This window comes from Oceanobacillus sp. FSL W7-1304 (assembly GCF_037969805.1).
GTDB classification, from domain to species: domain Bacteria; phylum Bacillota; class Bacilli; order Bacillales; family Amphibacillaceae; genus Oceanobacillus; species Oceanobacillus profundus.
Map to the genome: position 1 here is coordinate 3,515,514 of NZ_CP150211.1, position 115,343 is coordinate 3,630,856.

The following is a 115,343-nucleotide window of genomic DNA, read 5'->3' on the forward strand; positions in this document are numbered from 1 at the left end:
TGCTTTTTATGATCATTCAGATATTGAATATATTTCAGCAAGACAGGAGGGAGGAGCCTCCTTTATGGCCGAAGCGTATGCAAAAGCCTCGGGAGATGTTGGAGTTTGTATGGCTACAAGAGGGCCGGGAGCGACTAATTTATCAATAGGTATTCACACGGCCCAGCAAGACTCCACACCTTTAGTTGCCTTAATAGGTCAAGTTGAACGCTCTTTTAAAAATAGAGAAGCATTCCAAGAAGTTGATTTTGTTCCTTTTTTCAGTCATTTATGTAAGTGGACAGTAGAAATAGATCAAGCGGATAGAGTTCCTGAACTATTGCATAGAGCTTTTCATATAGCACGTTCAGGCAGACCAGGTCCTGTGTTAGTTTCATTACCTGAGGATATGTTGGAGGATTTAACAGGGGATGTCACACATACACCTTACCATGTGAATTCTATTCAACCGAATACCGAATCTGTTAAACAAGCAGTAAGTGAATTATCAAAAGCGGAAAAACCGATTATCATTGCAGGTGGGGGAGTAGACTTAGCAAAGGCACAACCAGAACTTATCCAAATTGCAGAGACGTTGCAAATACCAGTTGTTACTGCGTTTAGACGTTTTACTGCATTTCCAAATTCGCATCCAAACTATGTAGGATCATTAGGGATGGGAGCGCCAGCTTATTTGCTGGATTATATAAAAGAGTGCGATTTAATTCTAGCTTTAGGGACAAGGTTTACGCAACTTGCTACAAATAATTATACTCTTTTAAATGAAAATACTCGTTTAATCCATGTTGATATTTCACCGGATGTTCTAGGAAAAGTGTATACACCGACATTGCCAATTGTTTCTGATGTAAAAGAATTTACAAAGGAACTATTAAAAAATATTGAACCAATAAAAAATCAGCAACGTTCTTATAACCTTAACGAAATAAATAAAAAATATAATACCTATTCAACAACAAAAGAAGATTACAGCGAAGATTATGTAGATATGGATGGGATGATGCATGACTTGATTCAGAGACTTCCGAAAGACTCTATCATTACGAATGATGCTGGAAACTTTTTCACTTGGCTATCACGTTATTATCGCTTCGATCAAGCAGATACCTATATTGGACCAACGTCAGGGGCAATGGGGTATGGATTGCCAGCAGCTATTGGTGCAAAATTTGCTAAATCTGAAAGAGTCGTAGTTTCTTTTTCAGGCGACGGTGGCTATATGATGACAATGCAAGAGTTTGAAACAGCAGTGAGATATAATATTCCAGTTATAGCAATTGTAGTGAATAATAGTATATATGGAACCATACGTTCACATCAGGAAAATAAATACCCAGGTAGAGTAGTTGGAACTGAATTGACAAGCCCAAATTTCGCCAAAGTAGCTGAAAACTTTGGTGGATACGGTGAAAGGGTCGAAAAGAATGCAGATTTTATTCCTGCATTAGAAAGAGCATTGTCTGCAGGTAAACCAGCTTTAATAGAAGTTTTAACAAATCCTGAGATTCTTACTGCAGGTCAAGAGAAAAACGTGAAAATACAAACGCTTACACAATAAAATGAAATAAAACAAAGAAGTGAGGGAGTATTATGCTTTATATAGAGGGTGAATGGATTGAATCCCAAACAGGCGAGGTTATCCAAGTAGTGAATCCAGCAACAGGTGAAGTTATTGGAAGTGTAGCAAAAGGCGGAGGTAATGAAACGGAAAAAGCTATTGAATCCGCAAAAGCAGCTTTTCCATCATGGGCGAAACTTATTGCTAAAAAGAGATATCAATATTTAATGGAAGTGGCTACTATCCTGCGTTCAAGAGCAGACCAAATTGCCTCATTGATTACGAAGGAAATGGGGAAGCCGCTAGGAGAAGCAAAAGGTGAGGTTGCGATGGCAATTGATTATATCGATTGGTATGCAGAGGAAGGAAAGCGGATATATGGTGATACAATACCTTCATCTTCAGAGAACAAACGACTTATGGTAATTCGTCAGCCAGTTGGAGTAGTAGGAGCAATCACACCGTGGAATTTTCCTATCGCTATGATAACAAGGAAACTTGCACCTGCATTGGCTGCTGGATGCACGGTTGTACTGAAGCCAGCATCGGCAACTCCGCTAACGGCAATAGAAGTAGTAAAAGCGTTTCATGAGGCAAAGGTTCCGAAAGGTGTAATAAATTTAGTGCATGGTTCAGCAAATGATATTGTTGATGTCATGATGGAATCTCCTGTTATTCGAAAGATTACGTTCACTGGTTCAACAGAAGTAGGCAAGCAGCTTGTTCGCAAATCGGCAGATACAATGAAGAAGGTTTCCATGGAGTTAGGTGGTCATGCACCATTGATTGTTTTTGAAGACGCTAATATAGACGCAGCAGTTGAAGGAGCAATCGCAAGTAAGTTTCGAAATGCAGGTCAAACCTGTGTTTGTGCAAATAGAATTTATGTTCAAAATAGTATTGCTGAACAATTCTCCGAACGTTTTGCACAAAAAATAAATGAATTAATGGTTGGAAACGGTCTTGATTCTGGTGTGACAATTGGCCCGCTGATCAATGAACGAGCAATTGAAAAAGCTGAAGATCAAATTAAAGATGCTGTTGAAAAAGGAGCAAAAGTTGTAGTAGGAGGAGAAAGATTAAACGAAGGAAAGTTTAAGGACGGTTATTTCTATCAACCTACTCTATTAACAAATGCTACGCATGAAATGAAAATTTCTCATGAAGAAACGTTTGGTCCAGTAGCTCCAATTTTTGAATTTGAAACAGAAGATGAGGTCATTGAAAAAGCGAATAATAGTGTTTACGGGTTAGCTTCATATATTTTTACGAACGATGCCTCACGTATTTTCCGAGTTAGTGAAAGACTTGAATACGGTATTGTTGGAATTAACGATCCAGCACCTACCGTAGCGCAGGCACCATTCGGAGGTGTGAAAGATTCGGGTGTTGGGCGCGAAGGCGGTAAATATGGAATTGAAGATTATCTGGAATACAAATATTTATCGCTTCAATTAGATTTGTAGGTTGAACTCATAAATAATTCACTTTATTTTTACGAATAAATATATAAGTATGTTTATTAAATGGTGGTCAGGAACTGTGATTATTTGTGCATTCTCTCATTCTCGATAGGTACATCTTGGTAATATTTTTAAAGCAGAGGGTATTTCTATGATTTGGATTGACAGAGCTTTGGAATACCCCTGACACTTGTTGTCGGATTATTATCATGTATTAGTATTGATTGAGTGTATTAAAAAAACAGATTTGTAACCGCTTACTTAAGGTGTGGTGAGGTATAAAATTTTTCCCGATATTTATGATTATTATGAAATAGTGCATAGGAGCTGTTCAAATGTATACGGTAGATTCTTCGAGACTAAAAGAGTATTGTGAAAAAGTCCTATTAGGAAATTCAATCCCAGAAAAGGAAGCAAAGATCATTGCTGATAGTTTAGTTGATGCTAATGAAATCGGTGTTGACTCCCATGGGGTAACGCGATTAGCCGATTACATGAAACGTTTGGAAAAAGGCTTAATTGAACCAAAGACAGAACTTTCGGTAGTTAGAGAGAACAAAGCAACTATTTTGTACGATGCCAATAACGGTTGGGGACAATATGCAGGGAAAGTAGCCATGCAAAAAGCAATTGATAAAGCTAAGGAATGTGGTACAGCAATTAGTGCTGTTCAAAATTCGAATCATTTTGGAACTGCTTCCTACTTTGCAAGAATGGCAGCTAAGCAAGGTTGTATTGGTATTGTAATGACGAACGCTTCTCCGTTAATGGTAGCTTGGGGCTCTAAACGACCAACTTTAGGTACGAACCCTATTTGTATTGCGGCACCAACAAACCAACACCCAGTTGTACTAGATATGGCAACAAGTACGGTAGCTCGTGGAAAGATTAATCTTGCTGCAAAAAATAATCAAAGTATTCCGGAAGGCTGGGCGATTACGAAAGACGGAAAACCAACAACCGATGCTCAAGAAGCGCTTGACGGATATTTACTTCCATTTGGTGCTAAAGGTTCTGGATTAGCCATTATGATCGATATTATGACAGGGGTATTAACTGGATCCCTATTTGGTGATCAGATTCCGTTAATGTATGATGGCGATGAACCGCAAACATTAGGTCATATGTTTATCGTTATAGATATTAATAGTTTTATGGATATTGATGTGTATAAGGAACGAATGCAAGACCGTATTGAACAAACGGTAAAAGGTCCTGCAGCAGATGGAGTGGAACGAGTATTTATGCCTGGTGATATAGAACAGAATAAGCGCGAAAAAGTTCAAAGTGAAGGATTAGTTTTAACAGAAGCTATCTTCAATGAGTTAAAAATGTTAGGGAAACAATGTGAAGCATCCATTGAAAGTATTTTAATTTCGTATGTTTAATATATCAGATTAAATAGTGTTTAAAATCTTGGGACAAATATCCTTGCTCACGAAATATTTCAGTGAAGATAAAAAAAGGGGGCTAATCGATGAGAAATATGAAAATATTTTTGGTTGTGATGATTTTAGGCTTAGCAACAATTTTAGCTGCTTGTGGTAATAGTACTTCAGAAAGTTCTAGTGGAGGTGGATCCTCCGAGTATCCCCAATTTATCACAATTGGTGGCGCAACAAGTGGTGGTACATTCTTCTTACTTGCAAATGCAATGGCACAATTAATTGGGGAAGAGTTTCCAGAAATTGATGCAAATGCGCAGTCTACCCCGGGATCACCGGTTATCCTAGAAAATATTCAAAAAGGGAATGCGGAAATGGGGGTTGCTCAAGCCGGTGTTGCGAAAGAAGCTTATGAAGGAACTGGTCAATTTGAAGGGAATCAAATGGATAAAATCACACAGATAACGTATCTTTTCCCAAATGTAATGCAATTTGCAGTAAGAAAAGATGCTGGTATTAAATCAGTAGAAGATTTTGTAGGGAAAAGGATTGCTGTAGGTGCATCTGGAAGTGCTACGGAAATCAATGCACAAGAATTATTACAAGTGGCAGATATTACTTATGAAGATATTACACCAGAATATACGAGTGAATCACAATCCGTAGAGTTATTAAGAAATAGACAGGCCGATGGTGCGAATATGATTGCATCATTAGGTAGCTCTAATATGCTGGATTTGATGAGTAGCGGTGACTTTGAAATTTTGGAATTTGATGAAGAAATAGTAAAAAAGCTTGCGGAAGAAGTAAATATTGCATATTATCCATTTACTATTCCAGCAGATACGTATCCAAATCAACCAGAACCATTAGAAACATTTGCAGTAGCAAACTGGTTGCATGGTAGCTCTGAAATGTCTGAGGACTTTGTTTATGAGTTCTTAACAGTATTGTATGAAAATAAACAAGATCTAGTTGACATTCATATCGCTGCAGAAAATATTAACTTGGAAAATGCTTTAGATGGTAAAACTATCCCATTACATCCAGGTGCCATTAAATACTTTGAAGAACAAGGGTTAGAAATTGATGAATAAATGATGAACAGTGGGGTAGTAGAAAAAGCTACTCCACTGTCTATAGAAGGAATTACCAAATTAAAAAGAGGTGATTACATGACAAAACAACTATCTGAAGAGCAAAAAGGTGAGAAAACGATAGAATTAATAGATATTGATGAATTGTCAAAAAACCAAGACAACGAATCAAAATCACGAATTATGAAAGGGAAAACTGGACTATTAATTGCTACTATTGCTATTGCCATGTCTTCATTCCATTTATTTACTGCAGTTGTTCCAATGGTAAGTACGAAGCAGAGAGCCCTACACCTTTTATTTGCACTTGTACTTGTGTTCTTACTATACCCGGGTAGAAAAAAATCGAATAAAGGTAAACCAACGATTTTTGATTATTTATTTGCAACCGTCTCTGCAATTTCTGTTGGGTATTTATTTGTTATGTTTGACACTATTGCAAGTAGAGGAATGTCTTCAACGACAATTGATTTAATCATGGGGGCGATTACCATGATTGTTATTCTTGAAGCAACCCGTAGAAGTGTAGGAATAGAATTAGTAATTTTATCGCTACTATTTTTAGCCTATGCCTATTTAGGTCCTTATTTGCCAGGTGCGCTAGCTCATCGTGGATATACTGCTACTACGTTAATTGAGCATATGTATATTGGAAGTGAGGGGATTTTCGGAATTGCTCTAGGTACTTCTGCAACTTACATCTTCTTATTTATATTGTTTGGGGCTTTTTTGAATGGAACTGGACTATCGTCGTTTTTTACAAATGGTGCGATGGCGATTGCAGGTCATAGGGTAGGAGGACCTGCAAAAGTATCCATACTTGGTAGTGCTGGTTTAGGAATGATCAATGGTAGTGCAACTGCTAATGTTGCTACAACTGGGGTATTCACCATTCCCTTGATGAAAAAAATAGGGTACTCCAAGCGTATTGCAGGTGGTGTAGAAGCGACTGCGTCTACTGGTGGACAGTTTACCCCTCCGATTATGGGGGCTGCTGCTTTTATAATGGCAGAAATGTTAGGTATCCCGTATACATCGGTATTAATTGCTGCTATTATTCCGGCTATTCTCTACTTTTTATCGATCTGGATTATGGTCCATTATGAAGGTAAGAAAAATGGGTTAAAGGGGATACCAAAGGAACAGTTGCCTGCATTTAAGCCAATTTTTAAAGAAAGAGGGCATTTAATTTTACCGGTTATTTTGCTAATGGTTTTATTATTCATGGATTACACACCAATCTATGCAGCTTTCTTTGCAATTGTCGCAACTTTCTTAGTCTCTTACCTAAGAAAGTCCACACGTATGGATTTCAAAACGTTATTAAAAACTTTAGAAGAGGGAGCAAAAGGTGGTCTTACGGTTGCAATTGCAACTGCTGTTGTTGGTTTTATTATCGGTGTAGTATCTCTTACCGGTGTAGGATTAAAACTGGCTAATGTCATTTTAGTCCTAGCAAATGAACAGTTATTCTTAACTTTATTCCTAACGATGGTAACAGCGATTGTTTTGGGAATGGGACTTCCTACTGCTGCTTGTTACATCGTGGGTGCTACCGTTGCAGCGCCGTCCTTAATTCAATTAGGTGTAGAACCAATCGTTGCTCATTTCTTTGTGCTTTATTTTGCTTGTTTGTCAGCAATAACACCACCGGTTGCACTTGCATCTTATGCGGCTGCAGGTATCGCAGGAGAAAGTCCTTCCAAAGTAGGTTGGACGGGATTTAGATTAGGGATTGCCGGATTTATCGTACCTTTCGCCTTTGTTTATTCTCCAGAACTATTGTTACAATCCAATGATTATTTAGCGTCTGGGTTAGCATTAGTATCAGCAATCATTGGGGTATTTGCTCTTGCTACATCTGTTGTCGGTTTCTTTCTTGTTAAAAATCAGATTATTGAAAGTGTACTGCTATTTAGTGCTTCATTATTATTAATTCAGGGGGGGATCATGACGGATTCGATTGGAATTGCTATATTAGCTTTAGTCTTTTTCAATCAATTAAGGAGAAAAAAAAGACTGGATATAGCAATTGATAATAGAAAAGAGGTAATTTGATGACCCAGTATAAAGTTTTAGTAGTTCAGCCAATTTCTAGTAGCGGAATGGAGGTCTTAAAAAATGCTAATGTTGAAATCATACAACCAGAATCGACCAAGGATGAAGTACTAGAGGAAATTGTCGTTGATTGTGACGCGATATTAGTTCGAACCAAAGTGATTTCGCGCTCTTTGATAGAAAAGGCGAAGAAATTAAAAGTAATCGCTCGTTCGGGTGTAGGATATGACAATATTGACATTATTGCTGCAGCTGAGAAAGGTATTTATGTTTGTAATGTTCCTAGAGTAAATTCGAATGCTGTAGCAGAGCATGTTGTCGGGATGATAATAGCTTTGTCTCGTAACATTCTTAAAGCAGATAAAGCTCTTCGTAAAAATCATTTTGAGGTGCGAGAGTATTTTATCGGGAATGAATTAACGGATAAGACAATAGGTTTAATTGGGTATGGAAATATTGGTCAATTAACGGCGAAAAAGTGTGCTTTAGGATTAGATATGAATGTCATTGTTTATGATCCTTACATTCAAAACGAAAGATCTTTAGAAAATGTTGTATTTGTAGATTCCGTAGATACGATTTTAGAACAATCCGATTTTGTATCGTTGCATTTACCATATACCTCAGAACTTCATCATATTATTGGTGAAAAAGAATTGCAAAAAATGAAATCTACTGCATCTCTAATCAATTGTGCTAGAGGTGGCTTGGTTGATGAAAAAGCACTATATAAAGCAATAAAATATAATGAAATACGCGGAGCAGGTATAGATGTGTTTGAGAATGAACCTCCAGAAGATAATTATACTCTATGGAACTTAGAAAATATCATTGTAACACCGCATATGGCAGCGCATACCAAAGAATCCTTAGGTCAAATGGCATCTGGTGCTGCCAAAGAAATTATTAATGTATTGCAAGAGAAAGAACCAGTCAATTGTGTAAATAAGCATTTATTTAGTTCTATACAAAATATATGAAAAATAATAAGAGGAGTGTTGAACATGGATTTTACAAGTATTGCAAAAAAATTAGAGACAATTTGTGCAATTAATATTGTACCTTTTAATGAGGGTACGAAAGAAATTGATTGGCAAGGGGTAGAAGAAAATATTGAATTTTTATTAGAGAATGATACAGAGGTCATTGTTCCAAATGGGAATACCGGTGAGTTTTATGCGCTAACGCTTGATGAAGCAAAGGAAGTAGCGAGAAAAGTTACAAAACAAATTAATGGGAGAGCGACAGTGGTTGCTGGTGTTGGTTACTCGGTGGAAACTGCAATCGAATTAGGAAAAGATGCACAAGAAGCTGGTGCAGATTGTGTCATGATTCACCAACCAATTCATCCCTTCATTACGACGGAAGGTGCAATTTCTTACTTCAAAAAAATTATGGAAGCATTAGATATTCCGTCCATTATATATTTTAAAAATCCTAATCTAAGTGATGATGTTATTAAGGAATTAGCATCTCTTAAGAAATTTATAGGTGTGAAATATGCCATCAATGATTTACCACGTTTTACGCAAGTGGTTCGTGAAGTACCTAAAGAACATAACCTTGCATGGATTTGTGGTACGGCTGAAAAATGGGCACCATACTTTTATTATGCAGGAGCGAAAGGATTTACATCTGGATTGATTAATATTTATCCATCCAGCTCCCAAAAGATGCTTACTGCGCTTCGTGATGCTGATGATGAAACCGTGTGGAACATATGGAATGAAGTCATTGGCTTTGAAAACTTACGAGCAAAACATCATGATGGAAACAATGTTGTGGTTATTAAAGAAGCAATGGAAGAAGTGGGATTACGTGCAGGTGTCACTAGAGAACCAGTGAGCCCACTGAATGAAGCTGATAAAGAAGAAGTAAGAGGAATTTTAAGAAGTTGGAACATGTTAAAAGAGGAAGTAAAAAACTAAGTGCTTATCAAAAGTGATAAAAACAATAACTGTTTTGAAGCAATTGTAGAAATTATGGAATGAGAAGGTGTTGAAAAACCATTCTGAGTTCCTTAGAAGAGTTATTTAAGTCTCCTGAATGCGATATAAGATACGAATATAGAAACAATTATAAAGTAGATGAAGAATAGAGAGGAGAGGGATACATGTTTTATAATCAATTAAAAAGACGATGGAGTGAACCAACAGAAAATCCTGTACTTAGTGTTTTTGTTGGATTTCCTTCCACACAAATCATAGAAATGGCTGCATTAAGTCAGTTTGATGTCATTGTGATCGATAATGAACATGGAATGCATTCTTATGAAAATATTGAAAACATGGTAATTGCTGCAGAAAATAAAGGGATTACTCCTTTGGTTCGAACTTCATCTAGCGACCCTTCTGAACTATTAAAAGTAATGGATCGTGGAGCGCACGGAGTACACGTTCCACAGGTTGATTCTAAGGAACAGGCAGAAAGAATTGTTGAAGCGGTGAAATATCCACCTCTTGGGAAAAGAGGAGCTGCATTTTCGATGAGAGCAGCTGATTATGGCAATATTCCAATTCAACAATACTTGGAAAAAGCCAATCAAGAAACATTGATTGGAATTCATATTGAATCAGAAAAAGCAATGGTTCATTTAAACGAGATTCTTAGTGTGAAAGAAATTGATATGGTTTATATTGGACCAACAGATTTGTCCGTTTCATTAGGATACGGAGGATCAATTGATCATCCAGAAGTGTTAAAAACAATTGACAATATCTATGAAACTGCTAAAACATACGGAGTAAAAGTAGGTATCCATACAAAGGATAGAAGTGGTGCACTTATGCGGAAAAATTGGGGGGCAGACTACGTTGGGATTACCGTTACATCTTTAATTAACCAATCATTTAAGCATTTTACAAATCATGTCATAGGTAGTCTAGTTGAAAAATAAGTACTCCAATTAAGGAATGTGGGTGACCAAGATGAAAAAGATTATCGTTTATAATCCAATCTATAGCGACCTATTAAAAATATTACAGAAACATTTTCAAGTAGTTGAACTTACTAACGGAGAGAATCCAGAATTTATTCATGAGTTAAAAGATGCACATGGAATCATTGGATCGGGTTTGAAAGTAGATCGAACACTTTTGGATGAAGCACCGAACTTAGAAATCATTTGCAATATCTCTGTAGGATATGACAATTTAGACATGGAAGCTGTCAATGCACGTGGAATAATGGCAACGAATACTCCGGATGTTTTGACGGATTCTACTGCCGATACGATATTCGGTTTACTGTTAGCAACCGCTAGAAGAATCACAGAACTTGATCAGTATGTAAAGTCTGGTCAGTGGACGGGAAAAATTGGCGAGGATTTATATGGTGTAGATATTCATCATAAGACGCTTGGAATTATTGGAATGGGAAGAATCGGAAAAGCTATTGCTGAAAGGGCTCACTTTGGTTTTAAAATGAAGATTCTATATCATAATCGCTCTAGGAAGCTTAATGCAGAAGAACAATTACAAGCAGAATATGTATCGTTACAAAAGTTATTGCAACAATCAGACTTTGTTTGCCTAATGGCACCATTATCGCCCGAAACGGTTCAACTAATAGGAAAACAGGAACTTTCTCTCATGAAAAAAACAGCTATATTTGTAAATGGTGCTAGAGGACAAATGGTGGATGAAGATGCATTAGTTGAGGCTTTAAAAAAAAGAGAAATTTGTGCAGCAGGACTTGATGTTTATGAAAAAGAGCCCGTGGAACCAAAAAATCCCCTCCTTTATATGAAAAATGTCGTAACATTACCACATATTGGATCTGCAACATTGGAAACTAGGTATAAAATGGCTAAGTTAGCAGCGGAAAATTTAATTAAAGGTTTGCAAGGAGAAATCCCTCCTAGTTTAATAAATAAGGAAGTATTCATATAATAAGTATTATCCATTGCTGAAGATGGTGTTAAAAGATTAGAGCACTTCATTCGTTATAACACAACTCCATAAACTTTAGAAGGTTTGTTATCTTAAGGTAAATGTCCTACTGGTGCAGTAAATTCATTCGGTATATAAAAAGTGATAAAATTAAAATCGAACCAATATCGTTGGTAAGGATGGAATAGCTAATAAAAAATTATATTTATTGAGAACCTAGTAGAATAGGGAGTGATGTTCCTTTAAAAAAGAGTAGATAATATTATGGAAAAGGGAGATTAGTTATGATGTTAAAGCCAATACGTAGAAAACGATTATATCAGGATATTATAGAACAAATTCAGCTTTTGATTCGAGATAATGAGCTTAAACCAGGAGATAAATTACCTTCGGAGCGAGAAATGGCTGAAAACCTTTCTGTTTCTCGTACCTCGGTTAGAGAAGCAATAAGTGTGATGGAATCCGCAGGTTTAGTAGAAGTTTTACAAGGTAAAGGTGTTTTTTTAATAAATGATGAGAATACGAAATTACTAAACAAATTGGATAAACTTTTAAATAGTCAAGGTTTAAACCTTATTGAATTAATAGAGGTCCGACAGGGATTAGAAGGACAAGCCGCTTATTTAGCTGCAATTAGACGTTCAGAGACAGATTTACAAAAGATAAAAAGTGCTTATATTAAAATGGAGAAAGCTTATGCAAATGATTTGGTTGCAGCAGAAGAAGATTATGAATTTCATATTTCGGTCGTAACAGCGGCTAAAAATCCCATGTTGTTAAAAGCAGTAGAACTTTTTACAGACCCATTCATACAAGGAGTAAATATACTACGTGAAAAAAGTATTAAAAGTGGAAAAGGGCAAATAATTTTATCGGAGCATTTCGATATCTACAAGGCAATCGAAGAACAAGATGAATTAAAAGCTCAGACAGCTATGTGGAATCACTTAGTTGCAGCTAAGAAAAGATATTTTATAGACTCGTAATTTTAAGAGATAGATGGACAGGTTGGGTGGCCGATTCTTTCATTAAGATAGATTTGTACCGAAACCTGAAATAAAGGCGACAACAGATTTTGGAAGTCAACTAGTCGTACATCAAGGTGGATGACAAGCGGAACCGCGGAATTGAATACGAGGAGGAATGGACATGTTTGACTACATCATTGTAGGCGGTGGTATTGTAGGGCTTTCTGTAGGTATGAATTTAACAGAAAAATATCCAAACAAAAAAATACTTGTACTTGAAAAAGAAAAAGAACTGGCAACACATCAAACAGGTCATAATAGTGGGGTAATCCATTCAGGGATATATTATAAACCAGGTAGTTTTAAAGCACGCTTTGCAAAACAAGGAAGCAAATCAATGGTTGAGTTTTCACGTAAATACGATATTAATCATGATATTTGTGGAAAAGTAATTGTTGCTACAAATGAAAAGGAGCGTCCATTACTTAATAATCTATATGAACGCGGACTACAGAATGGGTTATCTATAAGACAACTAAATAAAGAAGAGTTACATGAAATAGAACCACATGTTAAAGGTATTGGAGCTATTCAAGTTCCAACTGCGGGAATTGTAGATTATAAAATGGTGTCAAACAAGTATGCAGAGATTATAGAGCAGCATGATGGTGAAATAAATTGTGGCGAGACTGTACTATCAATTAATGAATCTGAACATGAAGTGATAGTAGATACGAACAAGCAAAGCTATAAAGCCAAATTTTTAATTAATTGTGCAGGATTGCAAAGTGACCGAATTGCTAAACTAGCAGGATATCATATTGATATGAAAATTGTACCGTTTCGCGGAGAGTATTATAAATTAAAAGCAGAAAAAAGAAATCTAGTAACAAATTTAGTTTACCCTGTTCCAAATCCTGATTTTCCTTTTTTAGGTGTTCATTTTACGAGAATGATAAACGGAGAAGTTGAAGCAGGACCGAATGCAGTACTCAGCTTTAAACGAGAAGGCTATAAAAAGTCAGATATCAACATAAAAGATCTTGCAGAAGTTTTAACCTACAAAGGCTTTTGGAAATTAGCGAGTCAAAATATGAAGGAAGGAATTAATGAAATGGTTCGTTCTGTAAGCAAGAAAAAGTTTGTGGAAAACTTACAGCAGCTTATCCCTGAAATTAAGAGTGAAGACTTAGTCCCAGGACCAGCAGGAGTCCGAGCACAGGCTTTAAATAGTGATGGATCAATGGTTGATGACTTCCAAATCATACAAGGCAAGAAAAGCCTGCATGTATGTAATGCACCATCACCAGCAGCAACAGCCTCGTTAGAGATAGGTAAAGAAGTTGTTAAACAAATTGGCGAACGATCAGATAATTTGGTAATTGTTTGATTGAGTAGATAAGGGGTCCTATAGTTACGTGAATCATTTTTTGCAGAACTTTTATCATCTTTATAATCAAAATCATTTAGGTATAAGATTACTATTGGAAAAACAAGCTGCTTGCATAAAAACAACAAGCAGCTTTAACGCTATTTAAGAGTAATCCGTTACAACAAACGTACCAGAAGTTGCAAAATTACTTGTGGTTTCAAAAATTCCTTCCACATTCAGAGAGCTTAATCTCTCGAGTTACCATTTTTCCCTGGTTTCAATTTTCCTTTTGCAACTTGGTAGTGTAGTGAAGCGAGCTACGGGCATACTGAGTGTCGTAATAAACGATTTCTGATTATGGAATCCAGATAAAACCAGCTTCTTTTTCGTCATTACACTGACCTGTGATGGCGTCCACCTTTTCTTAGCTACTTATTCCATTCATACAAGTTTCCGTAATACTTAGAGCATCAACGGAAACATCAGCACCAAACTTCCTTGCTAATTCTAAATTATTGTCATTGATGTGTACGCCAATGACAGTAGCTTAGACGAAGCAATATGAATTGCTGATAAGCCAATTCCACTACAGAAAGTTGTGATGGAATGTGAAAAAGATGAAGCGCTTTTCAAGACATTTCATAATCGGTTGTATAGTTATTGTAGAGGAATTCAGAAATGAATTGGCTGGGGATATCTTGATTATCTAGGAGAGCTTTATTATTCGATTCCTTGGTCGGAAGATGAGGATTAAAATTATTGGATAAGGAATAGCGATACTACTTTATGGATTACGAGAATGTTCCTAAAAATGCCTTTTAATAAAGTAGTATGCTCTTATAAATTCATAGCTAGAGGTAATGATTTGTCTTGTTGCTTTTTCTTTTTCGAAGTGCTTAAATAATTATCCCAGGAAATTAGTACGTTACATGCTTGAAGTTGCTGATTAAAGTTACGAATATATGCTTTCACTGCTTTACTATTACCGTTTGCCAGCGTTCTTACAACAGAAGCAATTGCTTTGTACCAAGTACCTTCAATTTTTATGGAAATAGGATGATTGCCTTCAGTAGGCAGCGGTATATCCGGGTGAAGGCTTATGTCTGCAATTTGGTAATCCACAAATTTCGAACGAATATTTTCACGAGCAATCGTACCTTGTGTTTGATATACACAAGTAAGACCTGTATCAAGGTTAGCCATTGCTATTCCTCCTTTAGATTTTGTTTGTGAAATATATCACTTAATTATATTATATATGAAAGCGCATTTATGTAAAGACATTCATGGAAATCTTTATAGTAATTATGTCTAATTTGTGAAGCAGATAACATAATGTTAAGACCCTATAATGAAAGTACAAAGTGAACTGTCACCAGTTTTTTTCTTATAGGTACTTGGTACTGTTGTTATTCAAAAAGGCAAACGGTATCATTAGGATTGATTGTTTACTATATTTAGGAGGAATCAGTTTCGTGGTTAGATGTAAACGTTTATTATTTATGTTTTTAGCACTAATGATTTTATTTTTGGCAGCATGTAGTAGTAATAATGAAGAACAAAGTGAAACAGATATACAAAGCAGTGGAAGTATACAAGCTGGGGAAACTGAAGGTACAAAGGCGGAGAAAGTGGAAAAGGAAGTAGAGTCAGTAGATAATACGGAAGAGGTTTCCTTTGAAGTCAATCAAGTAAAAGAGGCTCCAGAAGATCAAGGAGATTCAGAAGTAAGGCTGGAAGGGGAATTTCAGATCGATAATAAGTTCGTTTCTGTAAAAGGCATGACCAATCTATTGCCTGAGTCAAAACTTGTTCTTTCAATTGAATCAGAATATGGATTGTTAGTTGGAGGAATTGATCGGACTGAGGTTAACGAAAATGGAGAGTTTGAATTGGAATATATTCTTCCAGACGAAGTAGAAGGAATCGTACATATTGAATTGAAATTTGAGCCGGCAAATCAGTATGGGGAGATAAAAAATCATTATTTAAACCAACTGGGTGGGAGCTTCGTACGAAACTATGCGAAATCAAATGAAATCTATCAAAAAGTATCCTTCCAACAGTCGGCCACAATAGATGGTGGTCAACATAATTTTTCGATTACGGAACCAAGCTGGGATTTGCCGGAGGATTATGGAAACCCCAAGGTATGGATAGAGCCAGTAATCGAGAAACAAGATGACTATGTTGTAGTAAAAATAAATAGTAACATTATAGAAGATACATTTATTCTGGCAAGAGCAGACATTCCAAATTATATTACATCAGGATTTCAGGGGTATAGCTACACGGATCCAGATGGCTCAACAGTTTTATATATTTATGATCCTGAAAAAGACAGTCGAATTAAAAATCTAACCGAGTATGATATTGTTATTACAATGAATCCATCCCATCATAATAATGGTCCACATGTCACAGAAGTATATGGAGAGAATGGTCAAAATCTTGCAGGTGATTTCGTTAACGATGAAGATGAAACCAAAGTAGTTGAGCAAACGATAACAATCACGGTAGAAGAATAGAATATATTATAGGCAAAAAACACTATCTTAATAGGGGAATTCTCTCTAGTGATAGTGTTTTTTTGGTGGATTATAATGGATTAAGTGAAAGGGATTAAATGAAGCTATATCAAGTTCTATCGGTTAATGACAAGTGGTTACAGATAACTCTATGAAAAAAGAGGTAGTTATTTAGGGTGAAAAAAGTTTACTAGACTTTTACTAGCATGTAACTTCATTTAGATATCTTTCCTTTACGCTTAAATTGTAATAAAAATTTGAGAGGAGAGTGTAGGATGTTTAAGAAGATTGGTGCTGTTGTACTTAGTACGTCCCTTGTATTGTCTGGATTAAGTATAGGAACGGTAGACGCAAAACCGGATGCTGTAGATAGAAAAGGAAAGGGAAATAAGAAGGTAGAGAATGTTATCTTCATGGTTCCAGACGGCTTTAGTGCTGATTATGCAAGTAACTATCGCGTGTACAAGGGGGAAGATGCAGTATGGGATGATCATCTAAAAGGAATGTTCACGACACATTCTGCTAACTCTGATATTACCGATTCTGCTGCTGCAGGTACTGCGATGTCTACAGGTGAAAAAACGAATAATGGTGTCATTGGAATGGATACAGAGGGCAACGAGCTTGAAACTATTTTAGAAGCATCTCAAGAAAACGGAAAGGCAACTGGACTTGTAGCAACTTCTACGATTACACATGCTACACCAGCATCATTTGCATCACATGTCGAGGATCGTAATAATGAAACGGAGATTGCTAGACAAATGCTTGAAAATGAAGTAGATGTTATCCTTGGCGGAGGGAAAAACAATTTCTTACCAATTGATCAAGGCGGAAATCAGGAAGAGCTTAATTTAATTGAGCAAGCTGAGGAGCAAGGATATGAATTGGTAGAAACACGAAGTCAATTACTAGACAATAAGCAAATTGCACTTAAGAAAGGTGAAAAGCTTTTAGGCTTATTTGCAGATGATGCACTTGCTCCAGAGCTTCATCGTGCTGAAACAGAAGAACCTAGTCTTGCTGAAATGACTGAATCTGCAATTGATGTTTTGGAAGAAGACAAAGACGGATTTTTCTTAGTAGTTGAAGGAAGTCAAATTGACTGGGCAGGTCATGCTAATGATGCAGCTTGGGCAATGTCTGATGTCGCTGCATTTGAAAAGGCAGTTGAAGAAGCAATCGATTTTGCTAAGAAAGATGGAAAGACACAAGTAATTGTTGCAGCTGATCATGATACTGGTGGGATGACAACTGGTTCGAATGGTTCAATGGATTTAAATGCTGATCTATTAACAGATGTAACAGCTACAGGTGATTACATGGCAACCCAATTAAACGAAGACCGCTCCAATGTAAGTGAAGTTCTGAAAACACATACTGGATTTGAGTTAACAGAAGAAGAAATTAATGAAATTCAACAAGCTGATAATGCGCCACTTGCTATTAATACGATTGTAAGCGACCGTGCAAGCATTGGATGGACAAGTACTAATCATACAGGTGCTGATATTCCAGTCTATGCTTATGGTCCACAAACACATAAATTTGTTGGGTTCCATGATAATACGGATCTTCCTAAAATTATTGCTGAGGCGATGAAATTGAAGTAAAGAAGGTGAGAGAGAAGCGAGAGATATTTCCCTCGCTTCTTTTTATGCATTTTCTTAATAGGTACTCCGTCTTATTCGATTAATAACGTGTCATTTTTGATTATCTTGCCACTAGTAAATGATTTCTTGTCTGAATTTAAATATTCTGCTAAATTAAAGGAGAGAGTAGGTGAATAAATGCACTTCATAAAAGAAACAATCAAAAGCTTCAATACACTTGATCGTTCATCAGGAAACATCGGCTTTCGTTGTATAAAAGATACATAATGAAGGTGTAATAGATTTTGAATAACCTCTTCGGATTGCAAATGCCTGCAAATCCTTACTTGTACAATGGTTTTATCATTTTTAGATAGTTTTATTCTTCAATCTCAACATCAGACATAATGGACTCCATATTTCTAGACATATCTTGTACTCTTTGCAGGAATATTTTCTACAAGTGGTTGTGTTTAATTAGTTAATTTAATTAATCATGTTATAATATATTTACAAGTATCAAGAGATATAGGAGGACTTTTCATGCAGCGGGGCACATTCCAATTAATGAAATCAGTCAATAAATCAATCATTCTCAATAAAATAAGAACATCGGAACCTATTTCCAGGGCTCAAATAGCTAAGGATACAAAGCTCACCCCACCAACGGTAAGCAGTATTGTGAAAGAATTGATCGAACAGGAATTAGTTAGAGAGAGTGATCTCGGCGAATCCAAGGGTGGGCGAAAACCGACGATGCTTCATATTAATAATAATGCCTTCTATGTTGTTGGCGTAGATGCTGGTCCAGAAACGGTTGAGTGTATTCTTGCTGATTTATCTGGGAAGATCGTTGAACGTGTTTCTAGTAAGCTAAACATTCCAATTACAAATGATCAGTTTATCAGTATTTTAAAAGAAAATATACATAAGATTTTACATACATCAAAACCGTATCATGATAAAATTCTAGGGATTGGAGTAGCAATGCATGGGGTTGTGGATATAGAAACTGGTACCTCACTTGTAGCACCAAACCTGGATTTAAGAAATATTCCAATCAAGCAAAAACTTGAGGAAGAATTTAACTTAGTGGTCAACGTTGAAAATGATGCCAGAGCAATGGCACTTGGCGAGTCATGGTTTGGAGGACACGGCGATGCGGATAGTATGGTTGCTGTAAATATTGGAAGAGGCGTCGGTTCAGGTGTTGTTATTAATGGAAAGCTGTACCACGGCGCTCAGGATATTGCTGGTGAGATAGGCCATATGACGATAGATATTAATGGAGAGATTTGTGAATGTGGAAGCCGCGGTTGTTTGCAGACCTTCGCCAGTGGTGTCGCTATTGCTGAGAGAACCAGAAAAAAGCTAGAGGGGAAATCAGAAACAATTACAGGCGAAGAAGTATACAAATTGGCCGAATCTGGTAATACGGCATATATTGAAATTCTTGAAGAAACTGGAATGATTATTGGTATCGGCTTAACAAATTTAATACATCTAATAAACCCAAGGAAAATTGTTCTCGGCGGAGGGGTGATGAAGAGTAAGAAATTCATCTTGCCAAAAATTAAGCAAACGATTGAACAGCGTGTACTCAGTCCGGCTGCAAAAGAAACCGAAGTAACAGTAACAAAACTTGGTGAAGATGCAACACTGTTAGGGGCAGTCTCGCTATTATTGGTGGAATTGTTTGATCCAGTTTGATGAAAAATAAAAAGAGGATATTCCTCCGTGTTACACATGGAGAACTATCCTCTTTTATTAACATTTCTCAGGGTATCAGTAAGACCCTTGTTATCTTACTATGCTGAAAGAAAATACGGTCTGTTTTTTATACTGTTCTCCTGCTTTTAAAATAACTGACGGAAATCCTGGATAATGCAATGATGCAGGTGACGCTTGGGTTTCAAAGCATACTCCTAAATACTTCTCTGAAAAGCCTTCTTTCAGTTCCATCCCATCTTCGAGCATGTTCGAGGTATACATAACCATCCCTGGCTGATCTGTTTTTATCATCAGCAAGCGTCCAGACTTCTCATCACTTACAGTAACAGCATTTTCTTTCTTCTTATTGAAAATAAAATAATGATCATAACCATTTCCAGCAACTGTATTTTGTTCAGACTTGTCATTGAATCCTTCGCGCAATGACCGGCTTTCACGAAAATCAAAGGAAGTATTGAATACATTCATTAATTTTCCTGTTGGAATAAGTTTCTCATCAAGTTTGACAATTTCTTCACTATCTATCGTTATGTGGTGATGATGAATGGTGTTTTTCAAGTCTCCACTTAAATTAAAATAAGAATGGTTCGTCAATGTTATTGGAGTGACCTGATCACTGGTTGCAGCATAGTCGATTGTAAATTGGTTATCGTTATTCAAAATATAGGTAACAGTTACATCTAAATTGCCAGGATATCCTCCATCACCATCTAAACTTTTGTGAGTCAGCTTCAACCCGACTGTGTCACTTGTTTGAAAAGGATCAACATTCCAGATTACCTGATGGAAACCTGACGCACCTCCGTGAAGATGATTATCCCCATCATTGTGATCTAAACTATAGGTTTTACCATTAAGCACAAACTCCCCACCTTGAATTCTTCCAGCAACACGACCGATTAAAGCACCGAAATAATTCGGGTTCGTTTCATAGTCTGCATAATTTTTAAATCCAATTACGACATTTTCCAGTTTTCCATTTCGATTGGGAACAAGCATTTCTGTAATGATTCCGCCAAAATTTATTACACTGACAGACATTCCTTGTTCATTTACTAGTGTGTATTCTTTCCATTTTCCTAAAATATCAGTTGTTTCAACCTTCATTATTGTGCCACCTGCTTATTTAATGTATGGATAAATCTTTCAAATGCTCGCCGTTCCTTGAAAACACCGGCATCTTCCAGAACTTTTGCAAATTTTTTGCCAAGCTCTTTCTTTAAAATTTCATCAGCCATCCTAGAATCGAGAATCTCACCGTACTCACTTTGGATTTGATCAGCCCATTCCAGGTGATATGCAGCTACATCACTGGATTTTCCAATTAAAAACTGCCTGATTTCAGCCAGTTCCATCTCCAATCTTGCTGGCAAAACGGCGAGCCCCATAACTTCAATCAGCCCGATATTTTCTTTTTTTATATGATGCACATCTGCATGTGGGTGAAAAATCCCCAGTGGATGTTCAGCAGATGTACGGTTGTTTCGTAATACAAGATCAAGCTCATATACGTCTTCGCGAGAACGAGCAATTGGTGTAATCGTGTTGTGAGGTGTATCACCAGTAAATGCTTTCACGTCTGCAAGTTCGTCGGAATAACTTTTCCAGATTTGTAAAATATGATTAGCAGCGTCAAGCAGTAAATCCTTGTTAGAACTATTCAGACGGATAACGGATAAAGGCCATTTCAATACAGAAGCAGAAACATTATCAAACTTTTCCAGGATAAATTCAAAAGCACTCGCTGCATTCGTCATTGGAAAATCATAGCGTCCCGCCTGATAGTGATCATGACTTAATATGGAACCTCCAACAATCGGTAAATCTGCATTTGATCCAATGAAGTAATGGGGAAATATTTCTGTAAAAGTTAATAGGCGTTCAAAAGCTTTCCTATCAATTTTCATGTCCCGGTGTTCTTCTGAAAGCAAAATACTGTGCTCATTATAATAAACATATGGAGAGTACTGTAGGTACCAATTTTCTCCTAGCAGTGGAACGCGAATGACACGATGATTCGCACGTGCGGGATGCCCTGTTCTACCAGTATATCCTTCATTATCCACACATAATAGACATTTTGGATAATCCAGCTTTTGTTTCATTTCACGTTCTCGTTTGATTTGCACGGGGTCTTTTTCAGGTTTGGACAGGTTAATCGTGATGTCTAGTTCGCCGTATGCTGTGTCCGATTTGAAGTGAATGTTTTTTTCAATCCGATTCATCTGAATGTAGTTGCTGTTTTTGCTCAAGTTATAAAAATAATCGGTTGCAGCTTTCGGTGACTGTTCATATTTTTCATTAAAAGCAGCATGAATAACAGATGGACGAGCTACAAAGCAGTTCATTATATTAGCTGTGAGAATCTCTTTATCGTCGAATACGTCCTCGATTACTTCATGTTCAATAGCATATTCGATTATTTTTTCAAGCATGTCGGGAATCGATTTATCTGTGACACAATCAGGCTCTTCAGGAAAAGTCTCCAAATTTAATAGATTCATGACTTGGTTGCGAACATAAATATTATCTGCCTGTTCAATTAGTTCTGCTTTAATTGCTTGTTGAATAAGTCCATTAACATACTGAAAAATCACTTCTTCACGTCCTTTCCATATCCATTCGGATGAGATGTATGCCAGTTCCATGCATCCTTGATAATTTGTTTGATAGAAGTGCGTCTCGGTTCCCAGCCAAGCATACTTTTGGCTTTATTTGAACTGGCAACCAGTATGCTTGGATCACCTGCACGTCTCCTTCCTGACTTTGCATATATTTCCTTACGGGTTACTTCACGTGCAGTATCAATCATTTCTTTTACAGAAAAGCCTTGGTTGCTTCCGAGATTGAAAACATCACTTTTACCGCCAAGCTTTAGATAATCAAGTGCTAGTAGATGTGCTTCAATAAGATCCTCCACATGAACATAATCACGTATACATGTTCCGTCCGGTGTATCATAATCCTCACCGAAGATCGTTATATAATCGCGCTGACCAAGTGCTGTCTGTATAATGATTGGAACAAGATGTGTTTCCGGGCGATGGTCTTCACCAATTTCACCTGAGTGCCGGGCGCCAGCAACATTAAAGTAACGCAAGGATACATACTTAATTCCATGTGCTCGCTCTGTCCACTTCATCAGCTTTTCCATTGTTAATTTTGTTTCGCCGTACGTGCTGGTTGGCTTTGTCGGTATTGTCTCCGTAATTGGAACGGATTCGGGCTCTCCATAAGTTGCGGCAGTGGAGGAGAAGACAATAGTCTTCACCTCATGCTCGACCATAGTCTTTAGCAATACTTGAGTTCCATAAACATTGTTGTCAAAATAGTGGAGTGGTTTTTCCATTGACTCCCCAACAAGGGAGCTTGCAGCAAAATGGATAACAGCCTCAATGCTTTCTTTGGTAAAAACGTCTTGAAGGAAAGCTGCATTCCGAATGTCGCCTTGATAAAACTGTGCGCTTGGATGGACGGCTTCCTGATGTCCTGTTTGCAGATTATCAATGACAACGACATCTTCCCCTCGATCAATCAATTGATAAACGGCATGTGACCCAATGTAACCAGCACCGCCTAAAACTAATACACTCATTTTAACGCTCCTTCTGTGACTTCTTTTGCTCCATCGCAGATTTCTGCCATATAGAAAGTTGGTGCATAGCCAATTTTTTCAGTGTAGACTGCGCTTACAATATTCTTGAACTTCTCCACTTCCTCACGCGCTACAATTGCAATCGCACAGCCGCCAAATCCTGCACCTGTCATACGTGCACCAAGGACCCCGGGCTGATTCCAAGCAGCTTCGACAATCGTGTCAAGCTCAATTCCTGAAACCTCATAGTTATCTCTTAATGAGATATGGGAGGCGTTCATGAGTTTTCCAAATGCAATAAGGTCATTTTGCTTTAACCTTTCAAGGGCTTCTATTGTTCTGGCATTCTCGTAAACAATATGTCTCGCACGTTTCAGGTTTATTTCATTTTTAATGAACCGTTGATTGTTCTCAAAAGCATCAATTGTTACATTTCCAAGTGTTTGAATAGGCAGTACAGTCTGTAAATCAGAGAGTGCTGCTTCACACTGTGTCCGGCGTTCATTATATTTAGATCCTGCTAATGTCCGTTGTTTATTCGTGTTCATGATGATGATAACATGATCCCCTAAAATGAGTGGTGCACATTGGTAGTTCAATGTTTGGCAGTTTAAGAGAATCGCATGATCCTGCTTTCCCATGCCAATCGCGAACTGATCCATAATTCCACTATTAACACCAATATAATTATTTTCCACTTTCTGTCCAATGCGAATCAAATCAATCCGGTCAATATTCAGTTCAAACAAACCATCTAATAAGACACCCATGGCCATTTCAATTGATGCAGAAGAAGACAGCCCTGCACTATTTGGGATGTTTCCATAAAATAAAACATCAATACCATGGTCGAATTGATATCCTGCTTTCTGCAGATAAAGAATCATACCCTTTGGATAATTCGCCCATTCATGTACTTTCTGATAAATTAAATCATCCAGATCACATTCCATTATCCCTGCATCAGGGAAATTCACGGAGTAAAAGCGTAACTTTCGATCCTGACGCTTTAGGCCAAGCGCATATGTTCCGAAAGAAATTGAAGCTGGCAGCACATGTCCGCCATTATAATCCGTATGTTCGCCGATTAGGTTGATTCTTCCTGGGGCGAAGAAGGGTCTTGGTGTTTGGAAAGTGCTGAATTTCTCCTGGAATTCTTTTGTTAGTTTCCTTATATTCATAATAACCTCCTGTAGTATCGTGGTCTTTAAAAAAGAGATAAGTACTTAAGATATTGCAATTATAATAAGAATGCATAATAGTTAATTAATTTAATTAAGTTAATGTTACTATATTTATTTTAAAAAAACAAGAAGAAATATAATGAGATATAAATATGGAGGGACGTTACACCTATGAACACTTATAGAGCCATGTTTAAAGTCAGAGACTGGAGATAAAAGAATGAATAGGAGGATGATAGGTTCAGGATTCAGTTCTTTAATTGCGGTAATAATATGTGTTTGACATCAAAAATCCTGTTAATAATGCTCGTTAATCTAATAGATCTTATCTGAATCTTGAATATTATAAACCAATAAGCAACATATTAAGACATTATTCTTAATAAATTAATTTTGAGTTTATTCGAATAATTGATATTGACAAGTGAAAAGATCGAGTTTATTATTATGTTAGTTAATTAATTTAATTAATGCAATAATAGTATTTTTCTTAGGCGGTTTCTTATTTTTTTGCTTTTGTTTGAAAGCGAATTCATGAGCCGTGTTTTAACTTTACATTAAAACCGTAATCGATGAAAGGAGGCAGCTAAAAGTTAGTATCTATTCATTTGCAATTCTTAAATATAAAGGGGAGGTTCAATGATGAAAAAGAAGTTAATGTTGCTTATCGGAATAATTATTACTGCCATCACACTTGCAGCATGCAGTGGCGGTTCAGATGATGCTGGTGGGAAAGTTAAGGTGCCGGAGGGTGCTACAGAGGTTGTTATGTGGAACTTATTTGGTGGTGGGGATGCAGCGTTTATGAAAGAAATTGTTGACGAATTTAACGCAAGTCAGGATGAGATTTTCATAAACAATATTCAACAAGAATTTGAAGAGTATTATACAAAATTGATCACGAGTGTCTCCGCAGGTAAAGGACCGGACTTGGCTATTTCCCATTCGAATGTACTTCCGGAATTGGTTAATCAGGGACTAGTGCAGGAATTAGACACATATGGTGAAGAAGTTGGCGTTAACTGGGATGAATTCAATCCAAACGTTCTGGATTCGACAGTTTTTGATGGGCAGCACTTTGCTATACCAATCGACACACATCCACATATCTTTTTCGTGAATAATCAGCTTGCCGGTGACGCAGGACTTCTGAATGAAGATGGCAGTGTAAAAATGGAACAGACACCAGAAGGGTTTGTTGAATTCTTGACAACGCTTAAAGAAGAATTACCGAAAGATAAATTTCCGATGGCATTTTCTACTGCTGGTGTAGACTCCTATCGGTTATGGTTTTCCTTTTATAGTCAATTAGGTGGAGAAAATATTGTAACGGATGATTTAGAAAATCCTGAATATGTACTTGATGTTGATAAAGCAATTGAAGCTGCAAACTATATGCATGATTTATGGTACGAGCATGAAGTTATTCCATTGAATTTAGCGGATTTCTATGCTGATTTCCAATCTGGCAATGCAGCAACTATGTCCACTGGGGTGTGGGCAACTGGTACTTGGGAAGCAACGGAAGGATTAGAATTTACAGCAATACCTGCACCAAATATATTTGGCAAAGAGGCTGCATTCGGCAATTCGCACACCTTCGTAATCCCTGCTAGTCAAGATGCGGAACCGGAAGTTCAAAAAGCTGCGATTGAATTTATGAACTACGCTACAGATAAAGGTGTAGTTTGGGCAGAAGCAGGACATATTCCAGCAAAGACAACGGTTGTTGAATCAGAAGAATATGCGGAACTTCCATATCGGAGTGATTACGCAGAAGTAGCAAACTATGTTAATTTTCCAGATCAAACCGTACATGCACGTGGTATCCAGGATATACTTATTCGCAATCTTGATCTGATCTGGACAGATGAGGAATCTCCTGAGAAGGCATTTGAATTGATTGAACAAGAAGTAAAGGCGTTAATAGGAGGATAATTTGAACTGTCTAAGCTCCTAATATACTTTAGGAGCTTCTGACTTTTAATAGAAAAGGGGTATTTTATGAAAAACAAGTCATGGTTACAGGATATGAAGGCAGTGCCCTTTCTAATTCCCTTTTTTATCGTATACATGATCTTTACTATTTTTCCCGTTATTAAAGGGCTGGAAATGAGCTTCTATGATTGGTCATTAATTGGAAAATTGGACTTTATTGGGTTGGAAAACTTTAAGGTCATGTTCAGTGATTCTTATTTCTGGAGAAGTCTTGGAAATACAACGCTGTTTGTTATTTTAACAACACCAACAATGATGGTGCTTGCACTAGGACTGGCATTACTCGCTAACTTAAATACGAAGATTCAGACCTTTTTCAGGGGAGCTTATTTTATCCCAAGTATCTTATCCGTTGCCGTTATTTCCTTTCTAGCAATTTTTATGCTGCAACCATATAACGGATTCGTTAATACCATTCTTCATAGCATAGGAATCGAAGGGGAGCCTTTTTGGCTGGCTGATAAATATCTTGCTTGGATTACGATTGTAGTTGTTACCTTATGGTGGACGGTAGGAACGAATATGATTCTATTTCTTGTCGCACTACAGGACATACCCGAATCATTATACGAGGCAAGTGAAATAGATGGGGCAACCCGCTGGCAGCAGTTTTGGTACATTACATTGCCGCAGCTTAAGCCGATTTCCAAAGTCATTTTGCTGCTGCAGGTTCTTGCCTCATTTAAAGTGTTTGCACAAATTATGCTAATCACTGGCGGTGGACCAGGTGGTGCGACTAGACCTCTCATTCAATATATCTATGAAACTGGCTTTACACAAAATAATTTAGGATATGCTGCTACAATGTCCTTTGCATTATTCTTTATTCTATTAATTTTGTCGATAATCCAGCTAAGGCCACAGAGAACGGGGGAAAGTTAAAATGGGACAACCTAATCCAATCCCAAATATAGCGGAACAAAAACCAGTCGAGAAAAGAAATGGAGAAGGACCGAAAAGTAAAAAGAAAAGATCCGCAGCATTAAACAGGAGTCGCGATCCTTTTCATCCGGTTAAAGTTACGGTAGCGATTGCAGTATCTGTTCTGTTCATTCTGCCGATCATTTGGATGATCTTTGTTTCCTTGAAACCAGATGGATACAGCACAACTAATCCAATCGAATGGTTTTTGCCACCATTTACATTCTCGAACTACACGAATATAATTTCTGACACGTTAATACTTCGCTGGACGTTTAATAGTTTTATCGTCGCGCTGATTACAACGATTTTAACGTTAATTGTGACATCATTAGCTTCGTTTGCAATATCTCAAATGAAATTTCGTTTCAAAAGAACTATTTTTATATTCTTCTTGGTAGGTTTAATGATACCTGGAGAAGCAACGATTATTCCGCTATATGAAACAGCAAAAAGTTTAAACTTGATTGATAGCTATGCAGGGCTTATTTTACCGATGATTGCTTCACCATTAGGTGTCATCATATTAAAAAGCTTCTTTGATGGAATACCAAAGGAATTATTCGAAAGTGCAAAAATGGATGGATGTTCAAATATTAAACTGTTTTACAAAATCGCTTTACCTCTAGCTAAACCAGCTTTAGCCGCAATAGCTATCTTTACATTTATTGGGTCATGGAATAATTTCTTGTGGCCATACCTGTCCATATTATCTGAGGAGCTCTATACATTGCCAGTAGGTCTGCCAGTATTTAATTCCAGCTATTCGCAAGCCTATGTACTGCCAATGACAGCCAATGCTATTGCATCGATACCAGTTATTATCGTGTTCTTAATCTTTCAAAAACAAATTATTAAAGGAATCAGCTTTACAGGACTTAAAGGTTAAGACAAAGAGAAACTGGCTAAGAAACGTTGAGCTTACTTAGTTATGCAATTGCTTACATTTAAAGAACGTAACATAGATAGAATCCATTATTAGAATAAGGAGAAACTTTCTATGAAAAAATTGATTTTACTGTTATTTGCAACTGTATTTGCCGTTATGTTGAGTGCTCCGCAACCGTCTTTTTCATACAGTAACCCCTTGGATATACCTGATTCCTGGATGTGGGACCATGGGGATTTTTATGGGGAAGGTGATCCATATATTTTAAAGTACAATGGCATCTATTATCTTTATGTCAGTACTGTGGATGATAAAAGTGGAGTGAAGGTTTGGACGTCAACGGATTTAATTGATTGGGATTATGGTGGGCTAGTTACAGAAGAGCCTAGTACGAAAGCGGCATATGCACCAGAGGTAACGTATTGGAATGGTGCTTTCTATATGTATACATCACCAGGTGGAAATGGTCATTACGTTTATAAAAGTTCTAGTCCACTTGGACCATTTGTTAAGCAGACGGACAATCTAGGGATGGGAATAGATGGAAGTGTTTTTATTGATGATGATGGCCAGTGGTATTTTTATAGTACTGGCACCAACAGTATTATGGCAAGACCTATGGACGACCCATATACATTTGGAGAGGCTATAAATACAGGAGCATCAATGGATGGTTGGACTGAGGGTTCAACACTGTTGAAAAGAAATGGAAAGTACTTTATGACCTATACGGGAAATCATATTTGGAATAAAGCGTATCGGGTTGATTATGGTAGCAGTAATTCACCTACAGAAGGATTTACAAATGAAACAAAACAAAATCCTATATTAATTAACACAGAAGGTTCCCATGTTGGACTTGGTCATAATTCGATCGTCCGTGGACCTGATCTTGACACACATTACATGGTATATCATAGTCATGCAAATCCAGGCCGTGAAACGAACCTTGATAGAATCGTTTGGAACGGTGATAAGATGCTATTACTCGGACCTACAACGTTTAAACAGCAAAATCCCGATATGCCGGATTTCAGTGATCGCTTTAAGCGTAATGAAGTAGGTAATGATTGGATAGCGGTAAATGGAGGGAACTGGAGTATTTCAAATGATTGGTTAGAGCAGGAATCCCTTGGTGATACAAATTGGCATCGTCAGGTTACAAAAAACGAGACAAATGATAACTATACTGCAGAATTTAACATGAAAAAGAAGGAACAAGGTTCGAGTTCCAATCCAAGATTTGGTGCTGTATTTTCATATAAAGATGAAGATAACTATGGATTAGCTGTATTAAGCCCTGATAAAAATAGACTGGAAACATTTTTCCGGGTGGATGGAGTTGATCAAGAATGGGAGGCTTCTGAACTTCCGTCTGATTATGATTACTCTAATCTTCACCAAGTAAGAGTGGAAAAGTCAAACAGAGAATTTAACATATATGTTGATGGAATGCTAAAACAGACTAGGGAAATAGATGGACTGAACGGTGGAAAAATTGGTTATACCACTTCCGATGTTCATGCAGAATTTGGTTTTATTGCTTCGAGTAATAAGGTAGACGGTAGTAATGCATTTGATGCATATAAACCGTTACCAGGGTCTATTGAAGCCGTACATTATAATTCTGGTGGTGATGGAAAAGGGTTCCGTGAAAGTACAAATGAAATTAATGAGGAGTACAGACGGGATGCTGTTGACATTGAAGCTAATTCTGAAGGCGGTTTTAAAATAAGTTCTTTTCAGGAAGGTGAATGGCTGAAATATAATGCCAATATACAAGATAGTGGAAAATACGATGTCAGTTTGAGGGTAGCATCTGACAAGAATGCTCAAGTCAGGCTACGGTTAGATGATGAGACGGATTTATCAGGTGTCGTTGATGTACCAAATACAGGAGACGGCAATCAATGGGAAAACTTATCCATTGATGGGATTACTTTGCCAGAAGGTAATCACACAATAAAAGTGGAAGTTGTCCAAGGAGAATTTGATTTTGCAAGTATGAAAGTTAGTAAACACAAAGTTGAATCTGTGCTTTTTGATGACTTTAATGATGGTAATGATGACGGATGGACACCACATGATGGTTTCTGGAAGGTGGATACAAATACAGATGAACCAAGTGTTTTTGATAATTATAAGCCATTGCCTGGAGTAATAGAAGCCGCTTATTACAACTCTGGTGGAGAAGGAGTAGCCTATCATGACACAACACCTGAAAATATAGGTGGTGTCCTAAGAGGGGATTCCGTTGATATTCGGAATAAGCCTCAGGGTGGTACTGCTGTTGGATGGAATCAGACGGGTGAATGGTTGAAATACAATGTAAATGTAAAGGAAACGGGGCTGTATAACTTAAGACTAGATGCTTCAACCACATTTACTGATGCGAAAGTAAGGTTGTGGCTGGATGATGAAACGGATTTAACAGGAGTGATTGATGTTCCAAGTACAGGGGGGTGGAATAACTGGACCCCTGTAACGAAAGAAGGTATAACCTTACCAGAAGGGGAACATACAATCACAGTCGAGATTGTTAATGGAGAGTTTGATTTCTCAAGATTTAGTTTCAGCTCCTTTGATATTCATAAGCCATTGCCTGGATTAATAGAGGCTGAAGACTATAATCTTGGTGGAGAAGGAATAGCTTATCATGATAAAACGGAAGAAAATAGTGGTGGAGAGTATCGCGATGATGGCGTTGACATTCGTTCGACTCCTGATGATGGATTTGCCGTTGAAAGCTTTGAAGCAGAAGAATGGCTCAACTATGACGTTGATATAGCCGAAGAGGGTGAGTATGGTATTGATTTAGCTGTTGCGTCCATACAGGATAATGCTCAGTTAAAACTAGTATTGAATGATACAGATTTGATTGATGTTATGGATATTCCAAACACTGGTGATAAGAATAATTGGGAAACAATTACATTAAAAGACATCCATTTACCAAAAGGTAAGCATACGCTCAAAGTTGAGGCAGTTCAAGGAGAGTTTGATTTCTCAAAAATGATATTTCATACCTTTGATGAATATAAAAGTCTCCCAGGAAAGGTGATGGCAGTTGATTATATAACAGGTGGAGAAGGCATTGCTTATCATGATAATAACCCTGAAAATATTGGACGTGTGTACAGACAGGATGGTGTCGACATCAGGAATCATCCAGATGGGACGTATAATATTGGCTGGAATCAGACAGGGGAATGGTATAAATATAATGTAAACATGGCTGAGAGTGGTAACTTAAACATGAAAATGAGTGTAACAACGGACTTGGAAGGTGGTCAGGTAAGGTTGTGGCTTAATGACGAGATAGACCTTACTGGAGTTATCAATGTTCCTCGTACAGGGGGATGGGATAATTGGTCCGATGTTGTGAAGGAAAACGTCTCCCTTCCTGCTGGTAACCATTCAATTACGGTGGAAACAGTAAATGGTGAATTTGATTTTCATAGTATAGAATTCTATGAGAATACTGAAGAAGAAGAAGAAGAAGAAATTGAAACTGATGGAACCTATACTTCTAGCGTTGGAACTTTTGGGAAGTCCGTAATTGGTGAAAAAGATTGGAAGAATTATAGTGTAGAAGCAGATATTAAACTTGTTGATGGAATTGGAGATGGCGGGCTTATCTTTCGAGTAAATAATCCAGCAAATGGGATGGAACGAGCACAGAATAATCCTGATTTTATGCAGGGCTATGTTGCATATTTGAACGAAGAAGGCGTCCATCTTGGAAAGCAAAATTACAATTGGGAGTATTTAGCAGGTACAGAAATGACAGAGTTAGAAGATGAATGGCAGCATATGAAAGTAGTTGTGAAGGATGCGAACATAAAAGTATATGTTGGAGATATGGACAATCCAAAAATTGATTATACCGATAACAGTGTTACAGCATTCTCTCATGGTAGTGTCGGGGTAAGAAGTCATTTCAGTAATGCTGAATTTGATAATTTCCTTGTGAAGCCTATTGAGCCAAGTCTGGATTCTTTACAGAAGTCAATCGAATTAAACAGGGATACAGGTAATATCAGTCATTCATTATATATGAAACTGCATAACAAACTAAAGCAATCACAGCATCATAAGGATAAGGGCGATCTGCACAAGGCTAGTAAACATCTGAATGATTTTCTGAAGCACCTGGAGAAAAATAAAGCTGATGTACCTGGACGTGTATATGAAGAATTAAACGCGGATGCTGCAAGCTTAATAGACTCTTTTGAAAGCAAGGATGAATGAGGCAGTGGTTTTTGGTAGTCGAGAAAATCTTATTTCCCACAAATCCACTTAATTAAAGGGGGAACAGATTCGAGTGAATACGAATAAAACCTGTTCATGTTGCTCTGTAAGCAGAACAGATATTTCTCAAACTAATCATAGCATAGCCCCCTCTGATTATTGGGGAGGAAAGATCAGATTTAAAGACAAAATGGTGTATATATCCGGTGGTGATTTTTTGATGGGAACGGATGATGAGGAAGGCTTCCCCTCTGACAGAGAAGGTCCAGTAAGAAATGTAAAGGTAGAACCGTTCTATATCGATAATCACACTGTTACGAACAAAGAATTTAAACAGTTCGTTGAAGAGACGAATTATCAGACAGTGGCAGAAAAGTTTGGCTGGTCCTTTGTATTTCATGAATTTTTAACGCTTGAACAGTTGAATAATGAAAAGCAATTACAGAACGTGCCTTGGTGGTATGCGGTGAGAGATGCTTTTTGGTATCAGCCTGAAGGGAGCGGATCAACGATTGAGCAGCGGTTGGATCATCCTGTATTACATGTATCCTGGCATGATGCCAATACCTTTTGCGAATGGGCAGGAAAGCGTCTGCCGACAGAGATTGAATGGGAATTTGCTGCTCGCGGAGGGCTTGAACAGAAGAAATATCCATGGGGAGATGAGCTGACTCCAGATGAAAATCATTACTGCAATATTTGGCAGGGAAAGTTTCCACAATATAATTCAAAAGAAGATGGTTATTTAGGGACAGCCCCAGCAAAGTCATTTCCGCCAAATAATTATGGACTTTATAATATGTCCGGAAATGTATGGGAATGGTGCTCGGATTGGTTTAATAAAGACATGGAACATTCAACACAGAAGAGCATGCGTGGTGGATCTTATCTATGTCATAAATCTTATTGTAATCGCTATCGTGTAGCTGCAAGGAGTTCAAATACGATGGACAGCTCTTCAGGGAATATAGGTTTTCGCTGTGTAAGTGATGTGTGAAATAGACAAAGAAAGGTCTCAAGAGAATAATCCCTAACTGAGAGAGGTTCGTCTTAGAAAATGATTGAATAGGATTGTTCTACCAAACGGAGATGATATAAATAATTATTCTATACTTTTTAATTGGATTTATTTCCTCCGTAATTGGTGCAATGGCTGGCTTAGGTGGAGGAATAATTATCAAGCCGGTTCTAGATTTTGTTGGGCATTTTGATTTGGAAACAATCGGAGTCTTATCCGCGTCTACCGTTATGGCAATGTCCACTGTAACACTGGTAAGAATAAAAACAACCAAAGTAAAGATAGATTTCAAGGTTAGCTCACTGATTGCTGTTGGATCGATAGTGGGTGGTCTAATTGGTAAAGGAGTATTTAATTTTTACGTAGTTAACCTGAAGTTAGCTGATATTGTAGGAGCCATACAATCGGGGTTACTTGCTTTTCTGTTGATTATTATCTATGCATCCTTCAAATGGAATAGCCATACACCAAGTTATCTGATAGCAAATAAAGCCATTATCTTTTCAACAGGGCTAATATTGGGTTTGCTCTCAGCATTTCTAGGAATCGGAGGCGGTCCTTTAAACGTAGCTGTATTGGTTTTATTATTTTCCATGACTGGCAAGGAAGTTGTCATTAATTCGACGTTCATTATATTTTTTTCACAGCTGGCATCGTTATTATTGGTAGCATTCACTACCAGATATCAGGGGATGGACCTGTCTATGCTTCCATTTATGATTATCGGAGGTGTTGCTGGAGGATTAATTGGAAATATTTTATTGTTTAAGGTTTCGAGTAAGGCAATTTGGGGCGTTTTTAACTTCACAATTTTAATTATTGTGTTAGTTAATATTTATAATCTCGTAAAGGGATTGTGATTAGTGAAAGAAATAACTAAAGGCTGGTAGATTAGTAGAATTTGATAGCAAGTGATTTAATGAATTAAAGAATTGAGGGTTATTTAGACAGTGTGACAATCCTCAAACTTGGAGGGGTAGGAATGGTAAAAAGCAAGCCAAATATATTACTGATTTTGACAGATGACCTGGGATATTCTGATTTAGGCTGCTATGGGGGTGAAATTAATACACCAAATCTGGATCAGCTGGCGAAGGATGGGTTACGCTTCACTCAATTTTATAATTCAGCACGCTGCTGTCCGAGCCGAGCTTCTCTTTTAACCGGATTATATCCACATCAGGCTGGTATAGGGTTAATGGATGAGGATCGGGAAACACCAGGATACCGCGGATATTTGAAAGAACAATCTGTCACCCTTGCTGAAGTGTTAAGAGAAGGTGGCTATCACACCTATTTATCTGGAAAGTGGCATGTTGGGAAACATATGCCAATTGAACGCGGGTTTGATGACTTTTATGGCTTATTGGGAGGTTTTGCAAGTTTTTGGGACAAGAAGAACTATGTTCGCTTGCCTGAGGATCGACCGCAAAGAAGTTATACCGAGGGAGAATTTTATGCTACAGATGCGATTACAGATCACGCATTAGATTTTATAGAGGAATCCCGCAGTGAGGAACAGCCTTATTTTCTGTACTTGGCATATAATGCACCACATTTTCCGCTTCAGGCACCGAAAGAAGATATTAAGAAGTATGAGAAATTATATGAAAAAGGCTGGGATAAAATACGGGAAGAACGATTGGTGCGAATGAAACAGCTGCAAGAGGTGGATGAAGAGATGCAGCTGCCACCACGGTCAGAATATTGGGATCGGGATCGAAATATTAGCGGTGTCAATCCAGCTTGGGAAACGATTGATCCAGACCGTAAAAAAGATCTAGTAAGAAGAATGGCGATTTATGCCGCCATGGTTGACCGTATGGACCAGAATGTCGGCAGGGTGATTGAAAACCTTCGAGAACATAATGAACTTGAAAATACGCTGATACTGTTTTGCTCGGATAATGGGGCATGCGCGGAATGGGATCCTTGGGGATTTGATGACTGGCAAACAACTTCAAACATTTTGCACCGAAAAGAAGACTTGGAATGCATGGGAGGTCCAGAAACCTATCACAGCTACGGGTCTGGCTGGGCAAATGCATGCAGTACACCGCTTCGAATGTATAAGCACTATTCCCATGAAGGGGGAATTAGTACGCCATTGATTGTTCACTGGCCAGCAGAGGTTGAGCGAAACGGCGAGATTGATCATCGTCCAGGTCACTTTATTGACTTTATGGCAACTTTTGTTGATATTACCGGATCACAGTATCCAGATGAGTATCAAGGAAATAAGATACCGCCGATGGAAGGGGAAAGTTTACTGCCTGTTTTCAAGGGAGAGACAACAGATACCCGAACATTGTGTTTTGAACATGAAGAACATTGTGCAATTCGCCAGGGAGAGTGGAAACTTGTGAAAATAAAAGAAAGAGAATGGGAGCTATTCAACATGAATAACGACCGGACAGAGATGAATAATGTAGCGAATGACTATCCCGAGCTCGTGGAAAAGATGAAAGCAACTTGGAAAGAATGGGCTGAGAAGACCGATGTATACCCCCGCGTTAAATTGGAGAATTAACTTTTAGGTAAACGCTATCAATCAAAACAATATTAAATCATAGAATAGGAGAATATAAATGACACAAACAACTGCAACATATCAGAGGACAGAATATCCACGTCCGCAATTTCAAAGAGATTCATGGTTAAATCTGAATGGAACATGGAAATTTGCATTTGATGACAAAAATATTGGCGAGAAACAGCAATGGTCGAATGAGCCAAGCTTTACAACAGATATTCAAGTACCGTTTACGTATGAAACAAAAGCGAGCGGAATTGGAGAAGAAGCTTTTCATCCCTATGTTTGGTATCAAAGAACGTTTGAAATCCCAGAGGAAGAAATAGGAAAACGGGTAATTTTGAGATTTCAAGCATCGGATTATGTAACAAAGGTATGGATAAACGGTAAATATATCGGAAATCATGTTGGTGGTAATTCTTCTTTTAATTTCGATATTACGGATGCGATTGATTATAATGAAAAGAATGAACTTGTTGTTAAAGCGGAAGACAGTATGAGCTGCTATCAGCCAAGAGGAAAACAGCGGTGGAAAGACGAAAACTTCGGATGCTGGTATGTACAGACTACAGGGATTTGGCAAAGTGTTTGGCTGGAATTCCTGGAGGAAGCTAGTATTGATAATGTAAAAATTACTCCTGATGTGGATACACATTCTGTTAATTTTGACTATACATTGAATGGTTCATTTAATGAGGATTGGTATGTGGAAACAATAATCAGCTTTTCGGGTGAAAGAGTTAAGCAATTTTCGATAACACCAGATCGTTCAAAAATGAGTTTTGCAGTGGATCTTCTTTCTGAGATACATGAATGGAAAGTAATGCATTGGTCACCGCAACAGCCGAATTTATATGATGTTACATTTAGACTCTATGAAAATGGCAGATTGGTAGATGAAGTAAATTCATATTTCGGCATGCGAAAAATTTCTATTAAAGATGGTCAAGTACTTCTTAATAATGTACCAATATACCAAAAATTACTATTGGATCAAGGATACTGGACAGATACGATGCTTACACCTCCATCCGATGAAGCAATGCTGGAGGATATTGAGAAGACAATTCAGATGGGCTTTAACGGCGTACGCAAACATCAAAAGCTTGAAGATGAACGCTTCTTATATTGGTGCGATAAAAAGGGATTGCTTGTATGGTCTGAAATGGCTGCTACATATGAGTTTTCTGATGAAGCAGTAGATAATTTTACGAAAGAATGGCTGGAAATCATTCAGCAGCATTATAATCATCCATCTATTGTGACATGGGTGCCATTCAATGAATCCTGGGGTGTGCCAAATATATTAAAGGATAAAAAGCAGCAAGCATTTACAGAATCAATTTACTACTTAACAAAGGCAATTGATCCAAATCGCCCGGTTATCGTGAATGATGGGTGGGAACACACAGTTTCAGATATTATTGCCCTTCATGATTATGAAGAGTTTGGGGAAGCATTTTTAGAACGTTATAAAGATAAAAATAGAATAGTAAATAATGAAATACCTCATAACAAAGGAAAGTATGCATTTGCAGAAGGATATGAATATAAAGGTCAGCCAGTTATGATAACAGAATATGGCGGAATTGCCTTTAATGATGAAAGCGGCTGGGGATACGGGAATCAAGTGAATACAGAGGAGGAATTTCTAACCAGATACCGCAATATCACAGATGCAATAAAATCAATTCCGTATATTTCTGGATACTGCTATACACAGACAACAGATGTACAGCAGGAGATTAATGGATTATTAAAAGAAGATCGAACACCAAAAATTGAACTGAAAAAGATAAAGGAAATTAATGATTCCATTAAATAGTAATAAGCAGAAGGATTGTTCAGGTATTCTTGAACAATCCTTAACTGTAATTAATAATGCTGCTACAAAAAATGTAATAGCTATACGAAAGGAAGTACTTCATGGGGAAAACGTTTAAGAATCCATTATTAGATCCCGGTCCTGACCCATGGGTTTATAAAGAAAATGATATGTATTATTTAATGATTACCATAGGCAATAGGCTCGATTTATGGAAATCCCGCACATTGAGCGGGATTTCAAAAGGAGAGTGTAAGACCATCTGGACTCCTCCATTAGCAGGGATAAACAGCAAGAATATATGGGCACCGGAAATTCATAGAATAAACGGGAAATGGTACGTTTATTTTACTGCAAATGATGGAGTTGGCGATGATGAATCACGTAAAATATTTGTTCTGGAAAATAACTCTGAGGATCCTTTTACAGGTCAATGGATTGAACGCGGATATGTAAATACAGAATACCCTGGACTGGATGGTACAGTTTTCGAATATAAGGATCAATTATATTTTGTTTATGCGGGATATGGGCATTTTCCTGCTTATGGATCAGCGCTTTATATTGCTGAAATGACTGACCCATGGACGTTGACTGGTGAAAATGTAATGTTAACGAAACCAGAATATGAATGGGAAATGCAAGGGGGTATGGCGATAAATGAAGGCCCCGTCATACTAAAAAGAAAATCTAAAGTTTTCCTAGTTTACTCAGCCAGTGCCACATGGTCAGATGATTATTCGTTAGGAATGTTAACTCTATCTGCCAATTCAGATGTTATGAAACCAAGTGCTTGGGAAAAATCAACACAGCCGGTTTTTAAGAAAAGTTTGGAAAATAAAGTGTTTGCACCAGGACATAATAGTTTTGTAGAGTCACCAGATGGGACAGAAGATTGGATCGTTTACCATGCTATTCCTGAATCAGAAGGGGGAGGGCAACGCAGTACTCGAATCCAAAAGATTTACTGGAAAGTTGATGGAACACCAGAATTTGGTATTCCGTTAGCAACTGACGATTCGATACCTGTTCCCTCTGGAGAAGATTAGATAGGTTTTAATTGATTATATGTTAATAAGGTCAAGAATAAATGAAGATTAAGATCCATAAGAAGGCAGAGTAACTGTCTTTTTATGGATCTTCGCTATTTAATATTAAGACGAATGGGAACCTTTTAACAGCGAGTTTACTGGATAGAGTTGAATAACCTGACAAATAGGCAGAAAGAACGGACGTTTATCCTCGTTCAGAGCAGAATCTTTTTGATAAGTCGAATCCAAGCATAATTCTAAAAAAGACAGCAACAGGATCCCTGATTACGATCTGGAACTAGAGATTTTCATATCAATAAAATGGGAAAAATATCAAAAATTATACTCGTATTAAGATGGAATTAGCTGATATCTCAACTAATTATCTCTCCTCCCAGAGTTTCATTGGATCTACTTGCCCTTCACGCAATGGCATTCGTCTCATTGATAAGGTGCGTTCTGTTTTCGCTTTTTTAAGATCGTCATAGATTTCCTTTGATTTACCTAACCCAACTTCAGCCGCTTCTTCAACGGTTGCACAATAAAATACCTGTTCGATTCCCGCAAAGTACATCGCAGTTAAACACATTGGACAAGGTTCACCGCTCGCGTACATCGTATAACCAGATAGATTGTTCGTTTGTAATTTAGCTTGCGCACGTCGGATAGCAAGTAACTCTGCATGGCCACTAACATCAAATGTTTTGTGCAGTTCATTTACGCCTTCAGTTATGATGTTATTCTCTTTTACGAGTACAGCACCAAATGGCTGTCCACCCTCTTGAATATTTTCTGTCGCTAGTTCAATTGCTCGTTCCATGAATTTGTCCATATTAAACCTCCATGAATGTATCGTTTAACTTTACTGTACTTAAGTTTTATGTGGATTTCAATTTTTTAAATAATAGGGCGTGTTGGGAAAACGGCTTTACTATCCATTTAGAATACCTGTGGGATCATCGTGGAATACAACGATTTTATGCTTGAAATGGTCCAATGTATGTTGATATAAGGATCCCATAGTTACCTCTTTTCCGAAGTAGGAAAGTATAGGATTTGCCTGTTTACCATTCCTTTTCAAAAATGGGGATGTCCAATTCCAGCGCTAAATACGCATGAAACATACTAGCATTTGCGAGTTTTTTTCTCCTGGTTAGCCAATTATTTTATATTATTCTTTCCGCGTAAAAGGGAAGCAGCTCTATAACTACTCATTGGCTATACATACATAATAAAACCAGGTCCGAAAAGGAACCTGGTTTTATTAGATTATATATTGACAGTGACGTCTGCGTTTTTCCGCAGTTCCTCAACTAGCTTTTGAGCTGCTTCGCCTTCCTTTTGCATCTTGAGTTGTTCTTCAAGATTAGGTTTCATTTCTTCAAAAGATGGGACTTCTGCTTCCTCTCCACCAATTTGCTCCTGTTGAGTTTTCATTTGATCATAAGCTTCTTTTAATTCTTCCTCTGTTGGCTTTGTGTCACCAGACTCGTCTGCAATAAGTTGATCCACTTTTACTTGCGTTTCAACCTGGGTCATTACCTCTTCTTCAGGGAGACCTTGTTCTTCAAGAGCGGTCATGAACTCTTCCTTCGATTGAAGCCCATTTTGTTTTACTAAATCATCCACTGTTTTATTGACATCTTCCTCCGAAGCAGTAAAACCACGGTTGTCCGCTTCCTGTATGAGCAGTTCCGAACCAATCATACTTTCTGCAATTTGCTTTTTTAATTGATCCTGATCAAGCTCTTGTCCAGTCATCTGAGACTGCATAGCCATTTGCTGAAATTGCGCTTGGTACGTAGTTTCAAATTCTTCCTTGCTTATTTCTTCTCCATTTACTTCTGCAACTACTTCAGGGATACCTTCCAAGTCAGCTTGAGGCATCTCGGGCTGTTCAGCACCTTCCCCGTCTCCCTGAGATTCTTCTTGTGTGTTTGTTTCCTCTTTATTGTCTTCAGCTGCCTCATCTCCATTACTGCAAGCAGTTATTACAAGTACGGATAAGGCAAGGGATAAACCTAATAACCATTTTTTACTCATATAACATTCTCCTTTCATTTCGAAGATTTGGTTTAGTGTAACATAACATTATTGATTGTACTAACGATAGCTGAAAGAATGTTTATCTGTCAAAGGATATTCATTGAAACTGGATTATTACAAGGGGGAATTGACTAAGTACTAACTGAGTCGGATGTAATACAAATGGATAGTAGCAGTTTTTTTTAAGCATTCTTTTATTTGGGAAAGTCGTTCAATATAGGATTAAGCTGAATTTAATACCAAATGAGTTTAGCTATGGTGGTACTCGGACTTTAAACGATAAATATAGAAAAAATCTTCCGATAGATATTCATTGCTTCTCCATCACCTATTAGCTAAACTCATACATAGGAGTAGATAAACGATGAATGAGCGACAAAAAGAACTACTAAAAATACTTTTAACTGAATATCAAGTCCCGCTGCTTATCCAAGAACTTGCTTTGCGCCTGGATTGTTCGGAAAAGACAGTGCGAAATGATTTAAACCAAATTGATTTATATTTACCGGAGATTTCAAGAGGTAATATCAAGCGAAAACCAGGTGTTGGCATTACGCTCGAAATGGATGAAGCGGAACGCCTTGAAGTATTGCATTTGCTTTTATCAACGTCTCCTTTCCAAGACAAGGGAGAACGAATTATTGAAATTGCTTTTCAATTACTCACGAGTAATTATCCAATTACTATCCAAGCCTTTGTAGATAAATATTATGCGGCAAAGACTGTTATAAAGAAAGAATTGGAAAACATAGAGCTTTGGTTAGCATCTTTTGATTTAAAATTGATTTCTAAACCAGGTCTTGGGCATATGATTAAGGGAACAGAATTGCAGAAACGCCAAGCGTTATCGCGGCTGCCGCTACTAGTTTCAACAGCCGATCGAAATTACGTCCTTGATTTATTTTTGCCTCATGAGATTGCGACAGTTAAGAAAGCGTTGCGTGATCTGCGGCTGAACTATCAATTATCTTTTACAGATGAAGCAATGGAGAGTCTCCTTGTACATGCTCTCATCATGCTGAAGCGTACGAGACAAAAATCGCCTGTTCTTGTTCCTAAGGAAGAAAAAGTTCATGTTTTTGGTCAGGAAGAATATCGTTATGCTGCCTCTTTTTTTGAACAATTGGAAGCGATATTTCGGATTTCTTTCCCTGAGGATGAACGTGTTTATTTTACATGGCATCTTATAAGTAGTAAGGTGACAGAAAGCAGCGGGACAGATAAATTGAGTTCCGATGACTTTTTGCTGGAGGTAGTATCTAGCCTTACTAGGAAGCTAAGCAAATTAACATTGTTTCCATTTGAAAAAGATGCAGTATTAGAAAGCGGTTTAGTTGTGCATATGCATTCAGTGATTAATCGCATCCGATATGGTTTTCCCATTACAAACCCAATGTTATCTGAAATTAAAAAGATGTATCCCTACATGTTTAGCATGGTTATTCTAACATTAGGAGAGGTAAAACAGACGCATAACCTTGATATTAAAGAGGATGAGGCTGCATATCTCGTTTTACATTTTCAGGCTTCTATAGAAAGAATGGAAGGTTCCAAAAGTAAACGTAGGAGGACCTTAATAGTTTGCCATATGGGAGTAGGTATGTCTCATTTACTTGAAGCTAAGATTACCCAAAATTATAAGGGGATAGAAATTGCCGCTTGTGTAAGTAAAGCAGAGGTAGATAAAGTTTTAAAGAAAGAACAAGTAGACTTTATTATATCTACGGTTCCACTAGAAAAAGTGGAGGTGCCCTATATCATTATATCTCCTCTCTTGGAGACAAAAGATAAGGAAAAGCTTAGTCAGTTTATAGATGAGCTGGATCATAAGGTTGTAAAAAGTGGAGGCTCTTCACTTCAAAGATTAATATCTAAAGATTTGTTGTTCCTTGGAGTGGACAAGGAACATCGTTATGAGGTAGTTGAGCTACTTGGAAATGCACTGATTCAAAAAGGATATGTAAAGGAAAACTTTACGCATAATGCGTTACTTCGAGAAAGAAAATCAGCAACTTCAATTGGCGGAGGTATTGCTATCCCTCATGCTGATCCAAATCTGATTCATAAATCAGCGATTGCAGTAGCTATTTTGGAGAATCCGATTGAATGGGGAAATGAATTTGTATCTGTTGTCTTCATGCTTGCTATAGCAAATGTCGATCATAAAATAACGAGGGAAGTTATTGGACAAATTGCAGGAATCAGTGAAGATCCATTGCTAGGAAAGGAATTAGCAGATGCGCAGGACATGCATGCATTTATAGACGTTTTAGAGAAGTGAGTAGGTTATTATGCCTGCTTTCTTTTTTTGTGTAGTGAAATCTAATTAATCATTTATTACCACTAGTTCTGGTAAAAATAAAAACTTATTCATGTACATGGCAGGGTTATAATAAGTTTAGAAAGCGATTACTTCTTAAAGAGGAGGATACACAATGAAAGTATTAGCTGTGACAGCTTGTCCAGTTGGAATTGCCCATACGTACATGGCTGCTGAAAATTTACAAAAAGCAGGCGAAGAAATGGGTATTGATATAAAAGTGGAGACACAAGGATCAATTGGTGTAGAGAATCCATTAACAGAACAAGATATCGAAGAAGCGGATGCAATTATTATTGCTGCTGATAAAGAGGTATCAAAGGAACGTTTTGTAGGGAAGAAATTGATTGTGACAGGTGTACAGGACGGAATTCGTAAACCAAAGGAATTGATTGAACGAATTCAAAGTGGTGATGTTGCTATATATCGTCCCGAATTAAGGGATGCAGCAAATATTAAAAACGAACGTAAGAAAAAAGAAAATCCTATTTATAAACATTTAATGAATGGTGTTTCCTATATGGTTCCATTTATTGTTGTTGGTGGTTTATTGATTGCGATTGCATTGACGCTTGGCGGAGAGCAAACTCCAGGTGGAATCGTGATACCGGAAGATTCGATCTGGATACAAATTGAATCCCTTGGCGGTACAGCATTTATGTTTATGGTTCCGATATTAGCTGGATTCATTGCTGTAAGTATTGCTGACCGTCCAGGGCTTGTTCCAGGTATGATCGGTGGTTATATTGCTGCTAACGGAAGTTTTTACGGAAGTGAAGCCGGGGCAGGGTTTATCGGCGGAATTATTGCAGGCTTTCTAGCTGGTTATGTCGCACTTGCTATTAAGAAAATTAAAGTACCAAAAGCTGTTCTACCTGTCATGCCGATCATATTTATCCCGATTATTGCATCGGTTATCGTTGGACTATTATTTATCTTTGTTATTGGCGCACCAGTTGCACAGGTTTTTGAAGCGTTAACTGTATGGCTTGCTGGGATGCAAGGTGCAAGCTCGATTTTGCTGGCACTTATTCTCGGTGCAATGATTGCAGTAGATATGGGAGGACCATTCAATAAAGTTGCTTTCCTGTTTGGCTCTGCCATGATAGCTGAAGGTAACTATGAAATTATGGGACCAATTGCTGTTGCTATCTGTATTCCTCCAATCGGAATGGGACTGGCAACGATGCTGAATAAGAAAAAATATCTGGATAATGAAAGAGAAGCTGGAAAAGCCTCGTTTACGATGGGACTTTTCGGTATTACAGAAGGTGCAATACCATTCGCAGCACAAGATCCGCTTCGTGTAATCCCAAGTATTGTTGTAGGTTCAATGGCCGGATCCGTTATTGCGATGATTGGTAGTGTAGGTGGCAGAGTTGCACATGGTGGTCCAATTGTAGCTGTGCTAGGTGCCGTAAATAATGTGGTGATGTTCTTTATTGCAGCAATTGTTGGGGTTATTGTTACGGCATTTATGGTTAACTTCTTGAAGAAAGATGTAAATGGTGGGCCAGCTGTTGCAGTTCCTGGAGGTGGTACGCTCCGTGATTCAAATGAGGAAGTACAAGAAGCGTCTGCTCCTGAAGAAGTTGAAGAAGAAGCTGAAATGGAAGAAATCAATAAGCTAACTTCTATTACGAATGTTGATTTAATTGAAACGAATTTAGCTGGGGAAACACGTGATGACGTTATTGATGAGCTAATTGAAAAGTTTGATGCATCCGGAATTTTAAATTCGAAGGAAGCTTTTAGACAAGCAATTTTAAATCGTGAAAGTCAAAGCACAACAGGACTTGGTATGAATATCGCTATCCCGCATGGTAAGTCTAATACAGTAAAACGCCCTGCGGTAGCATTTGGTATTAAGCGAGACGGTGTGGACTGGAAGAGTTTAGACGGTACTGAAGCGAAGCTAATTTTTATGATTGCAGTACCAGAAGAAAGTGCTGGGGACGCTCATTTAAAGATTTTACAAATGTTATCTCGTAAATTGATGGATGATGCATTTAGAGAGCAACTATTGAATGTGCACAGTTCAGAAGAAGCTTATGAGTTATTAGATACGATAAGCTAATTGGAACTAAAATGACAGAAGAGAACCTTGTGTTTTCTTCTGTTCCTCTTATGTTAGAATGACACTGTACATAAAAGAAAAATTACGATTAATGGAGGACGCTATGTATAACGAACCTATTTTTCTACAACCTGTATTTCAAGAAAGAATCTGGGGTGGACAAAAGTTAAATACACAATTTAATTATGAGATTCCTTATGAACACACTGGCGAGGCATGGGTTGTTTCTGCACATCCGAATGGGCCAAGCGTTATAGAGAATGGTCCATTAAAGGGAAAGACGTTAGCAGATGCTTGGCTGGAACATGGTGAATTATTTAATAAGGGTAAAGACAATGATGGCGCTTATCCTTTATTGGTAAAAGTTTTAGATGCAGCTGATGACTTATCTGTACAAGTACACCCGAATGATCAATTTGCACAAGAGGTAGAAGATGTACCATATGGAAAGACAGAGTGCTGGTATGTTTTAAGTGCAGAAGAGGGTGCAGAGCTTGTGTTGGGACATCATGCAACGACACGAGAAGAACTTGAAGATATGATTGATCGTGGCGAATGGGATCAGTTGTTACGACGTGTCAGTGTACAAGCTGGAGACTTTGTATATGTACCAAGTGGCACAATTCATGCAATTGGTAAAGGAATCGTAATCTTGGAAATACAGCAAAGTTCAGACATTACGTACCGAGTCTATGACTATGATCGGACAGATGCAGCAGGGAATAAACGTGAGTTGCATTTGGAACGTGCAAAGCAGGTAACAACAGTTCCACATCAAGATGCAGAGGTGGAACAAACCGAAAATGCCGTAGATGATTTAACAGTTAAGAAATTAGTGGAAGAGAAGTATTTTTCTGTGTATCACTGGGAGTTAAATGGTAATGCTGCACTTACGATGGACAAGGACTTTTTACAAGTGAGTGTGATTACAGGTAAAGCAAGGCTAACAGTGGATGGTCAAGATTTTGAAATAGGGAAGGGGAGTCACTTTGTCATTCCTCATCGTGTTGGAGCGTATGAGCTTTCTGGGGAAGCTGAGCTGGTTGTTTCGCATTCCTAGAGGGAACAAGTCCTGTTAAAATTTGATTTTTTACACTATAAAAGCTGTTGCAAACACATAGCAACAGCTTTTTCCCATTCACCCCAACAAAGCCAACGCAATAGCACCCTTAATCCCCTGCTCATCATTTAATTTAGGGGCTACAATCATTTCGTCCAAATTTTCAAGTTCCATATAAGCATTCGAAAACTCCAGTACCTTTCTACGGATAAGCGGGTACAACTGCTTTTGTTTCATCACGCCGCCACCAATAATCACTTTTTCAGGAGAAAGAATAAGAAGATAATTAATGATTGCTTGTGCTAAATAATCTGCTGTTATTTCCCATGCAATATGATCTGCTCCTAATAAATCTCCTTTTTTACCAAAGCGTTTTTCAATCGCTGGTCCTGAAGCCAAACCTTCTAAACAGGTACCATGGTAAGGACAGTTACCCTCAAAATTATCGTCTTTTCTTTGTTGAATAAAGATGTGGCCCATTTCGGGATGGCTTTTGCCAATATAAGTTTGGCCGTCTTTCACAAACCCTGCTCCAATGCCAGTTCCTATTGTAATATAGAGGACACTAGCGGCATTTTTTGCAGCACCATATTTATATTCTCCCAGTGCTGCAGCATTGACATCTGTATCCAAAGTTACTGGTATATTATAATCTTGTTTTAGCTGCTCTAACAGATGAAACTGCTTCCATTTTAACTTTGGTGTATTTAAAATCCTGCCAAATGTCTTGCTTTTTTTATTCAAGTCCACAGGACCGAAGCTTCCTACACCTAGTGCTTGGATATCATGTTTGTTAAAGAATTGCTTTGCTGCATCCAGTGTTTTTTCTGGTTCTTCTGTAGGGAAAGTTACCTTGTCAAAAATATTTCCAGATTCATCTCCAACAGCACACACAAATTTAGTACCACCTGCTTCAATTCCGCCTATAAGCATATCGTTCCTCCCCTATATAATATTTTTATCATTCTAAAATAACAACATAAACGTGCATTAACACAAAGAGTAGCATTAATGCTATTGTAAAAACCACTATAAAGGCAGATTCAAAGCCATAATCTAAATTACTTAACCAAGAAAGAGCTAGTGTTAAGTAGCAGAAGTCAAAAGAACGATGTCATCTGTAAAAACCCAAAAGCTCCAAATCTATCAATTCGATTTTCAGAGTTGTTAAAGAACTGCGCAATACTAGGAACTAATTTCTAGAAAACCCGGTGTGGGGAAATCGGCACTCCGGGTTCTGAAGAGTTATTCACTTATCCTACTTGATTATCACCCCATCATTTCAATAAAACGTTTCGTAATTTCTTTCGGTCTTGTAATCGCTCCACCAACGACACTGGAATATGCGCCAAGTTCCATGCAACGTTTGTACATTTCTGGTGTGATCACATTTCCTTCAGCAATAACCGGTATGCTCACATGTTCCAAAACATCCTTCAAAAATTTAAAGTCATCATGGTAAAGCTTTTTGCCTTTTGTTATTTCGGTGTAACCATGCAAGGTAGTGGATATACAGTCAAAGCCAAGCTGCTCTGCCTGAACAGCCTCCTCGAGTGTAGCAATATCGGCCATGAGCTGGATTTTACTATTCTTTTCCCGTGTATAGCTCACAAGCTCTGCAAGTTCAATATTATTTGGGCGCTTCCTGTTTGTCGCATCCATTGCAATCATTTCACAGTCGCTCTCTATTAATTCGTCTATTTCTTTATAAGTTGCAGTTATAAAGACAGAGCTATCTTCATAATCACGTTTTACAATACCTACTACTGGCAGGTCGACTTCTTTTTTAATTGCGATAATATCCGCTTTAGAGTTGGCTCGAATGCCTTTTGCTCCACCTTGTAATGCTGCTAATGCCATTTTGGACATAATAAATGAACTATGTAATGGTTCATCAGGTAGTGCCTGACAGGATACAATCAAATTTCCTTTTACTTTTTCTAGCATATCTTACTTCCCCCTATTCAAAAAGTGTTATTTTTCGTATTAAAAAAAGGATACACAGCTCCATATAATGCAGCGTCATTAAATAATTCAGCTATCTTCAGCTCCGTTTTCAGGAAATTATCCGGTAGGAACACGTCGAGCTGATTTTGAATCTGTTTGAGAAGATAATCACCTTGAGCTGAAACGCCACCACCTATTAGAATGCATTTTGGGTCTGATATTAAAATAATTTGCGCTAGTCCTTTTGCTACTTCTTTTGCCCAGGATACAATAATGGAAATACAGGATTCATTTCCATTTTTCGCATGTTCAAAAACGGATTTTACTGAGAATTCGGTTCCTAATTCTTTTTCTATTCTCTTATGTAAAGCAGCTGTTGATGCGCGTTCTTCATAGTTTGTTCGTGTTTCTGGGTCATACAATAAATATCCCACTGAATTTGCCTGATAATTAAATCCATCCTTTAGTTGATGATCATAATGTGCACCGCCAATTCCTGTACCCAAGGTAATGCAAACAACGTTATTTTGATTTCTGGCAGCACCTTTCCAAATTTCTCCGAGCAGTGCTGCATTTACATCATTCTCAACATGTACTGGCAGCTTATATTTATCATTCAGCAAAGATTTGAAAGCTGTACCTTTATAGTCTTTAATGGTCGGTCCAGCGTAAATTAATTCCCCTGTCGTTCTGTCTACAATCCCTGCGGTGCTGATGCCGACTCCATCAATCTCGTACTGAGCTGTTGTGTTCTCTACTATTGTTTCAATCTGTTTTAAAATGGCATGATTGATATTTACGGGTGTTTCCATCTTCTGATGGTTATAAAGTCTATGCTGCTCATCCATCAGGGCATATTTAATGTATGTACCCCCAATATCAATGGATAGGTAAATACCCATATGAAGCCCCCTATACCTTTGTGTTTTGAATATGTCTTGTGAGTAATGCTTTTGCTTGCTCGGCATTTCCTTTAATCATTGCTTCTACAATTTGTAAATGCTCTGATGCAGCTTTTTGATATTCGTCTATCGTCATTTCAATATATTCCGTTTCGAAAAAATAGGTTGTAATCATGTTTGTCATTTGAATAAACAGCTTATTATTGGTTGCTTCTAGAAGATGCTTATGGAAAGCAATATCAGCTTCTCTGAATTCTTCCAATGATTGGCAGTTTTTACTGTCATCCACCCTATGTTTTAATTCAGTTAGTTCGTCCATTCGATTTTGCCGAATTATTTCATCAATGGCACTTGACTCAAAAATGATTCTTAAGCTTAATATGTCCTCGATTTGTCCATCATTAACTTGCCAAAGGAAAAAAAAGCTGTTTAGAAGATTTTCTATGTTTGATTCATTTATGAATGCACCTTTTCCCTGTGTTGTTGTAACAACCCCAGTATTTTCGAGATAACTTAAGGCCTCTCTGACCACAGACCTGCTTACCCCGAACATCATAGTAAATGTACGCTCTGTCGGAAGTTTGTCTCCTGCCTTTAGTTGCTGATCGATTATATATTTTTTAATTTCCTGTATGACCGTTTTTTTTAGAGACTTTCTTTCTGTCACATCGACTGGATCCATTTTCACGATTCTTCCTCCATTTTCTTAATAAAAGTAAAAATAGGTTCAAAGTGAGCAGTCATTGTTTTCTGTGCATGAAGCAGATCATTATCCTTAATAGCATCAACAATTTCATTGTGCTGTTTGTACGATTCTATTAAGGAATCCTGATTCTCTGTCAAATCTATTCTTACGAGAGCAAAGTACTGATGAATAATTTCACTGAAGTCATAAAAGGTATCGTTATCAGTTGCTTTAATAAGGGATTGATGGAAAATACGATCGAAATTCTTTGTATCTCCATTGGTTGTAATCGCTTGGAGATAGGACTCATTTATTTCTTTTAGCTGTTGTATATCCAATGGAACCTGCTTTTCAATAATCAGGCGCAATGCCCCAAGTTCGATGATCTTTCGAATTTCGATTAATTCCCTTATTTTTACACCGTATGTTTCATAATGATGTTTTAAAATGGAATTGATCGTTCCAAGCTTCGTGTCTGCAATGTAGATTCCGCCACCGGGCTTAATCTTTAAAATCCCCACAGCTTGAAGTGAGATTAATGCTTCTCTTACTACAGTTCGACTTACCTTCAGCTGCTCCGTAAGCTCCTTTTCCGTTAAAAATTTATCATTTGGTTTTAACTTATTTTCTAGAATAGAGTTTTTTATTCTTTCGATAACAATATTCACTAGAGAAGTCTTCTGAATTTCCACGTTGATCCCTCTTTTTTTTTCCTAAATCATATCATATTTTCATAGTTATAATGAAACCCCTTACGAAAAGTGTTGACATTTTGTGAAAACCCTTTTATGATGAAATTGAAAATTGGTCTGACAATATTATAACTTTATGAATGCGTTTTAGCAATTTAAAACTAAGGGAGGAATTTTCATGAAAGGTATATTTTCAGCGTTACTCGTTCCTTTTGATGATCAGGGAAGAATTAAAGAACAGGGGTTACGGGAAGTAATCAGAAATAATATCGACGTGCAGCAGGTTGATGGGTTATATGTAAACGGAAGCTCTGGGGAGAACTTCATGCTGACAACCGATCAAAAGAAGAAAATTTTTGAAATTACACATGAAGAAACGAATGGAGCGGTTAAACTAATCGCACAAGTTGGCTCAATCAATCTAAATGAGGCTGTGGAACTTGGGAAGTATGCAACAGAATTGGGGTATGATAGCCTTTCAGCTGTTACGCCTTTCTATTATAAATTTACGTTTGACGAGATTAAGAATTACTATGAAACGATTATAGAAGCAACAGGCAACAATATGATTATTTATGCTATTCCTGCTTTGACAGGTGTATCCATGTCATTGGAACAGTTTGATGTGCTTTTCCAAAATGAAAAAGTTATTGGTGTTAAATATACAGATGGCAATTTCTTTATGTTAGAGCGTCTGCGTAAGAAATACCCAAATAAACTGATCTATTCAGGATTTGACGAAATGCTAATATATGGTGCGGTCTCTGGTGTAGACGGTGCAATTGGAAGTACCTATAATATCCATGGTAATCTTGCAAAACAAATTTTTGAAATGGTGCAGCAGGGGGAAATTGCCAGCGCCTATGAAGTGCAGCATGTTATGAACGATATCATAGAAAAAGTTTTAGAGCTTGGGTTGTATCAGACATTGAAAGAAATATTGAATGTAAAGGGTATCGATGCCGGAACAGTGAAGCAGCCAATGAGTTCATTTGATCCAGCTAAAAGGGAAGCTGTGGAAAAACTGGTGAGAGATTTTAATTTGTGATTTAAGTCGAAAGTGTACTTGTATTTTTTCTGTACAAGTAAGCAATTAATAGTTCAAAAAACATACTTCTCAGACGAAAAGCATTTTTATGCAGAATCATGCACGCTCAGGAAGCTTGAATTTCAAGAATAATAGAATAAGAGTTTCTAAGAAAAAAATAAGCTTTCAACAATTTATTTACCGTATGCCAAGTTTTCATAAGACCAAACAAGGAAAAGCAGTTGAACTGCTTTTCCTATCAATTAATTTTTTGAATAATAAATATTTAAGCGGATACAAAGAGGAGGAAAAGTAATGGAAAAAGTGGGTCTTGGTACAGTAAACTGGATCGTGTTAATTGTTTATTTGATCGCTATGCTTGGCGTGGGTTTATACTTCACGAAAAAAGCCGGTAAGGATACAGATGCCTTCTTTAAAGCAAGTGGTAAAATTCCTGCATGGGCAGCGGGCTTCAGTATTTATGCGACAACTTTGAGTGCGATTACATTTATGTCTACTCCAGAGCAGGCATTTTTAACGGACTGGTCCTATGCAGCAGGAAACCTTGCAATATTTGCAATTATACCGATTTTGATTTATTTCTACATTCCTTTCTTTAGAAAACTTAATATAACAACAGCGTATGAATATCTTGAAGAAAGATTCGGCCCTTCACTAAGGGTGATAGGGAGCTTATTATTTGTTTTATTTCATATTGGACGTGTAGCGATTGTTATTTATTTGCCAACATTAGCCATTACTTCCGTTTCAGAAATTAATCCAGTGCTTATTGCTGCAGCTGTTGGAGGGTTATGTATTATCTACACATTCTTAGGTGGTATGGAAGGTGTAATCTGGAGTGATGTTATTCAAGGGATTATACTACTTGGCGGTGCAATTTTAGTTGTTGTACTTGGTATATCCGCAGTTAATGGTGGTTTCTCAACTGTATTAAATGATGCGATTTCAAATGAAAAATTTATTACAGCGCAAAACTTTCAGTTTGGTACTGCAGCTGCAGCAATACCAATTATTTTCCTTGGTTCCATTTTTAATAATCTGCATCAGTATACAGCGAGTCAGGATGTTGTACAGCGCTACCAGACAACAAGTTCTATCAAGGATACAAATAAATCCTTGTGGACAAATGGAATTCTTGCATTAATCACAATTCCTATATTTTATGGTATGGGAACGGTGCTATACAGCTATTACAGTAATGTGGAAGTACTTCCTGATGGGTTTAACACTTCAGCAATCGTTCCATATTTTATTGTGACTTCATTGCCAGTAGGTGTTGCAGGTTTACTAATTGCTGCTATTTTTGCGGCTGCTCAATCTACCATTTCATCGAGTCTTAACAGTATTTCAGCTTGTATATTGGTTGATTTTAAACAGCGATTTTTCAATCATAAGAAAACAAATGATGTCGCACTTGCAAGATGGGTAGTAATCATTACTGGTGTTCTTGGATTAGCTGTTGCTTTGTATCTCATTTCCACGAATCGTGCAGAAACATGGAACTTATTTTTGGCTATAACCGGATTATTCGGTGTGCCAATTGCTGGTATATTTGCACTCGGGATCTTCACGAAACGAGCAAATGCTCCAGGTGTATTGGTTGGACTATTCCTAAGTGCAATTGCTTCGTACTTTATCCAGCAAACGGAGTTAACCCCATTTGCTGTAAGTATGGTATCTTTCTTTACATCATTTGGGTTTGGATATATCGCAAGCTTTTTCTTTCCTAAATTCCATAAAAACACAACTGGTCTTACAATATTCAGTAAAAATGAAAAGTATGTAAAAGAAAAAATAGGAGCTTAAAATAAGGATCGAGTAATCACTGACGGAAGTGATTACTCGTTTTTTTCATATTGCTATTATCTATGAATGGATTAAAAGCAACCGTTTCGAGAAAATCCATAAATCATGTTTCTCATTACCTAAGTACTTGTATTATTATTCAATATTAAATAACATGAAAGAACATAAATAAAAGAAGCCTTATTTAAGGAGTGTCTAAATGAAATTGCCAAGAATTGCTATGATTGGACTTGGAGGCATTGCACAAAAAGCTTATTTACCAACGTTAACGAAAGAAACGAAGTGGCAATTTGTCGGGGCCTTTTCCCCGAACGAGAAAAAAAGAAAGCAAATTTGCCAGCAGTATCGAATTCAGGATTTTCATAGTATGTCAGCATTAATACAAGCGAGTGACGCGGTATTTGTCCATAGCTCAACGGAGTCCCATTTTGAAGTAGTATCGGAACTTCTTAAAAATGGAAAAGATGTTTATGTGGATAAGCCACTTGCTGCTACAGTTGAAGAATCGGAAAAACTAGTTGAGTTAAGTGAAAAAAACCGTCGAAAACTAATGGTTGGATTTAATCGTCGTTTTGCACCGATGTATGTGGAAGCGAAGCAAAGGGCAGGGGATCCTGCTGCGATTTATGTTGAGAAACACCGTACAAATAACATTGGTCCGGCGAGTTGCCGTTTTACGATGCTTGACGATTACATTCACATCGTTGACTTGATGAGGTGGTTTCATGGTGGTGAATTGAAGTTGATGTATCAAAAGATGACAACTAATTTGACTGAACAGCTCGTTTTTGCTCACCATGTTTTCGAAGCTGAAAATGGAGCTTCATTTAATCTTTCAATGCATCGAAAGGCTGGAACGAGTTTAGAGCAATTAAAGTTACTTACAGATGGAGCACTAATTCGTGTGAAAAACTTGAATGTGATGGAAACTGTTCAAGAAGATAAACTTACCATACAGACTTCCCCATCCTGGGAAACGACCTTAAAGCAAAAAGGATTTGTTGACGCGGTTGAACATTTCGTGGAATGTGTTACCAACGACTCACAACTTCTTGTCGATGGAGTAGAGGGATTAAAATCACAATTAGTTGTCGAAGAGTTATTGACTAAAGCTGGAATTTAAACTGACTAAACTCCTTACTTGATGGTAGGGAGTTTTTCATTCTATTAATGATTCATAACAGATTGCTATTTTTTGCTTGGTGTCTGGTAAAAAAACAAAATAATGAAAGCGTTTAACAACTTCCTCTTTAAAGAGGAAAAACAATGCGTGTTAATGAAACCGCTTTAGCTGTACGATAAATATAGGTTCAAAAACAAACTACATTATAATTCAGGGGGAATTATCAGATGAAAAATATATTATTAGCATGCTCATCAGGAATGTCAACAAGTCTTTTAGTGAACAAGATGAAGGAATCAGCTGCTTCGAAAGGGATTGAAGTCAATATTTGGGCTGTTGCACAAGATAAGGCACCATCTGAAATCGAAAAGGCAGATGTTCTTTTAATCGGCCCGCAAATGAGATTTATGAAGAAGAAATTCTCTGTAGTCGCAGAGAAAGCTGGAGTTCCATTAGACATTATTGATCCCATGGCTTATGGTCGCGTAGATGGAGAAGCGGTTTTAAATAAAGCATTGGAGTTAATTGGTGAATAGTCACCAAGAGGGGGAGCATAAAAATGAACAAGTTTATGGAGGTCTTGGAAAATATACTGTTACCAATTGCGGACAAGCTTAACAATAACAAATATTTGACAGCTCTGCGTGATGGCTTCATGGTTTCACTACCATTAATTATTTTTGGGTCAATATTCGTTGTTCTGGCAAATCTGCCATTTTTAGATAAATTGATTGGGGAAGAAGCATTTGCAACGTATCAAACTGCATTAGGACCAGCTTCAGCCGCAACCTTAAGTATTATGGGTCTGTTTGTCATTATTGGTATTGGATATAAGCTAACCGAGCAATATGGTTTGGAAGCTATTTATGGTGGAGCAGCTGCCTTAGCTTCGTTTTTAATCTTAACACCGCAAGTTCTTGAGGGAGTGGCAGGTGTTATTCCAACAGTAAGCTTAGGTGCACAAGGTATGTTCTTAGGAATCATTACGGCATTTGTTTCTGCTGAGCTATATCGGTTTTTCACTCAGAAAAATTGGACAATCAAAATGCCACCAGGCGTTCCGGATGCAGTTTCTAAATCATTTAGCGCATTAATTCCAATCACATTAACGTTATCATTATTTTTAATAATTCGTATTATTTTCAGCTATACACCATTTGAAACCATACAGAACTTTATCTATACCATTATTCAACAGCCATTGACTACTCTAGGCAGTGGTTTGCCAGCAACTATTGTGGCAGTACTTTTAATTCAAGTTTTCTGGTTCTTTGGCTTACATGGTCAGATTATCGTAAACTCTGTATTTGATCCAATTTGGTACACCTTAAACGATGAAAATTTACAAGCATTCCAGGCAGGTCTTGAGTTGCCAAACGTTGTAACAAAACAGTTTATTGATACTTTCTTAGTCGGTATGGGTGGAACAGGTATGACATTAGCGGTTATCATTCTGATCTTTATGATAGGGCGAAGCAGGCAGTTAAAAGAGCTAGGGAAGCTTGGTGCGCCAGCGGGCATATTCAACGTAAACGAGCCAATTATCTTTGGATTGCCGATTGTTATGAACCCATTAGTCCTGATTCCTTGGATTATCGCTCCAGTTGTTATAACGGTCATTACGTATATTGCAATGTCAACTGGAATCGTACCGAAGCCAGCTGGAATAATTGTCCCATGGACTACACCACCGCTGATAAGTGGATTTTTAGCAACAGGCAATGCGTGGCAAGGTGCAGTACTGCAGGCATTTAATTTAATGGTCGTAATGGTAATCTGGTGGCCGTTCCTGAAAATTCTGGATAAAAACTATTATGAGAAAGAGAAAAGTGGCAATAAGTAGATAGATTAGTGGCCCCAATTATGCGGGGCCACTCTATTCTTAAGATGATAGATTAGCAACTTATGAGAGGTGACTGCGAATGGATAATATAACAGAAATTGCATTTCAAATTATTTTATATGCAGGAAATGGTCGTTCTAGTGCGATGGAGGCTATTCAAGATGCAAAAGAGGGTAATTTTGAAGAAGCTGATCAAAAAATAGCAGAAGCAGGTGAAGAGCTAACGAAGGCACATGGTTTCCAGACAAAGCTATTACAGGAAGAAGCTAATGGGGAAGAGGCAAATGTAAATGTGATTTTAATTCATTCACAGGACCATTTAATGAACGCTATGACTGTGAGGGATTTAGCAGTAGAATTTATTGAACTCTATCGCAGCAAATAATGAGGAGGTATATGAAATGTCAGTTCAATATAAATTTCCGGAAGGATTTTGGTGGGGAAGTGCAACATCGGCAACGCAAATGGAGGGAGCTGCCAATGCGGGAGGAAAGGGAAAAAATATCTGGGATCATTGGTACGAAGTCGAACCAAATCGCTTTTTTGAAGGTGTAGGTCCAGAGTCCACATCTGACTTTTATTACCGTTATAAAGAAGATATCCAATTAATGAAGGAAATTGGTCACAATACATTCCGTTTATCAATCTCCTGGTCTCGGCTAATCCCTGGTGGACGTGGTGAAGTAAATCAAGAGGCTGTGAAGTTCTATAATCATGTAATTGATGAACTGCTTGCTAATGGGATTGAACCTTTTGTAAACCTATACCATTTTGATATGCCATTCGAGTTACAAGAAGAAGGTGGCTGGGAAAGCAGATCTGTTGTTGATGCATATGCAGCATATGCCAAAGAAGCTTTCCATCTATTTGGTGATCGTGTTCCCAAATGGTTTACATTTAACGAGCCAATTGTTCCGGTAGAAGGCGGTTATCTTTATGATTTCCATTATCCTAATGTAGTCGATGGAAGACGTGCAGTACAAGTTGCTTTTCATACAATGGTTGCTCATGCAAAAGCAGTGGAGATTTTCCGTACATGTGATATTAGCGAAGGAAAAATTGGTATCATTTTAAATCTGACGCCATCTTATCCGCGTAGTCAAAACCCTGCTGACTTAAGAGCATCACAAATTGCAGATTTATTTTTCAACCGTAGCTTCCTGGATCCAGCTGTCTTAGGGGAGTACCCTGAAGAATTAATTGAAATTCTACGTGAACATGGTCATTTACCTAACACAGAGAATGGAGATCGTGAGCTAATTAAAGCAAACACTGCTGATATTCTAGGTGTCAATTATTATCAGCCACGTCGTGTAAAAGCAAAGGAACATTTGCCAAACCCTTATGGACCTTTCATGCCAGATTGGTTTTTCGATAACTATGAAATGCCAGGTCGTAAAATGAATCCTTATCGCGGATGGGAAATTTACGAAAAAGGTATCTATGACATTATGATTAATCTAAAAGAAAACTATGGCAATATTGAATCCTTCATCTCAGAAAATGGTATGGGAGTTCAAAATGAAGAACGCTTTTTAGAAGACGGAGAAATCCAGGACGACTACCGAATTGACTTTATCCGTGAGCATTTAAAGTGGTTGCATCAAGCAATCCAGGAAGGCTGTAATGCAAAAGGCTACCACCTCTGGACATTTATGGACAACTGGTCATGGATGAACGCCTATAAAAACCGCTATGGGTTCTTTTCAGTTGATGTAAAGACAAAAGAACGCACACCGAAGAAAAGTGCACACTGGATCAAAGAAGTGTCTGAGCGTAACGGCTTTTAATAAGAATTGGATTGTTTTTCTAAAGAATATCCTATAAAACATGATGCGGACTCAAAAAGGTGTATAGAAGATTCCATTATAATAGTATTTTTTCTAAAAGGCTCTGGTTCTGCATAGGTATCAGAGCCTTTTATGGTTAAAATAATGATAGAGGGCAAGGTTAGTGATAAAAGATTCATGTTAATCGTAATTGGTACACCGAAAGAGGGTGGATTAAGAAAATGCTAGAATACAGAATGAAAGTGATATTACGAGAATTAATCGCAGTTGAATCTCCTATTACCGGGACGTACTTAGCTTCTATAACACAAGTATCCGTACGAACTACGAGAGAAGATATAAAAAATCTTTCGATGCTACTAGAGGGAAATGGAGCTATGATTGAGTCATTAAAGGGCAAGGGATATCAGCTGAAAATTATGGAAGAACAACTTTTCCGAGATTTTTTAACAGAAATATCAAATGATGGTCAGTCGATAAACGGATTTGTTCCAAAGACACCGGAAGAAAGAACGAAATATATCATCATACGACTTCTGCTTAATAAGAATTATATTAAGTTAGATGATTTAGCTGATGAGATGTATATCAGCAGGTCTACTATTCAAAATGATTTAAAGCAAGTTAGAGAAATACTATTTAAATACGAACTTAGTTTAGATGTGCGTCCAAATTATGGTTTGAAAGTAATAGGGAATGAAATGAAACTCCGTTTTTGTATGGCAGAATATATTTTTGATTGGAATGAAGATATTGGAGAGCAATTGATGGATCCATATCTAGCTTCCTTCGATCAGAAAGTACTTGATGGTTTTTTAAAGATTATCATCAAGCAAATTAACGCTCATTCCATCACGCTATCAGACATAGCATTGAATAATTTACTCGTTCATATTGCCATTGCTTATAAGCGAATAAAAAGTGGTAATCATGTGAAATTATACAATATGGATTTACAGGATATTTTAAAACAAAAAGAATACAAAGTTGCGCAGGAAATCGTAAAAGAGATAGAAGAAAAGTTCCAAGTTGAATTTCCACAATTGGAGGTAGCCTATATTGCAATACATTTACTTGGAACAAAATTGCTTTCTCAGGCGAATGATGCCGTTGAAGAGGTAATTGATGAGGATATTCTTCATCTTGTCACATCGGCATTGAATAAAATCGAGCAAGAATTAAACCTTGGAATTAACGAGGATAAGGAGTTAATACTTGGGTTAAGTCTTCATTTGAAGCCGGCTGTTAATCGGTATAAGTATGGAATGAACATCCGTAATCCGATGCTGGAAGATATAAAAAAGAATTATCCATTAGCATTTGAAGCAGCTGTTTATGCCGGAATAATTATCGGAGAAGAAACAGGGACTGAAATAGATGAACCTGAGGTTGGCTATATTGCCCTTCATATAGGAGCAGCGATAGAAAGAAGAAAGCTGAAAAGTGGACCAAAGCGCTGTTTAATCATATGTGCGTCAGGCTTTGGAACAGCGCAATTAATCTATTATAAATTGAAAAATCAATTTGGTAAGGATTTAGATATTGTTGGAACAACAGAATATTATAAATTACGTGATTATAGTTTGTATGATATAGATTTTATTGTCAGTTCAATTCCCATTCAAGATAATATCCCAGTACCAGTTGTTCAAGTTAATGCCATTTTAGGAGATCAAGATTTAACAAAAATTGGGCGATTTATAGGGGAACAGGGTCAATCTATAAATACCTATTTTAGTGAAGAACTAATGTTTCCTCGGAAAAAGCACCAAACGATGGATGAGGTTTTGAGCTTTCTAAATGATGAATTGCTAAAGAAAGGTTTAGTGGATGAGACGTTTCTAGAAGCGGTATACGGAAGGGAGGAAGTTGCTCCTACTTCGTATGGCAATTTAGTGGCAATACCACATCCAATCACACCAAAAACAGAAAAAACCTTTCTGACTGTATGTACATTAGAAAAGCCAATAAAATGGGGGGACAAACCTGTTCAATTTATATGCCTTCTATGTGTTAAGAAAGATTCACAAGAAGACCTGCAGGCAATGTACGAAATGCTCGGAGAGATAATTGATAGTAGTACGATGGTTGAAAGGTTGATTAAAGCCAGGGATTATAAAGAGTTTGTTGGGAGTTTATAAAATAAAGAGCTGCGTGACATTTTTAAATATCCGAGCGAAACATCTCTCTGCAACAAATTCTTTCCCATTCTTATTTCTATCTAACCGAATAAATTGCATTCCCCCACCTTTTCCCTTAAGCTAAACAGTAGAACCCCCATAGAAAGAGGTAGCAACATGCAAAAAAAGTTAATTATTTTTGACATAGATGGAACGTTGTATAACGATGAGAAACAACTTCCTGCATCAACAAAGGAAGCTATTCAAACGCTTCAAGGAGAAGGACATGAAATTGCAATTGCGACTGGCCGTTCACCCTTTAATTTTAAAGACCTGCGTGAAGTGTTAAATATCAATACGTTTGTAGGTTTTAATGGGCAATATGTTGTAAGAGACGGTGAAATCGTTTATAAAAACCCAATCAAACGCGATTTGCTGGAACAATTAACTGTCCATGCTAGGAAGCATGGGCATCCGCTGATCTACATGGATCATGAAGGCTGGTATTCGAATGTGGAAGAGCATGCTGAATTGGCAGAGGCAATCGATTCATTGAAAGTAAATAATAAGGTAGGATTTGATCCAAGTTTCTATGAAAATAATGAAATCTACCAAACATTGCTTTTCTGTAAGAATGAGCATGAAGCAGCATACAAAGAAGCAGTAGATCAGCTTGATTTTGTCCGCTGGCATCAATATTCTGTCGATGTTTTGCCATTAGGTGGGTCAAAGGCGATGGGCATTGAAAATCTAGTAAATCATTTAGGTGTTTCGCCTGAACACGTATATGCATTTGGTGATGGATTAAACGATGTTGAAATGCTTACGTATGTTCATAACAGTGTTGCAATGGGAAATGGACATGATTTAGCTAAAAAAGCTGCGAAATTCGTGACAAAAGATGTTGGCGAAGATGGAATTTTACACGGACTGCAGTTGGTCGGTCTGTTGAAGTAAATTAATCTAGAAATAGGGCAGTCGATTTGACTGCCCTCCACCCACCGTCGCTAAAGCACCAAATCCAAAACTAACGCACCATCCACCGTCGCTAAAGCACCAAATCCAAAACTAACGCACCATCCACCGTCGCTAAAGCACCAAATCCAAAACTAACGCACCATCCGTCCTGGCTAAAGCACCAAACCCAAAACTAACGCACCATCCCCCATCTCTATAACACCAAACCCAAAACTAACGCACCATCCGTCCTGGTTAAAGCACCAAATCGAAAACTAACGCACCATCCACCGTCGCTAAAGCACCAAACCCAAAACTAACGCACCATCCGCCATCTCTATGACACCAAACCCAAAACTAACGCACCATCTCTCATCTCTATGACACCAAATCCAAAATTAACGCACCATCCCCCATCTCTATGACACCAAACCGAAAGCTAACGCACGATCCATCCAAACAGTAAAGAGTCATTCATTAAGATATAAACATAATACTATGAAAGCGCCTGCCCGCCATTTACATGCAACGTTTGTCCAGTTACGAATCTTGAATCATCTGAGGCAAGATAGACAAATGTGGGAGCCACTTCAAACGGCTGGCCTTGACGATCCATTGGATTACCTGCAAGGGGAACTTGGTCGGCGGAAAAGCTGGATGGAATGAGTGGTGTCCATATCCGTCCGGGTGCAATTGCGTTAACACGTATTCCTTTACTTACTAAGCTGTTTGCCAATGCTCGTGTAAAGCCGATGTTTGCACCTTTAGTTGCTGTGTAATCAATGAGCTGATCATTTCCATCAAAAGCGACAACAGAAGAGGTGTTAATAATGGAGCTACCTGCTTCTAAGTATTTAAGTGCAGCGCGTGTGGTGTAAAAATGGGAATAGATATTTACCTTGAATGTGTCATCGAATTGTTCATCGGTAATATCGAGCAAACTTAGTTGTTGAAATTGGATACCTACATGATTGCACAGAATGTCAAGCTTCCCGAAAGTATTAATTGTCTCTTCAACAATAGCGATACATTGCTGTTTGTTTCTAAGGTCACCAGGTAACAGGAGACACTCTCTGCCAAGCTCGTGGATTCTGTTTTTCGTTCGGTTTGCATCATCATGTTCATCCAAATAGGATATGGCAACATCTGCTCCTTCTTTTGCAAAAGCAATTGCCGCAGCAGCTCCCATTCCACTGTCACCGCCAGTAATCAGAGCAACTTTACCTTTTAACTTTCCACTTCCTTTATAATTCGGATTTTCGATGATTGGTCTCGGTACCATTTTGGCTTCTACACCTGGCTGCCGGTACTGTCGTTGCTCGGGTACCGTAATAGCGATATCCTCATACCGCGTTATTTTTCCATAATTGGGATACATAGGATAAGTTTGCTCGTCTCCATAATCCTTTGTCATTATATTTCCTCCTCAATCATTGATGCTGAAATTAATTTATGAAAAATGGGCGGATGTTGTGCATCGGTTAAATGTACGTGCTCATGAACGGTGTGAGGTGAATAAAGTAATTGGAGAGCATAGGCAGGAGGGGTCTATAACGATGCATGATTATTACAATCCAGAGGTAAAACTGTTATTAGTTACGCATTCCGACGAAAAAGAAAAAATGCGGTATGATGATAACCCGAATTTGTGGCTTGTTCCGAAAATCGGCCCAAGACCACCTTATTACTGCAATCCGAGATATGAGCAGTATTATCCGATTATTTAACTGTTAAGGCATAGCCCGGCTAATTCCAGCTGGGTTATTTTAAAACTATCTTTTTATATAAGTTCAACTAAGGCATTCGTTAAAAGCTTGCGAATGCCAAGTTTTCTTTGCTTGACCAAATACCTATCTATAAGCTACATTAGACTATTGTACAACTAGAATTAGCAGGAGATGAATTTTACGTGAAAAACATGTTTCAGAATAAATGGGCAGTCATTGGTATTGCAATCTTTTGCTCGCTTTTATGGGGGAGTGCTTTTCCTGTTTTAAAGGTAAGCTATGAAGAACTGCAAATGGCACCTGATGATACCTTTGCAAAAATTGTCTTTGCCGGCTGGCGCTTTTTATTAGCTGGACTTATTGTGCTTGTTGGACTGCTTCTAACCAACCCAAAGAAAGTTATCATTACAAAAAGACAGCTGATGGTCATTGTTATCCTTGGATTTATTCAAACTTCGTTACAATACTTTTTCTTTTACAATGGTTTAGCAAAAGTGTCAGGTATGCAAGGATCAATTTTATCAGCAAGTGCCACCTTCTTTACCGTTATCCTAGCACATTACTACTACAAAAATGATCGGATGAATTGGAAAAAAGTTATCGGCCTAATCGCCGGTTTTTCCGGGATTATCGTTGCGAATTGGGGACAGGAATTTGAGCTGGCATTTCAATTTACTGGGGAAGGCTACATGATATTAGCTGCGCTGACAGGTGCAATTGGAACGATTATGGCAAAAGAATTAGCGGTTGGTATCCATCCATTCGCATTGACGGGCTGGCAGCTAACAATAGGTGCTGTGCTTTTACTTGCGGTCGGCTATCCGCAGCTAGGTGAAAATGCAATTATCTTTAATGGTCTCGGTACGGCTTTATTTATCTATTCCGCAATTTTATCGGCCGTTGCATTTGCGCTCTGGTATTCGATTTTAAAATATAATAAAGCTGGCGAGATAAGTATTTACAAATTTGTTGTTCCAGTTTCGGGAACCGTGCTATCTGCGATGTTTATTCCTGGAGAGACGCTAAATGTATTTATTATTTTCGCCATTATGCTGGTGGCGGCAGGAATTATTGTGATTAATTGGCGGGGACGAGCTTCCTGATTCATGACTAAGAACTTAGTTAGTTAAAACTTTTTCATGGTATGGGGGTATCCGAACGTTGTTGGGTGTCCGTTTTGAGGTGCGATTGGAGCATAATAAAAAAATAGAATGAAGAGTGAGCCATTGTTGATAGAGTTTCAAACACCAGATGAAAGCCATTTGTTCGGACGCGTTCTGGAGAGAAATTAAGGGTTGTGACGGGATGGAAAACGTTCAACAGTGGTACGTCGTTTGAATAAGTTTTTCCATGATTTCGTTCCATGCGCTGGTGCCGTATCCTCTAAGATCCGTCATCTGTCCAATATATAATAAAATAGACGTAAAAATGCAATACAAATGGATACTCCAGGATAGCAGATAACTTTTAACAATTTAAATATAGTGGTGGAAGTAAGGTAATAATACGCAAAGAAAGTATTGTTGGGAAAGGCGGTAAGATTCCGTGTATCTCTAAATAAAAGGTAATTTCATCTAAGGAGTTTTTTCAGCATGATACATAAAAAGCACTCGACAGGGGCATTGATTACCGGTTTAGTCACGCTTTTCGGATTTAGTATAATGGTGATTTTTGCAGTCAATCAAGATATTACGAACTTTGATCGTACAGTGATTGCCTATATTCAAGAATTCGAAACATCAACACTAACGTCCATCATGAAGTTCTTCACATTCATTGGCTCTTTTTCTGCCATGCTTGTCATTGTTCTGCTGACTTCTCTGTTTCTATATGTTGTAATGAAACATCGAGTAGAAATCATTTTACTTTGGTCGGTTGTTATTAGTACGCCAATCCTAAATTGGATTTTAAAACAAATCTTTCATCGAGCACGTCCAGAGTTTCATCGTCTAATTGATATTTGTGGTTATAGTTTTCCTAGTGGTCATGCAATGAATGCCTTTGCATTTTATGGCATTCTAGCATTCCTCTTATGGCGTCATATTCCAAATCGCACTGGACGTACTATCTTAATACTATTTAGCAGCCTATTTATTGTTTTGATTGGAATCAGTAGAGTCTATCTTGGTGTACATTATCCGAGTGATATTATTGGCGGATACTTCGCTAGTGGATTTTGGCTAACAATTGTAGTTGGACTTTTTCAGAAATATAGAGATAAGCACTTTGAAAAAATCAAACTGCAGAAAAAGAGGGATTATAGATAATAAAACCATACGTTTTAATCAAGGCATTCCATGTAATGTGAAATTCCGTAACTGGACACGCAATCATAAATAAAGAATACCATCCTTCTATCAATTCATTTCTTAGAATCGAGGAAAGAGTATTAAAAGAAGGAGTTTGGAATCGAATCCAAGCTCCTTTTGCCTTTAAGGGATACCGTCAGGAAAATGCGGATTAACAACGTTAAGACAGTTTTAGTGGTCTTAGAGTATGTAACGCAACCTCTTCTCGGATGAGGTCACCATATAAATGGATTGGGTTACATTGGTCTATTAGGTTTGCAGCCAGATTATCATGGCGCTTTGCTCCTCCGGTTTTCACCACGTTTTCTCTTAGCCAACACAGTCTACCAGATTATAGCAATTCTGCTTCCTATCGTCTGTTGTGCTACTGCAATACTTAGATTAAAAATTGTTCTTTGCTACTCAATAAATTTGATTATTTAATTACGACGGATTGCAACGAGACGTGAACATTTCCCAGTCAGAAACAATCGGTCTACCCACCTCTAAATCCCAGCTTCCTGCTACTGCACCAAAAACATCATAATCCCAATGGCATTTATATTGGTTCCATAAACTTCCGTTGTCGTTTCGGATACCACTATAGTTTCTTTCTAATTCATTCCAAGCAGCCTCCATTGTTGGTCCCCAAAGTCTGACGGACCACTTTGGTTCCATTGAATATGTGTAATAACCCCCACGTGTAGAAGTCCATACGTTATTAAAGTATTCATCAAGATTTCCGCTAAGTGCGATTTCGATTTTTCCTATAGCGTTATCGCTTAAAAGACGCGTAACTACATCATTTTGCTCCCCTTCTGGAAAGGATTCTATATAAGATTCCAGTCTCACTCCAACTTCATCAATCCAATCACGGTTATCTTCCAAGTATTGATCTCTTTCCTCAGAAGGTACAGCGTCAACTGTTTCGATTGCGTCCTTTAAATATTTAAATTCATCCGTTTCAGTTGCTGCGGAAACTGGATTAAAATTACCCAATACCATAAGAGTAGTTAATGCAATGAAAGCCACCGTTTTCAGTTTGTTTTTCATTCTGATTTCTCCTCTCATTCTACTTAAAAGTAGTTTGTAGTTTTAGTTGATTAATAGAAATGCTTCAATGCCTTATTGCCCGTCAGTATCACTCCCCTCCGACTATCACAACTGAGCCCATTAGTAAAACTACCTAAGTACCACCCCTGTCACTTTCCATTCTAGTAAACTACCCCTTAAAACCAAATAGGATAATATTACTGTTTTTTGTAAATTTTTTGTAAATTAGTTATATTTGTTAGTAGTGAATTGCTATTAGAATTGTAATTCACGGCTTTCAGTGATTATTCCGTTCTTTAAAATCAGGTTTTGACAAATATATCACACTTCGCTATAATCATTTATATCGTAGTACGCTATAAGGAAGGTGGTGTTTGATTGGATAAAAGAATACGTAGGTTTTATATGCCAATGACAGAAACCAGCTTTTATATCCTGTTTGCTTTGCAAAGTGAAATGCATGGTTATAGTATCATGAAACACGTAAAAACCCTCACAAAAGGTGAAATAGATTTAGGGGCAGGGACGGTTTATACCAGTTTGTCCAAAATGGAGAAAGATGGGCTAATTGTTCTTGTGAAAATAGAGAGCAATCGAAAATTTTATAAAATCACTGATTTAGGACGTGAAATATTAGACATTGAAATCCTGCGTATTGAAAGATTATATAAAAACACAAGAGCATAGGGAGGGATGCAATAATGACTGAAAAGAAAACAATCAGAAGGAGTTTTTATATATCCGATTTTGAGGAGGAGCAAGAATTTTTATCCTCTCAACACAACGCTGGATGGAGAGTGACCGATACAAGAGGCAAGAAATATTTTTTTGAAAAATGCGATAAAGAAGCTGCTATCTATCAGATAGACTTTAATCCGAAAGAGCAGCGTAAAAGTGAATATGTACAATTATTTACTGATTTTGGATGGGAACTCGTGGCTGAAAAAGACGGCAGATTTTATTTTTCAAAACCTGCTTTACAGTGTAGCGAAGAAAAAATATTCAGTGATCGTGAAACGAAACTCGCTATGTGCAGAAAGATTATCAAGCGCAAACTGGTTCAACTTATCCCTCTAACAGTCATTTCGGTTATCATTTCATGTGTATTAGCATTAAATATGTTTCTTTATAGTTACTTCCCATTAGGCATCATTTTCATTGTATCGCTGATATGGCTTGGCGGATTAATACTGACTCTTTACTCAACGAAATATTTATCAGGATTTTTCAAACTCAAGAAAATAATTGAAAATATGGATTAGAATTAGAAAGGAGACATGATTATGTATGGTTTGTTAAATATCGGAAGCCTTGTGCTGGGTTTAATTGCATGGATATTTCCTATTGCAAGTCTGGCAAAGCGTAATAAAGATAATAACAAAACTTGGGTTTTATTTTCGATAGCAAGTTTTAGTGCCTGTGTAATCTCGCTATGTTTTCAAATATTATATAACGATTACTTAGTCAGGATAGAGGATTGGTCGGCTCTTATGGACACCTCTAAGGGTGTGGTTCGTCTTTCTTTCCTGCTTTCTATAGTTACTATTATACTTAATGTAATTACTGCAATTGTATATAACAAAAAAAGTAAATGATAGCTACTCATAGATAGATGGAACATGAAAAGCACTTCCATTCTAAGAAAACAACCGTCTTCAGCTATAAGGGTCGTTAATGGAAGTAATCAAAGCCTAATTTCTCACTAAAACTACCGAGAAATTAGGCTTATTTTATATCTGGATTTCCTTATCGTTGTTAATACGCATTTTCCTGACGCTACCCCTTTTCGCTAAAGCACCAAACGCAAAAATAAGACACCATCCCGCCCTGCTAAAGCACCAAACGCAAAAATAAGGCACCACCGCCACACGCTAAAGCACCAAACGCAAAAATAAGACACCACCGCTACATGCTAAAGCACCAAACGCAAAAATAAGGCACCACCGGTACACGCTAAAGCACCAAACGCAAAAATAAGGCACCATCCAGCCCTGCTAAAGCACCAAACGCAAAAATAAGGCACCACCGCCACACGCTAAAGCACCAAACGCAAAAATAAGGCGCCATCCCGCCCTGCTAAAGCACCAAACGCAAAAATAAGACACCATCTCAGCACGCACTTCCAAAATAAGTAGCATTTCCACACAATCATTCCACTATAATGCAGAAGGCAATCTTTGATTTCTCCCCCTAATCACGTATACAATGTCTTAGGAAGGAGTTTTTACAATGAATATAAATTATCAGTTACCTGAAAATATAAACCAACAACTAGAAGAAACGCAAAAAGCAAGACAAGCAGAGGAGTTTCAAGATTTAATTCGGCCTGGTGGCTATGTGCCGCCACATATGGATTTGCTAACGGATGCTATTACTGCGTTAAGTATGGGAAAAAATGTCTTGTTAAAAGGTCCTACTGGAGCGGGAAAAACGAAATTTGCGGAGACGCTATCCCAGCTGTTCCAGCAGCCGATGTTCAGTGTGAACTGCTCGGTGGATTTGGATGCGGAAAGCTTGCTTGGGTTTAAAACACTTGCTTACGAAGGTGAAAAGCAGGTGATTGAGTTTATCCCGGGACCGGTGACAAATGCGATGAAGGCTGGTTGCTTCTTATATATTGATGAGGTAAACATGGCTAAGCCGGAAACATTGCCACTTATTAATGGGGTGCTTGATTATCGGAGAACAATCACGAATCCATTTACAAATGAAATGATTACTGCCAAGGAAGGCTTTGGCGTGATTGCTGCGATTAATGAAGGGTATATTGGTACCGTTCCGCTTAACGAAGCATTGAAAAACCGTTTTATCGTCATTGAGGTTCCATACATCGAGGGCGAGCAATTGAAGCAGCTCATCGTTTCCAATACAAAGTTGACAGATGAGACATTAATTAATTTATTCGTAAAATTATCTGGAGATTTAATTACAGCTGTCTTTCAAGGAAAGCTATCCGAGGATGCGGCGTCGATTCGTGCGTTACTTGATGCTTGTGATTTGAGTGTCTTGATACCTCCCAAACGTGCGATTTTACGTTCAATCGTTGACAAATTGGATGAAGAGCGAGAACGTGAATTTGTGAAGAACTTAGCTGAAACGCTATTTTAAAAAGGAGAATGCCGGATGACCCGTTTCCATGATTCGAAAGTGGACACCAAACTTTTTATGCAGTTACAGGATCTAGCGACCGTTTTATCTGGAAATCCGAATCTAGACTTTGAATATAGCTATGGCTCACAAATTGACCTAGTCGATGAAAGAGTTACAGTAAGCCAGATTTGGCGTAAGCTGGATCAGGACACGAAGGAAGCAGGATTTAAATCGGATGTGCTTCTAAGGACGATTGGTACGCTGCATTATTCTGATATACCCACGGTGCAAGCATATATGGAAAGTATTCAAGAATCCGATCTTCCTAAATTCGCTACACAATTATTCGCGCTCCTTGAGGATATTCGATTAGAAGAAATTGTGAAAAAAACCCGTCCGGGAACAGTGGCGATGTTCAAAAAACGGAGAAATTATTTAAGGAATTACTTTGACATGCAATTAGCGGCAAATGTGACGAGAAGCTTTGCGCTCGATGAATTATTTTGCCTTATTTATTTGCTGATTCAGGCAGACAGTCCGGATCCTAATTTCCCAAGGGCAAATGAGGAGCAGCTGTCACATCTTGAACAGCTGAAGCCGCTGCTTTATTCTGTTTATGAAGCAAGAAGTACGGATGCAACCGTAAGAATTTGCGAGCAAATTGTCTTTCGATTGAACCGCGATTATAAGGATTCCATTAATGAATATTTTATTTTTCCAATTGGCCATCTGGAGACCTATACGAAAAACACCCTTTTTGATGAGCTAACTCGTACAGATGAATTGGTCAATGACGATGAAGACGAGGTGGATAAGGAAAAAAGCGAATACTTCGATGAGACGTTTTCTACCTGGCACCGCGAAAATAAAAATGAAGACCGGAAGCAAAACTTCCTGCAATTTGAGCTGGAGCAAGGTTCGAAAACAAGCATGCTAGGTGGCGGAGCACGCGAAACGGAGGATGCCGATCAGGCGATGGCTTCCATTCAAGGAACGTCCGGCGAAAGTAAGCAAGAGGACTATTCGAAGATGGAAGCAGTGGATAAGCAGGCGGCGAAGGACCAGAAGCAAGGATCGGAAAGCAGCTATGGGGAAGAGAATGCTGATGCTGTTAAGCTGATAAAAGAGGCGCATGCCCCGTCAAGAGAAGATGAGGAGCTTTACCGAGAATATGTAGCGGAAATTGATCTGTTCCACCGCAAGCTTGCAAATACGATTAAGAAGACAATCGAACATAAGAAAACGACACCGCGAAAAGATCTGCTTGCAGGACGATTATCGAGAAACTTACTGCCGCTTGTATTGGATGATACGTCACGAGTTTTTTATAAAAAGGATCAGGAATCGAAAGAATTCGATGCGGTTTTTACATTGCTAATTGACTGTTCGGCTTCCATGGTTGGAAAAATGGAAGAAACGAAAAAAGGAATTGTGCTGTTTCATGAGGTGCTGAAGCAACTACAAATACCTCATTCCATCATCGGATTCTGGGAGGATGCGAATGAAGTAAGGGAAGGCTATCAGCCAAATTATTTTCATATAATTCATGCCCATACCGATTCCTTTTATCAAAACAATGGTCCAAAAATCATGCAGCTCGAGCCTGAAGAGGATAATCGTGATGGCTTCAGCATTCGTGTCGCCTTAAAGGATTTAGAAGCACGGCGCGAGAAAAATAAATTCCTCTTAGTATTTTCCGATGGAGAGCCTGCAGCAGCGGGCTATGATCAAAATGGCATTGTCGATACACATCTCGCTGTTTCCGAAGCGCGCAAAAAAGGAATTGATGTTATCGGAATGTTTTTATCTGATGGTGAAATTGGCGAGCGTGAAGATGCAACGATGGAAAATATCTATGGCAGGGAACGTGTGATGGTACCAAGTGTCGCTGAATTACCGGAGCATTTTGCACCGCTTTTGAAGAAGTTATTGTTAAAAGCCATATAGATAAGAGAAGAGCAGGCTGGATAGGATGTCCAACCTGCTTTTAAGTGTAGGTAAGATTCGGGAGCGTTCATTCTAAGAGGCAAAACGAGGTGATGTTAGGCCATTCCCATCGTTTTCTTGATGCGATGTATGTCTACTTTATTTGTCCATGTGTCATCGCGAAGCAGCTACTGATTGATCGAAATCGTATTTATTTCTTCTTTCAATTCTCCAAATTCTTTTGCATTTGCTAGTTTCATCCCGTCGAATTCTGCTTTTAAATGATCCTGTCCCGCACGCAATGCAGTTAGAATTTGCCCGTGTTCTTTTAATTGTGAACTGTGGTTTTCTAGTGTTTGACTGTGCTCTCCGAGAATTTGACTATGTTCATTCAAGATTTGACTATGTTCCTTTAAAATTTGACTGTGCTCATCCAACTTGCTCTTAATTTCCCCAAGCATTTCAATAATTTGATCCGACTTGTCCATTCTTATCACCTCCTCGTTTGTATTATAGCATAGAAGCTGACGAACATAATATGACATTTTTTTCAGATAAGACTATGTTTCTTACCAGCTATAATCGGTTAAGTTAATTTTATAGCTTGTTGACAAATAATAAAATAAATTGTATTATATAATTAATTAAAGATAAATTAATTAAAAATAGTTTAATTCATAATAAAATCCTGGGAGGAAAAGTCATGCAATTAAAAGGAATCCATCACGTTTCAGCGATCACTGCCAATGCAAAAGCGAATTACCATTTTTACACAACTGTTCTAGGGATGCGTCTTGTTAAGAAAACAGTAAATCAGGATGATACATCCATGTATCATTTGTTTTATGCAGATGAGGTAGGGAATCCAGGAACAGATTTAACGTTTTTTGAGATTCCACGAGCAGGGAATACGTATCAAGGTGTGAGCAGCATTTCGGGAACATCATTACGTGTACCGAATGATGCCGCACTTACTTACTGGGAAAACCGCTTTAATGAATATGAGGTTGAACATGATGGGATTATGGAGCAGGGGGGCGTCGTGTCATTCATTTCCGTGACCCAGAGAAACAGCGTTTAACCTTAGTTTCAGATGAAACAAATCAGGGTGTTGCAGGTGGAACGCCATGGAAACACAGCCCTGTTCCAGTGGATACGAGTATTATCGGGCTTGGTCCGGTAAAATTAACGGTTCAAGATCCAGCACCAACAATTAAAGTTCTCACCGAGCTGTTAACATTTACACAAGTTGGAAACTATCCATCATTGGTTGAGGGTCAAGATGATATTTTAGTTTTTTCTACTGGAGAGGGTGGGACAGGAGCAGAAATCCATCTAGAAACTCGAAACGATCTACCAAAAGAACGTCCTGGTCGTGGTAGTGTGCATCACGTTGCATTCCGTGTCGAAAATGAAGAGGAATTGAGAAAATGGCGAGATCGAATCACAGAAGCACGCTTTGGTAATTCAGGTGTTGTGGAGCGTTTTTACTTTAAAGCACTTTATTTTAGAGAGCCTAATGGAATCCTATTCGAGCTTTCTACAGATGGTCCTGGATTTACATCAGATGAGGAATTCGAGCATTTAGGTGAATCGTTAGCATTGCCGCCTTACTTCGAAGATCAGCGGGAAGCAATCGAAGCGCGCTTAGAACCCCTTGATACGAAGTAATTTAAAAAAAGGGTCTCCCTAGAGTTTGAGGGAGCCCCCTTTTTGCTCGAGCACTTACTACCAGCTCGATTTTTTCACACCAGGCAGTTGCCCCTTATGTGCATATTCTCGAAAAGCAATCCGGGACATGCCGAATTTTCGCATATAGCCCCTTGGACGCCCCGTTACTTCACAGCGATTATTCAGTCGCGTAGGGGAAGAATCTCTCGGCAGTTTGCGAAGTGCTTCGTAATCCCCTTTAGCTTTTAATTCTCTTCTTAAATCAGCATATTTTTCTACAAGTGCTTGTTGCTTCTTTGTTTTTGCGACCTTTGATTTCTTAGCCACTGTATTACCTTCTTTCTTTTATTTCATAATAGATTGTTCATTGCAGACAAGCGTAAAATCCTTTTTCTAATTCATATTTATCCAGGTCTTTTCCGATAAAGACGATTTCACTTTGCTTCGTTTCCGCTGGCAGCCATGGACGGTCATTTGTACCGGAAAATAACATATGCACACCCTGGAAAACAACGCGTTCATCCATTCCGTCAATATGAAGAATTCCTTTATAACGGTACAGGCTTTCACCTTTAATTTGCACGAGATAGCTGAACCATCTGTTTACACGATCCAAATTGAGGGGACGATCGTCAGTAAATACAAAAGAGTTTACAGTATCATGGTGATGATGATGCTCGTCCGTTAATAAATTGGGGTGTATTTGAAGCTTGTGTCCGAGATCAAATGATTGAATGCCAATAATATCACTGGTGTTAATATCGCAATTAATAGAGTGTATTACGTTTGCATTCGGGTTCATTTGTGTAATCCGCGTTTGAAGCTTCTTCAGTTCTCTTTCATTTACAAGATCTGTTTTATTAAAAATAAGCACATCTGCAAAGGCGATTTGCTCCTGTAATTCCTCTGAATCGATATGTTGAGGGAGGTGCTTCGAGTCAAGTACCGTACAAACGCTATCTAGTTCAAACCAGCGGGACATAGCCTCATCCATTAAAAAGGTTTGAACGACAGGTGCTGGATTGGCAAGTCCTGTCGTTTCAATAATGACCCGGTCAAATTGAACTTCGCCATTTAATTGCTGCCGCAGCATAGAAGAGAGAATAGAAATCAAGTCACCCCGAACATTGCAGCAAATACAGCCACTGTTGATTTCAATAATTTCTTCTTTTGTATCGGTGATCAGCTGACTATCAATCGATAAATCCCCATACTCATTCACAATCACAGCTGTTTTCTGCTGCGAATCTTCATTAAGAATGCGATTTAATAATGTGGTTTTTCCTGCGCCTAGAAAACCGGTGAGAATCGTAACTGGAATTTTATGTTGTCGTAACAAATTCATTTTCCCTCCATAAGTTAGTTGCCCTATAGAAATCTAAGGCATTCGGCAAATGCCTTAGTCGCATTTATGCAGAAAGAAAAGTTTTACACTTTCCTTTCTGCCAAAAAATGAGGGCAACACATAATTATTTCGTCACTTGGTCGAGTATTTCTAAGTTATATCGCATTAAGGAAATATAGTCTTCCTTATTTTTAATATCTTCATCTGTTAGGACAGAGAGATTATGAATCGTTAAATCTTCCGCACCAATTTGTTCCTGGATAACCTCGGAAAGTCGATTTGGACTGTTTTGTTCATAGAGAATATAATCCAAATTATGTTCCTCTGCCTGGCTTATAACCTCAGTTAATTGCTTTTGCGACGGCTCTTGACTTGTTGAAAGCCCGCTAATCGCAATTTGTTTTACACCATAGCGCTCTTCCCAATATCCGTAAGCAGCATGCGGTACCATGATATATTTATTTTCTTTGGTCGCTAACAGCTCTGAAAATTCCTTATCCAATCCTAGAAGTTCCGCTTCTAATCCTTCAAAATTCGCATTGTAATCAGCCTCTGCATCGGGATTTAATGCAATCAGCTCATCTTTGATAATGCGAGAGATTTCGATCATTCGCAATGGATCAATCCAAAGATGTGGATCATGATCGCCAGTATGGTCATCGATTGAAATTGTTACGGCATCTGATTCTGCTACTACTTCATGATCGTCTCCGAAGAGGACTGCTTTAATTTGCTGTCCATCAATAGTAGCCTCGCCACCAAATGTGGCGGTTCCGTTATCGGGCACCGTCTCCCAATCATCAGCACCAGGTTCTAACGTATACCAATGCCAATGGTCATGGTCAGAGTCTTCGCTTAACTGGGCGGTTAACTGGATAGAATCGCCAGTATGGTAATGTCCAGCCAGGCCATCGATAGTAATGGAAACACTATTTTCTTCATGTGAATCACTAGTTGTTCCGTGACTGTGACCATCATAATCGTGGTCATCTTCAGTATCGCTGTTCTCGCGTTCGTGCTCATTTTCGTGATTGTGCTCGCTGCCATTGTGTTCGTGCTCATCATCATGCTCATGTTCGCTGCCATCGTGTTCGTGATCTTCATCATGCCCATGACTGTCTTCCCCATGATCATGTCCATCCTCGGTATGATTGTGATTATCGTCGCCACCATGCCCATGGAAAAGCTCTTCATACTTTCCGATTTCAATTAATTCTACATCTTGATTAGCAAGCGCATCTGCTGCACTTGTCGCAAAGCCCTCCATACCATCACCTATAAAAATAAATGCATCACTATCAGCAATTGCTGTCATATCTTTGGATGTTGGCTCATATGTATGTGCATCTGCGCCAGGTGGATAAACGGTTTTGGCTTCAACAGAATCGCCGCCAATTTGCTCCACAGCATACTGAAATGGATAAACAGACGTATAGACAGTAAGCTTATCTGAATTATTGGCATTGGCTGGATCCTCTTCAGTTGATGAACAACCAATCATTAAAAATGCTGTAAAACTAAAAATAAATAAAGCCTGGATAATTTTCATTTATCGTATTCCTTTCTTGTTTTGTATTTTTAATATTTCCTATCATATCGTAATCATTACGATTTGTAAACAGTAATTGTTACGATTTGTTTTTTCGTTAGATAGTGAGAGCGGAGCGATGAAATTGAGATAGGTGTTATAGTGAGGTGCGATGGTGCGTTAGATATGATATAGGTGTCTTAGCGGTGTGCGATGGTGCGTTAAATATGATTTAGGTGTCTTAGCGGTGTGCGATGGTGCGTTAGATATGATATAGGTGTCTTAGCGGGGTGTGATGGTGCGTTAGAATGATTAAGGTGTCTTAGTAGGATGCGATAGTGCGTTAAATTGGATGAAGGTGTTTTAGCGGTGTGCGATGGTGCGTTAAATATGATTTAGGTGTCCAAACCAAGCGAGATACGTTAGTGCGTTAATTTTAATTTAGGCGTTTTTATCGTGATGCGATAAAATTTAGTTTGGGACTAAGATGGAGAGTTTTAAGCTCTCCATCATTTTATTGAATGTAAAAACCAGCAATTTGATTGTTATTGTCAAACGTGACACTAAATACGACATCGGCACTTTCGAAAAGTCCATCAATTAATACAACTTGGTGGTCATCGACTTGTTCAATCGAGCTATATTCTTGGTCGATGAATCCACCGAGCTGATCCTCAAGTGCCACCCATAATTCATCGAGTGCGACAGGTGTGAGTTGTGCTTCCATCGTTCCGTTAAAATGTTGGGTTGCTGTTTCGAATTCTCCATTAGCAAGCTGCCCGATAAATTCTTCCGCAAGAGTGACTATCTCTTCTGTATCTTCTTCTGAACTGTTCTTTTCACTAGAATCCGCCTCATCTGTATCTTCATTTTGTTCATCCGAAGTGCTGCTATCGGTTGCATTTTCAGAAGCCTGGTCACCTGCTGGTTCGCCACATCCCATTAAAACTAATAGTGCTAGCAAGATAAAGAAAAGCTTCTTCATATTAGGCTCACCTTTCTATCATTGTGATTTGTTCGTTTGCTCCAGAATCCAATCTGCTATTGTTTCTATTACCTGCTTATCGACAACACCAGGATGTTCGTATTCGGCAATTGTTCCTGCATCAGGACCATCATAGTCAACGAAAAAATGATTCAGTCCGGGATAGCTAATAAATGTTGCATTTTCTTTGTCAGCTAAGGCTTCCTGCCATAATGCAAAATCCTTATCGACGTAAACTTGGAAATCATCTTCTCCTTGCAAAAGCAATAGAGGTTTTTCGGACTCTGCAGCTAAAGCTCCTGCATCAAAGGTATCCATTTCTTGAAAGTAATAGGCAGGGAGATCAAACAGCGTTTCTGATAAAGCCTCATCCTCTGTCATATCCTTTAACCCTTTTGCTTTTTCATATTCCGCTTGCACAAACGCTATCTGGTTCTCATCTTCATTCATATCCATACTTTGATCATAAATAATCTCCCATAAGCTCCTCGGTGAACCTGCGAGTATAATAAGACCAGCAAAATCTCCTTCTAGGTCAATTCTTGGGGCGAGCATCCCACCGAGACTATGTCCGCCTAAGTAAACGCTATTCGAATTAATGCGCGAATCATGTTTTAACAGCTCAGCAGCTCGAACAGCATCTTCAATGGTTTCCTCGTAAACAGTTAAGGACTGCAATTCATCGGGGGACATTGTGCTGCCATAGGTATACGTTCGTTTATCGTACCTTAATACTGCAATCCCTTGTTCAGCAAGACCCCAAGCAATATCTCGGAAAGGCTTATAACCGAAGACAGCTTCATCTCTATCGCTAGGACCTGAGCCATGAACGAGTACAACCCCTGGCAGATCACCCAGCTCCTGATGTTGCTTCGGTAGTGTTAGTGTTCCTTCCAGCTCATATTCAGTTCCTTGGCCGACTGTTACTTGCTCCTCCGTGACACTGTCCGGTACATCAACATTTACCCCTCCAGGAGATAAATTCATTCCAACCAATTGAAGCGCTTCATCGAATGTCAAACGTAATTGAAAAATTACTTCACTATACTCGATTTCAGCTTCAACAACTTGATAAGCGTCACCCCTTTCGGAAGATTCCAAAGATCCCACTCCAATAAATGTTCCACTTGCTTCAGCTTTCCAAACTTCTTCCAATTCCTTTAGTGAAGTGGATTCTTGTAATTTTTCACCAAAAAAATCATCATGAACCTTTTCAAAATCTTCATTTACAAGAAAATCAATCACTTCCCGTGCACTCTCCTCAGCTGTAGGCGAAGCGGACGAACAACCGGCTAATATTACTAGTCCAATCAATAGAAATTTTCTCATCATATCCTCCTCAGACTAAAATAACCCTCTAACTCAGCTATACGATTCTACATAAAAAAGGTTTCATGTTATGTTTGGAATGGATCGAAAGTTTAGCTATGATAGACGAAAGAAATGTTAGGAGTTGATTTTGTTGAGAAAGTTTACAATCCATACGAACGAAAAGCAATCCTTCACAAATCTAGACCATTATTTAGAAGAAGCATTGACTGAAAGCAATGTCCAAGATGGAATTATGCTTATCTTCTGTCCGCATACAACAGCAGCAATTACCATTAACGAAAACGCTGATCCCGATGTGAAAACAGATCTTAAACTTGGTCTGGATGAAACATTTCCGAACAAGCAGGAATACATTCATATGGAAGGAAACTCGGACGGCCATATGAAATCCTCTGTAGTCGGAGCAAGTGAAACCTTAATCATTTCAGATGGGCAGCCCATATTAGGCACATGGCAAAGTGTATATTTCTGCGAATTTGATGGGCCGAGAGAACGGCACTTTTACGTGAAAATAATGGAGGGTTAAAATGTAAAGGCGTGTGCAAGTAAAATTTTGGCAATGTACAGAACTGCCTCAATTTTACTTGGTGAACATGCCCTATCAAGTAGACATTTTGAGCTGAAGGGGATTTTATTTTAGTAGGCCGATTTTTGGTTATTGATCTACCTATAATAATTAGCTTTATAATTGCTGTCTCGGTACTAAATATATATATCCTAATTTTTTTTGCAGTAATTTTAGAAAAACACCTGCATACTTTACCATTAATGACAAAGGATAACTACGAATAAAAGTTATTCTACAATGGAGGGTTTTGTGTGGAACAGGAAAAACAAATAAGGCTGACATCGGGAGAGCTATCACAGCTTCTTTATCAATACATGGAAGAGAGTGCAAGTGTATGTGCATTAAGCTTTTTTCTTGAAAAAGCTGAGGATGGGGAGATCAAGCAAGTTATCGAACATGCTTTGAAATTATCGCAGTCCCATTTGCAAAAAATCAGCTCAATTCTTACAAAGGAAAAACATCAAGTCCCTCTTGGTTTTTCAGTAGAGGGTGATGTTGATTTGACCGCTCCCAGATTATATTCTGATGGGTTTGTACTAAATTATATCCATCAAATGGCCGGAATAGGACTTTTAACTTTAGCAACTAGCTTATACTCTTCTGTAAGAACAGACATTACAGCGTTTTATAAAGAATGTATAAAAGAAACAATGGAATTATTCGAGATGTCAAAGGACTTATTGTTAGAAAAGGGGATTTATATCAGAGCGCCATACGTGTCTAAAGATAGAGAAATTGAATTTGTAAAAAAACAAGGTTTTATGTGGGACGTTATTGGAGAAAAAAGACCATTAATAGCAGCTGAAATAGCAACGCTTTATGCGAACATTCAACGAAATGCTTTAGGAACAGCTACATTAACAGGATTTAGTCAAGTATCTCAATCAAAAGAGGTCACAAAATTTATGCTGAGATGTATAGAAGTTGCTAAAAAGCATATTGAACTGTTTACTGGAAAATTAAAGGAAAGCAATTTGCCTGTTGCAATGACATGGGATGCCGATATAACAACTAGTACCGCATACACATTCTCTGATCGATTAATGATGTATTATACAACCGCTTTGATTTCTTTAAGTGTTGGCTTTTATGGTACAAGCATTTCTGTAAGCCCCAGAATGGATTTAGGTGCAATGTATAACAGGTTATCACTTGAGATCCAGAAGCTTTCTGAAGATGGGGCAGATATAATGATCAAAAACCAATGGTTAGAACAGCCCCCAATGGCTCCGAACCGCAAAGATTTAGCAAAAGACAATTGAAGGTAAGGTGGTCATTGAGATGTTATGGCAGATAAGGGCGCAGGTGAAAAACTTTTATGGAGTATTGCTTTACCAGGATTAGGCCAATTATTAAATAAAAAATATGCCAAAGGAATCATGGTGATTTTTTTAGAGCTTTTGATTAATGTAGAGGGGAATCTTAATAAAGTTGTCGTGCTCAGCTATCATGGAAAAATAAGTCAAGCAATTCAACAAGCGGATTATCAATGGATTTTGTTTTATCCTTGTTTATATTTCTTTGCGATGTGGGATGCATATAAAGATGCGGGAGGAGGAAAGCGAGCCTTTTCCTTTTTACCGTTTGTATTTTCCGCCTATTTTGTTACCTTTGCATGTATGTTTTCGTCTGAATTAAAACTATTTGGAGTATTATTAGGGCCAATCTGGCTTTCCACTTTAGGGATTATCCCAGGGGTGATTGTAGGAATTTTATTACAAATACTTATGTTAAAAACAACGAATTAAGTGGAACAAAAACACCTTCGAAATACTGTTCGGAGGATTTTTTTGCTTGAAAAATAGCAATAATTTCCTAGGTTTGAAATAACACGATTAAAATGCAGTTATTAGCCATCTTCCACTCCAAACTTTTAATTTATCGTTAAGAAATAATTTGTTTTTCATGGTCTGAATAGAACATGTTCTTTTAATTTGTCCTTTTGTACACATTGCTTATCCAGTATATATTAAGGAGAGAAAAATTAATGATAGAGAGGAACGATGGGATGATAATAAGAAAGCGCACGAAACCTTTGATACTACGTAAATATGAAATACTGCGAACACGCTTAAAGCGTAATTTTCTTAGAATTCAGCAGATCGATAGAGCATATGGAAAATACATGAAAGGATATATGGGTGAGGTGAAGGTCGATTATTATCTGCAATTTCTTGAACAGATCACTACGATTCTCCAGGATGTCTGTTTAAAACTGGATGGGAAAAGTGTTCAGCTTGATAATATTATCATTTCGCAGCACGCAATTTATATCGTTGAAGTGAAAAACTATAGTGGCACAATTATTTTTGATACAACACTTAACCAGTTTATTCGAGATGACGGCAAGAAAGAGACAGGTTTTAGCCACCCCATTACACAGGTAGAATTACAACAGCATAAACTTCAAAACTGGCTCCATCATAACGGCTTCACAAACATTCCCATCTATTATTTCGTCGCAATAAGCGAACCATCTACCATTATAAAAGTTATAGGAGATACAGAGCCAATAGCCAAAGTAGTTGCACACGGCGAACGGATTCCCCACATCATACTAGACATTGAAAAAAAGCTTGAGAACACGAACAAAATCATCCATCAAAAAATCGGACATACGATTTTAAAGAAATGCATTGACTTTGACAGAGATATTATGAAAGAGCATGAAATCAAAAGAGAGGACTTAGTGAACGGCGTAAAGTGCACGAACTGTGACATGCTTGGAATGCAGCGGACACCTAGAAATTGGGTGTGCCCAAAATGCGAGCATAAAGATCGACACGCGCATCACCTAGCAATTAAAGAATATTTATTGCTGTACCAATGGATAACGAATCAGGCATGTAAAAATTTCCTCCAGGTAAACTCCCGACACATGGTAAACAAAGCATTAAAGAATATAAATCTAACCTATGAACCAGCAAATAAAAGATGGGTAAAAAATAAGCAGAAATAACGTACCATCTGCCCACGCTATGACACCAAACAGAAAATTAAAGCACCATCCCACCAAGCTACGACGCCAAACGCAAAATTAAAGCACCATCCACCCACGCTATGACACCAAAGACAAAATTAAAGCACCATCACCCAAGCTATGACACCAAACGCAAAATTAAAGCACCATCTGCCCACGCTATGACACCAAACAGAAAACTAAAGCACCATCCCACCAAGCTACGACGCCAAACGCAAAATTAAAGCACCATCCACCCACGCTATGACACCAAAGACAAAACTAAAGCACCATCCACCCAAGCTATGACACCAAACGCAAAATTAAAGCACCATCTGCCCACGCTATGACACCAAACACAAAACTAAAGCACCATCCGCCCAAGCTACGACACCAAACAAAAAATTAACGCACCACCCCGCCCACACCAAAAAGACCTCCAGCCGCAGCTGAAGGTCTTCTATCATTCTAGTAAAATCTTTTAAAGCTATCAAAATGCTTCTTCCAATAGGAATTGTCTAAGCTCGTAATTTGTACGCCGTTTGATGTTCCTGCGTGGATAAATTGGTTGTTTCCGAGATAGACTCCCATATGAGAGATGCCTGATTTATAAGTTCCTTCAAAGAATACAAGGTCTCCTACCTGTGGTGTGTTCACGTAAAAGGAACGGTCGAAGTAGCCTGCTGCTGATGTTCTAGGCAAGTCCATCCCAGCTTGTTTGTATACATAGTAGATAAATCCACTACAATCGAATCCGCTCGGTGTAGAACCACCCCATACATATTTGACGCCGCTCATGCTTTTAGCTGTGCTAATAAGCTTGTCCACATTGTAGCTTACATCAGTTGCTGGAGCATTGTTTGAACTTCCGCCTGAGTTAGATCCAGATGAGCCATTTGAACTACTTCCAATACTTAGCTTTTGTCCGATTAAAATGAGATCAGAGCTTAAGCTATTCCATTTTTTCAAGTTGCTAACTGTAACACCATGTCGTGCAGCAATACGTGATAACGTGTCGCCTGATTTAACGGTGTAGACAGAAGATGAGCTTGAAGAATTGCCGGATGAACTAGATCCAGATGAACTAGAACCAGATGAGTTTGATGATCCAGAATTTCCAGTAGACGCTCCGTTCTTACTTACAACAAGCTTATTCCCAGGGTAAATTAAGGTTGTGTTTAAGTTGTTCCATTTCATCAAGTTAGATAATGAGATTCCATGTTTGGAGGCAATGCCACTTAACGTGTCCCCTCGTTTTACTGTATATGTAGTAGATTTATTAGTTGAAGTGTTTGTATTCGTACTTGATGATGATCCCGTGCTCGAAGATGATTTCGTAGTCTGAATGACTTGATTCGGGAAAATTAAATCCGATGACAAATTATTAATCGATCTCAGTTCAGATACGCTTGTACCATATTGCTGTGCAATCTTCCATAGTGAATCTCCGCTCTTAACCTTGTGTGATGCTGCTTCTGCTTCCTCAGCTGCAAAAATAGCTGATGCAATCGCCGCACTTGCAGTAACCGACATAATAATTTTCTTGTTCGCCAATTTTTTATCCCCCTGTTGTAATCAAATAGTTATAGTAATTCCAGTAAATACTTGCCAGTTCGGCAGTTTATGTTTTTATCCTGGAAAATTCGCCAATTTATTTCTGAATATCCATGTTCTAACAGAAACTAACACTATTATAGCTATTATTTCAAAATTATTATAGATTAATAGGACATTTGTAACATGATTGTAATGTAAAGGTTTGGTATAGATGATGCCCATGATTGACTCGAAAGCAAAACCAGCAGATCACCAATCTGCGTATCATCCGGTCCGAATAACACCTTCATCTCAATGAAAATCGTACCAAAAAGCGATCTGGTCCAAATTCTCTAAAAAATTTATTTCTGAAAAGTTATGGAAATATGTTATAATTCCCTTTATAATGTCGAAATAGATATAGAATAAAAAAATTATAGCTTAGTAATAGCACTCATTATCCGAAAGCCCAAAAACACATCCATTCCCCAAAAACAGGGGTGGACCGAATACAATGGAGGTACAGCAATGGAGGAAACGATATCCCTCAAAGAGATTTTTGAGGTCATCAAGAAACGCTTATTACTGATTATTGCCTTAATGTTGGGGGCGGCACTTGTAGCAGCAATCATTAGCTATTTTGTCTTAACACCAACATATGAAAACAGTTCGCAGTTTCTTGTAACGCAAAGCAACAATACCGACATGAATGCACAGCTTACGCAAGCAGATGTCAGAACAAATGTGGAGTTAATTAATACATACAACGTAATAATTACAAGTCCAGCAGTCCTTGAACCTGTAATAGAAGAATTGAATTTAGATATAAGCAGTAGTCAATTAGCAGGAAAGCTTCAAGTTGCAAGTGCTGATAATTCACAGGTTGTAACCGTAACTGCAACAGATCCAGACCCAGCTCTAGCGACAGAAATTGCGAATACGACGGTTGAAGTTTTTCAAGATAAAATTCCAGACTTGATGAATGTTGATAATGTGTCAATTTTATCGGAGGCACAATTAGCTGAAAACCCTTCACCAGTAGCACCGAATCCGATTCTGAATATTGCAATCGCAATTGTTCTAGGTGCCATGGTTGGTGTTGGGATTGCATTCTTACTAGAATACTTAGATAACACGATTAAATCAGAAGAGGATATTGAGCAGAAACTTGGAATTCCTGTACTTGGGGTTATCTCTCACATCGATGAAAAAGATATGCGTACGGAGAATTTCGAGGCTCGTGAAATCAGAACGGTAAGGGGTGGTCTAGATGGCGCGAAAAAGACAGTTTAAAAATAATAAAATGCGTCACCTAATTACGAAAATAAGTCCACGTTCACCAATTTCAGAGCAGTATCGTACCGTTCGTACAAACCTGCAATTTGCTTCTGCGGATGAAGAGATTCAAACATTGCTGTTAACTTCAGCTGGTCCATCGGAAGGGAAGTCGATGACGACAGCGAATCTTGCAGTTGTATACGCGCAGCAGGGTAAAAAGGTACTTTTAATTGATGCAGATTTACGTAAGCCAACCATCCATTATACATTCCGCCTGGATAACCTAAAAGGACTTAGCAATGTGCTTGTTGGAGATATCCCCTTGCAGGAAGCAGTTGTTCCGAGCGAAGTACAGGACTTAGACTTAATCTCTTGTGGTCCAATCCCGCCGAATCCTTCTGAGCTGTTAGGCTCGAAACGAATGCAGCGAATGATCGCTGAAGCACGTGAGCTTTATGATGTGATTATTTTTGATACACCACCAGTTCTTGCGGTAACAGACGCACAAATTCTATCTGCTTTCGTTGATGGATCGATTCTCGTAGTACGAAGCAAAAGGACGGAGACAGAATCAGCACAAAAGGCAGTTGAATCATTAAAGGCAGTGAATGCCAAGATCCTTGGTACCGTTCTAAATGACCGAGATAAAAAGGAATCAAATCATTACTACTATTATGGAAGTTAACGCGAATAAGAAACTCCTTATCACCCATAAAGGGCTGATAAGGAGTTTTTTCATGTAAAAACATGACTTAAAATCTATTATTATTATATTTCTGTGACTTTTTCGTGACTATTGACACCTATATTTTTACAATTTCATGTGATAAAATAATCGTAGGTAAAATTGCTTAGTTAATTTCCAAAAAATACACCATGAATAACCGAAATCAAATGACATGCATCAAGTTAAGTATTCCATTCATTTCGTAATATGTCGATTCATTCCAATGAATCATTTTCGTACATAAATCGTTCTGAATCTTTTCCAAAAATAGGAGAATCCTGTAACCTTAAAAAAATAGCCTCCTTAGCGAATGATATAAGGTGGTTATTTTTTATGAGCAGCTTCCTTTTTATTCCAAGGTAAGTTTTATGCTATTAAAGGGTTAAAATGCTAAGGATTAATTGTAAACCTATAGCGAATCTAGTATAATTTTAACTACTTAATTATTTCCTATTTTACAAAAAATACAAACGGAGAGGGAGTGGCAATGTGATTGATATACATTCTCACATCTTACCTGGAGTAGATGATGGTGCTAAAACAGAAGAAGACAGCTTAGATATGGCAAGAGCAGCAGTTGCTCAAGGGATAACGACAATAATCGCAACCCCTCACCATAAAAATGGAAAATATGATAATGACGCCCAGTCGATCATAAATCATGTAGCCATTTTAAATGAATTGTTCAAAAAAGAAAAAATTGATCTTCACGTACTTGCGGGTCAGGAAACACGAATCAATGGGGATATGGTTCAAGACATTGAAAAAGGGGAACTCTTGTCTCTAAACGGGTCGAAGTATTTATTTGTAGAGTTTCCATCAGGACAGGTTCCAAGATATGCTAGTCAAATGCTGTTTGACATTCAAGTCGCAGGATATACTCCAATTATCGTTCACCCAGAACGAAATCAAGAGCTTATTGAACATCCTGCCAAGCTCTATGAATTTGTCAAAAAGGGTGCGTTAACACAAGTGACTGCAGCAAGCCTCGTTGGAAAGTTTGGTAAGAATATTCAAAAGTTCTCAAATCAACTTATTGAATTTAACCTCACTCACTTTATTGCGTCGGATGCACATAATACGAAATCACGTGGTTTTGTGATGGATAAAGCATTTGAACATGTAAACCACGCATATGGCAGTGATTATCACTATATGTTTTTGGAAAACAGTCAGCTGTTAATTGAGAATAGTAATGTGAACCGTATGGAGCCAGTCATGATAAAGAAAAAGAAATTTCTTGGCTTGTTTTAAAGGTATAGACAACCTAACATAGCCTAATAACTACACTAGAAAAAGAGATAACATGGATAGGGGTAAGAATAGAGAAAAATATCTATAAAAAGGGGTTAATCAGGTGATACATATTCTCATTGTAGAAAATCAGAGGTTACTCCGGGATGGCATGGAAGCCATTATCGAAAGAACGGATGATATAAAGGTTATCGGAGCAGTGGATAACGGAGAAATTGCGATTAAGCAGATGGAACACCTTAAACCAGATATTGTGATCATGGATGTTCATTTACCACAAATGGACGGGATTCGCACAACAAAATATATGAAAGAGAAGTATCCAGAAGTAGGGGTCATCTTGCTTACTTCAAAAGTGGATGATTTCATCATTTCAGGAATTAATGCTGGTGCAGACGGTTTTTTAGTAAAGGCAGTGTACGCTGAGCGCTTGCTGGAGGCGATTCGAATCGCCTATCGCGGCGAAACAATCTTCTCTGGTGAAGTAGCTCAGATGCTTGCTACCCGCATACGTGAACTGACAATGAATAATAAACAAATATTCACATTGCGACTTGAACGTCTTGGCTACACGTTTACGAAGCGTGAGATTGACATTGCGTTTTTATTAAAAGAGAACTATACGAACCAGCAAATTGCCCACAAGCTATTTCTTGGTGAAGGCACGGTAAAAAATTACATTAGTGAGATTTACAATAAACTGAATATACGAAACCGCGCAAAGGTTATTGAATTTTTCGGTAATGTCACACGGTGATAGTTTAACAGGTAAAATTGCCTAGTAGTGACTTTTATTGTAAAGAGTCACTAAAAAAGTGACTTCCTGTGTAGTAGAATAGAATCTTGTTACGATATGTCGTTAAGACGGTAAAAATGAAAGAATAGGTAGGATAGTTGAATGGCGACTATTTTATACATAAGTAAGACTCCGTTTTCTAAGTTGATTATACAGAAAATTAGGGAACAAACAGAGATGGAGTTAATTGGGTGTGTGCTCTATACAACTAATGGTCTCGTCATCGAAGAGAAACCGAATGTTGTTTTATTGGACACAGAATTAATCGCGTTACCCGAAGTAACAGCTGCTATTAAACAGTTAAAAGCAGCTAATCCATTTGTGAAGGTTATCATGTTAGTGGACACTTCACAGATAGATGATTCTATAGCATTCATTGAAGCTGGCAGTGATAGCATTATCGAAAAGCATACATACTACGAAGATAAGCTGTTGCTTGTCATTCTTTCTATACAGAATGCACATTATTATGCTCCGTCCAGTGTAATCCTAGATCTATTAGAACGTTTAGAAGAATTAAACGTCTCGGAGAAAATGGAATTCATATTTCAATGAAAGAATCACTTGTTGCTTACTTTCTCAAGAAAAACTTACGAAATAATGAAATTGCAGAATGTATCCAGTTAAGAGAAGGAACTGTAAAAGTACATATCAGTCAAATTTATAAGAAAATTAACATCAGAGGCAGGAAAAATGTGGTACACTATTTAAATAAAATCATGTCGAATCGTGTACGTATGGAAGAAGCCAGTCCACTGAATTAAAATTAAAACATCAAAAGGAGCGTGTACGATGTCCTATCGTAAGAGGCTAACATTCCTGATCTTACTAGACTCCGTAATTGTCAGCACGGCTATATTTATAGCGACTTGGGTTGTCTATCCAGCGCATACAGAAATTCTACGTACGGAAACCATCCTATGGAGCGCAATTGCACTATTAGTCTTTCATCATTTATTTGCATCCGTTTATAAGCTCTATAATAAAGTTTGGGCATATGCTAGTGTTGGAGAGTTAGTAACGATTGTAAAGGCGATCACATTCTCGATTGTTGGAGCAGGAATTGTTCAGTATTTTATCAATGATTTTTCACTTTATTCAAGAGCTTTGCTTGTTACATGGATGCTCCATATTTTATTAATTGGCGGATCGCGCTTTGTCTGGCGAATCTACCGGGATAGTTACATAAAGCAGGAAACTGATCAGAAACGAACCTTAATTGTAGGAGCTGGTGCTGCTGGAGCCATGATCGCTCGTCAGCTGAAGAATGAGCATAGTTCCGAATTAAGTCCAGTTGCTTTTGTTGATGATGATATCAACAAACAAAAAATGCAAGTCTATGACTTACCTGTAGAAGGAACAACGAGAGATATTGCAACCGTTGTTGAAAAATTGAAAATAGAGCATATCGTTATTGCAATTCCCTCCTTGCGTAACGGCGAATTGGAGAAAATTGTCGCAGAATGTAACAAGGCAAATGTTAAGGTACAAATGATTCCAAAAATCGAAGACCTCATGACAGGGAAAATATCTGTCAGCCACTTGAAAAATGTCGAGGTCGAGGATTTACTTGGTCGGGAACCAGTAAAACTCGATATTGGTGCAATTTCGGAATATGTTACAGGAAGTACGGTTATGGTTACTGGTGCTGGAGGATCAATCGGATCTGAAATTTGTCGTCAGCTGATGCGTTTTGCACCGGAAAAGATACTGTTAGTTGGTCATGGAGAATACAGCATTTATTCAATTGATATGGAACTAAAAAATAAGTACCATGATACTGAAACAGAGATCATTCCAATTATTGGCGACGTCCAGGACCGTGAACGTATATTCAACATTGTCGAAGAGCACCATCCAAGAATTATTTATCATGCTGCAGCACATAAGCATGTGCCACTTATGGAATATAATCCGCATGAAGCGGTCAAAAATAACGTGATTGGTACGAAAAATGTCGCAGAAGCTGCGGACACATTCGGTGTCAAAACATTTGTGATGGTGTCAACGGATAAAGCAGTAAACCCAACGAATGTGATGGGCGCAACGAAACGTGTTGCGGAAATGGTTGTCCAGCATATGGCACAGCAAAGTAAAACGAAATTTGTTGCTGTCCGATTCGGCAATGTACTTGGAAGCCGTGGAAGTGTTATTCCTTTGTTTAAGAAACAAATTGAAAAAGGCGGCCCAGTTACTGTGACGGATCCAGAAATGACACGTTATTTCATGACGATTCCAGAAGCTTCGAGACTTGTAATTCAAGCTGGAACACTTGCTAAAGGTGGCGAAATTTTCGTACTTGATATGGGTGAGCCTGTTAAAATTGTAGATTTGGCGAAGAACTTGATTAAATTATCTGGTTATGCTGAAGAGGAGATACCGATTGAATTTTCAGGTATTCGTCCTGGTGAGAAGATGTTTGAAGAGTTGCTTGGGGAAGATGAGGTTCTTCCTGGTGAGGTTTATGAGAAGATTTATGTTGGTCGGACGGTTGAAGTGGATACGGAAATGGTGCTTAATTTGATTAAGGAGTTTGATGGCTATGATGCTGTTGGACTTAAAAACTCATTGATGGATATTGTTTATACTGAGCGCAGAATAATGGCACAGACCTAAGGCACTTTTTAATGTTTATTAACCTATATGGAGGGATTTATCCTTGAAAACTGTAAAAAAAGCAATTATACCAGCTGCTGGTCTTGGTACCCGATTTTTACCCGTAACAAAAGCGATGCCTAAAGAGATGCTACCAATTGTAGATAAGCCTACCATTCAATATATTGTTGAAGAAGCAATCGAATCAGGAATTGAGGATATTATTATTGTAACAGGAAAAGGGAAGCGAGCTATTGAAGATCACTTCGATCACAACTTTGAATTAGAAGATAATCTAATGAAAAAAGAGAAGTTTGATATTCTTGAGAAAGTAAACTATGCTTCCAATGTTGACCTTCATTATATTCGTCAAAAGGACCCAAAAGGCTTGGGACATGCAGTATGGTGTGCACGTAAGTTTATCGGAAATGAACCATTTGCAGTATTACTAGGTGATGATATTGTACAAGCAAAAACTCCAGGATTAAGACAATTAATTCAACAATACGAAGAAACACAATCTTCAGTTGTAGGTGTACAGCAGGTCGGAGATAATGAAACACATCGTTACGGAATTGTTGATCCAAATACAATTGAAGGTAGACGTTACCAAGTGAATAACTTTGTCGAAAAACCTAGGCCTGGAACTGCACCTTCTAATCTAGCAATTATGGGACGTTATGTATTTACACCAGAAATCTTTACTTTCCTTGATAAGCAACTAATTGGTGCTGGTGGGGAAATTCAACTGACAGATGCGATTCAGATGTTGAATGAAATTCAAAATGTATATGCTTATGATTTTGAAGGTAAGCGATATGATGTTGGGGAGAAGTTAGGGTTTGTAAAGACAAATATTGAGTTTGCTTTGCAGAATGATGAGATTAAAGAAGATCTTATGGATTTCCTTGTTGAGATGATAGGGAAAAGATCAGTTAAATCGTAATAAGTAGCAATAGTCTATGGGTAAAACCACTTAACCTTACGCTGAAAGGCATTCGGCTGTGTTTTTGATTGTGTTAATTGTTATCGAGATTATAGATGTGGACTTTTGTTTCAAATGAAAGTAACCAAATAACTATTTTAACAGGGGAAGGAAGTCTAGAAGATGGATTCTACAAAAGTGAAAGAACGAATATTCCTATCTTCACCACATATGAGTGATGAGGGGTATGAACAAAAATTTGTAAAAGAAGCTTTTGACACTAATTGGATAGCGCCACTCGGTGAAAATGTAAATGAATTTGAAAGAGAGCTGGCTGAAAAAGTTGGATCTAAATCAGCAGCTGCCCTTTCATCTGGAACAGCTGCTATTCACTTGGCTCTCAAGGCCGCAGATGTTGGAGAAGGCGATATCGTTTTCTGTCCAACCCTCACTTTTTCTGCTACTGCAAACCCAATTATCTATCAAAATGCTACTCCTGTTTTTATAGATAGTGATTATAAAACTTGGAATATGAGTCCGGAAGCTTTGGAAGAAGCGTTTGAAAAATATCCAAAGGTAAAAGCTGTTATTGTAGTTCACCTTTATGGTTTATCTGCAGATATGGATAAAATCATGGAGGTATGTAAGAAACATAACGTTGCTGTGATAGAAGATGCTGCAGAGTCTTTAGGTACCTATTATAAAGGAAAACATACTGGAACCTTTGGAGATTATGGCATTTTTTCTTTTAATGGAAATAAGATTATTACAACTTCTGGTGGTGGTATGCTTGTTTCTGATAATGAAGAGAGAGTTGCAAAAACAAGATTTTGGGCTACTCAATCAAGAGATAAAGCTAGACATTACCAGCATAGTGAATTAGGTTTTAATTATCGTATGAGCAATGTTGTTGCTGGGATTGGTAGAGGCCAGCTGAAGGTTTTAGATCAGAGAGTAGAAAAGAAACGATATATTTATGAGTATTACAAGAGAGAACTAAGTGGACTTGAAGGAATTACGTTTATGCCAAATAATAAGTGGGATGAGCCAAACTATTGGTTAAGTGCGATAATCTTATCTGGTAAAGTAAAACCAATCGATGTTATAAAAGCTCTTGAAAGTGAAAATATTGAATCAAGACCTGTATGGAAACCTATGCATATGCAGCCATTCTTCAAGAAATATGATTTTGTTAGTGAAGGTGTGTCAGAGAAGTTGTTTGAGAAAGGTATCTGTTTACCGTCTGATACCAAGATGACAAACATGGATTTAGGGCGAGTTGTAAATATTATAAAGGAGCTGTGGGTAGAGTAATGAATAATTCCTACAATGGGATTTATAGAAGGTCAGTAAAAAGACCTCTGGATTTTATCTTATCTTTATTTGCTATAATTGTTCTTAGTCCAGTATTTCTAATAGTTGCTATTCTTGTTAGAGCGAATTTAGGAAGCCCCGTGCTTTTTAAACAAAGAAGACCTGGACTTAATGAAAGAATTTTTACGATGTATAAGTTTAGGACTATGAATGATAAGAGAGATGAAAATGAAGAGTTATTACCCGACAGCATCAGATTGACAAAATTCGGGAAATTTCTACGTTCAACATCACTTGACGAATTACCTGGACTGCTTAATATATTGATAGGGGATATGTCTATTGTTGGTCCGAGACCACTTCTAATCAGATACTTACCATACTACACTGAAGAAGAAAAGAAACGTCATAGCGTAAGACCAGGTCTAACAGGTCTTGCTCAAATAAATGGAAGAAATAACTTAGAGTGGGGTAGTAGACTTAAAATTGACATTCAATATGTAAACAAAGTTAGTTTTTTATTAGATTTAAAAATAATATTGAAAACAATTATAAAGGTATTTAAACGAGAAGATATTAACGTGGTAGATAAAGGAACTTTAAGAGATTTAGATGAGGAAAGGAAGTAGAACATTTGAAAAAAGAAATCCTTGATAGTAGAGACTTACTGGAACATAAATCGACTATTCTTGCTTTTCTAGTAGAATCATATAAAGTTAATTTTAATTTATCTCAGGAACAATGTACTTCAGTATGTATTGAAAAAATCAACCTTTTAAACACTTTTTTAAAACAAAATAGTGCAACTTTAATTGGTGCGTTTGACAATGAAGAGTTGATTGGATTCGTATGGCTTTATAAGCATACTAATTACGAAGAGCTAAGGCTACATATAAATCAAATAATTGTGTCAAAAAAGCATAGAGGAAAGGGAGTCGCTAAACAGCTTATAAAAGAAGCTGAGAGATTCGCTATTAATAATGAAATTAAAACAATAGATTTAAACGTCTCAGAAATTAATGTTGAAGCGATTAAAATGTATGATAACATTGGGTTTTCTACAGAAAGACGCTTAATGAAAAAAGTGTTATAGGAGGAAATAATGCTATCATTTATATCTGCTAAAGAAGAAGAAAAATGGAATGAAATAGTTAGAAGTTTTAAGGATTACGATACATATTATCTGTTAGAATATACAAAAGGGTTTCAAACCCATGGTGATGGAGAACCATTACTTATATATTTTGAAGATAGTAGTTCTAGAGCAATGAATGTTGTTATGAAGAGAGATATATCTTTGGATAAAAGATTTAATGGAAAAGTACCCGCAAATTGCTATTTTGACACCACAACTCCTTATGGCTATGGTGGATTTCTAATTGAAGGCACAACCACTTCTGATAATTTAAAGAATTTACAAAATGAGTATACTTTAGCATGTAAAAACGAAGGAATTATTAGTGAGTTCGTTCGCTTTCACCCTGTGATGAATAATTATAAATTTTTAGAAGATATTTATGATATAGACATACTTGGAAAAACTATTACTATGAATTTGGAAACTAAAGAGTTAGTATGGAAAGAAATTACTGGGAAAAATAGAAATGTTATTAGAAAAGCCCTTAAATCTGGTGTTGAAATATTTTGGGGTCGTAGTTCTGAGTTATTTGAAATTTTTATAGATTTATATAACGATACTATGGATAAGGATAATGCGAGTGACTATTATTATTTTAAGGATGATTTTTATAAAAGTGTTTTAAATGATTTACGCTATAACAGCTTAATATTTTATGCTTTGTATAATGGAAAAGTAATTGCTATGTCAATAATCATGTTTAGTAATAAGCAAATGCATTATCATTTATCTGCTTCTGATAAAAAATTCCAACATCTTGCCCCTACAAATTTACTTTTGTATGAAGCAGCATGTTGGGGATGTGAAAATGGATACAAAACATTTCATCTAGGTGGAGGACTTGGAAGCAAAGAGGATAGTTTGTACAGTTTCAAAAAGGCTTTTAACAAAAACTCTAACACTTCTTTTTCTATTGGAAGAAAGATATTTAACGAAGAAGACTACAATAAATTAGTAAAGATTAGAAGTGTAGATACTAATTTTAATAGAAATACTTCATTTTTCCCTCTTTATAGAGGATAGTAAGATTAACTAGTACTTAGAAAAGTATTAGTAAGGGGAGTAAAGCATGAAAAAAAATATTTGGATATGGAATCATTATGCTACAAATATGTATAAGGATCAGGCTGGTAGACATTATTGGTTTGCAGAGAATTTAATTAAAAAGGGATTTAATCCAACTATTTTTTGTGCGTCTACTATCCATAATTCAAAAGAAAGTATAGATACTGGTAATCAAAAGTATACTTTAGACACTGTTAATAGTATTCCTTTTGTTTTTGTGAAAACACCGAGCTATATGGGGAACGGGAAACAACGGATTAAAAATATGTTTGCTTTCTATAAAAATCTTTACCCTGTAGCAAAAAAATATGCTAATCAATATGGTAAACCTGATGTGATAATAGCTTCAAGTGTTCATCCGCTTACTTTGGTTGCAGGAATAAAGATAGCAAAAAAAATGGGAATTCCTTGCATATGTGAAGTGCGTGATTTATGGCCAGAAAGCCTAGTTGCGTATGGATCCTTGAAAAGAAGTAGTGCTATTGCAAAAATATTATATCAAGGCGAAAAATGGATTTATAAAAAAGCGGATTCTATAATTATGACATGGGAAGGCGGTAAAAAGTATATTATTGACCAAGGTTGGGACGATAAAATTGATGTAACAAAGGTTAATCATGTTAGTAATGGGGTAATTATCGATACATTTGACAAAAACAGTGAAGAATATAAGATAGTTGACTCAGATTTAGATAATAAAGAATATAAGAATATTGTATATGCTGGTTCAATCAGAAAAGTTAATAATCTTGGAATGTTGCTGGATGCTGCAAAAATAATTCAAAATCGAGGAAAGAAAGATATTAGATTTTTAATATATGGCTCTGGAGATGAAAGTGAAGCACTTAAAAAGCGTTGTTATGAGGAAAATATTAATAATGTAATATTTAAAGGTCGGGTTGAAAAAAAGTATGTTCCTTCAATCCTAAAAAAGTCTTACATAAATGTCCTTCACAATTCAAGTACTTCACTAGATAAATATGGTCAGAGCCAAAATAAATTTTTTGAATACCTGGCTGCTGGAAAATGTATTGTCCAGACTTATTCAACAGGTTATAGTATTTGTGAAAGAGCTGATTGCGGAGTTAGTGCTCCAGTTCAAAATGCAGAAGAAATTGCTGAAGCTATAATCGAAGTTTATAAGAATGAAAGTAAAAACCAACAAATGGGAAAAAATGCTCGTAAAGCTTCATATGAGTTTGACTTTATTAGATTAACAGAAAAACTGATTAAAATTGTTGAAAGTGTGAATGAGAGAAAGGAGCTAACAAATGAACTTGTACGAAAAAGTGGTTAAAAAAGAAGAGAAAATAGCAGTTATTGGGTTAGGTTATGTAGGTATGCCTATAGCAGTTGCTTTTGCTAGGAAAGTCAATGTTATTGGATTTGACTTAAATACTCACAAAATTGAGCAGTACATAAATGGTATAGATCCTACGAATGAAGTTGGTAATGAAGCTATAAAGGAAACAACAGTGGACTTTACTTCGGATGAGACTAAGCTAAAGGAAGCAAAATTCTACGTTGTTGCTGTTCCTACACCAATAAATGCGGATAAAACACCTAACTTAAGCCCTATAGAAAGGGTGAGTGCTACTATTGGCAGAAACCTCACTAAAGGGTCTATTGTAGTTTACGAGTCTACAGTTTATCCTGGGGTGACTGAGGATATCTGTATTCCTATTCTTGAGAAAGAATCGGGTTTGAAATGTGGAATAGATTTTAAAGTAGGTTATTCACCAGAACGTATTAACCCTGGGGATAAAGTGCATCGATTAGAGAATATTACAAAGATTGTTTCCGGAATGGATAATGAATCATTAGAAGAGATTGCAAAAGTTTATGAACTTGTTGTTGAGGTCGGAGTCCATCGTGCTAGTTCTATCAAAGTTGCTGAGGCTGCGAAGGTGGTTGAAAATAGCCAACGAGATATTAATATTGCATTTATGAATGAGCTTGCTATTGTTTTTGATCGTATGAACATAGATACTAAAGAAGTCATTGAGGCAATGAACACAAAGTGGAATTCTCTTAAATTTTATCCGGGATTAGTAGGAGGGCACTGTATCGGTGTTGATCCATACTATTTTATATATGAAGCAGAGAAGCTTGGTTATCATAGCCAAATTATTTTATCGGGAAGAAAGATTAATGATGGTATGGGGGAGTTTGTTGCTGAGGCAATTATCAAAAAACTAATATTAGCTAACAAGGTTGTTAAGCAATCAAAAGTTGCTATTCTGGGTATAACTTTTAAGGAAAATACTCCTGATACTAGAAATACAAAAGTTGTAGATATTATTGAGCGTTTAAAAGAATATGGAATTGAACCAATAATTGTAGATCCTGTAGCTGATAAAGTAGAAGCTAAGAATGAGTACGGAATAGAAATGGTTGATATTAATGATATTCAAGAAATTGATTGTTTAGTCTTAGCAACTGCTCATGATGAATTTAAGGAAATGAACTTAGACAAAATAGAATCTTTCTATGGTGATTTTGACAATAAAGAGAAGATATTAATTGATATTAAGAGTATCTTAGATAGAACACAAGTTGAAGAAAAGGGATTTAGCTATTGGAGATTATAAATTTCTTGGTTAAAGATTAGGAGCTTCTTATGAAAATACTGCACATAAATTCATATTTTAACGGTAGTAAATTTTATAAAAACTTATATGATAAACAAGTACAAAATGGATTAGATATTAGTGTTTATGTACCTGTTCCCTCAACAAATAATTTAAACGCAGGTGATTTAGGTGAATATACAATAGTTAGTGCTAACCACAACAAATTTGATAGATTTTTATTTCAAATAAAACATTATAAAATACTAAAAGATATTGTAAAAAAAATTGAAGTAGATAGGTTTTCGATATTACATGCTCACTCATTATTCTCTAATGGCAGTATTGCGTTAAAACTAAAACAAAAATACAATGTTCCTTACATAGTTGCTGTAAGAAATACAGATGTCAACTTCTTTTTTAAAAAAATGCCCCATTTAAGAAACTTAGGTATAAAAATTTTAAAAGAGGCTGATGGGATAGTATTACTATCAGAGTCCTACAAGAATTTGTTGAAAGAAAAATATATCCCTAACAATTTGAAAGATGAAATAGATAAAAAAATATCAATAGTACCTAACGGTATAAATAATTTTTGGTTCCAAAATATTGAAACCAAGGAAAGTATCCCTTTTAAAGATGATTTGAAATTATTACATGTTGGTGTAATAGATAAAAATAAAAATATAACTACAACAATAAAGGCAATAGAAATCTTACATAATAAAGGCTATAATGTTACCTTTACTCTAGTTGGTAGAATAAAAAATGAAAATGTTTATAGAAAGATAAAAGATTTACCGTACATAAATTATTTTCCGCCAAAACCTCAGGAAGAACTTATGCAAATATATAGAGAGAATGATATATTTGTTATGCCTTCAATAACGGAAACATTTGGACTGGTATATGCAGAAGCAATGAGTCAAGGACTACCTGTTATTTATTCTCAAGGACAGGGGTTTGATAGACAATTTGAGAATGGAACAGTTGGTGCATCTGTTCCATCTGATTCAGAAACGGATATAGCAAATCAAATACAAAACATTCTAGTTAACTATCATAAGATATCAGTTAACTGTACAATGAAAGTTGATAAGTTCCATTGGGGAAATATTGTAGAACAATATTCTCAACTATATTCAAAATTAATCAATTAAATTGAATATAGCTGGAATAATTGGATTAAAAAAGATGGTAAACAAATATACTTCAGAAAAGGTTATTATTGAAGATTAGTTTAAATTTGTTCAAGTTTACATCTCTAGGTGTTAATGTTATTTAAAGTATAGGTAATATAAAAATATTAAAAAACTTTGTCTTATAGGATATAACTACTAGATTGGAAAGTGGTAATATGAATGTATTATTAGTTACAACTTTATATCCCGGATATAAAGGACAGTCAAGAATAGAGGTATCTTATGCTTTACACCAGTTCGCGAAGGAATGGATATTCGCGGGTCATAATGTAAAAATAGTAAGATTATGGCCTAAGCTCCCTATTTTAATTGATAATAGAAAAGAAGCTAGAAGATATAGAAAAGATGAAACTGTTAATTTAGAAGGTGTGGATGTAAATATAGTAACAATAAAAAGATATCCTAAAATTGATTATCTTAAAAATCATAAAAATAATACCATCAGTAAAATAATGCATAATTTAGAAATAGGTTTTCAACCAGATATAATAGTTTGTCATATGATGAACCCCTCTTTATATATATCAAAAAAGCTAAAAGAAAAATGGAATGTCCCGCTCGTTCTTACTATGCATCAAACTGATATTAAACAATTAACTAATATGAGTAGTAGATATAATGAATATTTAACCTTAGAACCATTTATAGATAGATTAGGTTTTAGAAGCAATGCATTAATGAAACAGTACAATCAGTTGGATTTGCCGAATAAAGATAACTTTGTTATAAATTCAGGTATAGAAAAGAATCTGATAATGGAAGAGAAGAAATTGAAAAGCAAAATAAATTTTGGGGGAAATGTAATTTTTGTTGCTTCTAGTATGATCCCTAGAAAAAATATAGGTGCAATTATAAAAGCATTTGAAATGATTGCTCGTAAACAAGAGATATATTTAAAAATTGCAGGAGACGGTCCAGAAAAAGAAAAAATATTGAAAATGATAGATAACTCTAAAGTTAAGGGGAAAATTGAGTATTTAGGGTATATTACTAGAGATTCAGTATTAGATTATATGGAAAAAAGTAATATTTTTGTTTTGGTAAGTTCCTTGGAGACTTTTGGATTGGTCTATTTAGAGGCAATGGCTAAGGGTTGTATAACTATTGGATCTAAAGGAGAAGGTGTTGATGGAATTATTAAAGATGGTTTGAATGGCTATTTATGTGAACCTAGAAATATTGATGATCTAGTTCACACATTAAGCCGAGTTTTAAATTTAGACATAAACACTAGAACTCAAATAATAGAAAATGCAGTAAATACGGCAAGAATAATGACCCAAGAAAAAATTGCAAATGATTATCTAAATATCTTAAGAAATACAATTGAAGAACGTAAATTATAGGATGCTAGTCTAGATTAGACACAACCTTTTTAAATTTTTCGGTAATTGCCAACAACAATAAAAAGAGTGTGTGTTGTTTAATTAGGTAACAGATAGCTAATCAGGACTTTAAAAACATGATTGTTGATTTAAAATTTGGTAGTAGCTCTAGAGAAGATTATGTAATGATATAATTATTTAAGAGTTTTAATTAAGAGGGTTCTCTCCAATAAAAAGGACAGTCCAACCGCTATAACCAATAGATAAAAGATTAAACATCCTACGCAAGATAAAGTTGAATCTTAAAATAAGCTATACCTAAAATCAAAGAGTATCTTAATGAGCTAACTACAATTATTTAGAGCATTAATTTAATTGATAAATTAAAAGAAATTAAGTTATTAATTGTATAAAAAAACAAATACTAGTTAATAACAAATTCTCGTATTGAGGTTGATACTATGCACAACAGTTTAATATCAATAATTATACCAGTCTATAATGTAGAAGAATATTTGCAAGAATGCCTGGACTCTGTACTTCATCAAACATATAAAAATATAGAAATAATTGCTATAAATGACGGCAGTTCAGATAATAGCCTTGAAATATTAAAAACTTATGCATTAAAGAACGAAAATATTAAAATTATATCTCAGGAAAATTCAGGGCAATCGGTTGCAAGAAATAAAGGAATTAAAATAGCAACTGGAAAATATATTTATTTTTTAGATTCGGATGATTATATTTTGCCAGAAACATTTGAGCACTTAATTGGAACAATGGAGGAGAACAACTTAGATTTAATCCGATTTGTTGCGGAGCCTTTTGCAGATGGATTAGACATAAAATTAGATAAAAAACAATACAATTTTAATAATTTTATTAACCCGAACAAAATCTATAATAAAGAAGAGTTTTTGAAATTAAATCTCTTAACATATTCTGCTTCACCAGTATTATATATTGTGAAAAAAGATGTATTAACAAAAAAAAATATTTTATTTAAACCAGGGATTGTACATGAAGATGATTTATTTAATGTTGAGGTTTTCCTGAATTCTACTGTAACTATGTATGACCCAACATCATATTATAAACGTAGATATAGACCTAATTCAACTATGACTACAAAGTCAATCGAGGGTAGAAAGAAATCCTTTGATTCAAGATGTATTATCCTTGATGAATTAAATATTTTATTAGAACAGTATACTGATAAGCATGAGATTAATTTAATAAAGCAAAGGATTCGTGCTCTTACTGCTTCATTGATTTATAAGTATGACGATATAGATAAAAGTTACAAAAGAAAAAAGATAAAAGATCTTAAGAACCTCTCAAGTTATATATATTATTATTATATTTTTAGGAGAAGAATTGGTGTAATTGTAAGAACTGTACTCAAAAAATAAGATTATTTTGTTTTATGCTTTAAAGATGAATGGAATAAGGAGATATTATTTATGAAAAAGGTGATGGTTTATGCTTATACAAAATTTAATCTTGGAGATGACTTATTTTTAAAAATTTTATTTGAGAGATACCCCAATACAAATTTTGTTTTATTTACTCAAAAAAAGTATAGGGCGATTTTTAAACACAATAATGTAAAGATCCTTTCTTCTGACAACCTAATTTTAAGAGGGTTTAATTATATTTCGCGAAGAATTAATAAAAACTATACAATTAATAAAATTATTTCTAAATCATGTGACGCTTCTGTTTATATAGGGGGATCAATTTTTCAGCAGCGAGATAATTGGAAGGTTCAGATTAATAATCGTAAAAATTTATTAAATGAAAATCAGCCTTTTTATGTTCTAGGAGCTAACTTTGGTCCATTTAATAATGAAAATTATTATTTAGAATATAAAAAGTTAATTTCTAAATATGAAGACATTTGTTTTAGAGATACTTACTCATATAAACTATTTAAGGATTTAAATAATGTAAGAATGGGAGATGATATAGTATTCTCTCTCAATAAAAATAAAACATATAGAAATGATAAAAATATAGTTATTTCAGTTATTAAACCATCTTATAGACCATATTTATCGGAATATGATGACCTATATTATAAAAAAATCAAGGATACCTCTATCGAATTTATAAAAAAAGGATACAAGATAACACTTATGTCCTTTTGTAAACATGAAGGCGATGAAGAAGCAATAGGAGAAATTCTTAAAACTATTCCCCAGAAATACAGTCATTATATTGAACCATATAACTATAGAGGAAATATAGAACAATCTCTTGATGTAATATCTAGTTCAAGTTTAGTAATTGGAACTAGATTTCACGCCATGATTTTAGGATGGCTTTTCAATAAACCAGTTGTTCCTATAGTTTATAGTGAAAAAATGACAAATGTCATGAAAGACGTTGGTTTTAGTGGATTATATACAGATTTTAATAGTATAGATCAATTAGATCCCGTCGATATTGTGAAAAGTATGGAAACTAATTTTGTTGATATAACTGTACAAATCGAAAACTCCGAGAAACATTTTAAAGAGTTAGATAAGTTATTACTAGATATGTCCCTAGAAAGTGTGTAGATTTTGAATAATAATACAAAGGTGCTTAAACAATTAAATACTATGGTTTTATTGACAATTATTATACAAGCATTTATTTTAGTGAAAAGCGCCATAGTTGCATCTTATTTCGGTGTTAGTGCTGAACTAGATGCTTTTAATCTTGCCAATAGGATTTCAACATTTATATATAGTTTTATTGGAGCCGGTATATCTACAGTTATTATCCCGTATTTAAGAGATAAAATTAATAAGAATGGCATTAACATATTTATAAGTGTTATTTATTCAGCTGGGTTTTTATTATTAATCTTAATGGTAATATTTGGGGAGGAACTGATCATTATTGCTGGTGGCTCAAATAATAACCATTTTATAGAGCTTGCTGCCAATATCTTAATATTTACTGCTCTGACAGGTTTTATAAACTCACTGATACAACTAGCTAAGGGAGTATTAGAGTTTAATGACAAGTTTAATATACAAAAATTACTGGTACTTATTACTAATATTATACTAGTAATGATGTTATTAGTAGGCGATAACAATATATATTACTATACTATTGTTGGTTTATTCACAGCTATCTTAAATTTAGTTTTTCACGGTTTTATCTTAAAGAAAACTAGTTTCAGATATAGTATTAATTATGATTTGGGAAATCAGAGCTTTAAAGAAATGATGACACTTTTTTTCCCTACAATGTTAAGTACGGGAGTTTATCAAATTTCATTGTTAATAGATACTTTAATTGCTGCGAGATTACCTATAGGTAGTATCTCTATTCTGAATTACGCTAATACAGTAATAAGTATGATTAATCTCTTATTGCTTGGAAATATAACTTCTTTTATTTATCCAAAATTAGTTAAGAAAAATAATAATCAGGAACGACAAGCTAGTCTCATTGATTATATATTGTTAGTGAATGTTTTAATGTGTCTTTTAATATTATTGTTTTATTCAGGTGGTCGAGAGGGGATTAGTATATTATTTGAAAGAGGAGAATTTACTAGTGAGAATACAACAATTATATTCATAATAGCATTAATATTAACACTTTCACTACCAACTAATGCAATTAGGGATTTGCTATATAGATATTTTTATATGAATAAAGATACATTCACTCCTTTTACTAATAGTATAATGATAAGTATAATTAATATTGTAATAAGTGTAATACTTTCAATATATATTGGTTTACATGGTGTAGTGATAGGAACTGTTTTAGCTTCATACTTCAGCCTGTTTTTTATTTGTATCAGATTCAAGAAGAAATTTCAAATTTATTTCAATAAGAGAACATTTTTAGTTGAAAATGGTAAAATTATTGTTATAACTGGATTATCTGTAATAGCTTCAATGATATTTAAGAACCTTACCAATATAGAAAATACTTTAACAGGACTAATTACAGACACAGTATTTTCATTAATAATATTTATTGTGTTATTAAAACTTTTTAAAAGTAAAGTTTTTAAAATAAAATTATAACATAATTATTAATTGGTTAGATTTTAGTGACTAAACAGATATTCTAACATAAATTAATTTTAAATAAACTTCTGCAGTTAAGATTTCCTTCCTGGTGGAAGATAAAAGAGTTTATTATTTTTAACTCACCTTTGAATGTAATCTCAATCAAAAAAAGTGGGTATTTGATAAGAACAAATTTGAAGAAATTACAGAAGAAAAAAATACATGAGATTAATATTTCTTATTAATAATTTAGGAGTCATCGTAATGTTAAAGACTGGGCGTATAAATATAAGTAGAAGTACGTTTTATATAATCTTATTTTCAATTGTTTTTTCAGCTGGATTAATGAATTCTATAGACTTTATCAATTTAATCGGTTTGAATGAATTGAATACTGTTGTTAGAATTGTTTTTTACTTGCTTTTAGTTTCATTATTTTTTCTATTATTAATTAAAAATATATTAATTAGAAAAACCATTCTACCTGAAACATTTCCATATTGGATTATGTTACTTTTTGCAGTGTTATTTAATTTTTTTATTTTGTTTATACAAAAACCTTCTGGGCTATTACCAGGTGGAGCATATTTTTTTGAATTATTTCATTTCATATCTATTCTTTCTATAATGATTATACTTGCAAGTGTCATTGAAACCCTTAATGGCATTAAAGTCGCTATATGGGGTTTGGGTTTAGGTGCGGCTTTTTCCGCATTAATACCATTTTTATTTCCAGAAATGATAGGATCCAGGGAGGCAGAATTCCAAGGTCATTATTTTATTGGAGGATTCTGGAATTCAGCAGTAATCTCTTATATCTCTGTTGGTTGGTTGATGGTATCTTTGTCATCGGTAGAAAAGTCTAAGGTAAAAAGATTATTTTTAATTAGCTTATTTTTAATTATGGCATTTGGAGGACTAGCTGGACTTTCTAGAGCTACATTACTTTCTGTAATTGTTTCGGTATGTGTGTATTTGGTTTTTGCTAAAAAGATAAAAAAATACATAAAAGTAATTATATCTGGATTAATAATCATTTTGCTGGTACTAACTCTGTTTCCTGACTTGGTCTTAAACTTCAGTGAAAGATTAGAGGGAGGTATAGAAATTGAGGATGAATCAAGAACTAAAATTTGGATAGATTATCTTGAAGATCTACCTAGTTATTTTCTATTTGGAGCATTAGATGGGGATTACACGAAATATTCTATTTTTGGGATGGGCCCCCATTCTACTATATTAAATTGGTTGTCTCAGTATGGAATTTTAGGATTATTGGGGTTTGTTATACTTATTATTGGGTTCGTAAGTTCTATAAAAAACATCAAAAAGCTATTTCCTGTAGAAACTACTGCAGCTTTATATGCATGGTTAGCAGCATATTTATCAGTCGCTTTAATAAATGAAACAGGATTTAAACAATTAACAGTTTTTACTGCATTTGGTATTATTTTAGCGTGGGGAAACGTTAGTAAGAAAAGTATTAAAAAATAAATAATAATATAAAAAACAAATTTGGAAGTGTGAAATTTAAAATTACTATTACAAGAACTGTCTATTTCGGGATATCTAACGCCGTTCTTGCTAGTATAACAAAGTAACAGTATTGAACAATCTGAAAAGTAGTTTTGCTTTTAAAAAACTGTTTAACTTGAAATAATATATCTAATCTCTTATCTGACTGTTTCGATTTGCATTTAACATATTTTCTAAAGGTATGATTGTAAATACTTAAATGCCATTCAAGCTAATTTAATTTATTAATTACTTTTCCTGCTAGAGCTCAAATACTCTCATAATGAGTTTGAATTTTATAATAAAATATTTCTAATCAACTGTATCCTAAAGGTTGATCACTTTTTTCGCGAGTTTATGTGTAAACGAATAATTATTAAAAACGATACTTTGTTTATACAATTTAATTTTCTGATAAAGTTGTTTGCATTAGCAATTAGATACATTAAAAAAATAAAATAACATTGCTATGATTTAGATTGGTCTATATTAAGCTATATTGATAATTCCAATAAGATTATATGGAGTGTGCATTTCAATGATGCAAAATATAAAAAAAGCACTAAAATTGTCTAAGTCCTTTTTAAGTAAGCAATATATGAAAGGTGTTTTAAATTCCGAAAAGGAATTTAAAATTAAAGAGGATCCAGGTAGAATTAAATACCTTCTTCAATCAAATAAGAAAAGTGACAAATTATTAATTGTTTTTTCAGGATTTCCCATTAAAGGAAAACCTCCAGTTTATAATTATGTATTGACATTTAGAGGTTTAGAATGTAACAAATTATTTATTTTAGATGATTTTGGGGATGATTATAGGGGTACATACTATTTAGGAACAAATGAAAATTGGTTTCTAACTAATGAAATAACTAATTTAATTTCATCAATTAAAACTCAATTAAGTATAAAAAATGAAAACATAACTCTGACAGGAAGCAGTAAAGGTGGGTTCGCTGCTCTATATTACGCTTTTAAAGATAATTATGGGAGTGTAATTGCAGCTGAACCCCAAATTAGGGTAGGAGATTACTTATCTGCGACAAAACATTTAGGTGTATTTAAAAATATTATGGGGGAACACTCTAAGGGAAAAAAAGAGAAGCTAAACGAAGTTATTTTTGATATTACAAAACAAAAAAATCTAAGTCCTAGTAATGTAATAATACTTTGTGGAAAAAATAACGATTATTATTTAAAAAATCATGTGTCACACTTTATATCCCATTTAGATAAAAAGAGTATTCAATATGAACTAATTTTAGGAGATTTTAGTGATCATTCTCAAGTCAGTAAACACTATCCAAAATTGGTTTATAATCATTATAATGATTAATAAATCGAGTTGTTAAAGTGTGAAATTAAAATCTACGACGAATATCCATCAAATTATATTAACACTCAAATTCATTCTTATGGAAGTATTTAGAATGTTTTTACGAAAGGTTGTTGCTATATGATGTCTTAACTTACAAATTTTCAAACATCGCTTCCTTCATCATGGCAGTAAAATTAAGAATGCTCTAACTTGAGAATAGACGAGTTTCTTTCTCGAAAAGAGTCAAAACAACTCCACCATTATAAGGATGAAGTGAGGAAGTGAAACCATGAAAAAATTAATATTATTATTTTCTATTTCTATATTATTATTTTATTTATTTTTAAAAAATGACTCTGAAGAAATAATTGATATAGAATTATATAACGAACTATATAAACTACAACCTAACTGGTCGATCCAGAAATTCCCTTTGCAAGACTCGAATTATAATGCAGCTGAATATGCCTGGGGATGGAGTAACGTGGCGAATTCTTTGGTAGATATGTACAGGGTCACAGAGAATGAAAAATACTTAGAAATTCTAGTCGAACAGATTAACTATATCTTTTCCCAGACAGATCAGAAACTTGGTATTGAAAGTTTCACGGGGACTGGTTTAAATTTGCCCGCATGGTCAGATGGGGGATACTATACTGACGGGCAATTTAATTATGTCTATCCGGTTCATACAGGGATGATAACATTACCTATTTTAAGGCTTGTCGATACTATTTATACATATGAACTGAATGAGTATGAAGAAATAGCAGATAAATTTTTAGTAGCATCCGGTGAAGCACTTGCCATTCATAATCAGGTTAATATGTGGGTAGATTTTTCTGATACAGAAGGTTTTTATCTTGGACATCCTTATGGAGATGGCTATGTATCAGAAGCAAATAAAATAGGAATACCGAATAGAATCAGTGTTTATTTAGCAGCTACTGGTTTATATGATAAGCTAACTGATGGAAATATTTACAGTGAACGAATCGAGAAAAGTTTAAATTACTTTAAGAATTCTTTGTTCAAATACGACGAGAAATTTGATTCGTATTATTGGAGTTACTGGGAGGAACAAAATATCCAAAAACCTTGGGAGGATATCAATCATGCTATGATCACTGTTTACGGAATTTTTATATTGCATGAAGAGGCGGGGTATTCAGTGTTTTCGGAAAGTGACTTTGAAAAGATTGCAAATAATGTTTATAAAATTATAGATGATAAAAATTCACCAATACAAATGAGAAAGCACATTCATAAGAGAGACGAAGAAGAAAAGACATACTATATTCCAGAAGAAAATCCATATTATTATGACGTTTTAAGATGGAGCTTTTTAGGAGTATATGATGAAAGTATATTGAGTACGTTAGAACATGTATATAAAAAAACCAATGTTGAAGAAATGAATCCACAAACAAGATTAAGCAGTATCGCTTCTTACCTGTATGCTAAAGAGAAAACAAATGATATTAGTTGGTAATATACCGATACCGTCTTAATTTAAAATTTGGAGAGTGAGTATTAATGAAAATAACAGTAGCAGGAACCGGATATGTCGGCCTATCCAACGCAGTTCTTCTAGCGCAACACAACGAAGTAACTGCTCTAGATATAATCCAAGAAAAAGTAGACATGATCAACAACAAGAAATCACCAATTGTAGATGAAGAAATCCAAACATTCCTAGAAACAAAGGAACTAAATTTAACAGCTACTACAGACTCAACAGCAGCTTTTAAAGATGCTGAATATGTTATCATTTCAACACCAACAAACTATGATCCGGAGAAGAATTACTTTGATACAAGCTCAGTTGAATCAGTAATCGAAACGGCTATCAATGTTAATCCTGATGCTGTCATGATTATCAAATCAACAATACCAGTAGGATATACAAATATAGTACGTGATAAATTTAAGACTAACAACATCATTTTCTCTCCAGAGTTTTTAAGAGAAGGAAGAGCACTATATGATAATTTATATCCATCTCGAATTATTGTTGGAGAGCAATCAGAACGTGCGAAGAAGTTTGCTGATCTTTTAGCGGAAGGTGCGATTAAGGAAGATATCCCGGTATTATTCACGGATTCCACGGAAGCTGAAGCAATTAAATTATTTGCAAATACTTACTTAGCAATGCGTGTTTCATTTTTTAATGAGCTTGATACATATGCAGAAGTAAAAGGCCTAGATGGCAAGCAAATCATTGAAGGTATTGGACTAGATCCTCGAATTGGAGAACACTACAACAATCCATCCTTTGGCTATGGTGGATATTGCTTACCGAAGGATACGAAGCAGTTACTTGCAAACTTTGAAGATGTTCCGAATAACATTATTCAGGCAATTGTTGATGCTAATGATACGAGAAAAGACCATATTGCTGATATGATTACAAAACGTAATCCAAAGGTTGTTGGTATTTATCGTCTAACAATGAAGACAGGTTCGGATAACTTTAGACAGTCAGCTATTCAAGGCGTTATTAATCGAATAAAGAATCAAGGTGTAGAAGTGGTTATCTATGAACCAGTACTTGATGCTGAGGAATTTGATAACTCTCGTGTGATTAAGAATTTTGCAGCGTTTAAACAGGAAGCAGATGTAATTGTTGCCAACCGGTTGTCTGATGAGTTGAAAGATGTAAAAGAGAAAGTTTATACGCGAGACGTGTTTAGTAGGGATTAATTCGTTAAGTAAAACAAGCTCTTATGTCTTGAATACCACATAGTGAATACGAATTTCATATTACTAGAATAGCTCCAATGCATATTGGGGCTATTTAATTATACGGGAGGAGATCTATACATGGCTTGGCAAGCAAATTATACAAAATGGCAAGCGTTCACCGAATTAGATAAGGAGTTAGAATTACAATTAAAGAAAATTGAAAGTGATGAGAAACAATTAGAAGATTGTTTCTATAAAAATCTAGAGTTTGGTACCGGCGGAATGCGCGGCGAGCTTGGACCAGGTACTGAATTAGAACCATCTTCATGGATAAATTGAGCCAGTATTGACGGAGAGAAAACAACTTCGCTATAGCTGACTCTTTCCATGAAGGTGGTTTTACTTCACTTTACTTCCAGAAAGTAGAGCAGGCTTATATAACTCCTTTTCCTACCGCCGGGTATTTATTGCTCTAATTCTTCTTGGACGGATTCTGGAACCTCCTCCCAAGACACTTCATCATAAGATGTAACTTCATTTTCTTGTTTAACATACAATTTCAAGTACGCACCTTGTTTTAATTCTTTTTGTGCAGAAAACTCTACATTCAACACGTTACCATCTTCATGATATGCGGGAAGTTCATACCAATAGGTTGTCATAATTTCTCCCGAGTCAAGCTGAGACTCATCTGTATAAGAAGGGACTCCAACCTGCACATATACATTTTCTTTTCCAAAGCGATTAAAATCAACCGTGGCCAGTATCACTACTGCAGCCACCAATAGAATAGAAACTATACCAATCGTTATACCAATTATTTTTTTCATTTAATTTCCCTCCTGAATTGTATTAAAAATGGTCTTATGAAACCCTCGTATGGTGATAAAATAATAAATAATATAAATGAACACATACGCCAACATCCAAATTGTGATTGGTACCCATAGTTCCATTTGGAAAAGGCTAGAAAATGCAATCAAAGCGACTGTACCATGCAGTAATCCAAGGATGAGCGGTGCTATAAATATGAATCCTACTTGGTAACGAATGGTACGCTTTATCTCTTTTTCAGGCACACCAATCTTATATAATATGGAATACTTATCCTTATCATCTTCAGCCTCTGTCATCATTTTAAAGAAAATAATACTGCCAGTGGCAACAAGAAAAACGAGACCTAAGAAACTACCAACAAATAACATGATTCCTGATCCTTCTAAAGAATCTTGAAAATCTTGCGCTGCGCTGGAGAAGTCTACTGTTGATGACTTCGCTTCTAATTCCTGGGACAAGTCTAAGTGCTCTTTATAATTTTCTACTTGCACTGCTTGATAAGTCGATTCTTCAGCATTCAAATCATTGTAAGCTTTATCATGAGCAACAATTACCGTACCAGGCACTGTAGAAATATTGAAGATAGATTCTCCATAAATTTGTACAACTTCATAATCTACTTTATTAAAAGAAACTTCCTTTACATCTTCCGTCCATTGTTCATCATAAAAAGGTTCTATCAAGGCAACTTCGTCCTCGGTTATGTTTAAGGAATCAATATCCCATTCAAGCGCTTCGGCCAACTGCTCAAATGCAGAATGGTCAATAACTGTATACGCTTTTTCCATTTGTTCACTGTTCATACGAATATTCTTGGTGTCTACATGAATCGATTCTTTTACAATAGAATCATCGATAGCTTCTTCTTGCCCTTCCCACATAAAGGAGAATGGTGTATATTGTTCTACGTTTTCCTCCGTGTCATAATACAATCCAAACACTGCACCACCCGCTGTAATCGTTGTTGCACTTAACGTAGCTATAATGGTTAATGTCTTTGCATTTCCACGAATTCGATACAACAATTGGGAAGCAGTCATTAAATTGAGACCTTTCCATGCCCAGAACTTCCTTTTTTTCAACATTTGAAGTACGAAAACCAACACACTGTTAAATATGAGATACGTACCCAACACGGTTAAGGCAATGATTACAATTGGCATTGCTAGGCCTAAGAGCCGCCACGCTTCCGAAGTTAAATCTTGTAATGCTAACCAATAAGCGCCCGCCAATGTAGCTAGTCCAAGAATGACTGAAATAACCCTAGCTTTTGGCAATTCTTCTCCTTTTTTCGATGCATGAAATAAATCAATCAATTTAAATCGATAAATGACTCGATAACCTTGCAACGATGTAAAGAGGAATATAATCAAGAATACGATAATTGTTTCGATAACAGCATTTGGTGAGAATGCTAGACCAATCCCGATATTCAATCCCATTAACTTTAAAAGAAGAGAGAGTAGTAGTTGAGATAGGAAGAAACCTGACACTACTCCAACGATTAAGGAAACCATCCCTATTACCATATTTTCAAAGAACAATAGAAAACCAATCTTTTGTTTTCGTACACCCATTAAAGCGTATAATGCTACTTCCTTCTTTCTTTTCCTCATAAAAAAAGAATTTGAATACAGAATAAAGATTGCAACAAAAATGATAAGCACAAACGCGGAAGCACTCATTATACCGCTGATTTGTTTTGACTGTTCTGCCAACCCACTAATATCACCACTATGTTTTAACGTTGCAAACGTAAAAAATATAATGATGGAAAAAATAGTTGAGCCAATATAAAGTCCATAACTTTTCATGTTTCGACGGATATTCTTCAGTGCTAAATTAAACAATGTCATGCCCGTCACCATCCAGTTGTGCTAATTTCTCTAAAATCATTTGGTAAAACTCTTTTCGTGAGTGTGTACCACGAATCATTTCTCTGGATAAACGTCCATCACTGATAAATAGTATTCTTCTGCAAAAGCTTGCTGCAAATGCATCATGCGTCACCATCATGATGGTTGCTTCCTGATCTTCATTTAATGAACTCAAGGCTTTTAATAAATCCGTTGCTGACTTGGAATCAAGTGCCCCAGTAGGCTCATCTGCAAAAATCAATTTTGGGTTAGAAACGAGCGCTCGGCAAGATGCAGTGCGTTGTTTCTGGCCACCGGAAATTTGATAGGGATATTTATCGAGTATTGCTTCAATCCCGAATGCTTTTGCCATTGAATCTACTTTTACATCAATTTCTTTTATAGAATTTTTTGCAATTGCAAGCGGTAATACGATATTCTCACGTACCGTTAAAGAATCTAGTAGGTTGTAATCTTGAAATATAAATCCGAGATGGTCCCTGCGAAAATCAGCAAGCTGATCCCCTTTCATTTTTGCGATATTATCATTTTCTATATAAATATCACCTTTAGAAGGGGTATCAATTGTCGCTAATACATGAAGTAATGTTGACTTTCCAGCACCGGATGGTCCCATGATTCCTACAAATTCACCATGATCTATCGTAAAGGAAATGTCCTCCAGCGCTTTAAACGTATTCGCTCCTTTTCCAAAGACTTTCTCAACACTTTTCACCTGTAATAAGGATTCCATTATTCCTCCACCTCTTTCGTATGTTGTCTTTACTATATCCCTCCATCCTTAAACTACAATCACATGAACCTTACAAAAACCTTAAATACGTTTTTTCCTCACAAATTCCTGTTAAGATAGAATAAATTAGATGATAATAACAAGTATGAAAAGGTGATAAACATGGAAAGACCACGGATTCTCATTGTTGACGATGAACAAGACTTATGCCAATTAATAAAAACAAGCTTAACAAAGGAAGGGTTTTCTGAAATCGAAATAGCAGGCACGATAGAAGAAGGATGGAAAAGATTTCAAGCTTTCCAACCAAACCTAGTAATATTAGATGTTATGCTTCCTGATGGAGAAGGTTATGATTTGTGTAAAAGAATAAGAGAAGTTTCACGTATCCCTATTCTCTTCTTGTCTGCTAAGTCCGATGAAGTGGATAAAATATTAGGTCTGGCAATCGGTGGAGACGATTATATTACGAAGCCTTTTAGTCCAAAGGAGATGGCCTATCGCGTGAAGGCACAACTTAGGCGTGCAGGTGTCTATACGATAGAGGCAACTCCAAAGACAACAGCAGCTAAGGCGACAAACGTCGGTCCTTTTGAAATCAATTCAGATGAAACGGAGGTAAAAAAGGACGGTCAAATACTTGAGTTAACCGCTAAAGAAGTTGGATTAATGGCATCATTTATGCGGAATCCGAACCAAATCCTCAGCAAAGAAACCTTATTTCTAAATGTATGGGGAGAAGACTTTTATGGTGCTGATAATACATTAATGGTGCACATTCGCAGGCTTCGGGAAAAAATTGAAGACAATCCGTCTGATCCTTCCTATATTTTGACGGTAAAGGGACTAGGTTATCGATTCGTGCCACATAATTAAACTTAAGTTATGGATTTGTGCATAAATATAGACTTTCCTTTTTAAGGACAGGTGATAGAAAATGAAATGGAAGCTAACCGCTCGTTATTTAATATCCATTTTAAGCATCGTATTTATTGTCATTATTGTAAACACTATAATCTTATTTGGATTGCTTATTTATCAAGCATCCCAGAATACAGGTGATTCAGAAAACAGTTCTGGTGAAAATTTCACTCGCACATTCAGCCAATACCTAAAATTAGAGGATAATCAACCATATGTGACAGAAGAAGGAGAGACTGCCTTAGAAGGATTTGGTGCCTGGCTGCAAATCTTAGATGACAATGGAAATGTGATTTCGTCCTATCAAACTCCAGATCATGTCGCGACAAATTACACCCCCATGGAGCTTATACACAAATATAAGTATATGGACGATGAATTGCATACGTACTTTATAGGCGAGTATGAAGGGTATAGTTACTTAATTGGTGTGCCAGATTCCAATGAAAAACGTGAAGTATTTATGCTGAATCCAGCCGCAATCATGATGTATGCTTCCCGGTTTTTTGGAGTCATTATCATCGTCGATTTAATTATTGCGGCAGTCATTGGCCTATTGTTCAGTACTATTTTAACAAGACCCATAAATCGCATTATTGAACGAATTAATGCACTAAAGGAACGACAATTCCACACAGAAAAACCAAAACGCCCGGGTATATACAAACCAGTTTTTGCAAATCTAAATAATGTTTCGGCGACATTGCAAGAACAATCAAAAGAACGCAATAAATTAGAAAAAATGCGAAATGATTGGATTCGTAATGTCTCGCATGACATCAAAACTCCACTCGCTTCCATTCGTGGTTATGCAGAACTCTTAAGCGACGACAATGTTTCGTCACATGAACGCCTAAAGTATGCAGAGGTAATCGAGCGAAAGTCTCTTTATATGAAGGAATTACTAGATGACTTCAATCTTACCATGCGACTCAGGAACCAAGAAATGCCGCTTCAAAGACAGAACACAAATATGGAAGGCTTTGTTCGAGAAATGGTCATTGATTTACTAAATGACCCTCAATTTGGCTCGTCGCAAATTCATTTCCATAGTGAAAATAGCGAACTAAGCTGGAAAATAGACCAGCATTTAATGAAACGCGCTTTGCTCAACTTTATGTATAATGCATTCATTCACAATGATGAAAATGTAGAAGTTTTTGTAAATGTTACAGAAGACGCTATTACCATACACGATAATGGAAAAGGTATTTCCCCTGAAGAGCAGACCCAAGTTTTTGACCGCTATTATCGTGGTACAAATACTGTAAATATACGAGGAACCGGCCTTGGAATGGCAATTGCTCGGGATATTATAGTAGCTCATGGAGGGGAAGTTGAGCTTGCGGGCCAAGTTGGAAAAGGGACAACTATCAAGATATCGTTTTAACGTCTTTCCAAGCAACAGTTGTCATGATGTAAGTCCAAAATCTTTCGATAATGAACCAAACAAAAAACCTCCTATATAAAAGTTTCACACTACCATAGGTGTGCTCTCTAATTATATAAGAGGTTTTAACTGGTAAATTGTTTGGAGTGCCTCTCCCCGAATACCTCAAGAGTGATATATAATTAATCCAGTCTTAATTTTCAAATATGTTATTAAATATATATTATGAATCAACTATATAGCCCTAATTCCTATTGTTGGTAATAGGGCATATTTTAATTTGAGGCGGAAAAGTAAATGAAAAAGTATGCATTAATTGTAGAACAACTTGAATTGTTGCATGTGAGGTAAACGGAAAGGAAACGAAACAGACAACAGAAAAACGTGTACATCGTTAGAGCCTAAAATGAATGAAAGAATCAAGTATGCTGTACAAGAGTCGTTCAGAGAAGATAGTTATGATTTGTTGAAACAATTTCTAGGCGGGGTGGATCAGGATTACTTTATTGTCGTCTGCTCAGATCGGAAAATCAGCCGGC

At 36.6% G+C, this 115,343-nt stretch carries 98 protein-coding genes and 1 pseudogene (2 of these 99 cut by a window edge); 75 read left to right on the plus strand and 24 right to left on the minus strand.

Features of this window, described 5'->3' with window-relative positions; all coding sequences use genetic code 11:
- The 11 genes from NYE61_RS17480 to lhgO all read left to right on the plus strand — a co-directional run.
- Positions 1–1,558: the 3' portion of a thiamine pyrophosphate-dependent enzyme gene (locus tag NYE61_RS17480; protein ID WP_095308205.1), read on the plus strand. The gene continues 101 nt to the left of window position 1, outside the view; only the last 1,558 of its 1,659 coding nucleotides appear in the window; its start codon lies off the left edge, out of view; the stop codon is at positions 1,556–1,558.
- Positions 1,559–1,590: 32 nt separating this feature from the next.
- Positions 1,591–3,024: an NAD-dependent succinate-semialdehyde dehydrogenase gene (locus tag NYE61_RS17485; RefSeq protein WP_095308208.1), complete on the plus strand. Its 1,434-nt coding sequence runs from the start codon at positions 1,591–1,593 to the stop codon at positions 3,022–3,024.
- Between the two features lie 332 nt (positions 3,025–3,356).
- Positions 3,357–4,409 (plus strand): Ldh family oxidoreductase, encoded by a 1,053-nt coding sequence (locus tag NYE61_RS17490; protein WP_095308210.1) that lies wholly within the window; start codon positions 3,357–3,359, stop codon positions 4,407–4,409.
- A gap of 89 nt (positions 4,410–4,498) precedes the next feature.
- The gene (locus NYE61_RS17495) at positions 4,499–5,503 is read left to right on the plus strand and encodes a TAXI family TRAP transporter solute-binding subunit (protein ID WP_095308213.1); all 1,005 of its coding nucleotides are present in this window, start codon (positions 4,499–4,501) and stop codon (positions 5,501–5,503) included.
- Positions 5,504–5,581: 78 nt separating this feature from the next.
- Entirely contained in the window at positions 5,582–7,561 is a 1,980-nt protein-coding gene (locus tag NYE61_RS17500; protein ID WP_095308215.1) for a TRAP transporter permease, read from the plus strand.
- Positions 7,561–8,541 (plus strand): hydroxyacid dehydrogenase, encoded by a 981-nt coding sequence (locus tag NYE61_RS17505; RefSeq protein WP_095308217.1) that lies wholly within the window; start codon positions 7,561–7,563, stop codon positions 8,539–8,541. Before NYE61_RS17500 ends, NYE61_RS17505 begins: the two co-directional genes overlap by 1 nt.
- 24 nt (positions 8,542–8,565) lie before the next feature.
- The gene (locus NYE61_RS17510; RefSeq protein ID WP_095308219.1) at positions 8,566–9,489 is read left to right on the plus strand and encodes a dihydrodipicolinate synthase family protein; all 924 of its coding nucleotides are present in this window, start codon (positions 8,566–8,568) and stop codon (positions 9,487–9,489) included.
- Positions 9,490–9,674: 185 nt separating this feature from the next.
- Complete coding sequence (locus tag NYE61_RS17515; protein ID WP_095308220.1) at positions 9,675–10,457, plus strand: aldolase/citrate lyase family protein; 783 nt, start codon at positions 9,675–9,677, stop codon at positions 10,455–10,457.
- Positions 10,458–10,488: 31 nt separating this feature from the next.
- Complete coding sequence (locus NYE61_RS17520; RefSeq protein WP_303450627.1) at positions 10,489–11,451, plus strand: D-glycerate dehydrogenase; 963 nt, start codon at positions 10,489–10,491, stop codon at positions 11,449–11,451.
- Positions 11,452–11,735: 284 nt separating this feature from the next.
- Positions 11,736–12,437, plus strand: a complete 702-nt coding sequence (locus NYE61_RS17525) for a FadR/GntR family transcriptional regulator (RefSeq protein WP_095308224.1) — start codon at positions 11,736–11,738, stop codon at positions 12,435–12,437.
- Between the two features lie 163 nt (positions 12,438–12,600).
- A complete protein-coding gene (gene lhgO / locus NYE61_RS17530; RefSeq protein WP_303450619.1) occupies positions 12,601–13,809 on the plus strand; it encodes an L-2-hydroxyglutarate oxidase in 1,209 nt (402 codons plus the stop codon).
- A gap of 819 nt (positions 13,810–14,628) precedes the next feature.
- Here lhgO and NYE61_RS17535 read toward each other — a convergent pair.
- Positions 14,629–14,994, minus strand: a complete 366-nt coding sequence (locus tag NYE61_RS17535) for a hypothetical protein (RefSeq protein ID WP_095308229.1) — start codon at positions 14,992–14,994, stop codon at positions 14,629–14,631.
- A 272-nt stretch (positions 14,995–15,266) separates the two neighbouring features.
- Here NYE61_RS17535 and NYE61_RS17540 point away from each other — a divergent pair, with 272 nt between their 5' ends.
- The 3 genes from NYE61_RS17540 (at position 15,267) to NYE61_RS17550 (ending at position 19,621) form a co-directional block, all read left to right on the plus strand.
- Positions 15,267–16,319, plus strand: a complete 1,053-nt coding sequence (locus NYE61_RS17540; protein ID WP_303450616.1) for a hypothetical protein — start codon at positions 15,267–15,269, stop codon at positions 16,317–16,319.
- 275 nt (positions 16,320–16,594) lie between these two features.
- Positions 16,595–17,932: an alkaline phosphatase gene (locus NYE61_RS17545; protein ID WP_303450613.1), complete on the plus strand. Its 1,338-nt coding sequence runs from the start codon at positions 16,595–16,597 to the stop codon at positions 17,930–17,932.
- Between the two features lie 522 nt (positions 17,933–18,454).
- The gene (locus NYE61_RS17550) at positions 18,455–19,621 is read left to right on the plus strand and encodes an ROK family transcriptional regulator (protein ID WP_303450610.1); all 1,167 of its coding nucleotides are present in this window, start codon (positions 18,455–18,457) and stop codon (positions 19,619–19,621) included.
- A gap of 90 nt (positions 19,622–19,711) precedes the next feature.
- Here NYE61_RS17550 and NYE61_RS17555 read toward each other — a convergent pair whose 3' ends face one another.
- Genes NYE61_RS17555 through NYE61_RS17570 form a run of 4 tightly spaced genes read right to left on the minus strand, consistent with a single transcriptional unit; the run spans position 19,712 to position 24,418 of the window.
- Positions 19,712–20,749 carry an aldose epimerase family protein gene (locus NYE61_RS17555; protein WP_095308240.1) on the minus strand — a complete coding sequence of 346 codons (1,038 nt, stop codon included), beginning with the start codon at positions 20,747–20,749 and terminating at the stop codon, positions 19,712–19,714.
- Positions 20,749–22,239: a UDP-glucose--hexose-1-phosphate uridylyltransferase gene (gene galT, locus NYE61_RS17560; protein WP_095308242.1), complete on the minus strand. Its 1,491-nt coding sequence runs from the start codon at positions 22,237–22,239 to the stop codon at positions 20,749–20,751. Before galT ends, NYE61_RS17555 begins: the two co-directional genes overlap by 1 nt.
- Entirely contained in the window at positions 22,236–23,237 is a 1,002-nt protein-coding gene (gene galE / locus NYE61_RS17565; RefSeq protein ID WP_095308244.1) for a UDP-glucose 4-epimerase GalE, read from the minus strand. Before galE ends, galT begins: the two co-directional genes overlap by 4 nt.
- The gene (locus NYE61_RS17570) at positions 23,234–24,418 is read right to left on the minus strand and encodes a galactokinase (RefSeq protein WP_303450604.1); all 1,185 of its coding nucleotides are present in this window, start codon (positions 24,416–24,418) and stop codon (positions 23,234–23,236) included. Before NYE61_RS17570 ends, galE begins: the two co-directional genes overlap by 4 nt.
- A 645-nt stretch (positions 24,419–25,063) precedes the next feature.
- Between NYE61_RS17570 and NYE61_RS17575 the strand changes: the two genes are divergently transcribed.
- From NYE61_RS17575 to NYE61_RS17615, 9 genes are all read left to right on the plus strand, one after another.
- Positions 25,064–26,359, plus strand: a complete 1,296-nt coding sequence (locus NYE61_RS17575; protein ID WP_095308248.1) for an extracellular solute-binding protein — start codon at positions 25,064–25,066, stop codon at positions 26,357–26,359.
- Positions 26,360–26,425: 66 nt separating this feature from the next.
- The gene (locus NYE61_RS17580; RefSeq protein ID WP_095308251.1) at positions 26,426–27,301 is read left to right on the plus strand and encodes a sugar ABC transporter permease; all 876 of its coding nucleotides are present in this window, start codon (positions 26,426–26,428) and stop codon (positions 27,299–27,301) included.
- Position 27,302: 1 nt separating this feature from the next.
- On the plus strand, positions 27,303–28,229 hold the full coding sequence (locus tag NYE61_RS17585; protein ID WP_095308252.1) for a carbohydrate ABC transporter permease: 927 nt from the start codon (positions 27,303–27,305) through the stop codon (positions 28,227–28,229).
- Positions 28,230–28,340: 111 nt separating this feature from the next.
- Positions 28,341–32,480: a carbohydrate-binding protein gene (locus NYE61_RS17590; RefSeq protein WP_339316139.1), complete on the plus strand. Its 4,140-nt coding sequence runs from the start codon at positions 28,341–28,343 to the stop codon at positions 32,478–32,480.
- 121 nt (positions 32,481–32,601) lie between these two features.
- On the plus strand, positions 32,602–33,477 hold the full coding sequence (locus NYE61_RS17595; RefSeq protein ID WP_303450672.1) for a formylglycine-generating enzyme family protein: 876 nt from the start codon (positions 32,602–32,604) through the stop codon (positions 33,475–33,477).
- Between the two features lie 122 nt (positions 33,478–33,599).
- Positions 33,600–34,358 carry a sulfite exporter TauE/SafE family protein gene (locus NYE61_RS17600; protein ID WP_339317511.1) on the plus strand — a complete coding sequence of 253 codons (759 nt, stop codon included), beginning with the start codon at positions 33,600–33,602 and terminating at the stop codon, positions 34,356–34,358.
- A gap of 122 nt (positions 34,359–34,480) precedes the next feature.
- Positions 34,481–36,028, plus strand: a complete 1,548-nt coding sequence (locus NYE61_RS17605; RefSeq protein WP_303450595.1) for an arylsulfatase — start codon at positions 34,481–34,483, stop codon at positions 36,026–36,028.
- Between the two features lie 58 nt (positions 36,029–36,086).
- Positions 36,087–37,856, plus strand: a complete 1,770-nt coding sequence (locus NYE61_RS17610; RefSeq protein WP_303450592.1) for a sugar-binding domain-containing protein — start codon at positions 36,087–36,089, stop codon at positions 37,854–37,856.
- Between the two features lie 101 nt (positions 37,857–37,957).
- Positions 37,958–38,905: a glycoside hydrolase family 43 protein gene (locus NYE61_RS17615; protein ID WP_303450589.1), complete on the plus strand. Its 948-nt coding sequence runs from the start codon at positions 37,958–37,960 to the stop codon at positions 38,903–38,905.
- A gap of 364 nt (positions 38,906–39,269) precedes the next feature.
- Here the strand turns inward: NYE61_RS17615 and NYE61_RS17620 are convergent, their stop codons facing one another.
- Positions 39,270–39,719 (minus strand): nucleoside deaminase, encoded by a 450-nt coding sequence (locus NYE61_RS17620; RefSeq protein WP_303450584.1) that lies wholly within the window; start codon positions 39,717–39,719, stop codon positions 39,270–39,272.
- A 437-nt stretch (positions 39,720–40,156) separates the two neighbouring features.
- Positions 40,157–40,930: a SurA N-terminal domain-containing protein gene (locus NYE61_RS17625; protein ID WP_303450581.1), complete on the minus strand. Its 774-nt coding sequence runs from the start codon at positions 40,928–40,930 to the stop codon at positions 40,157–40,159.
- 367 nt (positions 40,931–41,297) lie between these two features.
- Between NYE61_RS17625 and NYE61_RS17630 the strand changes: the two genes are divergently transcribed.
- The 3 genes from NYE61_RS17630 (at position 41,298) to manA (ending at position 46,390) form a co-directional block, all read left to right on the plus strand.
- Entirely contained in the window at positions 41,298–43,214 is a 1,917-nt protein-coding gene (locus NYE61_RS17630; protein WP_303450578.1) for a BglG family transcription antiterminator, read from the plus strand.
- Positions 43,215–43,368: 154 nt separating this feature from the next.
- Positions 43,369–45,330, plus strand: a complete 1,962-nt coding sequence (locus tag NYE61_RS17635) for a PTS fructose transporter subunit IIABC (RefSeq protein ID WP_303450575.1) — start codon at positions 43,369–43,371, stop codon at positions 45,328–45,330.
- A 103-nt stretch (positions 45,331–45,433) separates the two neighbouring features.
- The gene (gene manA / locus NYE61_RS17640) at positions 45,434–46,390 is read left to right on the plus strand and encodes a mannose-6-phosphate isomerase, class I (protein WP_303450666.1); all 957 of its coding nucleotides are present in this window, start codon (positions 45,434–45,436) and stop codon (positions 46,388–46,390) included.
- Between the two features lie 78 nt (positions 46,391–46,468).
- Here manA and NYE61_RS17645 read toward each other — a convergent pair whose 3' ends face one another.
- From NYE61_RS17645 to NYE61_RS17665, 5 genes are all read right to left on the minus strand, one after another.
- Positions 46,469–47,323 (minus strand): ROK family protein, encoded by an 855-nt coding sequence (locus tag NYE61_RS17645; protein WP_339316143.1) that lies wholly within the window; start codon positions 47,321–47,323, stop codon positions 46,469–46,471.
- A 336-nt stretch (positions 47,324–47,659) separates the two neighbouring features.
- The gene (locus NYE61_RS17650; protein WP_339316145.1) at positions 47,660–48,337 is read right to left on the minus strand and encodes an N-acetylmannosamine-6-phosphate 2-epimerase; all 678 of its coding nucleotides are present in this window, start codon (positions 48,335–48,337) and stop codon (positions 47,660–47,662) included.
- Positions 48,338–48,354: 17 nt separating this feature from the next.
- Positions 48,355–49,239 carry an ROK family protein gene (locus tag NYE61_RS17655; protein ID WP_339316147.1) on the minus strand — a complete coding sequence of 295 codons (885 nt, stop codon included), beginning with the start codon at positions 49,237–49,239 and terminating at the stop codon, positions 48,355–48,357.
- 10 nt (positions 49,240–49,249) lie between these two features.
- A complete protein-coding gene (locus tag NYE61_RS17660; protein ID WP_095308309.1) occupies positions 49,250–49,921 on the minus strand; it encodes a FadR/GntR family transcriptional regulator in 672 nt (223 codons plus the stop codon).
- Positions 49,922–49,923: 2 nt separating this feature from the next.
- Positions 49,924–50,616: a FadR/GntR family transcriptional regulator gene (locus tag NYE61_RS17665; protein WP_095308292.1), complete on the minus strand. Its 693-nt coding sequence runs from the start codon at positions 50,614–50,616 to the stop codon at positions 49,924–49,926.
- 178 nt (positions 50,617–50,794) lie between these two features.
- Between NYE61_RS17665 and NYE61_RS17670 the strand changes: the two genes are divergently transcribed.
- The 9 genes from NYE61_RS17670 to NYE61_RS17710 all read left to right on the plus strand — a co-directional run bounded on the left by NYE61_RS17670 (position 50,795) and on the right by NYE61_RS17710 (position 61,303).
- Entirely contained in the window at positions 50,795–51,664 is an 870-nt protein-coding gene (locus NYE61_RS17670; protein WP_339316149.1) for an N-acetylneuraminate lyase, read from the plus strand.
- Positions 51,665–51,958: 294 nt separating this feature from the next.
- Complete coding sequence (locus tag NYE61_RS17675; RefSeq protein WP_339316151.1) at positions 51,959–53,470, plus strand: sodium:solute symporter; 1,512 nt, start codon at positions 51,959–51,961, stop codon at positions 53,468–53,470.
- Positions 53,471–53,669: 199 nt separating this feature from the next.
- Positions 53,670–54,593: a Gfo/Idh/MocA family oxidoreductase gene (locus tag NYE61_RS17680; protein WP_339316153.1), complete on the plus strand. Its 924-nt coding sequence runs from the start codon at positions 53,670–53,672 to the stop codon at positions 54,591–54,593.
- A 227-nt stretch (positions 54,594–54,820) separates the two neighbouring features.
- The gene (locus NYE61_RS17685; protein ID WP_149474896.1) at positions 54,821–55,129 is read left to right on the plus strand and encodes a PTS sugar transporter subunit IIB; all 309 of its coding nucleotides are present in this window, start codon (positions 54,821–54,823) and stop codon (positions 55,127–55,129) included.
- A 23-nt stretch (positions 55,130–55,152) separates the two neighbouring features.
- Positions 55,153–56,436 (plus strand): PTS cellobiose transporter subunit IIC, encoded by a 1,284-nt coding sequence (celB, locus tag NYE61_RS17690; protein WP_339316156.1) that lies wholly within the window; start codon positions 55,153–55,155, stop codon positions 56,434–56,436.
- Positions 56,437–56,515: 79 nt separating this feature from the next.
- The gene (locus tag NYE61_RS17695) at positions 56,516–56,821 is read left to right on the plus strand and encodes a PTS lactose/cellobiose transporter subunit IIA (protein ID WP_251660783.1); all 306 of its coding nucleotides are present in this window, start codon (positions 56,516–56,518) and stop codon (positions 56,819–56,821) included.
- A 16-nt stretch (positions 56,822–56,837) separates the two neighbouring features.
- Positions 56,838–58,226: a glycoside hydrolase family 1 protein gene (locus tag NYE61_RS17700; RefSeq protein ID WP_339316159.1), complete on the plus strand. Its 1,389-nt coding sequence runs from the start codon at positions 56,838–56,840 to the stop codon at positions 58,224–58,226.
- Between the two features lie 221 nt (positions 58,227–58,447).
- Entirely contained in the window at positions 58,448–60,367 is a 1,920-nt protein-coding gene (locus NYE61_RS17705) for a BglG family transcription antiterminator (RefSeq protein WP_339316161.1), read from the plus strand.
- Positions 60,368–60,523: 156 nt separating this feature from the next.
- Positions 60,524–61,303 carry a Cof-type HAD-IIB family hydrolase gene (locus tag NYE61_RS17710; protein WP_339316163.1) on the plus strand — a complete coding sequence of 260 codons (780 nt, stop codon included), beginning with the start codon at positions 60,524–60,526 and terminating at the stop codon, positions 61,301–61,303.
- 496 nt (positions 61,304–61,799) lie between these two features.
- Here NYE61_RS17710 and NYE61_RS17715 read toward each other — a convergent pair whose 3' ends face one another.
- On the minus strand, positions 61,800–62,717 hold the full coding sequence (locus NYE61_RS17715; protein ID WP_339316165.1) for an SDR family oxidoreductase: 918 nt from the start codon (positions 62,715–62,717) through the stop codon (positions 61,800–61,802).
- 22 nt (positions 62,718–62,739) lie between these two features.
- Here NYE61_RS17715 and NYE61_RS17720 point away from each other — a divergent pair, with 22 nt between their 5' ends.
- From NYE61_RS17720 to NYE61_RS17730, 3 genes are all read left to right on the plus strand, one after another.
- Positions 62,740–63,030: a hypothetical protein gene (locus tag NYE61_RS17720; protein WP_339317541.1), complete on the plus strand. Its 291-nt coding sequence runs from the start codon at positions 62,740–62,742 to the stop codon at positions 63,028–63,030.
- A gap of 191 nt (positions 63,031–63,221) precedes the next feature.
- A complete protein-coding gene (locus NYE61_RS17725) occupies positions 63,222–64,133 on the plus strand; it encodes a DMT family transporter (RefSeq protein WP_251660897.1) in 912 nt (303 codons plus the stop codon).
- 489 nt (positions 64,134–64,622) lie between these two features.
- A complete protein-coding gene (locus NYE61_RS17730; protein WP_339316167.1) occupies positions 64,623–65,297 on the plus strand; it encodes a phosphatase PAP2 family protein in 675 nt (224 codons plus the stop codon).
- A gap of 465 nt (positions 65,298–65,762) precedes the next feature.
- On the opposite strand, the gene NYE61_RS17735 is transcribed toward NYE61_RS17730, so the two are convergent.
- Positions 65,763–66,371 (minus strand): DUF2599 domain-containing protein, encoded by a 609-nt coding sequence (locus NYE61_RS17735; protein WP_303448925.1) that lies wholly within the window; start codon positions 66,369–66,371, stop codon positions 65,763–65,765.
- Positions 66,372–66,749: 378 nt separating this feature from the next.
- Here NYE61_RS17735 and NYE61_RS17740 point away from each other — a divergent pair, with 378 nt between their 5' ends.
- The 5 genes from NYE61_RS17740 (at position 66,750) to NYE61_RS17760 (ending at position 71,408) form a co-directional block, all read left to right on the plus strand.
- Positions 66,750–67,058 (plus strand): PadR family transcriptional regulator, encoded by a 309-nt coding sequence (locus tag NYE61_RS17740; RefSeq protein ID WP_303448923.1) that lies wholly within the window; start codon positions 66,750–66,752, stop codon positions 67,056–67,058.
- Between the two features lie 14 nt (positions 67,059–67,072).
- A complete protein-coding gene (locus NYE61_RS17745) occupies positions 67,073–67,633 on the plus strand; it encodes a DUF2812 domain-containing protein (RefSeq protein ID WP_303448920.1) in 561 nt (186 codons plus the stop codon).
- 21 nt (positions 67,634–67,654) lie between these two features.
- Complete coding sequence (locus tag NYE61_RS17750; RefSeq protein WP_339316171.1) at positions 67,655–67,966, plus strand: hypothetical protein; 312 nt, start codon at positions 67,655–67,657, stop codon at positions 67,964–67,966.
- A 634-nt stretch (positions 67,967–68,600) separates the two neighbouring features.
- A complete protein-coding gene (locus NYE61_RS17755; protein WP_095308319.1) occupies positions 68,601–69,479 on the plus strand; it encodes a MoxR family ATPase in 879 nt (292 codons plus the stop codon).
- Positions 69,480–69,494: 15 nt separating this feature from the next.
- Positions 69,495–71,408, plus strand: a complete 1,914-nt coding sequence (locus tag NYE61_RS17760; protein WP_339316173.1) for a VWA domain-containing protein — start codon at positions 69,495–69,497, stop codon at positions 71,406–71,408.
- Positions 71,409–71,575: 167 nt separating this feature from the next.
- On the opposite strand, the gene NYE61_RS17765 is transcribed toward NYE61_RS17760, so the two are convergent.
- Entirely contained in the window at positions 71,576–71,875 is a 300-nt protein-coding gene (locus NYE61_RS17765; protein ID WP_303448918.1) for a hypothetical protein, read from the minus strand.
- A gap of 215 nt (positions 71,876–72,090) precedes the next feature.
- Between NYE61_RS17765 and NYE61_RS17770 the strand changes: the two are divergent.
- Positions 72,091–73,058 (plus strand): annotated as a pseudogene (locus NYE61_RS17770) (ring-cleaving dioxygenase).
- 57 nt (positions 73,059–73,115) lie between these two features.
- On the opposite strand, the gene rpsN reads toward NYE61_RS17770, so the two are convergent.
- The 5 genes from rpsN to NYE61_RS17795 all read right to left on the minus strand — a co-directional run bounded on the left by rpsN (position 73,116) and on the right by NYE61_RS17795 (position 78,245).
- The gene (rpsN, locus tag NYE61_RS17775) at positions 73,116–73,385 is read right to left on the minus strand and encodes a 30S ribosomal protein S14 (protein ID WP_095308323.1); all 270 of its coding nucleotides are present in this window, start codon (positions 73,383–73,385) and stop codon (positions 73,116–73,118) included.
- A gap of 37 nt (positions 73,386–73,422) precedes the next feature.
- Positions 73,423–74,403: a GTP-binding protein gene (locus NYE61_RS17780; protein WP_118890008.1), complete on the minus strand. Its 981-nt coding sequence runs from the start codon at positions 74,401–74,403 to the stop codon at positions 73,423–73,425.
- Between the two features lie 124 nt (positions 74,404–74,527).
- Positions 74,528–75,952: a zinc ABC transporter substrate-binding protein gene (locus NYE61_RS17785; protein ID WP_303448913.1), complete on the minus strand. Its 1,425-nt coding sequence runs from the start codon at positions 75,950–75,952 to the stop codon at positions 74,528–74,530.
- Between the two features lie 493 nt (positions 75,953–76,445).
- On the minus strand, positions 76,446–76,916 hold the full coding sequence (locus NYE61_RS17790; RefSeq protein ID WP_303448912.1) for a DUF3887 domain-containing protein: 471 nt from the start codon (positions 76,914–76,916) through the stop codon (positions 76,446–76,448).
- Positions 76,917–76,934: 18 nt separating this feature from the next.
- Positions 76,935–78,245 (minus strand): alpha/beta fold hydrolase, encoded by a 1,311-nt coding sequence (locus NYE61_RS17795; RefSeq protein WP_303448910.1) that lies wholly within the window; start codon positions 78,243–78,245, stop codon positions 76,935–76,937.
- A 130-nt stretch (positions 78,246–78,375) separates the two neighbouring features.
- On the opposite strand from NYE61_RS17795, the gene NYE61_RS17800 reads away from it, so the two are divergent.
- From NYE61_RS17800 to NYE61_RS17815, 4 genes are all read left to right on the plus strand, one after another.
- The gene (locus tag NYE61_RS17800) at positions 78,376–78,774 is read left to right on the plus strand and encodes a secondary thiamine-phosphate synthase enzyme YjbQ (protein WP_303448908.1); all 399 of its coding nucleotides are present in this window, start codon (positions 78,376–78,378) and stop codon (positions 78,772–78,774) included.
- A gap of 293 nt (positions 78,775–79,067) precedes the next feature.
- A complete protein-coding gene (locus tag NYE61_RS17805; RefSeq protein WP_303448906.1) occupies positions 79,068–80,078 on the plus strand; it encodes a DUF3231 family protein in 1,011 nt (336 codons plus the stop codon).
- Between the two features lie 24 nt (positions 80,079–80,102).
- Positions 80,103–80,564 (plus strand): hypothetical protein, encoded by a 462-nt coding sequence (locus NYE61_RS17810; RefSeq protein WP_251660745.1) that lies wholly within the window; start codon positions 80,103–80,105, stop codon positions 80,562–80,564.
- Positions 80,565–80,803: 239 nt separating this feature from the next.
- On the plus strand, positions 80,804–81,775 hold the full coding sequence (locus tag NYE61_RS17815) for a nuclease-related domain-containing protein (protein WP_303448903.1): 972 nt from the start codon (positions 80,804–80,806) through the stop codon (positions 81,773–81,775).
- Positions 81,776–82,243: 468 nt separating this feature from the next.
- On the opposite strand, the gene NYE61_RS17820 is transcribed toward NYE61_RS17815, so the two are convergent.
- On the minus strand, positions 82,244–83,329 hold the full coding sequence (locus NYE61_RS17820) for a LysM peptidoglycan-binding domain-containing protein (RefSeq protein WP_339316181.1): 1,086 nt from the start codon (positions 83,327–83,329) through the stop codon (positions 82,244–82,246).
- A 510-nt stretch (positions 83,330–83,839) separates the two neighbouring features.
- Between NYE61_RS17820 and NYE61_RS17825 the strand changes: the two genes are divergently transcribed.
- From NYE61_RS17825 to NYE61_RS17940, 24 genes are all read left to right on the plus strand, one after another.
- Entirely contained in the window at positions 83,840–84,604 is a 765-nt protein-coding gene (locus tag NYE61_RS17825; protein ID WP_251660739.1) for a Wzz/FepE/Etk N-terminal domain-containing protein, read from the plus strand.
- A complete protein-coding gene (locus NYE61_RS17830; RefSeq protein ID WP_339316184.1) occupies positions 84,582–85,274 on the plus strand; it encodes a CpsD/CapB family tyrosine-protein kinase in 693 nt (230 codons plus the stop codon). The genes NYE61_RS17825 and NYE61_RS17830 overlap by 23 nt, the downstream gene beginning before the upstream one ends.
- Positions 85,275–85,805: 531 nt before the next feature.
- On the plus strand, positions 85,806–86,570 hold the full coding sequence (locus tag NYE61_RS17835; protein ID WP_339316186.1) for a CpsB/CapC family capsule biosynthesis tyrosine phosphatase: 765 nt from the start codon (positions 85,806–85,808) through the stop codon (positions 86,568–86,570).
- A gap of 103 nt (positions 86,571–86,673) precedes the next feature.
- Positions 86,674–87,327 (plus strand): response regulator transcription factor, encoded by a 654-nt coding sequence (locus NYE61_RS17840; protein WP_339316188.1) that lies wholly within the window; start codon positions 86,674–86,676, stop codon positions 87,325–87,327.
- Positions 87,328–87,468: 141 nt separating this feature from the next.
- On the plus strand, positions 87,469–87,921 hold the full coding sequence (locus tag NYE61_RS17845) for a hypothetical protein (protein ID WP_339316190.1): 453 nt from the start codon (positions 87,469–87,471) through the stop codon (positions 87,919–87,921).
- On the plus strand, positions 87,918–88,130 hold the full coding sequence (locus NYE61_RS17850; RefSeq protein WP_339316192.1) for a LuxR C-terminal-related transcriptional regulator: 213 nt from the start codon (positions 87,918–87,920) through the stop codon (positions 88,128–88,130). Before NYE61_RS17845 ends, NYE61_RS17850 begins: the two co-directional genes overlap by 4 nt.
- A 28-nt stretch (positions 88,131–88,158) precedes the next feature.
- Entirely contained in the window at positions 88,159–89,982 is a 1,824-nt protein-coding gene (locus tag NYE61_RS17855) for a nucleoside-diphosphate sugar epimerase/dehydratase (protein ID WP_339316194.1), read from the plus strand.
- 43 nt (positions 89,983–90,025) lie between these two features.
- Positions 90,026–90,907 (plus strand): UTP--glucose-1-phosphate uridylyltransferase GalU, encoded by an 882-nt coding sequence (gene galU, locus NYE61_RS17860; protein ID WP_339316196.1) that lies wholly within the window; start codon positions 90,026–90,028, stop codon positions 90,905–90,907.
- Positions 90,908–91,084: 177 nt separating this feature from the next.
- On the plus strand, positions 91,085–92,200 hold the full coding sequence (locus NYE61_RS17865) for an aminotransferase class I/II-fold pyridoxal phosphate-dependent enzyme (protein WP_339317514.1): 1,116 nt from the start codon (positions 91,085–91,087) through the stop codon (positions 92,198–92,200).
- Positions 92,200–92,829, plus strand: coding sequence for a sugar transferase (locus tag NYE61_RS17870; protein ID WP_339317516.1), 630 nt, complete (start codon positions 92,200–92,202; stop codon positions 92,827–92,829). The genes NYE61_RS17865 and NYE61_RS17870 overlap by 1 nt, the downstream gene beginning before the upstream one ends.
- A 5-nt stretch (positions 92,830–92,834) precedes the next feature.
- A complete protein-coding gene (locus NYE61_RS17875) occupies positions 92,835–93,293 on the plus strand; it encodes a GNAT family N-acetyltransferase (protein WP_339316198.1) in 459 nt (152 codons plus the stop codon).
- 9 nt (positions 93,294–93,302) lie between these two features.
- Positions 93,303–94,361, plus strand: a complete 1,059-nt coding sequence (locus NYE61_RS17880) for a GNAT family N-acetyltransferase (protein WP_339316200.1) — start codon at positions 93,303–93,305, stop codon at positions 94,359–94,361.
- Between the two features lie 46 nt (positions 94,362–94,407).
- Positions 94,408–95,700 carry a glycosyltransferase family 4 protein gene (locus NYE61_RS17885; RefSeq protein ID WP_339316202.1) on the plus strand — a complete coding sequence of 431 codons (1,293 nt, stop codon included), beginning with the start codon at positions 94,408–94,410 and terminating at the stop codon, positions 95,698–95,700.
- Positions 95,675–96,994, plus strand: coding sequence for a nucleotide sugar dehydrogenase (locus tag NYE61_RS17890; RefSeq protein WP_339316204.1), 1,320 nt, complete (start codon positions 95,675–95,677; stop codon positions 96,992–96,994). The genes NYE61_RS17885 and NYE61_RS17890 overlap by 26 nt, the downstream gene beginning before the upstream one ends.
- Before the next feature lie 29 nt (positions 96,995–97,023).
- Complete coding sequence (locus NYE61_RS17895; RefSeq protein ID WP_339316206.1) at positions 97,024–98,133, plus strand: glycosyltransferase family 4 protein; 1,110 nt, start codon at positions 97,024–97,026, stop codon at positions 98,131–98,133.
- Between the two features lie 197 nt (positions 98,134–98,330).
- Positions 98,331–99,521: a glycosyltransferase family 4 protein gene (locus NYE61_RS17900; RefSeq protein ID WP_339316208.1), complete on the plus strand. Its 1,191-nt coding sequence runs from the start codon at positions 98,331–98,333 to the stop codon at positions 99,519–99,521.
- Between the two features lie 440 nt (positions 99,522–99,961).
- A complete protein-coding gene (locus NYE61_RS17905) occupies positions 99,962–100,915 on the plus strand; it encodes a glycosyltransferase (RefSeq protein WP_339316210.1) in 954 nt (317 codons plus the stop codon).
- A 51-nt stretch (positions 100,916–100,966) separates the two neighbouring features.
- Positions 100,967–102,067, plus strand: a complete 1,101-nt coding sequence (locus NYE61_RS17910; RefSeq protein WP_339316212.1) for a polysaccharide pyruvyl transferase family protein — start codon at positions 100,967–100,969, stop codon at positions 102,065–102,067.
- A 3-nt stretch (positions 102,068–102,070) separates the two neighbouring features.
- Positions 102,071–103,543 carry a lipid II flippase MurJ gene (locus NYE61_RS17915; RefSeq protein WP_339316214.1) on the plus strand — a complete coding sequence of 491 codons (1,473 nt, stop codon included), beginning with the start codon at positions 102,071–102,073 and terminating at the stop codon, positions 103,541–103,543.
- Between the two features lie 249 nt (positions 103,544–103,792).
- Positions 103,793–105,022 carry a hypothetical protein gene (locus tag NYE61_RS17920; RefSeq protein ID WP_339316216.1) on the plus strand — a complete coding sequence of 410 codons (1,230 nt, stop codon included), beginning with the start codon at positions 103,793–103,795 and terminating at the stop codon, positions 105,020–105,022.
- Between the two features lie 559 nt (positions 105,023–105,581).
- Complete coding sequence (locus NYE61_RS17925; RefSeq protein WP_339316218.1) at positions 105,582–106,379, plus strand: accessory Sec system protein Asp2; 798 nt, start codon at positions 105,582–105,584, stop codon at positions 106,377–106,379.
- Between the two features lie 271 nt (positions 106,380–106,650).
- Positions 106,651–107,853 (plus strand): hypothetical protein, encoded by a 1,203-nt coding sequence (locus NYE61_RS17930; RefSeq protein WP_339316220.1) that lies wholly within the window; start codon positions 106,651–106,653, stop codon positions 107,851–107,853.
- Positions 107,854–107,897: 44 nt separating this feature from the next.
- Complete coding sequence (locus NYE61_RS17935; RefSeq protein WP_339316222.1) at positions 107,898–109,064, plus strand: nucleotide sugar dehydrogenase; 1,167 nt, start codon at positions 107,898–107,900, stop codon at positions 109,062–109,064.
- Positions 109,065–109,184: 120 nt separating this feature from the next.
- Positions 109,185–109,385 (plus strand): hypothetical protein, encoded by a 201-nt coding sequence (locus NYE61_RS17940; RefSeq protein WP_339316224.1) that lies wholly within the window; start codon positions 109,185–109,187, stop codon positions 109,383–109,385.
- Between the two features lie 125 nt (positions 109,386–109,510).
- On the opposite strand, the gene NYE61_RS17945 is transcribed toward NYE61_RS17940, so the two are convergent.
- From NYE61_RS17945 to NYE61_RS17955, 3 genes are read right to left on the minus strand one after another with little or no spacing between them, the layout of a single operon-like run.
- Positions 109,511–109,876 (minus strand): YxeA family protein, encoded by a 366-nt coding sequence (locus NYE61_RS17945; RefSeq protein WP_339316226.1) that lies wholly within the window; start codon positions 109,874–109,876, stop codon positions 109,511–109,513.
- Complete coding sequence (locus tag NYE61_RS17950) at positions 109,877–111,739, minus strand: ABC transporter permease (RefSeq protein ID WP_339316228.1); 1,863 nt, start codon at positions 111,737–111,739, stop codon at positions 109,877–109,879.
- Positions 111,726–112,493 carry an ABC transporter ATP-binding protein gene (locus NYE61_RS17955; protein WP_095308342.1) on the minus strand — a complete coding sequence of 256 codons (768 nt, stop codon included), beginning with the start codon at positions 112,491–112,493 and terminating at the stop codon, positions 111,726–111,728. The genes NYE61_RS17950 and NYE61_RS17955 overlap by 14 nt, the downstream gene beginning before the upstream one ends.
- A gap of 162 nt (positions 112,494–112,655) precedes the next feature.
- Here NYE61_RS17955 and NYE61_RS17960 point away from each other — a divergent pair, with 162 nt between their 5' ends.
- The 3 genes from NYE61_RS17960 to NYE61_RS17970 all read left to right on the plus strand — a co-directional run.
- Entirely contained in the window at positions 112,656–113,369 is a 714-nt protein-coding gene (locus NYE61_RS17960; protein ID WP_339316230.1) for a response regulator transcription factor, read from the plus strand.
- A gap of 61 nt (positions 113,370–113,430) precedes the next feature.
- Positions 113,431–114,804, plus strand: a complete 1,374-nt coding sequence (locus NYE61_RS17965) for a HAMP domain-containing sensor histidine kinase (protein WP_339316232.1) — start codon at positions 113,431–113,433, stop codon at positions 114,802–114,804.
- Positions 114,805–115,210: 406 nt separating this feature from the next.
- Positions 115,211–115,343 carry the 5' portion of a hypothetical protein gene (locus NYE61_RS17970; RefSeq protein WP_339316234.1) on the plus strand. Its footprint extends 44 nt past the window's final position, so only the first 133 of its 177 coding nucleotides appear in the window; the start codon lies at positions 115,211–115,213; the stop codon falls past the right edge of the window.

Bases quoted from the DNA above. Each gene is read 5' to 3' on its own strand.
- NYE61_RS17905 (WP_339316210.1), top strand. From the start codon at position 99,962: ATGCACAACAGTTTAATATCAATAATTATACCAGTCTATAATGTAGAA.
- NYE61_RS17610 (WP_303450592.1), top strand. From the start codon at position 36,087: ATGACACAAACAACTGCAACATATCAGAGGACAGAATATCCACGTCCG.
- NYE61_RS17870 (WP_339317516.1), top strand. From the start codon at position 92,200: ATGAATAATTCCTACAATGGGATTTATAGAAGGTCAGTAAAAAGACCT.
- NYE61_RS17720 (WP_339317541.1), top strand. From the start codon at position 62,740: ATGCTGAAATTAATTTATGAAAAATGGGCGGATGTTGTGCATCGGTTA.
- NYE61_RS17955 (WP_095308342.1), bottom strand. From the start codon at position 112,493: ATGGAATCCTTATTACAGGTGAAAAGTGTTGAGAAAGTCTTTGGAAAA.
- NYE61_RS17795 (WP_303448910.1), bottom strand. From the start codon at position 78,245: ATGAGAAAATTTCTATTGATTGGACTAGTAATATTAGCCGGTTGTTCG.
- NYE61_RS17810 (WP_251660745.1), top strand. From the start codon at position 80,103: ATGGCAGATAAGGGCGCAGGTGAAAAACTTTTATGGAGTATTGCTTTA.
- NYE61_RS17715 (WP_339316165.1), bottom strand. From the start codon at position 62,717: ATGACAAAGGATTATGGAGACGAGCAAACTTATCCTATGTATCCCAAT.
- NYE61_RS17620 (WP_303450584.1), bottom strand. From the start codon at position 39,719: ATGGACAAATTCATGGAACGAGCAATTGAACTAGCGACAGAAAATATT.
- NYE61_RS17735 (WP_303448925.1), bottom strand. From the start codon at position 66,371: ATGAAAAACAAACTGAAAACGGTGGCTTTCATTGCATTAACTACTCTT.
- NYE61_RS17700 (WP_339316159.1), top strand. From the start codon at position 56,838: ATGTCAGTTCAATATAAATTTCCGGAAGGATTTTGGTGGGGAAGTGCA.
- NYE61_RS17830 (WP_339316184.1), top strand. From the start codon at position 84,582: ATGGCGCGAAAAAGACAGTTTAAAAATAATAAAATGCGTCACCTAATT.
- NYE61_RS17490 (WP_095308210.1), top strand. From the start codon at position 3,357: ATGTATACGGTAGATTCTTCGAGACTAAAAGAGTATTGTGAAAAAGTC.
- NYE61_RS17945 (WP_339316226.1), bottom strand. From the start codon at position 109,876: ATGAAAAAAATAATTGGTATAACGATTGGTATAGTTTCTATTCTATTG.
- galE (WP_095308244.1), bottom strand. From the start codon at position 23,237: ATGAGTGTATTAGTTTTAGGCGGTGCTGGTTACATTGGGTCACATGCC.
- lhgO (WP_303450619.1), top strand. From the start codon at position 12,601: ATGTTTGACTACATCATTGTAGGCGGTGGTATTGTAGGGCTTTCTGTA.
- NYE61_RS17930 (WP_339316220.1), top strand. From the start codon at position 106,651: ATGAAAAAATTAATATTATTATTTTCTATTTCTATATTATTATTTTAT.
- NYE61_RS17525 (WP_095308224.1), top strand. From the start codon at position 11,736: ATGATGTTAAAGCCAATACGTAGAAAACGATTATATCAGGATATTATA.
- NYE61_RS17895 (WP_339316206.1), top strand. From the start codon at position 97,024: ATGAAAATACTGCACATAAATTCATATTTTAACGGTAGTAAATTTTAT.
- NYE61_RS17550 (WP_303450610.1), top strand. From the start codon at position 18,455: ATGCAGCGGGGCACATTCCAATTAATGAAATCAGTCAATAAATCAATC.
- NYE61_RS17925 (WP_339316218.1), top strand. From the start codon at position 105,582: ATGATGCAAAATATAAAAAAAGCACTAAAATTGTCTAAGTCCTTTTTA.
- NYE61_RS17910 (WP_339316212.1), top strand. From the start codon at position 100,967: ATGAAAAAGGTGATGGTTTATGCTTATACAAAATTTAATCTTGGAGAT.
- NYE61_RS17685 (WP_149474896.1), top strand. From the start codon at position 54,821: ATGAAAAATATATTATTAGCATGCTCATCAGGAATGTCAACAAGTCTT.
- NYE61_RS17730 (WP_339316167.1), top strand. From the start codon at position 64,623: ATGATACATAAAAAGCACTCGACAGGGGCATTGATTACCGGTTTAGTC.
- NYE61_RS17510 (WP_095308219.1), top strand. From the start codon at position 8,566: ATGGATTTTACAAGTATTGCAAAAAAATTAGAGACAATTTGTGCAATT.
- NYE61_RS17680 (WP_339316153.1), top strand. From the start codon at position 53,670: ATGAAATTGCCAAGAATTGCTATGATTGGACTTGGAGGCATTGCACAA.
- NYE61_RS17645 (WP_339316143.1), bottom strand. From the start codon at position 47,323: ATGCTTATAGGCGGAATTGAAGCAGGTGGTACTAAATTTGTGTGTGCT.
- NYE61_RS17880 (WP_339316200.1), top strand. From the start codon at position 93,303: ATGCTATCATTTATATCTGCTAAAGAAGAAGAAAAATGGAATGAAATA.
- NYE61_RS17885 (WP_339316202.1), top strand. From the start codon at position 94,408: ATGAAAAAAAATATTTGGATATGGAATCATTATGCTACAAATATGTAT.
- NYE61_RS17850 (WP_339316192.1), top strand. From the start codon at position 87,918: ATGAAAGAATCACTTGTTGCTTACTTTCTCAAGAAAAACTTACGAAAT.
- NYE61_RS17725 (WP_251660897.1), top strand. From the start codon at position 63,222: ATGTTTCAGAATAAATGGGCAGTCATTGGTATTGCAATCTTTTGCTCG.
- NYE61_RS17555 (WP_095308240.1), bottom strand. From the start codon at position 20,749: ATGAAGGTTGAAACAACTGATATTTTAGGAAAATGGAAAGAATACACA.
- NYE61_RS17515 (WP_095308220.1), top strand. From the start codon at position 9,675: ATGTTTTATAATCAATTAAAAAGACGATGGAGTGAACCAACAGAAAAT.
- NYE61_RS17575 (WP_095308248.1), top strand. From the start codon at position 25,064: ATGAAAAAGAAGTTAATGTTGCTTATCGGAATAATTATTACTGCCATC.
- NYE61_RS17505 (WP_095308217.1), top strand. From the start codon at position 7,561: ATGACCCAGTATAAAGTTTTAGTAGTTCAGCCAATTTCTAGTAGCGGA.
- NYE61_RS17535 (WP_095308229.1), bottom strand. From the start codon at position 14,994: ATGGCTAACCTTGATACAGGTCTTACTTGTGTATATCAAACACAAGGT.
- NYE61_RS17585 (WP_095308252.1), top strand. From the start codon at position 27,303: ATGGGACAACCTAATCCAATCCCAAATATAGCGGAACAAAAACCAGTC.
- NYE61_RS17650 (WP_339316145.1), bottom strand. From the start codon at position 48,337: ATGCTAGAAAAAGTAAAAGGAAATTTGATTGTATCCTGTCAGGCACTA.
- NYE61_RS17755 (WP_095308319.1), top strand. From the start codon at position 68,601: ATGAATATAAATTATCAGTTACCTGAAAATATAAACCAACAACTAGAA.
- NYE61_RS17920 (WP_339316216.1), top strand. From the start codon at position 103,793: ATGTTAAAGACTGGGCGTATAAATATAAGTAGAAGTACGTTTTATATA.
- NYE61_RS17960 (WP_339316230.1), top strand. From the start codon at position 112,656: ATGGAAAGACCACGGATTCTCATTGTTGACGATGAACAAGACTTATGC.
- NYE61_RS17790 (WP_303448912.1), bottom strand. From the start codon at position 76,916: ATGAAGAAGCTTTTCTTTATCTTGCTAGCACTATTAGTTTTAATGGGA.
- NYE61_RS17710 (WP_339316163.1), top strand. From the start codon at position 60,524: ATGCAAAAAAAGTTAATTATTTTTGACATAGATGGAACGTTGTATAAC.
- NYE61_RS17695 (WP_251660783.1), top strand. From the start codon at position 56,516: ATGGATAATATAACAGAAATTGCATTTCAAATTATTTTATATGCAGGA.
- NYE61_RS17670 (WP_339316149.1), top strand. From the start codon at position 50,795: ATGAAAGGTATATTTTCAGCGTTACTCGTTCCTTTTGATGATCAGGGA.
- NYE61_RS17580 (WP_095308251.1), top strand. From the start codon at position 26,426: ATGAAAAACAAGTCATGGTTACAGGATATGAAGGCAGTGCCCTTTCTA.
- manA (WP_303450666.1), top strand. From the start codon at position 45,434: ATGTATAACGAACCTATTTTTCTACAACCTGTATTTCAAGAAAGAATC.
- NYE61_RS17520 (WP_303450627.1), top strand. From the start codon at position 10,489: ATGAAAAAGATTATCGTTTATAATCCAATCTATAGCGACCTATTAAAA.
- NYE61_RS17635 (WP_303450575.1), top strand. From the start codon at position 43,369: ATGAAAGTATTAGCTGTGACAGCTTGTCCAGTTGGAATTGCCCATACG.
- NYE61_RS17845 (WP_339316190.1), top strand. From the start codon at position 87,469: ATGGCGACTATTTTATACATAAGTAAGACTCCGTTTTCTAAGTTGATT.
- NYE61_RS17900 (WP_339316208.1), top strand. From the start codon at position 98,331: ATGAATGTATTATTAGTTACAACTTTATATCCCGGATATAAAGGACAG.
- NYE61_RS17825 (WP_251660739.1), top strand. From the start codon at position 83,840: ATGGAGGAAACGATATCCCTCAAAGAGATTTTTGAGGTCATCAAGAAA.
- celB (WP_339316156.1), top strand. From the start codon at position 55,153: ATGAACAAGTTTATGGAGGTCTTGGAAAATATACTGTTACCAATTGCG.
- NYE61_RS17500 (WP_095308215.1), top strand. From the start codon at position 5,582: ATGACAAAACAACTATCTGAAGAGCAAAAAGGTGAGAAAACGATAGAA.
- NYE61_RS17760 (WP_339316173.1), top strand. From the start codon at position 69,495: ATGACCCGTTTCCATGATTCGAAAGTGGACACCAAACTTTTTATGCAG.
- NYE61_RS17785 (WP_303448913.1), bottom strand. From the start codon at position 75,952: ATGAAAATTATCCAGGCTTTATTTATTTTTAGTTTTACAGCATTTTTA.
- NYE61_RS17750 (WP_339316171.1), top strand. From the start codon at position 67,655: ATGTATGGTTTGTTAAATATCGGAAGCCTTGTGCTGGGTTTAATTGCA.
- NYE61_RS17655 (WP_339316147.1), bottom strand. From the start codon at position 49,239: ATGGGTATTTACCTATCCATTGATATTGGGGGTACATACATTAAATAT.
- NYE61_RS17765 (WP_303448918.1), bottom strand. From the start codon at position 71,875: ATGGACAAGTCGGATCAAATTATTGAAATGCTTGGGGAAATTAAGAGC.
- NYE61_RS17705 (WP_339316161.1), top strand. From the start codon at position 58,448: ATGCTAGAATACAGAATGAAAGTGATATTACGAGAATTAATCGCAGTT.
- NYE61_RS17625 (WP_303450581.1), bottom strand. From the start codon at position 40,930: ATGAGTAAAAAATGGTTATTAGGTTTATCCCTTGCCTTATCCGTACTT.
- NYE61_RS17950 (WP_339316228.1), bottom strand. From the start codon at position 111,739: ATGACATTGTTTAATTTAGCACTGAAGAATATCCGTCGAAACATGAAA.
- NYE61_RS17590 (WP_339316139.1), top strand. From the start codon at position 28,341: ATGAAAAAATTGATTTTACTGTTATTTGCAACTGTATTTGCCGTTATG.
- NYE61_RS17815 (WP_303448903.1), top strand. From the start codon at position 80,804: ATGATAGAGAGGAACGATGGGATGATAATAAGAAAGCGCACGAAACCT.
- NYE61_RS17545 (WP_303450613.1), top strand. From the start codon at position 16,595: ATGTTTAAGAAGATTGGTGCTGTTGTACTTAGTACGTCCCTTGTATTG.
- NYE61_RS17745 (WP_303448920.1), top strand. From the start codon at position 67,073: ATGACTGAAAAGAAAACAATCAGAAGGAGTTTTTATATATCCGATTTT.
- NYE61_RS17495 (WP_095308213.1), top strand. From the start codon at position 4,499: ATGAGAAATATGAAAATATTTTTGGTTGTGATGATTTTAGGCTTAGCA.
- NYE61_RS17615 (WP_303450589.1), top strand. From the start codon at position 37,958: ATGGGGAAAACGTTTAAGAATCCATTATTAGATCCCGGTCCTGACCCA.
- NYE61_RS17940 (WP_339316224.1), top strand. From the start codon at position 109,185: ATGGCTTGGCAAGCAAATTATACAAAATGGCAAGCGTTCACCGAATTA.
- NYE61_RS17965 (WP_339316232.1), top strand. From the start codon at position 113,431: ATGAAATGGAAGCTAACCGCTCGTTATTTAATATCCATTTTAAGCATC.
- NYE61_RS17660 (WP_095308309.1), bottom strand. From the start codon at position 49,921: ATGGATCCAGTCGATGTGACAGAAAGAAAGTCTCTAAAAAAAACGGTC.
- NYE61_RS17675 (WP_339316151.1), top strand. From the start codon at position 51,959: ATGGAAAAAGTGGGTCTTGGTACAGTAAACTGGATCGTGTTAATTGTT.
- NYE61_RS17605 (WP_303450595.1), top strand. From the start codon at position 34,481: ATGGTAAAAAGCAAGCCAAATATATTACTGATTTTGACAGATGACCTG.
- NYE61_RS17935 (WP_339316222.1), top strand. From the start codon at position 107,898: ATGAAAATAACAGTAGCAGGAACCGGATATGTCGGCCTATCCAACGCA.
- NYE61_RS17570 (WP_303450604.1), bottom strand. From the start codon at position 24,418: ATGAATATAAGGAAACTAACAAAAGAATTCCAGGAGAAATTCAGCACT.
- NYE61_RS17485 (WP_095308208.1), top strand. From the start codon at position 1,591: ATGCTTTATATAGAGGGTGAATGGATTGAATCCCAAACAGGCGAGGTT.
- NYE61_RS17890 (WP_339316204.1), top strand. From the start codon at position 95,675: ATGAACTTGTACGAAAAAGTGGTTAAAAAAGAAGAGAAAATAGCAGTT.
- NYE61_RS17855 (WP_339316194.1), top strand. From the start codon at position 88,159: ATGTCCTATCGTAAGAGGCTAACATTCCTGATCTTACTAGACTCCGTA.
- NYE61_RS17630 (WP_303450578.1), top strand. From the start codon at position 41,298: ATGAATGAGCGACAAAAAGAACTACTAAAAATACTTTTAACTGAATAT.
- NYE61_RS17780 (WP_118890008.1), bottom strand. From the start codon at position 74,403: ATGAATTTGTTACGACAACATAAAATTCCAGTTACGATTCTCACCGGT.